This is a genomic window from Streptosporangium sp. NPDC048886 (assembly GCF_055586905.1).
Map to the genome: position 1 here is coordinate 1 of NZ_JBVJHH010000002.1, position 115343 is coordinate 115343.

Genomic DNA, 115343 nt, shown 5'->3' on the forward strand with positions numbered 1-115343 from the left:
GCCGTGGAAGTCGGTGATGGACAGCAGTTGGACGTCCACGGGATCTTCACGCGGCTGGGCCTGGGCCGGGCCCGGCTGGGCCGCGACGAGTGCCGTCAGGGCCAGGCACGCTGCCGTTGCGATCCTGCGGCGGAGGGGGGTGCGCACATGTTCTCCTCTGTTGGGGGTTGCGTCAGCCTGTCGGGGATGCGCTCGGGTCGGGGGTCGCGTCAGCCTGTCGGGGATGCGCTCGTCAGCTCAGTGGCGGGAGCGGCTGCCAGGTCAGCTGGGCGTCGTAACGTCGGTGGTCGGAGAGCAGACCGGAGGAACTGTCGCCAGGGGTGCGGTACATGGTCGTCGCCTGGCCTGTGGGGGTGTGCCAGTACTCGGTCTGGTACACGACGTGGTCGAGTTTCACGGGGGTGTGGTCGAGCCGGCAGGAGACGTCGACCGGCGGCAGGGCGTCCGTGGGAACGCCGGGGACGTTGCAGAAGGTCCACGGGTCGGTGGCCGCCCCCGCCTCCCGGTAGTGGAACTTCAGGGGAACCGTTCCGGGCAGCTGGAAGTCGGAGAATCCGAAGTAGCGGCGGCCGGGGGTGACCTGGGCGGCACGCTGCTGGACCTCCGGGTAGGAGGTGAAGGCGACCTCGTCCAGCCTCTGGTTCAGATCTCCCGCGACCAGCAGGGGCGCGTAGTGCCCGTTGGCGTCCGGGATCATCATGTTCTCTTCGAGCCGGGCGCGGATCACGCTCGCCTGGCAGTGCCGGATGTCCTCCCCTGGCCAGGTCGCGGTCTTCGGCAGGCAGAACGAGCTCCAACCGCCCGCCATCTTGGCCGGGTCCACGACTCCGCCGACGGGATCCAGATGCGTGACGCAGACCTGGGAGTACTGGTTGCGTGCCGGTGAGGTTTCGACCGGCAGCCAGGTTCTGACGCAGAGCATCTTGTACTCGGCGCCGTCGCCGCGGATGAAACCCGGCAGGTCCCACAGCTTCCGGTCGCTCGCGTTCAGACGGGTCAGGATGGCCGAACCGACCGCCAGGTGGCAGGTGCCCGCGGCGTAGCAGGGTTCACTCGTCCCCTTGAGGCCCAGGCAGCGGGTGTACTTCAGGCTGTCGGCCTCGGCGTGGAAGTCCCACCCGGTTATCTGCCAGCCGTTGCCGTCGGCGGGCTTCAACATGTTCCGCAGGGCTTCGTACTGGTCGCGGCAGATCTCGTTGAGTGTGATCACATCGGGCCGGACCTGCCGCGCGGTGGTGGCGATCGCGTTGACGGCAGGGGTCTTCGTGCCCTTCCACCACTCTCCGCCGGCCAGGTTGAACTGCATGATCTTCGGTCTGACGGCCACGGCGGCCTGAGCCGGTGCGGGGTGTACAGCCAGCACTGATAAGAGGGAAATGACAATGAATGTGATGAATTGGGGGGTTTTTGACATCACGCATCGCCCTTGGGGGAGGAGGGGGACCGATGATCAGGATTTGCCGCCGGTGTTGGCGATGCCTTCGATGACCTGTTTCTGCAGGATCGCGAAGATGACGATCACCGGGGCGGTGGCCATCAGCGAACCCGCCATGAGCGCGGGGTACTCGATGTTGTGCTGGCCGCTGAGCGCCGCCAGGCCTGCGGAGAGGGTCATCATCTCGGGGTCGGTGTTGACGATGAGCGGCCACATGAGGTCGTTCCACGACCACAGCAGGGTGAGCACGGCGAGCGCGATCAGCCCCGGCTTGCTCAGCGGCAGCAGGATGCGCCAGTACCTCTGAAGCGGCCCGCACCCGTCCAGCTCGGCCGCCTCATCCAGCTCCCGGGGCAGGCCGACGAAGAATTGGCGGAGCAGGAATGTGCCGAAGGCACTGAACATGCCCGGCACGATCAGAGCCTGGATCGTGTTGAGCCAGCCCAGCTGCTGCATGATGAGGAACTGGGGGATGACGAACAGCTGCGACGGCACCATCAGCACCACGAGGAACAGCCCGAAGAAGAACCGGCGTCCGGGAAACTCCAGCCGGGCGAAGGCGAAGGCCGCCAGCGAGCAGAAGATCAACTGGGCGACGGTGCGCCCGGCCGCCATCAGCACGGTGTTGACGAACTGGCGGCCGAGCGGCATCACCTCGAAGACACGGGCGTAGCCTGACCAGTCCCACGGGGACGGCAGCACCACCGGCGGGATGCGGACCGAGTCCTGGAAGGACTTGACCGAGGTCAGGGCCTGCCAGACGAAGGGGCCGACGACGAGGACCGCACCCACGAGGAGGACGGCGTAGGAGGCGGCCAGCGCCCACCGGCGGCTATACATAGTGCACCCACCTGCGCTGGATCCGGAACTGCACCGCGGTCAGCAGCGCGATCACGACGAAGAGCACGAAGGCGATGGCCGCGCCGTACCCCGGGTCGTTCCGCACGAAGGACGTGGAGTAGAAGAGATGCACGATCGTCTGGGTGGCCGGCAGCGCCGGGCTGCCGGCCGGCATCATCAGATAGACCAGGTCGAACATCTGCAGCGTGCCGATCACCGAGATGACCGAGACGAAGAAGATGGTCGGGCTGAGCATCGGCACGGTGATGGAGACGAACTGGCGGACCGGGCCGGCTCCGTCGATGGCGGAGGCTTCGTAGAGTTGTTTCGGCACGTTCTGCAGCCCGGCCATCAGGATCACGAGGTTGTAGCCGAAGGCCATCCACACACCGATCGCGGCGAGTGCGTAGATCGCGGTGCGGGGATCGGCCACCCACGAGGGGCCGTCGACGCCGACCAGGGCCAGTAGCTGGTTCAGCACGCCGAAGTCGCCGTTGTACAGATACTGCCAGAGCATCGCGACCGCGCTCGGCATGGTGACCACCGGCAGGAAGTACACCGTGCGGAAGATCCCGCGGCCGCGCAGCCGGCGCTGGTTCAGCAGCGCCGCGAACACGATGGCGACGGGGACGCCCAGGAGCACCAGAGCGGTGTAGGCGATGCTGTTGCGCAGGGCGGTCCAGACCTCCTCGTCGGCGAGGAGGCGTTCGTAGTTGGCCAGGCCCGTCCACTCGCTGCCGCCGAACGGCCCCCACTCGGTGAACCCGAAGTAGAACGTCTGCGCGATGGGCCACAGGTAGAAGACCGCGAGGCCCAGCCCCAGGGGGGCGATCATGAGCAGACCCCAGAGGGCTTCGCTGCGGCGGCGTCCGCCGAACGCGCGCCACCCCGAGGGGCCCTCCGAGCCGGGAGCAGGGCCCTCCAGGCTCGGAGAGGTCTCGGCGGAAGCGTGCGCCGTCATCGACGAGGTCACTTTTCCTGGGCGAGCGAGGCGTTCATCTTCGCCGCGAGGTCCTTGGCGGCCTCCTCGATGCCGACCTCACCGGTCCAGGCCTTGGACAGGTATTTCGGCTCCTCGTCCATCCATCCGGCGGTGTTCTTGGAGCTGGGATAGGGGACGGAGACCGCCAGCTGGTCGATGAAGACTTTCAGGTGGAACTGCGGAGCCGAGTCGATCCACGCCTGCTGGGTTCCGGCGTAGGCGGGGATGACCGCACCGGAGCGGCCGATGATGTCGGCGGCGTCTTTGGAGCCGAGGAAGCGGACGAACTTCCATGCGGCGTCCGCGTGCTCCGACTTGGCGGACACCACGTTGGCGCCGCCGTGGGTGACGACCGCCCGTTTCCTGCCGGCGGGCAGCGGGGCCACGTCGATCGTGTCCTTGGTGGCGGTGTTCTTGTTGAATCGGGTCGCGTACCAGCTGCCCGAGTAGTACATCGCGACCTTGCCCGACTCGAACATCTCGACCGGCTTGCTGTCGGTCATCTGCTGCTGCGTGGGGGACAGGCCGTCCTTGATGAGGTCGGTCCAGAACTTCAGCCCCTCGATGGTGGCGGGCTGGTCGTAGCCGGACGTGGTGCCGTCCGGGGAGAGGGCGTAGCCGCCGGCCTGGGCGATGGTGTTGTAGAAGGTGGCCTGGTTGTTGAGCTCCGCCGCGATCCCCTGGACGCTCTTGTCCGCCGTCGTCAGCTTCTTCGCCGCGGCCCGCAGGTCGTCCCAGGTCCACGACTCGTCCGGGTATTTCAGGCCGGCCGCGTCGAACAGCTTCTTGTTGTACCAGAGGCCGATCGTGTCGAAGTCCTTGGGAAGGCCGTAGGACTTGCCCTCATAGGTGTAGAGGTCCACCAGAGGCTGCGGGAAGACCGACATGTCCACCTTTTCGGCGGCGATCCTGTCCGCCAGGGGGAGCAGCATGCCGTTGGAGGCGTAGAGCTTGAAGTTGGGGCCGTTCATCCAGAAGACATCGGGTGCCGCGCCGCCGGTCGCCGCCGCCTTGAGCTTGGCCCAGTACTCGTCCCAGCCCGTGACCTGGATCTTGACCTTGACATCGGGGTTGCGCTTGCTGAACTCGGCCGCCGCCTGCTCCAGCGCCGGTTGCTGCTCGATGTCCCAGATGCCGTAGGAGATCTCGACGGGGCCGCCACCGTCCGTGCCGCCTCCACCACAACCGCTGAGCATGGTGGTGGCGACCACTGTGCCGGTGATCAGGCACGACAGACGTCGGGCCATGGGAACCTCCAGGGGGGTGCACGCAAGTGTCCGCCGCGGGGCGGCAGCGCCATACTTTCGATGGTCTACATCGCAAGTATGGAGATGCCGGTCTTCACGTCAATAGGTCCGCACAAATACGTCCTTTAAGAGCGCGCGCATCGGCCTCCCGCATCCCGTGGCCGAGAAGGTACGGCAGCGCGCCGCCGTACCGGCTGTCCAGGTGGTCCAGCGTGGCCAGCATCGTCTCCGGCCGGGTCTGCTCGAAGTGCGCGCGGGCCGTGTCGTCCGCGTCCTCCTCAAGCCCGAGATGGGCCGCGGTGAGCGCGTAGTCCTCGGCGACGAGCGCGCGGGACACCCCGGCGACCCTGAGGGCGAGAGCCGTGACGAGGCCCGTGCGATCACGTCCGGAGTGGCAGTGAACGACCACCCCGCCCGGCGGGGCCTGGGCGACCGCCGCCACGGCCGAGGTGACGTACGCGGCGAAGTCGTCGAGGATCACCCGGTAGATCTCGGCGAGGTCGGCGCCCATGCCGGCGAGCAGGACGTCCCGCGGGCCGAGCACCGACACGTTGCGGTACACGGGAGAACGGGCGAACGGGCTGGGCAGCCGCTCGCACTCGGCGGGGAGACGCAGGTCGATCACCCGGCTGACGCCGTAGGCCAGCAGCGCCCGCCGGCCTTCCGCCGTGAGTCGTTCGTGGCCCTCCGACCGGATCAGCGCGCGCTCCCGGACTCCCGGCAGGTCTCCGAGGTCACGGGCGTTGCGGCAGCCGGGCCACGGCAGCGGCCGCCTCACGTGACCGCCCTCGGCGCGCTGAGCGCGAGCAGGGGGTCGTCGGCCGAGAGCAGGAGCCGGTTCACGTGGTCGATGGCCAGGCAGGCGGCTCCGAGCACCACCGAGTCCTCACCGAGGCTCGACAGCCGGATCTCGGGCATGCGCAGGCACAACGGCTCCAGGGCCCGGCGCAGCGGCTGGAGCAGCACGTCGCCCGAGCGGGAGAAACCACCGCCCAGTACGACCAGTTCGGGGTCCAGGGTGAGGATCAGGGCCGCCGCCCCGATCGCGAGGTCGGCCGCATATCGCCCGACCGCGTCGAGGGCCGCGGGACCGCCCGCGCGTGCCGCCTCGAACACCAGCCCCGCGATCTGGTCCGGCGGATGCCCCGCGAACCCGGGACATCGTTCGAGGTGTTCCGCCATGTGGATCCAGCGCACCGCGTCCAGCAGCCCGACCTCGCCCGACGCGCCGCTGAAGCCCCGGTGGAGTTTGCCGTCGACGATCATCGCCGCGCCGGGCCTGCGCCCCGCGTGCAGGTAGACGAGGTCGCGTACCTCGCGCGCCACGCCGAGCCGCTGCTCGGCGAGGGCGGCGAGCTTGCTGTCGTTGGCGACGAGCACCGGCTGCCCGAACATCCTGCCCAGATGCCCGGGGAGGTCCACCCCCGCCCAGTCGGGAATCGCGTAGACCGTGGTCACCCGGCCCTCCAGATCCACCACGCCGACGGTGCCGGCCGTGATCGCCCAGATGTCCGCCACCGGCACGTTCGACATGGCCAGGCACGCCGCTATGGCCCGGTCCACGGCGTCCAGCCGTTCCTGTCTGGGCGTCTCCGCCCCCACGGCCGTGCGCCCGCCGGCGATCACCTCGCCGTTCAGGTCCGTGATGGCCGCGCGCACCTTGTCGACGCCGATGTCCAGACCGAGCACGTATCCGGCGTCCGAACGGAACCGGTATCTGCGCGCCGGCCGGCCCATGGCACCGGGGGCGGGGGGCACCTCCGCCACCCACCCCCGGTCCATCAGGTCCGCCATCACCTCGTTGATCGAGGCCCGGGACAGGCCGGTGCGCCGCGCGAGCTCGGCGAGCGTGAGCGGCGGCGAACCGCGTAACGCGTGCAGGCTGGCGAGCGAATTCAGCTGGCGCAACCTCTGGAGGTCGCCCCCGACACCTTCCATGGCATCCCCTCTTGACTCTTTCGTCGTGCCGCCACTAATGATGTATTCCATTATTAGTCACCTGGCATGCCGGAGATACGAGATTAATGACTGTGAGTCTTGCCGTGCTCGGCGCGGGGATGCGGGGATTCATCTACGCCAGGGAGGCGGTGAGGACCGGACGCGGACGGATCGTGGCCGTCGCCGAGCCCGACCGGGAGCGCAGGGAGAGGTTCGCCGCCGAGTTCGGCCTCTCCCCCGCCGGAACCTTCCATGACTGGGCGGAGATGGCCGCAGCCGGCAGGCTCGCCGACGCCGTCGTGATCGCGACCCAGGACCACCTGCACGTCGACCCCGCGGTGGCCTTCGCGGAGCTGGGCTACCACATCCTGCTGGAGAAACCGATGGCGCCGGTGGAAGCCGACGCCCGGCGGATCGTCGCGGCGGTCCAACGTCATTCGGTCATCCTCGCCGTAGGACATGTCCTGCGCTACACGCCCTACACCCTGGCGTTGAAGGCCGTGATCGATCAGGGCAGGCTCGGCGACCTGGCGAGTGTCCAGCATCTCGAGCCGGTCGGCTGGTGGCATCAGGCGCATTCGTTCGTGCGCGGAAACTGGCGGCGGGCCGACACCTCGGGACCCATGCTGCTGACCAAGTCCTGTCATGACATCGACTGGCTGCTGCACGTGATCGGCCTGCGGCCGGTCCGAGTGTCCTCCTTCGGCGGCCTGTTCCACTTCCGGCCGGAGAACCGCCCGGCAGGCGCGGGCGAGCGGTGCACCGGCTGTGCCGTCGAGGCCGCCTGCCCCTACTCGGCCACCCGCTTCTACCTGGGCTGCCTGGGCGATCCGAAGACCGAGTTCTGGCCTCTCAGCGCCGTCACCGCCGAGCCGACGGCCGAGGCCGTCCTCCACGCGCTGGAGACCGGCCCCTACGGCCGGTGCGTCTACGACTGCGACAACGACGTGGTGGATCAGCAGGTGGTGTCGATGGAGTTCGAAGGCGGAGTCACCGCGTCGTTCACCATGACCGCGTTCACCCCGCTGGAGCACCGCAGAACCCGGCTGTTCGGCACGCACGGCTATCTCGACGGAGACGGCACGACACTGCGGATCGTGGACTTCCGCACAGGCGAGGAGGAGCTGATCGACACGCGGAGCGGGGCGGGGGCGTCGGCGGCGGACGGTCACGGAGGAGGAGACGCGGGCCTGACGGCGGCCTTCCTCGATGCCGTGGCAGCAGGAGACCAGACACTGCTCGGATGTGACCCGCACGAGGCACTCGCGGGCCATCTGCTCGTCTGGGCGGCGGAGCGCGCTCGCGAGACCGGGACGGTACAGGCCCTGTGAACTCCGCGTCTGGCTTCGAAAACCCGGCCGGGAATCCGGTGGGCGGCGCTGACACCGTGATTCCCCGGCCGACCCTGATCGCCCCGGCCGAAGGCTGTTTCGTCCTCGGCCATGACATCGCCATCGCCTCCGACCCGGCATTCGAGCATGTGGGCCACTGGCTGCGAGGCGCGCTCGGTCCGGCGACGCGGCTCCCGCTGCTGCCCGGTCCACCCGTTCCCGGAACGATCCAGCTCGTCCACGCGGCGGATCTGGCCGGAGACGCCTACCGCCTCCAGGTCACCTCCGCCACCGTCCGGATCGAGGCGGGCGATCCCGCAGGGGCCTTCTACGGCGCGCAGACCCTGCGCCAGATGCTCCCCGCCGACGCCTTCCGCACCGGAGCGGTCGGGCGCGGCCCGTGGTCCGTGCCCGCCGTGACCGTCGCGGACGCGCCCCGCTTCGCCTGGCGCGGGGTGCTGATCGACGTCGCGAGGACGTTCCTCCCCAAGAATGATCTGCTGCGCTACATCGACCTGCTGGCGACGCACAAGCTGAACGTGTTGCACCTGCACCTCACCGACGACCAGGGCTGGCGGCTGGAGATCAAGCGCTTCCCCCGGCTCACCGAGGTCGGCGCGTGGCGCCGCGAGTCGACCGTGGGCGCAGTGGTCCACGGGAAGTACGACGGGCGGCCGCACGGCGGTTACTACACCCAGGACGACATCCGGGAGATCGTCGCCTACGCCGCCGACCGGTTCATCACGGTGGTGCCCGAGATCGACCTGCCGGGTCACACCCAGGCCGCCATCGCCGCCTACCCCGAACTCGGCAACCTCGACGAGCCCCTGCCCGTCGGCACCACCTGGGGTGTGGTGGAGAACGTCCTCAACGTCGAGGACCGCACCATCGCCTTCTTCAAGGCGGTCTTCGACGAGGTGCTGGAGCTCTTCCCCGGCGACTACGTCTGCGTGGGCGGCGACGAGGTCCCGAAGGCGCAGTGGCGCGACAGTCCGGCGGCGAAGGAGCGGATGCGCGGACTCGGGCTGCGGGACGAGGACGAGCTGCAGAGCTGGTTCGTCCACCAGTTCACCGAGTATCTCATCGCCCGCGGGCGCAAGCCGTACGCCTGGGACGAAATCCTGGAAGGCGGCCTGCCGCGCGGCACGACCGTGGCGTCGTGGCGGGGCACCTTCGGGGCCGTTACCGCCGCCAGGCTCGGGCACGACGTGGTGACCTGCCCGTTCACCGATCTCTACCTCGACTTCCGGCAGTCAGGCGATCCGGCGGAGCCGGTGCCCATCGGCAACGTCATCAGCCTTGAAACCGTCTACGGGTTCGAGCCCGTGCCGCCTGAGCTCACCGGGGAGGAGTCACGGCGCGTCCTCGGCGCCCAGGCGAACATCTGGACCGAGCACATCGACTCCCCACGGCATCTCGACTACATGGCCTTCCCGCGACTGGCGGCCTTCGCCGAGGTCGTGTGGGGGCCACGGCGGCGCGACTTCACCGACTTCCGCAGGCGCCTGCGTTCCCACGAGCGCCGGCTGGAGGCGCTCGGCGTGGAGTTCAGGCCCGAGGACGGGCCTCACCCGTGGCAGACCCGGCCCGACGCGCCCGGCCTGCCCCATGACCACGCGGAGGTCGACGCGCAGGTCCGGCAGTGGACCGCGAACATCGTCGCCCACTACGGCCGGCCGGAGGTCTGACCGGCCGGCGGCTCCGCGACCTCTCCTTTTCGGTGTCGCCAGGTCGCCGATTACTCTGTTACCGCCTGGTGTACCAGCACGAGATCGCGCGAGAACAGGGAAAACACAGTGAAGCTTCTCCACTCCGGGAAGGTCCGCGACGTATACGAGGACCGGGGGGACATCATCCTCGTGGCCTCCGACCGCGTGTCGGTCTACGACGTGATCCTGCCCACGCCCATCCCCGACAAGGGGAAGATCCTCACGCGGCTCTCCCTGTGGTGGTTCGAGCAGCTCGCCGACATCGTGCCCAACCACGTCATCTCCGCCACCGACGTGCCCGCCGAGTTCGAGGGCCGCGCCGTACGGTGCCGGAAGCTGAGGATGGTGCCGGTCGAGTGCATCGCGCGCGGTTACCTGACCGGCGGCGGGCTGGAGGAGTACAGGACGCGGGGGGCGGTCTCGGGTGTGCCGCTGCCGGCCGGCCTGGTGGACGGAGACAGGCTCCCCGAGCCGATCTTCACTCCGACCACCAAGGCCCCGCTCGGCCGGCACGACGAGCCCATCGCCTTCGACCAGGTGGTCGCGCAGGAGGGCGCGGAGGTCGCCGCGGAGCTGCGCCGGATCACGCTCGCGGTCTACGGGCGCGGCGCGGAGCTGGCGCGCGAGCGCGGCGTCATCATCGCCGACACCAAGATCGAGCTGGGCTGGGCCGCCGACGGCACGCTCATGCTCGGCGACGAGGTGCTGACCTCCGACTCCTCGCGGTTCTGGCCCGCCGACCGGTGGGAGCCCGGCCACCCGCAGTTCTCCTTCGACAAGCAGTACGTCCGCGACTGGGCGACCGGCACGGGCTGGGACAAGAAGGAGCCCGCGCCGGAGGTGCCCGCCGAGATCGTGGAGGCCACCCGGGCCCGCTACGTCGAGGCGTACGAGCGCATCACCGGCAAGACCTGGTAGACCTCCCGTCCCGGGCCGCAGACCCCGCGCGGGGCCGGCTCCCGCCCGGCGCGGGTGCCGGCCCCGCGCGGGACGGGCTCCGGGACGCCGGCGCGCCGGTCCGCCGCGCCGGGCTCCGGGACGTCAGTGCGCCAGTCTCCGCTCGGCCGCGGCGCCCACGACGGACCGCTCGGCGGAGACCGGGTGGGCGCCGAAGTCGGCCACGATGCAGGTGATGTTGTCGGGACCGCCGCCCCGGTTCGCCAGGTCGATGAGCCAGCGCGCCGCCTCGGCCGGGTCGTCGATCTCGGTCAGCGTGTTGAAAAGGGTCTCCGGACCGACCACGCCGGTCAGGCCGTCGGAGCAGAGCAGGTAGCGGTCGTCGGGCTGGGCCTCGCGCAGCGACAGGTCCAGCTCACCGTCACCGGTGCCCTCCAGGACCCGCAGCACCATGGACCGGCGCGGGTGCTCGGCGGCCTGCTCCGGGGTGATCCGGCCCTCGTCCACCAGCGACTGGACCAGGGTGTGGTCGTGGGTGATCTGGTAGAGGGCGCCGTCGCGCAGCATGTAGGCGCGGGAGTCGCCGACGTGGGCGAGGGCGAAGGTGGCGCCGTCCCAGAGCATGGCGGTCAGGGTGGTGCCCATCCCCCGCAGCGTGGGGTCCTGCTCGCTCATGTCGTGCAGGGTGTGGTTGACGTCTCTGGCCGCGTCCTTCAGGGCGGCGGCCAGGTCGACACCGCTGTCGGGAAGACGCTCGTCCAGTGCCACCATGGCTGTCACGGCGAGTGAGCTGGCTACCTCTCCACCCGCGTGGCCACCCATGCCGTCGGCTATGGCGAGCAGGCGCGCGCTCGCGTAGCCCGAGTCCTCGTTCGCCTCACGGCGGACGCCTACGTCGGAGCGGGCCGCGTAGCGCAGTGCCAATCCTTCGTTCAGTGCCATGAAGGCAGTAAAGCATTGGTTGAAGCACTTCACAAGCAAAGGTGTTGTAGACCGTTGCGGCACAGTCAACTACTGTGGCCCAGTATGGAGGAGAGCCAGGACATCACGGTGAACGCGGGCGACATCGCCCGGCTCGCCTCCGTCGGCCGTGCCGCGGTGAGCAACTGGCGCCGCCGCCACGACGACTTTCCCCAGCCCGTGGGCGGTACGGCCTCCAGCCCGCTGTTCTCCCTGCCCGAGATCGCCGCGTGGTTGCGTCGCAACGGCAAATCTTTCGAGGTCTCCCTCGGCGACCTGGTCTGGCAGCGGCTGCGGACCTCGGCCGACGACCTGCGCCTGGGCGACCTGGTGGGCCGGGTCGGCGCGTTCCTGCTGTTCTTGCAGCGGGAGCCGGCGGCGTGGCGGGAGCACGGCACACAGTCTCTCACCGGCCTGGCCGCCGCGACGACAGATCTTCCCGGCCCCCCCGATCTGCGGCTGGACGACCTCGCGCTCGTCAGGCTGGTGGCCGAGCTGGCCGCCGAGCGGGGACCGCTGGAGACCTTCGAGTTCCTCTGCGAGCGCTACGTCGAGGCCCACTCCCGCCAGCTCTCGGTCACCCGGGACGACGTGGCCGCGCTCATGTCCCGCCTGGCCGACCAGGACGGGGGAACCGTCCTGGACCCGGCCTGCGGCGTCGGGACCCTCCTGCTGCACACCGGCTCCCCGCTCGGCCAGGAGATCAACGAGACGAACGCGCTGCTCGCCGCCGTCCGGCTGCTGCTGCGCGGGGCCGACGCGCGGATCGTCGCCGGCGACTCGCTGCGCGAGGACGGCCTGGCCGGCGAGCTCGCCGACGCCGTGGTCTGCGACCCCCCTTTCAACGAGCGCGCGTGGGGCTACGAGGAGCTGACCGGCGACCCCCGCTGGGAGTACGGCCTGCCGCCGCGCGGGGAGTCCGAGCTCGCCTGGGTGCAGCACTGCCTGGCCCATGTCCGGCCAGGCGGCCTGGTGGCGATCCTGATGCCGGCCGCGGCGGCCGGGCGCCGCCCCGGCAAGCGGATCCGGGGCAACCTGCTGCGCACCGGGGCACTGCGGGCCGTGGTGACGCTCGGCCCCGGCGGTCCCGACCTGTGGATGCTGCGCCGCCCCGACGGCGGGCGGCCCCCCTCCCAGCTGCTGATGATGGACGCGGGCGAGGACCTGTCGGTCGTGGAGTCCGCCTGGCGGGCCTACACACGGGACCCGGAGGCCGAGCTGTCCGGCGACTGCCGTACGGTGCGGATCATCGACCTGCTCGACGACGAGGTGGACCTCAGCCCGGCCCGGCACCGCCCGCAGCAGGGCGGCCCCGACTTCCTGCGGGACTTCAGCGGCACCCTCGACCGTTTCCGTGACATCACGGCCACGCTGCCGCAGGGGCCTCCGGCCCTTGAGCTGCTCGCCGAACGGCAGGACCTGCCGACCACCACCGTCGGCGAGCTGGCCAAGGCGGGCCTGATCTCCATCCTGCAGGCCCCGGCCAAGATGTCGGCCGAGGGGGGCCCGCTCCCCGTCCTGACCGCCGACGACACCGCCCTGGGCGCGCCTCCCTCCGGATGGACCACCCTCGACCCCGCCCTGGTCATGGTCAGGCCCGGTGACGTCGTGACCACCGCCCTGGGCGCGGTCCGGGTGATCACGCGGAGCGGCGCGGCGCTCGGCCCGCAGCTCACCCTCTACCGGGTGGACCCGCAGCGGCTCGACCCCGACTTCCTCGCCGGGTTCCTGCGCTCGGCCGACGCCACCCGCGTCCACTCCAGCTCCAGCCGCCTCGACGTGCGGCGGGCGCGGGTGCCGATGCTGCCCCTCGCCGACCAGCGGAAGTACGGCACGGCCTTCCGCGAGCTGTTCGCGTTGGAAGACCGGGTGCGCGAGACGACGGCGCTGGGGGAAACGCTGATCCGGCTAGGCTTTGACGGACTGGTCGACGGCCACCTCCGGCCGTGCGACCAAGGGGTGTGATCCCCGCGACGTCCACGGGAGGGTCGGATGGTCATCGGCGACCGATACGTGCTCGACGACCTCCCTCTCGCCCAGGGCGGCATGGGCGCCGTCTACGGCGGCCACGACAAGCACCTCGACCGCAGGGTGGCCGTCAAGTTCCTGCGGCTGCTGACCGGCCCCGACGAGGAGCTGAACCGGCGTTTCCTCCGTGAGGCCCGCATCCTGGCGAAGCTGGAGCACCCCGGCGCGCCGGTCCTCTACGACTTCGGCACCTTCGACCATCGGCTCTTCCAGGTGATGCAGTTCATCGACGGCGTCACCGTGGCCGACCTGCTCAGCGAGCACGGCCCCCTCCCGGTCCCCTGGGCGGCCGCGATCGCCGCCCAGGCCTGTGCCGTGCTGTCGGCCGCCCACGCGCTGTCCATCTACCACCGCGACCTCAAGCCGACCAACCTGATGCTCTGCCCCGACGGCAGCGTCAAGGTCCTCGACTTCGGCCTCGCCATGCTCCGCGAGACCGACTCCACCCGCTTCACCCGGGTCGGCCAGATCCTCGGCACCCCGGCCTACATGGCTCCCGAGCAGATCCAGCGCGGCCTCGTCGATCCCCGCAGCGACCTCTACGCCCTCGGCTGCGTCATCCACGAGATGCTCACGGGCCGGCAGCTGTTCACCGGGCCCACCGAATACGCCGTCTACGAGCGCCAGGTGAAGGAACGGCCGCCCGCCGTCCCAGGCGTCCCGGCGGAGCTGAACCGGCTGATCGAGGACCTCCTGGAGAAGGACCCCGACCGGCGCCCCGCCGGGGCCGAGGTCCTCTACGAACGTCTGCAGCCCTTCGCCGTGGACCTGCCCATGCTCCCCGGCTTCCTCAACCCTCCTTCGGTCCCCAGCCCCGGCCGGATGTACGCCCGGGTCGTCGGCCGCGTCCTCGCCTGAGGCGGGCCGGCCGGAGCGGGGCCGGGACGGCCGCGATCACCACCGGCGCGCAGCCGTCACATCTCGCTACAACCGTTCACAAGAGGGCCACAAGTCGCACCGGGCACGCTGTGCACGCTTGCATCAGAAGCAGAGGAAGCGTGACAGACATATGTTCTCCAGACCATGGTGGCGACCGGCTCTGACAGCGGTGGCCGCCTTCTCACTGTCGGCGGGCCTGCTCGCCGCCCCCGCCCAGGCGGCCCCGTCGGTGGCGGTGGCGGGCGTGCAGGCGGCCCCGTCGGTGGCGGTGGCGGGCGTGCGGGCGGCCCCGGGCCGCCAGGCGGGGCGGTGCCCGGCGGCGGTGGTGTTCTCGGCCACGGTCACCGTCAAGGGCGCGGCCCGGGTGAGATACCGCTGGGTGCGCGGCGACGGCACCAAGGGCGCGGTCAGGACGGCGAAGGCCGGGACGGGGATCAAGCTCCAGGAGCGGCGGACCTTCTCCCGCAGCACCCGTGGCTGGCAGGCCGTACAGGTGCTCAGTCCGAAGAAGCTGACGTCCGGGCGGGCCCACTTCTCCGTCACCTGCCAGGGGTCCACCGACGTCGAGACCCCCAGGTCGCCCGCCGAGGGGCAGGTGCCCGCGCCGCGCGCCTCGGCCGAGGTGGCGGGGGGCAACACCTACTCGGGCCCGTGCGCGGCCCCCGGCAGGACCCTTGACTTCGTCGGCACGGTCCGCGTCTCGCGTGTCCCCGCGGCCGTCTCCTACCGGTGGGTCGACAGCGACGGGGGCGCGCTCGGCCGGCAGGACCTCTGGTTCTCGGCCAAGGACTCGCCGCGGCGCGCGGTCGGCGCGAGCCGCACCTTCCTCGCGAGCCAGTCCGGCACCCGGTGGATCGAGATCCTGGACCGCCACGGGAAGGTCCTGAGCTCCTCGGCCAAGGTCCCGTACTCGGTGACCTGCGCGCCGACGCCCGCGCCGGTGACCGCCTCGGTGACGAACCTTGAGGTCGACCCGGCCGCCTACCGCGGGACGTGCGCCGCGCCGCTCACCTTCACCTTCACCGCCGATCTCGCCGTCTCCAAGCCGGCCAAGGTCACCTACCGGTGGATCCGCGGCGACGGCACGACGGTCCCCGGCGAGTGGGAGTTCAAGGACGCCAAGGACCTGACCAGGACGGTCAGCCTCGCCTGGCCGGTGGCCGATCCCGCCAAGACGGCCGGCGGGTCGGCGTCGATCGAGGTCACCTCGCCGGGCAGGTCGGAGGCGGGTCCCGCGAAGTTCACGATCACCTGCGAGGACGCCGGGCCCGGCACGGTGACGGTGTCGGATCCCGTGATCACCACCTGGAGCCGGGACGGCGGCGAGTGCACCACCCGGAACCCGTACCAGGTGACCGCCGCGTCGCTGATCACCGCGCCGAAGGGCGCGGGCTTCCCCCTCGACGTCACCTACCGGTGGCGGTGGGCGGACGGCGGCTACTGGCACAAGGAGACGGTGAAGATCACCGGGCCTGGGGCCCACCGGGTGTTCCACCAGTGGAACGTCCGGCGGAGCCAGGCCGGCAAGGTCTTCGTGGACGTCCTCACCCCCACCCCGGTGAAGTCCGGGGCCACGGAGTATTCGGTGACGTGCGACGGCAGGCCGCCCGTCCCGAACACCGGCGGCGTGGTGACCTCGGTGACCGACGCGAGGATCACGCCGTCCTCCCACACGGGCGCGTGCCCGGTCGACCTGAAGGCCGTCGCGACGATCACGGTGTCGGCCCCGACCAGCGGGCCCGTCGAATACTCCTGGGTGTTCGACAACGGCACCTCCAGCCCCACCGCCCAGGTCGACTTCCCGGCCGGCGGCCCCCTCACCAAGACGGTGGTGTGGGACGAGTGGCGGGCCGTCAAGACCAGCGGGCCGGTGACCGGCTACCTGCGGACCGTCACGCCCAACACGGCGGTGTCCTCCCCCGTCTCCTACTCCGTCACCTGCGCCTGAGCGCCGCCCCCGGCCATCGGTGACGGCACCCGCGACCGCGCGACCGGGTCGCGGGTGCCGTCACCCGGCCTCTGCCGGACGGCATAGCCGGCGGCGCCGGAACGGCCGCGGACCTGCCGAACGGCCCATGGCCCGCCGTCCCGGCGGCCGGGACGCTTGATCCATGACAACTGTTACGGCTCCACCTCGCCCGGGACCCTCGACGAGGTCACGCCCGCCGGCCTGGGCCGGTTACGCCGCGGCGCTCTGGTCGCTCGCCTACGGCCTGCTCGGCCTGCGCTGGGCGCTGGGCGGGCCGGGCTTCCCCTGGGGCGCGAGCGACCCCGATCCCGACGGGGCGCTGTCCATCCTCTCGGGCGCCCGTCCGCAGCCGGGCGGATGGTGGATCGCCGGCCTGGGGCTGGCCTGCGCGGTGCTGTCACTGGTGCTCGCCGTGGTCCGGGGACGGGGCCCGCTGCGGATGGTGCCGCCCGCCCTCGCCTGGCCCGCCGCCGTGGCGCTGACGCTGGTGATCCCCGACTCCCGCCTCATGATGGGCGTCGCCTACACGCCGCTCCTGCTGGTCGCGCCCCTGCTCGGCTGGGACCTCGGCGGCGCCGGCCTGCTCGACGCCTGGCCCTGGGAGGTGGCCAACCAGCTGCTGTGCGTGCTCGGCGGGGTGCTCCTGGCCGCGGCCGCCCTGTCCTACCAGCGCCGCGGCAGGCGGGCCTGCGCCGGCTGCGGCCGTACGGCGGGCGGCGGAGGCTGGACGGCCCCGGCCGCCGCGGCCCGCTGGGGGCGCAAGGCCGTCCACGTGGCCGCCATGGTGCCGCTGGTGTACTGCGCGACCCGATGGGCCTGGGCCCTGGGCATCCCGCTGGGGGTCAGCGAGGAGTTCCTCGCCGAGGGCTCCCGCGACGCCCCGGGGATCTGGCTGGCGGGGGCCTACCTGGCCACCTTCGGAGCGCTGGGCGGGATCCTCACCCTGGGGCTGACCCAGCGCTGGGGCGAGGTCTTCCCCCGGTGGGTCCCCGGCCTGCGCGGCAGGCGGGTCCCGCCGCCGCTCGCCGTCGTCCCCGCCGTGTTCGTCTCGGTCATCGTCACCGTGGCGGGCCTGACCTACATCCGCTGGACGGTCGCGGGCCGCTTCGAGCTCTCCGAGGTGGGCGCCTGGCTCCCGGAGACGTTCTGGCCGGTCTGGGGTGCGGCCCTGGCCGCCGCCGCCCTCGCCTACCACCTGCGCAGACGCGGCCGGTGCCGGCGCTGCGGCCGGCTGTGACGAGGGCCGTCGGCGACGTGGAAGACCCACCGTGGCTCGCCACGGCGGGGCGGGCCGGGGAGAATGCGACGCATGGAAGGTCGATGGATCGAAGTGGCCGACAGGGTGCTGGTGCGCCGTTATACGGAACTGGACCTGTCGGTGGGACTGGTCATGGGTGACGGCGGCTGCCTGGTGGTCGACACGCGAGGCGACGAGCGGCAGGGGGCGGAGCTCGCCGCGGAGGTGCGGCGGATCACCCGGGATCCGTGGACGGTGGTGATCACTCACTCGCACTTCGACCACAGCTTCGGCACCCGGCCGTTCCTGGACTGCCCCGTCTGGGCGCAGGAGGGGTGCCGGGCCGACCTGGTCGCGGACGGGGCCGGGACGAAGGAGGCCTGGGCGCGGCGTTACCGGCAGGAGGGACGTGCCGACATCGCCGACGACATCGCCAAGACGGAGATCGTGCTGCCCGACCGCCTCGTGACCGACCGGGCGGAGCTGACCGTCGGCGGACGCGAGATCGTCATGGCCTACTTCGGCCGCGGCCACTCCAGCAACGACCTCGTGGTCCACGTCCCGGACGCCGATGTGGTGTTCGCCGGTGACCTGGTGGAGAACGGCGCGCCGCCGGCGTACGGCGACGCCTACCCGCTCGAGTGGCCGGCCGCCGTCGCCGGGCTGCTCGGGCTGGCCGGCGAGGGCACCGTGGTGCCCGGCCACGGGGATCCGATGGACCGCCGGTCCGTCACCGCCCAGCACGCCGAGATCACCGCCGTCGCCGGGCTCTGCCGGGAGGTGGCCGCCGGCCGGATGAGCGTGCCGGAGGCCGTACGGCTGTCGCCCTACCCCGAGGACACCATCAGGGCCGCCCTCCAGCGCCCGGCGGGCTAGGTCCCGTCCCCGGACCGGGCGGGCGGCCGGCCGATCGGGGCCGGTCCCGGCGGCCCCTCACAGCACCGCGAACCTGGCCGCGCCTCCCGGGGCGAACTCGGTGTGGATGCGGTGCAGGGGCACGCCCAGGCCGAGCAGGCGGTTGGCGGTCACCCGCACCATGTCGGGCGAGCCGCACACGAAGACGTCTCCGTCGGGGACGATCCGGTGATACTCCAGGGCGTCCACCGCGCTCTGCCTGCGCCACTGGTCCGGGTCGTCGGAGACCGCGTGGACGATCCGCAGGCGCCGGTGGTCCGACCGCAGGCGTTGCAGGTCTTCGTTGTCGTAGGCGTCGACGCTGCGCCGGACACCGTGGAAGAGATCGATGGCGGGGCGGTCGGGCACCCAGACCGACTCCTCGATGAGCGCCTTGAGCGGGGCCAGACCCGTGCCGCCGGCGATGAAGATCAGGTGCGAGGTGCTCGCCCGGTCGAGCACGAGGCTCCCCCGCGGCGGTCCCAGCAGGAGGCTGTCGCCCGGCCGGGTGTGGTGCATCAGCGCCGTGCTGACCCATCCGCCGGGCACCATCCGCACGTGGAAGGTGAGCAGGTTGTCCTGGCGGGGGGCGTTCGCGATCGAGTACGGGCGCCACACCCGGGGCCAGTGCGCGCTCTGCAGGGTGGCGTACTGCCCGGCCCGGTAGGGGTAGGGCTGGTCGGGCTGGACGGTGATCACGGCGATCTCGGGGGTGCGCACCTCGTGCGCGACCACGGTCGCGACCCAGGACGGCGGAGACTGGGTGGCGTCCTGCTGGGCGGCCTGGATCATCACCTCGGCGATGAAGTTGTAGGCGGTCATCCACGCCTCGTCGTAGGCGGGACGCCAGAGCTCGCCCGCGTGGTATCGCATCGCGGCGACCAGGCAGTCGCCGACCGCGGGATAGTGCTCGGGCTGGACCCCGTACTTGCGGTGGTCCCGGGCGAGCTGGCCGAGGTAGTCGCCCACCCCCTCGCCGTCCTCCAGGTTGAGCACCACCTGCGCGAGCGCGTGGAACAGGCGGTCGCGCTGGAGGTCCATCGCGGGCGGGAAGAGCTCCCGGATGTGCGGGTAGTTGGCGAAGAGCCTGCCGTAGAAGTGCTTGGTGACCTGGTCGGCCACCGGTTCGATGAGCGACCAGCTGTGGCGGATCAGCCCGATGTCGATTGTCATACCGTCACCCGACCGACTTTCCCGCCTCTTCCCGCTCCCGCCCGGCGTCCTTCACCTGCCCGACACCGAAGTAGTCGTCTCCCGCGGGCCTGCGTCCTTCGGGTCTGCGCTCCCTGCGGTCCTGCTTGGTCAGCAGCGGGATGTGCTTGGAGCAGTGGATGTACGCCTCCTCGACCTCCACCATGACCCAGCGCTCGGCCCGGCGGCCGGGCGCGGTGCGGTCCTCGTCGACCAGGTCGTAGCGGCGGGCCGCGTCGTAGGCGGTGGTGATGGTCGCCGAGCCGTTGACGTGCAGGCCCACGAGGTCGTCGAAGAAGTCAACGAACAGCAGGCTGAGGTGCGCGTTCTCCATGATGTTGCCCAGGCTGGCGAGGACGCCGTTGCCGCGGAACTCCGGATACATCAGCCTCGTGTCGTCCACCACCCGGACGAACCCGGGCGGGCCCGCCCGGAACGAGGTGTCACAGTTGCCCGCGGCGTCCGCGGTCCCCACGAAGACCATTTCCTGCCGGGCGATGAAGTCCCGCATATGGGGTGTCAGGCGGTCGACGACCTGCCGTTCGTAGAAGCGCTCCGCCCGGTCCCTGGTGGCGAACAATCTCTGGAGGATGTGCTCTCCCCTGGAGCCCGGCAAGCCCTCGCCATCGTCCAGAGCTCCGTACGGCGTGCGCTGCCCCATCACATCGCTCCCATTAGTCCCGATCACATGGCCTGCGACATGGGCGGCCGCCGAGCTCGCGCCTGACAGCCCCGGCGGCGGAACACCGATCCGGGCGGTTCTGCCCACGTAAGCGATGGAGCCTAAACCATAGGCACCCTTGTCCGAAATGGTCTTGAAACTTTTCTTTGACAGTCATGAGGCGTGCTCAATTTCCTCACCTGACCCGCCGAGTCACCCGCCATTCCCCTCCGCAGCCGTGACGCCGGCCCCCGAAACCGGACAGGGACCCCTGTAACCGCAGATCACAGCAGTCACCCATCCCAACCGGCATCATCGGGGTGTAAGACGCGCCGGGGAGGGTAAGGGAGCCAGTCATGATCAAAGTCAAGGATAGCGGCAGACCGGAAAAGAGGTGGGGCTTTTCCCCTCATCCGGTGCGACTCATCCGGTGGGACGGGCCTCGCGGAGCGCGTCGGCCATGAGCGTGACACCCAGACTGGTCAGGGCCAGAGCGAGCGCCGGCGCGGCCGCGAGCCGCGGAGTGACCACGAGCAGGGCCGTCGCCTCGCTGACCATCCCGCCCCAGTCGACCTCCGGCGGCGGCAGGCCGATGCCGAGGAAGCTCAACGAGGTCGCCGCGACCAGACTCTTGCCCATGTCACCGGTGGCGACGGTGAGGGCGGGCCCGACCGCGTGCGGGAGGATGGTGCGGCGCAGCAGGTAGAAGGGCGACGCGCCCATCGCCCGGGCCGCCAGCACGTGGCCGGAGGCCGCCGCCCGCACGACCGCGGCCCGGACGACGAGGGCGCAGCTCACCCACCCCAGCGGCACGAGGGCGACGAGGACGGCGGTGAAGCCGGGCGGCAGCACCCCGGTCAGGGCCAGCGCGAGCGTGAGGCCGGGCAGCGCGAGCGCCACGGCCGCCGCCGACCGCAGCAGCCGGTCGAGCCGGCCGCCCGCCAGGCCCGCCACGGCGCCGGCGACCGTGCCGGCCGCGGTGGTGACGGCGGTGACGGCGGTGGCCAGCAGCAGCGAGGTACGGCCCGCCGCGGCCGTCCTGGTGAGCAGGTCGCGCCCGAGCTGGTCGGTCCCGAGCCAGTGCTCCCCGCCGGCCGGGAGCAGGGCCCGCGCCAGGTCCGGCCGGTAGGGGTCGTGGGGCGACAGCACCGGCGCCGCCAGGCAGAACAGGACGACCGCGCCGAACAGCAGCGCGCCGGCGACGCCCCCGGCGGGCGGCCGCGGGCGGTGACCCGTCACCGTCGCGTCCGGGGGTCGGCCAGCGACGCGCCCAGCTCGGCCAGGGCCAGGACCAGCACGGTCCCGAGCGCGACGAGCAGCACGTACGCCTGCACGGTCGGGATGTCCCGCTGCCGGATCGCCGACACGGCGAGCTGGCCCACGCCGGGCCAGGCGAACAGGTTCTCGACGACCACCGCGCCGGCCAGCAGCTCGGTGAGCACGATCCCGGCCGCGGTGATCGCGCCGGGCGCGGCCGCGCGCAGCGCGTGCACCACGACGGTGCGGCGCGCGGTCAGGCCCTTGGCCACGGCGAGCTTGACGAAGGGCAGCCGCGTCACGGCCGCCAGGTCGGCCCGGAGCAGCCGGAGCAGCGTGGCCGTACCGGCCAGGCCGAGGGTGACGGCCGGCAGGATCACCGCCTCCGGGGAGCCGTCTCCACCGGTCGGCAGGGCCCGCGCGCCGACGGCGACCACGCCGATCAGCAGGATGCCGACGACGTACGGCGGGACGGCCGCGACCGTCACCGCCACGGCCCGCGCGATCCGGCTGTCGAGGGCGCGTGGCCGGAGGGCGGCGCGGACCGACACGAGCACGGCCGGCCCGACCGCGATGAGCGAGGCCACCCCGGCCAGCCACAGCGTCGCCGGGACCCGTGACAGGATCTCGGCGGCCACCGGCGCGCGGTCGACGTGGGAGCGCCCGAAGTCGCCTCGCAGCACGCCGAGCAGCCAGTGGAGGTACTGGGAGAACAGCGGCCGGTCGAGGCCGAGCTCGCCCCGCAGCACGGCCACGCTCTCCGCCGTGGGCTGGACGCCGCCGCGGCGGAGGATCTCCTCCGCCGGGTCTCCGGGCGCCAGGGATGTCAGGAGGAAGGTCAGCGCCGACAGCACCAGCAGGATGAGGAGCGTCCGCGCCACGTGCCGCAGGGCGGCGGTCACCGCGACGGCGCCAGTCCGGCGAGATCCACCAGGTAGGCCGGACTCTGCGTGAGACCCTTCACCGCGGTGCTCGTCACCACCGGGTTGTCCTGGTAGGCGAGCGGGATCATCGGCCGGTCGGCGGCCAGCAGCCGCTGGACCCGGTGGTAGAGCTCACGGCGCTCGTCCGCGCCGGCGGCGGCCGCGGCCCGGTCGATCAGCCGGTCGAACTCCTCGCTGCGGTAGCCGAGGTTGCGCTCGCGGTTCCAGGCCGCGTCGGAGCGCAGGAAGCGGCGGAACAGGTAGTCGGGGTCGCCGTTGGGCACACTGTAGGCGCTCAGGAAGATGTCGTAGTCTCCGGCCTCCATGACCGCCTTCGTCGCCTCGGCCACGTTCACCCGGGCGGGCAGGCCCACCGCCTGGAGGTCGGCCCGCAGCACCTCGGCGATGTCGGCGTAGGGGAACTGGCCGGTCTCCGACGAGGAGATCAGGATGGAGACCGGCCCGGCCGGGCGGCCCGCCGCGGCGACGAGCGCGCGTGCCCGGGCGGGGTCGTGGACCGGGCGGAGGCCGGGATCGGACAGGGCTCCGAAGATCGGCGACAGGAACGGCGCGCCGGGTGTCGCCGTACCCGCCAGCAGCGTGCCGGCGATGGCCTGCCGGTCGATCGCCAGATCCACCGCCTCGCGCAGTCCCGGGTCCGCGAACGGTCCCCGGGAGGCGTTGAAGGTCAGGTAGTGGGTGAGCACGGAGGGGGTGCGGGTGACCCGGAACCTGCCGTCGGCGGCGACCGCGGCGACCTGTCCGGGGAGCAGGGCGCCCTTGTCCATCAGCCCGGCGACCTCACCGGCCCGCAGCGCCGCCACCCGCGCGTTGGCGTCCGGGACCGTCTTCACCACGACCCTGTCGAAGGCCGGCCTGCCGCCCCAGTAGCCCGGGTTGGCGGCCAGCTCCGCCTGCCGCCCCTTCGACCAGGAGACCAGCGTGTAGGGTCCCGTGCCCACCGGGCCACCGGTGAACTCCCCGCCGGCCCCGAACGCCGCCGGCGCCTGGATCATGCTGTAGAAGTCGGCCAGCCTGGCGGGCAGGTCCGCGACCGGCTCGGCCAGGGTGAACACGACCTTCCCACCCTCGGCCCGCACGCCGGTGAGCTTGCCGTAGGCCGCCTCCATCCCCGCGTCGAGGCTGAAGAAGGCCGACGGCCTGGGCGCGATGCGCCGGAACCGCTCGACGTTGGCGACCACCGCCTCGGCGGTCAGCGGTGTCCCGTCGCTGAACCTCACACCGGTGCGCAGGGTGAACGTCCATCTCCGGCCTCCGCCGGAACGCTCCCACCCGGTCGCCAGCGCGGGCGCCGGCCGCATCCCGTCGTCCAGGGTCACCAGGGGCTCCCACACCCCCAGCGTCCGATGGGTGAAGTACGGATCCTCCGGACCGGCCACGAGGTCGCGCGGGGCGGCCAGGACGAGCGCCCCCGCCGCCCGCCCGCTGTCCCCCTGGCCGCCGCAGGCCGCCAGGGCGGCGAGCAGGGCCGTCCCCAGCGCGGCCACGGCCCCGGCCCCCGGCCGGGCACCTCCGCGTGTCCTCATCGAGAAAAGACCCAACCCGCGACGGCTCCTGTTCACGCGATCATCCTTTGCGGTACGGCAGAGCGGCTCCGCGCGTTCCCGAGCCGCCCGGGGACGGCCCCCGGCGTGACACCAGAGAAACGATAACCATTTTTATGCGATTGGCGCCTTTCGATCTGTCACGAGATCGCATCACAGTCTGGATACGGCCGCCAGCCCCGGATGCGGGCCACCCCGATCACGTGAGGGTCGTCCGGCGGGCGCTCCGACGGGCGCAGCGGGCGTTCCGGACGGGGGCCGGAGGACGGCGGCCGGAGGCGGACGTCCGGGGCGGGCACCTCGGGCGGCGGCCCGCGCCCCGGCACGAAACCCGATATGAGGCGCGTAGCACTGCTTGATACTCTTCGCGGGCCGGCGGGGAATCGGGAACGGTGCGGACCTGACGGCTCCCGCCGGGGCCGGGCCGCAACAACGGCGCGTCACGGAGGCCGTCGACAACACACTCCGGAGGTGCCGCCATGAGACTCAGCGGGCAGGTGCTCGTCTTCGACGCCGACGACACGCTGTGGGAGAACAACATCCTGTTCGAGCGCGTCATCGACGACTTCCTCCACTGGCTGGAGCACCCGACGCTCGACAGGGCCGAGATCCGCGCCATCCTCGACGACATCGAGGCGGCGAACGCGGTCGTGCACGGATACGGCAGCAAGATGTTCCTGCGCAGCCTCGGCGAGTGCCTGGAGCGGCTGCGCGAGCGGCCGGCGACCGGGGCGGAGCTCCGCCACATCGACGAGCTGGCGACGGCTCTCGTCGAAGGACGTGTGGAGCTGGTCCCCGGCGTCTCCGAGACGCTCGCCGACCTCGGCGACCGGCACGACCTGCTCCTGCTCACCAAGGGCGACACGGACGAGCAGCAGCGCAAGCTGGAGGTCTCCGGGCTCGCGCACCACTTCGGCGGCATCCACATCGTGGCCGAGAAGAACGTCGACACCTACCGGTGGCTCGCCCGGGAGCACAGCCTGACGCCCGCGACGACCTGGATGATCGGCAACTCCCCGAAGTCCGACATCCTCCCCGCCCGGCAGGCGGGCATGAACGCGGTCTTCATCCCGAACGACAACACCTGGGTGCTCGAGCACAGCGAGCTCGACCCCGCCGACACAGGTGTGCTGCGGCTCCGGAAGTTCTCCGAGCTGCCCGACCACTTCTGAGAGCGAAGGATCCCTCGCATGAGCACCACCTCGCCGTCGGACGGCCCCTCCCGGCAGTCCGGGTCCACCACCGGGGGAGCACGCAGGACGCCCTCCGTCTCCTGCGTGTTCATCTGCCACGACGGCCACGGCCGGGTGCTGCTGGCCCGGCGTGGCAGCGGCGCCCGGGACGAGCCCGGCACCTGGGACTGCGGGGCCGGGGCGCTGGAGTACGGCGAGACGTTCGAGGCGGCCGTCGCACGAGAGGTCCGCGAGGAATACTCGGCCGACGCGCTGAAGATCGAGACGATCGGAGTCCGCAACGTCCTCCGGGAGGAGCCGGCCTCCCACTGGGTCGCGGTCGTCTTCGCGGTCGAGGTGGATCCCGCCGGAGTCGCCATCGGCGAGCCTCACAAGTTCGACGAGCTGGGCTGGTTCGCGCCGGACGCGCCGCCGTACCCGCTGCACTCACAGCTCGCCGAGAGCCTCAGGCTGTTCCACGCCTGGCAGCGGGCGTAGGCGGAGAAGGGCCGGCCGCCTCCGGGGCCCCGCCCGTCACGGCGAGCAGGTCCCCACGGAGCGGCCTCCCTGCCCCTGCCCTTGCTGTGGAGATGACCGGTAACAGGTAGGCCACATGTATATATGCCGGTCTTTTGGGGCGGCACGCTGGGAAGCGTGCCGACTCCCGCTGATCCGCAGCCGCTCCCGGTCGACTCCTCGTCAGGCTCCTTGCTCGCGTCTCGTGTCGTGGCCATCACCATCGCGGTCGTCTTGATTCTGTTGACCGGTGCGGAGCTGGCCGGGTTCATCGCTGATCCGTCTGCGGCCGCGCCCGGGGCCCTGGATGTACCGGACAGGAGCGTCAGCGTGGCCGACGTGGTGATCGGCCTGGCAGTTCTGGCGATCAGCGCCGCCGTCCTGCTGCGGATAGGCGCACGGGTGCGGAGAGCCGAGCATCCGGACGCGCTGCTCACCCAGGCCGGGTCCGCCTCCCAGACGGGAGAGGCGGGGGACGCGGCCACCGCCCGCGACCAGCTCACCGCCCTGCTGCCGGCGCTTGAACGGGCCCTGGGCGCCGAGCATCCGGACACACTGGCCGTCCGGCACTCCCTCGCCTATTGGACAAGGGAGGCTGGGGACGCGGCTGCGGCGTGTGACCAACTGGCCGCCCTGCTGCCGGTGCATGAGCGGGTCCTGGGTGCCGAGCATCCGCACACACTGATCACCCGAGCCGAGCTCGCCTACTCAACGGGACAGGCCGGGGACGCGGCCGCCGCCCGCGACCAACTGGCCGCCCTGCTGCCGGCGCATGAGCGGACGCTGGGTGCTGAGCACCTGGACACGCTGGCCCTGCGCGACAGCCTCGCCCGCATGACAGGGAAGGCCGGGAACGCGGCTGGGGGACGTGACCAGTACGCCGCCCTGCTGCCGACGCTTGAGCGAGTGGCAGGAGCCGAGCACCCGCTCACCCTGACCGTCTGGGGCAACCTCGCCTACTGGACAAGGGAGGCCGGGGACGCGGCCGCCGCCCGCGACCGACTGGCCGCCCTGCTGCCGATACGCGAGCGGGTCCTGGGCACCGGACACCCGCACGCGTTGAATACCCGAGCCGAGCTCGCCCACTCAACGGGACAGGCCGGGGACGCGGCCGCCGCCCGCGACCGACTGGCCGCACTGCTGCCGATACGCGAGCGGGTCCTGGGCACCGGACACCCGCACGCGTTGAATACCCGGCACCAGCTCGCCCGATGGGCGGAGGCGGCCGGACAAGGCTCCGAAGACGGCGGATGACGCACCTGCGTGCCGTCGAGTAACGCGACCGCTTTCGAGAGCCCGGCTGGACGAGCATCTCACCAGCGCCGACAGCGGGGACCGGCCTGATGTCGGCCGCTCAGAACACCTGGGCCAGGCAGCCCAGGGCGACGGCCACCACGATCGTGGCGACCGCCAGCGCTCTCACGGATCTGGGAATGCGCATCATGATGCCCCTCCACGTTTCACAGGCAGTAGCGCACGAGCCATCCGTCCGCGTCGTAGGCCCGCTGCGCGGGGTCCGGCGCGGTGGCTGCACGCTCTTCGACCATGTCCTCGAGCCGGACCCGCTCGGGCAGCCGGCCGAAGCGGGCACGCCGTGCAGTCTCGGCGGCGTCGTGCGCCGGCCGCACCTCAGACGGCTTTCGCGTTGATGGTGACCGGGATGTTGCCGCGGATCGCCTTGGAGTAGGGGCAGATCTGGTGGGCCGCGGCGCCGAGCTCGTCGGCCGTCCGCTGGTCCACGCCACCGAGTTCCAGGTTGAGCACGGCGCTGAGGCCGAACTCGCCGTCGTCGCCGTGGTGCAGGGTCACCTCCGCCGTGATGGCCGTGCTCTTCAGCGTGACCTTGCGCTGCGCCGCCGCCCTCCTGACCGCGCCGAGGAAGCAGGAGCCCCAGCCCGCGGCGAACAACTGCTCGGGATTGGTGGCCCCGCCTGCCCCGCCGAGCTGCTGCGGGATGGCGAGCGTGGTGTCGAGGAGGCCGTCGTCGGCTTGGATCCGGCCTCCGTTGCGCCCCTCTCCTGTGACGGTGACGACCCCGGTGTAGCTGACAGCCATGGCTTTTCCCTTCTGGGCTGGTGGAGCAGGGCCGGGAACGCATCGAGCGTCACCGGTTCAACTGGTGACGATATTGACACCCCGATGCGTCACTCGTCAAGGCGGTGACGCGCGAGGGTTCATGGCAGCCGGATGTGGTGACCCCGCCAGCGGGCGCGCAACCACCGATCATGGCTGGCGACCACGATCGCGCCGGGCCCATCGGCGCCCAGGGCCTCTTCCAGCTCGTCGGCGAGGCGGGGCGAAAGGTGGTTGGTGGGCTCGTCGAGCAGAAGCACTCCGGGCGGGTCGGCCACCAGCAGCGCCAGCGCGAGCCGGCGGCGCTGACCGACGGACAGCTCCCTCACTCGCAGGTCCACATCGCGGGAGCCGATCAGGCCGAGCGAGCGCAATGGCACGGACTCGGCGCGCTCCGGACCGAGCGCCCGCTCGTACGTCTCCCGCACTGTCCGGTCCGGCCGCTCGAAGACGGTGTCCTGGGCCAGCAGCGCGACGGTCAGGCCGGGCCGCCGCCGGACCACGCCCTCCGCCTCCAGCAGCCCGGCCAGCACGGCCAGGAGCGTCGACTTGCCCGCTCCGTTGGACCCGGTGACCAGCAGCCGCTCCCCGAGCGGCAGGTCGAGCCGGTCGATCGAGAGCCGTCCCGGTACCCGCACGTCCCGCAGTGACAGCAAGGCGTCGTCGTGGGGATCGCCGGATTCGGCGGCGTCCGTGGCGTGGGCGGCCTCCGCGGCGTCGGCGACCAGGGGACGAGGGCTGAAGCGGAGCGGGGGCGGTGGGGCGGGGACCTGCTCGCGTTCCAGCTGGGCGAGCCGGCGGGCGGCGTTGCGCACCCGCCGCGCGATCTGCTGCTGCACCCGGCCCCCGGCGTGCCCGTACCCCATCTTCTCGTTGTCGCGCTTCAGCCGGTCGTGCGTCACCTGCCGCGCCGTCACGGCGACGGCCGCGCGCAGCTCGCCGAGCTCCGCCTGCTCATCCGCGTGCCGCCGCTCCCAGCGTTCTCGCTCCGCGCGCTTGTCGGCCAGGTATGCGGCGTACCTGCCCCCGTACCGGACGGGCCCGTCCACCGTCGGGTCGAGATCGATCAGGTCGGTGCAGACCGAGTCCAGGAACGCCCGGTCGTGGCTGGCCACGACCACGACGCCGGTCATGCCACGCAGCTGCTCCTCCACGAACACCGCGGCGTCGTCGTCCAGGTGGTTGGTGGGCTCGTCGAGCAGCAGCGCCGCGGGCCGCCTGATGAGCAGCGCCGCCAGGGCCAGCCGCCCGCGCTGCCCTCCCGACAGCGACGCGAGCGCACGGGAGTGCGGCACACCGTCGAGGCCGAACCGGTCGAGGACGATCCCGGCGCGCCGGTCGGCGTCCCAGGACTCGCGCTCCTGAGTCTGCTCCAGCCGCACCCCGTACTCGCCGAGCAGAGCGGCGTCGTCCGGAGCGGCGGTGAGCGCGCGGGCGAGCCGATCCAGCTCGGCCAGGTCCGCGCGCGCCTCGCGCAGGGCGTCGTCGAGCACGTCAGCGATTGTGGCCCGGCTGTCGAAGGGCATCTCCTGGTGCAGGAAGCCGAGGTCGGCGGGGCGTACGACGGTGCCGGAGTCTGGCCGGTCCACCCCGGCCAGCAGCCGTAGGAGCGTGGACTTGCCGGCGCCGTTCTCGCCGATCAGGCCGACCCTGTCCCCGGGCGCGGCGGTGAGCGAGACGCCGTCGAGCACGCGCCGCGCGCCCAGCGTCCGTACGAGATCGCGGGCGAGCAGCGCGTCACTCACCGGCGGGCCCTCCGGTCTCCAGGAGACGCCCGCCGGACAGCTCCAGCCAGCGCTCCACCTTGATCTCCGCGAGGAACCGCTCGTCGTGGCTGACCACCACGAACGCCCCCTCGTACGCGCCGAGCGCGCTCTCCAGCTGGCCGACGCTGACCAGGTCGAGGTTGTTCGTGGGCTCGTCCAGCAGCAGGAGCTGCGGCGCGGGCTCCGCGCACAACACGCAGGCCAGCGTGGCCCGCAGCCGTTCGCCGCCCGACAGCACCCCGACAGGCAGATGCGCACGCGCGCCGCGGAACAGGAAACGGGCCAGCAGGTTCATCCGCTCCGACTCCGCCATGCCGGGGGCGGACGCGGCCAGGTTCTGCGCCACCGTACGCTCCACGTCGAGCAGATCCAGCCGCTGTGACAGGTAGGCCACCCGGCCGTCGGCCCGCCTGGCCGTGCCGCCGTCCGGCTCCAGCTCCCCGCTGATCAGACGCAGCAGGGTGGACTTGCCCACACCGTTGGGGCCGGTCAGCGCGATGCGCTCGGGTCCGCGGATCACCAGGTCGACGCCGGGCCCGGCGAACAGGCCGCGGATCTGGAGGCTTTCACCGAGGAAGACCGTGCGACCCGCGGGCACGTTCGTCCCCGGCAGCTCCAGCGTGATCCTCTGGTCGTCACGCAGCGCCCGCCCCGCCTCGTCGAGCCGGGCCTTGGCATCGCTGACGCGGGCGGCGTGCATCTGGCCCGACCGCCCGGCCGACTCCTGGGCGCCACGCTTCATGTTCCCCGCGAAGATGCGCGGCAGGCCGGCGTTCTTGAGGTTGCGGGCGGCGTTGCTGGCCCGGCGCTCGGCCCGCTCCCTGGCCTGCTGCATCTCCCGCTTCTCGCGCTTGAGCTCCTGCTCGGCGCTGCGCACGCCGCGCTCGGCGGCCTCCCGCTCCGTGCGCACGGCCTCCTCGTAGGCGGTGAAGTCGCCGCCGTAGAAGCGGACCCCGCCCCGGTCCAGCTCGGCGATGCGGTCCATGCGGTCGAGCAGGGCCCGGTCGTGACTGACCACGAGCAGGCAGCCGTTCCAGTCGCCGAGCACGTCGTAGAGCCTGCGGCGCGCGTCGAGGTCGAGGTTGTTGGTGGGCTCGTCGAGCAGCAGGACGTCGGGGCGCTTGAGCAGCTGCGCGGCCAGGCCGAGCGAGACGATCTGGCCGCCGCTCAGAGTGCGCAGCGTACGCGCGAACTCCAGGTCGCCGAGCCCGAGCCGGTCGAGCTGGGCTCGGGTGCGCTCCTCGATGTCCCAGTCGTTGCCGATCGTGGTGAAGTGCTCCTCGCTCGCGTCCCCTGACTCGATGGCGTCCAGCGCGGCGATCACAGGGGCGATGTCCAGGACCTCTGCCACGGTCAGGTCGCCGGTGAGCGGCAGACTCTGCGGCAGGTAGCCCAGCGAGCCGCTGACGGACACGCCGCCGCCGCCGGGCCGCAACTCGCCGGCGACCAGCTTGAGCAGCGTGCTCTTGCCAGCGCCGTTCGGGGCGACGAGGCCCGTACGGCCGCCGCCCACGGTGAAGGACAGGTCGCTGAAGACAGGGGTGTCGTCAGGCCAGGAGAAGGACAGGCCAGAACAGATGATGAAAGCATCAGACATGCGACAGACCTCGGTGCAGAACCCGGGCGCGCGAACGGGGCCCGGCAGGGGAACAGGACTGGGGGAACGACGACGAGGGCCCACATCGGCGGCGGTCATACACGCCTGCCGGGGCCGGTCAACCTCCGGTGTTACCCGGAGATGTCGACGTCACCTGCCACGTCTGGTCTCCTAACATCTGAACACAAGGTCTATCACCATAGCAGCCATCGGGGTCAGGTCGCGCCGGCCATCTGCGTCTCCTTCTTGCGGGCCCGGTAAGCGGCCGCCTTGATCTTGTTGCCGCACGACTCCATGCCGCACCACTCCCGGCGCCCGCCACGCGACCGATCAATGAAGATCTTCGTGCACTCGGGGTTGGCGCACTCCTTCATCAGCGGCACCTCCGGCCCGCTGAGCAGCTCGACGGCATGCCGGGCCACCGTGGACAGCGCCTGAGCCGGGGTCGCCTCCACCCACCGCCCTTCGGCCGTGAGCTGGAGGGCCGCCGGTGGCCTGCGTGCTGTCTCGTTCACCAGCGCGAGCGCCTCGCCGTCGTATCCGTCACCGGCGAGCCGGGCGGTGACCAGCGCGTAGATGGCCTCCCGCACCGCCACCGCCTGGACCAGATCCGCTTCCCGGCAGGGAGAGAGGACGTCGACGATGCCGGACTCCACGTACCACGCGTCGAGCCGGTCCGGGGCATCGAGCGTCTCGAAGCGCGCGGTGCGCCGCGCGCGGAGCGTGCAGGCGAGGTCGAGCGCGGGATTGCCGCACAGAAACACATGTTTCACATCACCAGTTTGACAGGTGACTTCCAGCCGTGCAATTGCCATCACCACTTAAACAGGTGATGACAGAGAGGACACGGAGGTGGTGCTCGCGGCCGGCGAACTGGTTCTCCTCAGCCGTCCACGCCGGACACGTCCTGGCGGAGGAACAGGTTCAGGTGCCGTTCCGCCCACAGCTCCTCGTCCAGGTGGTGGTCCCGCCATTCCTCCGGCGGGTCGGCCAGCCAGTCGTGGCCGAATATCGCGTACGGATGGTCCGCCCGGACGCGCTCCAGCTCGTACTGATCCAGGTACTCCATCAACGGCCGCCACCACTGCCGGTCCTCGACGACCAGGTACGAGGCCGCCAGACCTGGTTCGTGCAGCCAGCTGCGCATCATCCGCGCCTGGAGCACGTCTGTGACGGGAGACGGCTCAGCCTCGTGGGCCGGGTAGATCAGATGCCGCGCGATCCCGATGTGCGCCCTTGGGGGCACCACCGTCATCTGGCGCACGTCGTGCCAGATGTCCCTCATGACAGGGTCGGCCTCCAGTTCTTCCCGTTCCGGCGTCCGCAGGGTCAGCCAGCTCAGGAAAGCACGCAGACGGTTGCTCTTGCGGCACCGGAGCACGGAGAAGGCCCCTGGTTGACGGTCCAGCCAGAACCGGACGGACGCGGCCGTGGACTCGCCGTGGGTCTCGCCCGCCATGGTGAGGAGTTCGTCGTGGTCGGCGCGGGTCGCCCCGGACGATCGCAGATCCTCCTCACCCACCCGGGACACGTACCGGCGCACGACCCCGCCGCGCCGGCGCAGATGGCTGATCGTCCGCATGACCGCCACGCACGCGTGGGGGTCTCGGGCGTCGCGCAGGAGCCGGCCCATGACGTAGTGGCGGATCCGCCGGTGCATCCGCTCATAGCCGGCGGGGTCCCGCCACCGCAGGTCGTCGTCGAGGGCCTCGCGCAGCACACCGTTGATCTCCAGGCCGTGGACGGCGGTTTCGACATACGGTTGCGCTCGGAGCCAGTCGAACAGCTCCGCCGCCCGGCCGCCCGGAACCACCGCCCCGAGAAGGTCCTCGGTGGTGTGGCGGGCGTGCGCGCACACGTACAGCGCCCACCGGCACGTCTCCGTCGGCACGCTGCCGGCCAGGAGCGCGAGCACGTTGTCGACCACGTACCGCACGGCGTCACGCCGCGACGGCTTTCCCGTGGCCGACATGCTCCTGCCGACCTCGGCGGCGAGCGACAGAGCGAAGGGGTTGCCGGCGGCGAAGTCCACGATGGACCTCCGGAGGCCGGGGTCGACGCCGCGGGCTTCTACCAGCGCGGCAGACTCGGTGGCGGTGAGGGCTTCGAGGTGCCGGATCACGATCGTCCCGGACCAGGCCGGGTCGGTGAGCCAGGCGGCGCTCGGCCCGCTCCGGCCCGCCACCACGGTGATCGCGTTACCGGGCAACTGCCGGAGGTATTCGCCGCGCAGCCATGGTTCGAGGTCTCCCAGCTCTTCGAAGGAGTCGATGAGGAGAACCGCGCCGGAGACGCCGGAGAGCTCCTCGGCGGATCGTTCGAGGTGTTCGCGCGCTTGCGTGGTCGCCGGACCGTGGAGGTGCCACACACGCCGGCCCGCGGCAGCGGCGTCCTCGGCGAACTTCCGCAGCAGCGTCGACTTACCGATACCGGCGGGTCCGCGGACGAAGAGAAGAACCGGACGTTCCCCATGGCTCTTCTTCAGCAGATCCTGGAAGGCGGCGCGTTCCGTGCCCCTCCCGACGAACTGCCGATCGGGCCGCTCCGGCTCCGTGCTCGCCGGCTCCGTGCTCGCCGGCTCCGTGCTCGCCGGCTCGGGCGAGGCCGGCTTCTCCGCCGGCTTCTCCGCCGGCTGCTCCGGGGAGTGTGCGGCGGGCGTCTCGGCCCGTGGGGCGGGGGCGGACTCGTCATGGTCCGCGTCGGCCCGGAGGATCCTGTCGTGGATCTCCCGCAGCCGCGGTCCCGGGCTGACGCCCAGTTCCTTGCCCAGCAGGTCGTAGACCATCCGGTAGATCTCGAGCGCCTCCGCCCGCCTGCCGCTGCGGTACAGGCCGAGGAGGTAGATCTCGTACAACGGCTCTTCGAGCCGGTTCTGCTCGATGAGCAGCGGGACCTCGGCCACCACTTCGGCGTGCTCCCCCAGCTCCAGGCGGAGCTGTAGCAACTCCCGGGTGGCGATCAGCTTCAGCCGTTCCAGCCGGAACCGCTCACGTTCGGCTGCCTCGCCCGGGACCCCGGCCAGCGCCGTGCCCCTCCAGAGGTCGAGCGCCTCCTCCAGGCACTTCGCGGCCGCCGGGATGTTCCCGCTCGCGCGCTCCTGCCGGGCGGTTCCGAGCAGACCGGCGAACTCGGTGGCGTCCAGCGCGAACAGCGACGGGTCCAGCATGTAGCCCCCGGACTGGGAGCTGATCGCCGACCCCAGTCCGTGCTCGGACAGCAGCCGCCGGATGCGGGAGATGTAGGTCCGGATGACGGCTTCGCCCGTGCCCGGTGCCCGCGCCCCCCACAGACCGTCGACCAGCTCACCGATCCGCACGGAGCTGCCGCTGTTGGCCAGCAACAACATCAGGACGGCCTGTTGCTGCGGTGCGCCGAGATCCAGCCGCATGTCACCGCGGTCGAGACCGGGCGGTCCCAGAACGGTGAACCTGCACCGAGCCGAGACCACGTTCGGCTGTCCGATCACTGTTTGGACGCTTTCCTTTGCGAGACTGCACGGCTGCGAGACCGCACGGCGGCCGGCCGTCGCACGGGTCCGCGGTAGTACGCCCCAGAAGGTAGGTTCGCCCGGATCGTCTCCGCGAGCGTCACGTGACGCTGTGCGTGTACGTCATTCGGGGTCGACCGGCTGCCGACCACCCCGGCAGTGCGTCAATAGGCCCGACGCGGCGTCAGTAGGGTCGGTCGGAGACGCCCGGGCACGGCGTCGGGGCATCAGTGACGGGTCGCGCTACGCGAGAGGGTGGGGAACCTCGATGGCCGGGGTGAGCTTTGGGGTACTGGGTCCGACAAGGGTCTGGAGCGGTGGGGAAGAGCTGGAGGTCGGGTCTCCGCAACAACGGGGGGTGCTCACCCTGCTGCTCCTGGGCGAGGGGCGTCAGATCTCGCTCGACGAGATCGTGAGCGCGTTGTGGGGCCGCGAGGCGCCGCGCAGTGCCGTCGTGAGCACCCGCACGTACGTCTCCCGCCTGCGTCGGGTGCTGACCGACGGCGGTGCGGCCGGGCTGGGCACCGAGGCGGAGATCAGATCGGTGGGCCGGGGCTACCAGCTGGTCGTGGACCCCGGCACGGTCGACGTGACGGTGTTCCGGCAGGCCACCGCCGCCTCCCGGCAAGCCCGGGAGCGAGGGGAGCTCACGGAGGCCTCCCGGCTGCTGCGCGGCGCGCTGGCGCTGTGGCGCGGACCGGCGCTCGACGGGCTGAGCGGAGCCTTCTTCGAGGGCCGCCGCGCCTGGCTCGAGCAGCTTCGCGCGTCAGCCATGGAGGAGCGCTGGGCGATCGACATCGAGCAGGGCGACTGTGGTGAGGCGATCGCCGAGCTGACGCTCGCGACGGCGGCGGAGCCTTATCGCGAGCGGTTGTGGGAGTTGCTGATGTGGGCCCTCGACCGCGACGGCCGCCGCGGGGAGGCTCTGTCGGCCTATCGCCTGATCGCCCGGTTGCTGGACGATGATCTGGGTCTGGAGCCCGGCCCGGGCCTGCGCAGGATGTACGCCCGGATCAGGACGGCGGCTGACGCCTCACTTGTCTGAGCTGCTCCACGTGCCGGCACGGAGGTGGGCGATGCCCATGTCCAGGGCGGCCTCCAGATGGACGGTCTGGCCGGTGGACATCTGGATCAGCACGCCGCCCTGGATGCCGGCCAGCAGGGCGGCCGCCGCCCGGTCGGGATCCAGGCCCGGGTCGATCTCGCCGGCGTCCTGCATGTGCCGTACACCGGTGGCGATCTCGGCCTGCCAGCGGCGCATCAACTCGGTGACCACGACCTGGGCGCCGGGCGTGCGGCTGCCCAGGTGTGAGGTGACGGAGTTGAGCGGGCACAGACGTCCCTGCCGCCGATAGCGGTCGACGACCTTGTCCCGCCACGCCTGCCAGGCGGCCCAGGAGGTGAGGCCGTCGAGCTGGGGCCGCTGGTCCTCCAGCACACGGTCGGCCTCGAGGCGGGCCACGGCCAGCAGCAACTCCTCCCGCCCGCCCGGGAAGTAGTGGAACAGCTGGCTCTTGCTCGTCGACGTCCTGGCCAGGACGTCGTCCAGGGTCGTGGCGGCTACGCCGAACTCGCGGATGTGCGCGGCCGCGCCCTCGAGAATGCGCTGCCGCGTCGCGGCTCCCTTGCGTGTCAGCGGGCGCATGGTCACCATCCAGATTGGACTTTTCAGTCCATATTAGCAGGCGCGCGGTCCGACTGCCGCGCGCCCACGCGCGCCGCGCCCGGCCATGGAGGGGGCCGCACAGCCACACGGCCGTCACGGAGGATTGGACTTGACAGTCCATTTTTTGCTGCGCAAGCTGAATGCGTCGCACGCTTCAGCGACCGGGCGACGCCTGTCTCCACTCATTGAAAAGCGAGTCCTCCGAACGGAGTGGAATTCCCATGCCCCTGGACCACTACTATCTGCTCGGCCGTTCCGGGCTACGCGTCAGCCGACTGGCGCTGGGCACGATGAATTTCGGCACCGGCGGTTTCCACGCCGCATACGGAAAGACCGAGGAGGAAGCCCGCCCCATTTTCCATCGCTACCTGGAAGCGGGCGGGAACCTCATCGACACCGCCGATTTCTACACCGCCGGTGAGAGCGAGACGATCCTTGGCAACCTCATCGCGGAAGCCAAGGTGCGCGACCGGGTGGTGCTCACCACCAAGTTCACCAACAGCGTCGACCCCGGGGATCCGAACGCGGGGGGCAACGGACGCAAGCACATGATCAGAGCGGTCGAGGCGTCACTGCGCCGCCTGCGCACCGACTACATCGACCTGTTCCTGCTGCACACCTGGGACCGGATCACCCCTGTCGAGGAGGTCATGCGCACCTTCGACGACCTCACCAGGGCTGGAAAGATCCGCTACGCGGGCCTGTCCGACGTGCCCAGTTGGTACGCGGCGCGGGCCCAGACCCTTGCCGAGGCGAACTCTCTCGTACCGGTGGTCAGCCTGCAACTGCCCTACTCCCTCGTCGACCGGACGATCGAAGTGGAACACATCGCCATGGGGCAGAGCCTGGGGCTCAGGATCACCGCGTGGAGTCCCCTCGGGAGCGGCTTCCTCACCGGGAAATACCGGAATACGGACCGGGGCCTGGTCGGGCAGGGCCGGCTCAGCGGCGGAGGCTCACCCGGACGCTCGTGGACGGACCGGGAATGGCAGCTTCTGGCGACACTCGAAGATGTCGCCGGCAGGCTCGATATGACGATGGCCCAGGTGGCCGTCAACTGGGTCGCCACCCAGCCCGGGGTCGCCTCGGCGATCATAGGGGCGAGCAGCACGGACCAGCTTGACGCCAACCTGGCGGCCCTCGACTCCGAGCTGCCGGCCGAGCTGCGCGCGGAGCTCGACGAGGCGAGCTCCGTGCCACCCCGGTCGGTCTACCAGATGTTCACGCCGGACTATCAGAGCTGGCTGGTCAGTCCTGGGGTCAAGGTCGGGGACAAGCCGACCGGATACGCCCCGGCCGTGCGGAACTGGATGTCCGGCAGCAGGAGCACTCCCTGAACCCGTCCTCCGTGGCGGCCCGGGCGACAGGGACGACGTCTGTCGGTGTGGTCGCCGGCAGGCGGCCCTCATCGAGAGGACCTTTCCTCGAGAGTCTTGAGCATCCGCGCGAGATCGGCCCGGGAGCTCACCCCCAGCTTGGGGAAGATCCGGTGCAGGTGGGTGCCGACGGTGCGGTGAGAAAGGTACAGCCGTTGCCCGATCTCCCGGTTCGTCAGCCCTTCGGCGGCCAGCTGCGCGATGTTCAGCTCGTGCGGGGTGAGCTTTTCCCGCGCGTCCGGGTCCCGGTTCGGGCTCGACTCCCCCGCACCGCGCAGCTCCCGTCGTGCGCGCTCGCCCCATGCGGCCATGCCGAGCGCTCCGAAGGTCTCCCTGGCCGTGCGCAGATGCGTCCGGGATTCCGCGGCGCGGCGCTGCCGTCGCAACCATTCGCCGAACGCCAGATGGAGACGTCCGCGTTCGGCGGGCCACCCGGTCAGGTCCGCCCGCAGTGCGGCCGTGAACAGCTCCTCCGCCTCCGCGGCCGGGGCGAGCACGGCGCGCGCGTAGCGTAACCCGATGTGCAGCGCCGGTGAAGGCGTCGACGCGGCCAACGGCTCCAGGTCGTGCAGGATGTCCCGCATGGTGTCGGTCCGCCCGGCACGCACGGCGGCCTCGGTGAGCTCCGCGAGGAAGTAAGCGCGCAGCGCCAGCTGGTAGGCCGGGTCGGCGGGATCGAGGATCCGGCTCAGGGCGTCGAACGCGTCGTCGAAACGCCCCTCGCCCAAGGCTACGAGCCCGCGCGTGAGCTGGACGGTGGCCAGGACGGGTCGGGCGCCGGCGGGGAGTGCGACCCGTTCGGCCTCGTCGGCGAGTGTTCCGGCCTGCCCGTGGTCGCCCCTCAGCGCGGCGATCTCGGCCTGGACGGCCATGGCCAGCCCGTACATGAACGGCTGACCGGTCTCCTGGGCGAACTTGGCGGCCTCCGCCGCGACCGGCACGGCCGTGGCCAGGTCGCCGAGCCGGGCCCGGCTCCACGCCTGAACGGCCAGGGCCCGGGGCAGCAACCCGAGCCGGCCCTGGGCACGCAGGCCGGGCGCGGCCGCCGCGGAGAAGCGGGCGGCCAGGTCGAACGCCCCGACCTGCAGGGCCGCGCTGCCCAGGTAGCGATCGACCTCCGGGTCGGCGCCGGCCACGCCGGCCAGTTTGCGCAGCCCGTCGAGCACGGTGCCGCCCCGCTCGAACGGCGCGACGTACGCGGCGACCGCGACCATGCGCGGATCGTCGGCAGGAACGGGGAGCCGGTCGGCCACGCCCAGCAGCGAGCGGCGGGCGGCCGGGCCCGGTTCGGACCAGAAGCAGCGCATGGCGGCGCCCCACAGGATCCGGGCAGCCGGCTCGACCTGCCCGTCCGCGGCGACCGACGCGGCCAGCTCGGCCAGCTCCGACACGCGGGAGACGTCCTCTCGCACGCCGTCTTCGAAGCCGCTGAGCAGCCAGGCGGCGGTGGCGCGCCGGCGCGGCGAGAGGTCGAGGGCCTGTGCGTCGCCCACCATGCGCTCGGCCGTGTCGCGGCTGCCGGATTCGACCGCGAGCTCGGCCGCTCTCAGCAACCTGAGCGCCTTGCGGTCCTGCCCCACGCTCAACCGGGCCGCCTGCCCAAGCGCCGCGATCGCGGCGGCGACCCCGCCCCGGTGCCAAGCCCGGTCGGCCGCGCGGTCCAGCTCGGCCGCCACTTCCTCGTCCGCCCCGGACGCCGCGGCGGCTCGGTGCCAGGCCCGCCGGTCCGGCCGTCCGCGTAGCGTCTCGGCGAGCGCCAGGTGGGCCTGCCGGCGCTCGGCGAACGTCGAAGCCGCCGGGATGGCCGACCGCATCAGGGGGTGACGGAACCTCACCATGCCGACGCCGAGCTCGATCAACCGGACTTCGGCGGCCGGTGCGAGGACCTCCGGCTCGGCCGCCGAACCCAGGATCAGTCCCGTGGCGGCGAGCGTTTCGGAGACCGAATCGCTCTGGTTGAGCGCCGCGACCAGCAGGGCGGTGCGGGCCGGCGCGGGCAGCGTGGCGACCCGGGCGGTGAACGCACGCTCAAGACGCTCGGTGAGCGGCAGCACCGGACCGGGCCCTCCGTGATCCCCCATGGCCGCCGGCAGCTCGGTCAGCCCCAGCGGGTTCCCGGCGGCCTCCTTCAGCAGCCACGCCCGGACCGCTGAGGGGAGGCCAGGGGCGATCGAGTCCAGGAGCTCGGCGGCGACCTCGTCGGAGAGCCGGTCGACGGGCATCGGGAACAGCCCGGCGTCCTGCAGGGGCGAGCGCTCCCCCTCCCGGAGAGTCGCGATCATGACGATGGGCTCGGATTCGATCCGCCGCGCCACGAAGGCGAGGACGTCGGCGCTGGCGCGGTCGAGCCAGTGCACATCCTCGGCGACGACCAGCAACGGCCGGACGGCGGCCTCCTCGGCCAGCAGGGTCAGTGTGGCGAGGCCGACGAGGTAGGCGCTGGGGCCGGCCGCGTCGGCGAGGCCCAGCGCGCTCCGCAGGGCGTCACGCTGCGGGGCCGGCAGCGCGTCCACTCCCGCCCGGACCGGGTACAGCAGCCGGTGCAACCCGGCGTAGGCGAGGTTCTGCTCGGACTCCACGCCGGTCGTCGTCAGCACGCGCAGGCCTGCGGCCGACGGAGCGGAAACGGCCTCCGCCACGAGCGCGGACTTCCCGATGCCGGCCTCCCCCCGGACGAGAACGCCACTGCGGTCACCGGGGCCGTCGATGAGCCCGGCCAGGACCTTCAGCTCGGCTTCCCGTCCGAAAAGCGGCATGGTACGGCACTCCTACCCTCGGTGTCCTCGGCTGTCTCCCAGCCGTGCGCGAGCCCTGCCAGACCCTACCGAAATGCCCGGATACGCCGTTTCACCAGCGGGTACGGATGTAGCGCGAGTTCCCCGTCAAGAACCTGCGCCACCGTCACGAGACCGAGGGCCACCAGCTGCGGCCGATGATCGCGGCGGTGGCGCTCGTTCTGTCCGGCCTGCCGGAGCCCGCGCAGCGGTCCGTGCCCGCGACGCGCGCCCGCTGTCACGGAGACAACGCTGCGGCCTGTCGGGCATCAGCCCTGACCCCGCCGGGCGTGGGCCGCGACGCCTGCTACGGGGTGTTCTGCTGTGCCAGGTCGCCGCAGGTGAAGCCCTTCTCGCGCTCGGGATCGAGTTCGATCGTGCCGAGGTTGGTGGTCTCCATCGGCCTCCGGAGAGTCTCCAGCTTGTCGCAGTCGTACAGGACGTAGGTGCCGTCGCTCTCGCCCAGCAGCATCATCCAGCGGCCGTCGTAGAGCGGCTTGTCGTCCTCAGCGCTTTTGATCACCGCCCACTGGTCCTGGAAGCCGACGGCGTTCAGCAGTTCGTTGGCCTGCCCGCTGTTCTGGACGTCGATCGCGCCCTCGACGAGCCCCAGGATGAGCAGGAAGCCCAGGCCGACTCCCGTCATGCCGCCGACGATCACCTTCGTCCCGGCGCGCCCGACCGGCTTGCGACGCAACAGCCGGAACGGGATCAGGAAGGCCAGTACGCCGAGCCCCACCGCGATGACGACCATGATGAGCAGGTCCAGATCCCCGAAGAGGCGGAATACGCCCCAGTACGTCGCCCCGCACCACAGTGCCGCCAGCGCCGCGGCGATCCAAGGCCGTTCCCGGACCTTCCGTACGAGCTCGCTCGCCGCTCCGCCGGTCATCTTGTCGATCAGCCAGCCCACGCCGACGACGACGCCGAGCAGCGGGATGGCGACCAGCAGGAGCAGGACCAGGGTGCTGGTCATGCGGCCGAGCAGGACTGACTGGTCGACGCCCACCTGCTGCGGGTTGACGCCGAAGACGGCGTACATCTGCTCGATGCCGATGTAGAGGACCGCGTAGAGCGCCACCGCGATCGGCACGACGACGGATCCGATGCGTTCGAGCAGTTCCAGGACACCGCCGTCCTCCCGCGTCGCGGGGGTGTGGTCATCCGGGAGTGCCGGTGTTTCCGGCGGTTCGAGGGATATGGAGTGACTCGACATGGCGCACGACCATAGGCTCCGCCTGCATACGAAAGGTTGACGACGCGTATACGTCGTGGCCGGGCAGGCGGCCGTGCAGGCTGCCCAGCCGCTTGACGTGCCGGTGCGCGCCCCGTCGGAGCCGTCTCGGCCCTGGTCGCGCGCCGGGCTGCGGGCCGCTCGTGAGCAGCCCTGCCATGGCGTGTATACGCGTCGTCAACAGGCGGTGCCTAGGGTCGCACCTGGGCGGGATGCCTGAGGCCGGGCCTGCTCGGCCGCGCCGTATGCGAAGGAGACCCATGACCACTGCCGTCACGACCGCCTGTCGCGAGCCCTGCATGCCGCCATCGCACAGGGTCAGCGCGCCTGCGGGGTGCCGACGCCGCGCAGCAGCGTGTCGACCACGACGTCGGCGGCCTGTGCGGCGCTCAGCTCGGACAGGTTCTCGGCGGCGTGTTCCATCAGCGGCGGCAGAACCGTGGCCATCCAGCCGGGCGGCAGGTCGGAGCGGAGCAGGCCCTCATCGACGGCGCGCTGCAGGAAGACGTCGACCTCGTCGACCAGGCGACGGCGGCGCTGGAGGATCGTCGCCTCGCGGAGCATGCGGCTCGTCTCCACGGGCCATCTGCGGTTGACGGCGATGATGCCCTCGACGTAACGATGCAGTGCGATCGCGACCGGGGCCTCGCGTAGCCTGGCGGCCTCGACGGCCTCCTCGACCGCGTCGTAGCGTGCTCCGTAGACGGCGGCCATGAGGTCTTCGCGGGAGGCGAAGCGGCGGTAGACCGTGCGGCGGTCCACTCCCGCCTCGGCGGCGATGGCCGCGATGGTCGCCGAGGGGTCGTCGGCGAGCATACGGGCGCCCGTGCTCAGGACGCGTTCCAGGTTGCGTGTCGCGTCTGCTCTCACCTGCCCAAGGTACTCCTCTCACGTAGCACATGAAGGAACTTCATGTCACACTTATGGGAATGTTACATTTCTAAGAGCTACCACTATGAGGCAATTACAGGGTCGGGCCCATGACGCGTTCCCTGATCGACGTCGGCGTCCATCCGGGATGCGGACTCACCGTTATGAACCTGCGGGTCCATCTCTGGCTACCGTGACTTGGCGGCCAGGGGCTCCGCCTGATCGGCCGTACCCGAAGAAGGGAAGGAAGCGTGGAGTCGCTCGTCTCGACGATGGTGGGCCGGGATGGCGTCCAAGAGGAGCTGTCGGCGTTCATGACCGCTGCCGGGGGGCAGGCCCTCATCCTCAGGGGCGAGACCGGGGTCGGCAAGAGCGCCCTGCTCGACCATGTGGCCGGCCTCGCGGCCCAGGAGAACCACCTGGTGATCCGTGCCGCCGGGGTCGAGGCGGAGGCGGAGCTGCCCTTCGCCGGCCTGCACCAGCTGCTGTACTCGCTGCTGCCCCGCTCGGCCGGGCTCGACGAAGGCCGCCGCGACGTCTTCGACGTCGTCTTCGGGCTCCGCGAGGGCCGGGCGCCGTCGGTCATGTCCCTCGGCATCGCCGTCCTCGACCTGCTGTCTTTGGCGGCGTCGGAGAGAGCGCTGCTGCTGTTGCTCGACGACGGTCAGTGGATGGACGCCTCCAGCGCCGAGGTGTGCGGGTTCGTGGGGCGCCGGCTCACCGGCAGCTCCGTGAAGATGCTCATCGCCGTACGGTCCGACGTCGGCTCGCGGTTCGACACGGCCGCGCTTGCCGAGCTCCCCGTGGCGGCCCTGCCGGAGGAGGCGGCCGGGCGACTGCTGGACATGCGCCATCCGCAGCTCGACACGCAGACCCGGCGCATCGTCCTGGAGCACGCCATGGGCAACCCCTTGGCGCTGTTGGAGCTGCCCGTCCACCTGAACGGCGGCCACACCGGCCGCACGGCCGAGGAACTCCTCGGATTCGGCAACATCCCGCTGTCGCGCCGTCTGCAGCACGTCTACGGCCTCCGCATCGAACGCCTGGCCGGTCCCGTACGCGAGGAACTGCTGCGCGGCGCCCTCGACGGCGTCGGGGCGGGACCGAGCGGCAACCGCGCCCCCGGCGCCCGCTACCGCATGCGCGAGGCCGACGGAGCGGTCGCGGCCGGCCTCCTGGACACCGACCCCGTCACCGGCGACCTCGTCTTCCGGCACCCGCTGATCCGCACCACCGTCGTTCAGTTGGCGACCCCCAACCAGCGCCGCGCGGCGCACGCCGAGCTCGCGCGGGTGCACCGCGACGACGTCGAGCGGCGCGCCCGCCACCTGGCGGCCTCGGTCGTGGATCCCGACGAGGAGGTGGCAGCCGCGCTGGAGGCCGCGGCCGACTCGGCGACCCGGCGCGGGGGCGCGGTCGCGGCCGTGGCCTGGCTGACCCGCGCGGCGGAGTTGAGCGAGACCCCCGCCGACCGCTCCAGGCGGGTCGGTGACGCCGCCTTCATCGCCGGGCACGCAGCGCTCCTGGACCAGGCGCAGCAGCTCGTCCGCTCGGACCTGCTGCCGGGCGCGGGCGAGTCCCCCGCCGCGGTCGTCACCTCGGCCTACGTGGCCCTGTACGAAGACGGCGACGTACGCGCCGCGCATCGTCACGTCGCGGCGGCGATCGAGAGCCTGCGCGATGACGGCGCGCACGAGCCCGCCGAAGTCCTCACCCGCCTGGTGAACCTGCTGCTGGCCATCAGCCAGTACGCCGGCGACGCCGCGCTGTGGGACCGCACCGAGCAGCTCATGGACTCGCTGGGAGACCGGGTCGACACACGTTCGGCGATCTACCGTGACGCGTGGAGCGACGTCGTCCGTCACGGCGCGGGCGTGCACGAGCGCGTCGAGCGCGCGTTCGCCGGCGTCTCGGAGCTGGAGCCGTGGGACGTCTCGCGCCTGGCCGTGGCCGCCTACCACGTCGACACGCTGAGCCGGTACCGCCCCTACCTGCAGCGCGCCGTCGACCGTGAGGTGGAGACCGGCGCCGTGGCCACCGGCATGACCATGCTGCATCTGATCATGCTCGACCAGCTGGCCGCCGGCGAGTGGGACGACGCCGAACGGACGGGGCAACGCGCGCTGGAGCTGACCACGTCCCGTGGACACGCGCTGTTCACCCACCACACCCACGCCTACCTGGGGCTCCTGGCCGCCATGCGCGGCCAGGCCGAACGGGCCCGGGAGTCGCAGGCCCTCCTGGACGCCTGGGCCCGCCCGCGCGGCGTGGGATTCCTGGCCCAGATCGCCGACGCCATCGGCACGGCGGCGGCCCTGAGCGAGGGTGACTACGAAGCCGCCTACCTGTACGCCATCGGCATCACGCCGCCGGGATCGTTCGCACGCCACGCCCATCAGGCCGCACGCACGTTGCTCGACCTGGTCGAGGCCGCCGTGCACACCGGGCGCCTGGAGCAGGCCCGTCGGCACGCCCAGGCCGCCTCCGACGCCGGCCTGCCCGGCATCTCCCCCCGGCTGGCCCTTGTCACCTACGGCGCCCTGGCCATGACGACCGCCGACGAGAAGGAGGCCGAGGACATGTACGCCCGGGCCGAGGCCCACCCGGCCGCGGCCGGCTTCCCGTTCGAGCTGGCGCGCATCCGCCTGGCGCGCGGCGTCCGGCTCAGGCACACCCAGGGGCCCAAGGCCGCCCGGCCCGTCCTGATCCGCGCCGCCGAGTCCTTCCAGCGGCTCGGCGCCACGGGCTGGGCCGAACGTGCCCAGGCCGAGCTGCGCGCCTCAGGGGCGCCCGCCCGGGCCTCCCTGTCGTACCTGACCACGCTGACCTGGCAGGAACGCCGCATCGCCGAGCTGGCCGCAAGCGGGCTGACGAACAAGGAGATCGGCGGACGCATGCACCTGTCCCCGCGCACCGTCAGCTCCCATCTCTACCGCGTCTTCCCGAAATTGGGCATCACCTCGCGTGCCGCGCTGCGCGACGCTCTGGGCAAGGTCGGCGACGGCGGCGACGCGTGAGCCCCCTTCACCACTTCGACGGGTCGGCGCGTACCCCTCGCTCGGCGAGCCAGACCAGCACGTAGTCGGCGACCGCCCGCCAGCCGCTGTCGACGACCAGCGAATGGGCCCGGTCCGGGAACTGCTTGAGGCCGCTGGTGGCCGTCGAGTCGCTGTACAACTTGTACGTGGCCCGGGTGGCGTGATCGGGCACCAGCCGGTCCTCCTGCCCCGAGATCAGCAGCAGCGGGCCGCGGCCGGTGTTTCCGTGGTCCACGACCGCCCGCGGGTGCCGTACGGCACCGCCGTGTCCCAGCTCGGCCAGCAGCCGGCGCGGCCCGGGAACGACGTGGCGCTCGAACAGCTCGGCCGACTCCCGCTCGGTGACCGCGTTGGCGAACAGCCGCCGGAACCTCCCGGCGTCCATCGACACCGGCCACGGCTCCCCAGGCGCCGGGGAGGTCGCGTGGTCGACCGGGGCGGGGGCGATGGCGACCGCGGCACGGCCCGCGTTCGCGCCGAGGAGGTGCTGCGCGATGAGCCCGCCCACCGAGTGGCCGACGACCACGGGCGGGGTGTCGAAGGAACGGACGATGCGCGCGTAGTGATCCGTGAGCGCGTCGAGCCCCAGCTCGTGGAGCGTCTCGGGATGCCGGCGGGCCTCGCCCACCGTGGCGGGCTCTCCCGGCCAGCCCGGCGCGCAGCCGGCGAAACCGAAACTGGAGAAGCGCTCGTTCCATGGATCCCACGACGACGCGTGGAGCCACGCGCCATGGATGAAGACGACGGGAGTGGGGTTCACGGATCCTCCGGAAAGGCTCAGGACCGGGTCGTATGGGCCGTGATCCAAGGATCTTCCAGATGCGTCCGGGGCGGGAACAGTCGAATGACTCAATGTTCCTGTCCGCCTTGTGTCGCCGGTCCGGCGCGGTCTGCCGGGACGCCGCGCTCCGGGGAGGGTTCCGGGTGACCGGCCCGGCTGCCGTCCGCCGTGTCTCACCGTCATGTGACTGATGTGCCGGATTCCCCTGCCGGAAACAGTGAGAGATGTCGCATTCCCCGCGACACGACACGGAGGATTCCACATGATCAACAGGCGCACCTTCGGCAAGGTCCTCGGTCTGGCCACCGGCGCGACAGTCGCCTCGCTGGCGGGCGTGCGGGCCTTCCCGGCCGCCTCCGCCACCACGCGTGGGGCGGCCCCGACATTGCCGGCGGTCACGCCCGGCACGCACACCTCCTTCGCCCCGCTGAAGCAGGTCAGGGCCGGGCTGCTGGACATCGGTTACGCCGAGGCGGGCCCGGCCCGCGGGCCCGTGGTCATCTGCCTGCACGGCTGGCCGTACGACATCCACAGCTTCGTCGACGTCGCTCCGCTGCTGGCGGCGCAGGGCTATCGAGTGATCGTTCCCTACCTGCGCGGTCACGGCACGACGCGGTTCCTGTCCTCGAAGACGTTCCGCAACGCCCAGCAGTCGGCGATCGCGCTCGACATCATCGCCCTGATGGACGCTCTCAAGATCGACAAGGCCGTGCTCGCCGGCTTCGACTGGGGGTCGAGGACCGCCGACATCATCGCGGCCCTGTGGCCGCAGCGGTGCAAGGCCCTGGTGTCGGTGAGCGGCTATCTCATCACGAACCTCGAGGCCAACCTCGAGCCGCTGGCGCCGAAGGCCGAACACGCCTGGTGGTACCAGTACTACTTCGCCACCGAGCGGGGCCGGAAGGCCATGGAGGACTCGACCAAGCGCCACGACCTGACCCGGCTCATCTGGGACAGCGTCTCCCCGACGTGGGACTTCAACGACGCCACCTTCGAGCGCACGGCCGCGGCCTTCGAGAACCCCGACTACGCCGCCATCGTGATCCACAACTACCGGTGGCGGCTGAGCCTGGCCGACGGGGAGCGCCGTTACGACGCTCTGGAGAAGCGGCTCGCCGCACGGCCGACCATCAAGGTGCCGACCATCACCCTGGACGCCGAGCGCGACCCCTTCACGGCGCCGCCGGGCGACGGCTCGTCGTACCGGAACATGTTCACCGGCGCCTACGAACACCGCACCCTGGAGGGCATCGGCCACGACGTGCCGCAGGAAGCACCCACGGCCTTCGCCCAGGCCGTCGTCGACGTGGACCGCTTCTGACCATTACCCGCAATGCCGAGACGGCCTGCCGGATGCGGTCCGGCAGGCTGTCAGTGTTTCCGTGGCCGTGCCGCACCCGCGCCCTCCGCGAGCCACCACGGAGCACCGGACGTGAGGGAGCCGGTGTCGGCGCCCCCTCTCAGGCGGGAAACGTACATCAAGCCGCGAAAAGGCCTTCACCGCGCCGCAGCGCGGTGAAGGCCTTGCCCTTCGGCCGGATCGGGTCGAGCCCGGAGTGCCGTCAGACGAGTGGATGGTTGTCAGCGCCGGACGGGGGCGCAGTAGTAGCTGCCGGCGTCGGCCGGGTCGCCGTGGCCGACGTAGCGGGAGACGGACGGGTACCGGCACAGCTCGCGTGTCACCGTCTTGCCGGAGGAGTCCTTGATGGCGGCGCTCAGCGTCCGCGGGGCCCTGCCCTGTTCAACCCAGGCCGTCAGGGCGCCGAGGGCATCGACGGGCGCGGGGCCGGTGCTCGTGGGGCCGGCGCAGTGGGCGACGCCCGGCGCCAGGAACAGCCGGTAGAAGTCGTCGACCCGGTGCGCACCGCCCATGGCCAGCTCCACCCGCCGGCGGTAGTCCACGGTGCCCTGCGCGGGGATCAGCTGGTCGGCCTGGCCGTGCCAGGTGAGGAGCTTGCCGCCGGACCTGCGGAACGCCGACAGGCCGGGGTCGTCGGTGCCGATGATCGTGTCGTACTCGGCCCGGGACTGCTCGAACAGCTCGGCGAACTCGGCGTAGGTGATCGTCGAGAGGTCGTAGGAGGGTTGCCGCTTCAGGAACGTCGAGACCCACGTGGCCGGTACGGGGAACGGCGCGCCCACGCGGTTGCCGTCCGTGTCGACGCGGGTGCCGGCGAGGTCGAAGCCGGCTCCGATCGGGATGCCCGGCCACAGCTTCTTACCGGACGGCGTGCGGGGGCCGGCCCAGATCTTGCGTACGACGGCGGCGTCGGCCGCGGTGATGGTCTCCTGCTCGCCATCGCATTCGACGCGCTTGCCGATGAGCCGGCGCGGGTCGAAGGCGCACGTGGCGGGGTCACCGATCAGCCCGTCGGGAGCACCGTCGAGCGGGTCGCAGACCTTGACGGCGGCCTCGTTGAAGGCGTTGAACTCACAAGGGGAGGGGAAGGTGTTCTCCTCGTTCATCACCACCTGCGGCCACAGGGTCGCGACCTCGAACTCGTCCCAGTTGATCGCCGGAGCGGTGGCCAGGATGCCGTCGAAGTCGTCAGGGTGGCGCTGGGCCTCCATGTAGCCCTGGCGGCCGCCGGTCGAGCAGCCGTTCCAGTATGAGTAGGAGACGGGCCTGCCGTAGACCTCGTCGACCACCTGCTTGCCGACGACCGCCATCTCGTGCTGCGACCGGTCGGCGAAGTTCTTCAGCAGTGCCGTGTTGACCTCGCCGTCACTTTTCAGGGCCCAGCCGGTGTCCAGGTACGTGCCGACGCCGGCGTCGGTGGTCGCGGCGGCGTAGCCGTTCTTGACCGCGCCGGCCAGGCCCGCGCCGTAGTCGCCGGCGGCGAAGGCGCTGCCGCCCAACGCCTGGAAACGGCCGGTCCAGCCCGTCTCGGGCAACCAGATCCGCACCTTGGCGTGGTCGCCGACGCCCGGGTGGGTGAGCGTGACCGTGACATCGCAGTAGGCCGGCACGTCCGGGATCTCGACCACGTCGGTCAGCGGCGGCACCGGAGGGACGGTCACGGTGCCCGCCTCCCGGCTCACCGCCGTCACGGACTCCACCGTGGTGCCGGCCGGAGCGTTCACGGAGATGGACGAGCACGTGAACGGGGCGGTGGCGGAGCTCGCGGTGCCGGCCGAAGCCGCGGCCGGCAGGCACGCCGCCGCCGCCAGCGGCACTCCGGCCGCGAAAATGATCAGAAGGCGTTTCATGACGTTCCTCTCGCTGAAGTACCGGGTCATCGGCTGTTGCGGTGCGTCTCACTGTCGTCCGCGGCCGGGGCCGGCACATCAGTCAGTTGACGGTCAGCACCGGCGAGCGGCTCCGGGAGCACGTCACACACGTCACGGCGCAGGTCAGCGGGCACATACGGGGACATGTACGCAGTTCGCAGCCCACGGCTGGACGGTGCCGTCCGTGCTCACGTCCCGACTGAAGAGTCGAATGGCTTAACGCGTGAGGCGCGCACCCGCGTACACGGCCGCCGTGTGAAGCCAGGTAGCCCGCTGACCAGCGCCGTTGTGGTACCGGACGACGGCTCGGCCGGCCCGTCGTGACTGACCGTCAAGTGACGGATGTGACCACGGTCCTTCCCTGACGACAGTGATGGCAGCAGATCCACCACCTCCGTCTGAAGCCTCCTGAAAGGGGAAAATCGTGGTCAGCATCAAGGGTGTACGCGGCCGGCGGCTCATGCTGGGTGTCCTGTCGACGCTCGCGATCGGTCTCCTCACCACCGCCGCCGCCACGCCCGCCTCCGCGTCGGACAGGCCGGCCAAGCCGACCATCGTGCTGGAGCACGGCGCCTTCGCCGACGCCTCCAGCTGGAACGCGGTGATCGAAGAGCTGCGCGCCGACGGCTACCCAGTCGTCGCCGCGGCCAACCCGCTGCGCGGACCGGCCAACGACGCGGCCGCACTCCGCAGCGTCCTCGACCACGTCGCCGGACCCAAGATCCTCGTCGGGCACTCCTACGGCGGCTCGGTCATCAGCGTCGCCGGCGCGAACGACCCCCAGGTCAAGGCCCTCGTATACGTTGCCGCCTTCCTGCCCGCCACCGGCGAGACCGCCCTGGAGCTGACGGGCAAGTATCCCGGCTCCACACTCCCCGGCGCCCTCGACCCCACCCCCTTCACCCTCCCCGACGGCACCACCGGGACCGACCTGTACATCAAGCCCGGCAAGTTCCACCACCAGTTCGCCGCCGACGTACCGGCCGGCACCGCGGCCCTCATGGCCGCCACCCAGCGGCCCATCGCCCAGTCCGCCCTGGAGGAGAAGACCGAGGCCGCCGCGTGGAAGGACAAGCCCACCTGGGCGGTCATCACGACCCAGGACCTCAACATCCCCGCCGAAGTCCAGCGTTACATGGCCAAGCGCGCCCACGCGCACTCCATCGAAGTACGCGCCTCCCACTCCGTCGCCGTCTCCCAGCCGAAGACCGTGGCCGGCGTCATCGAGAAGGCCGCACGCGCCACCCGATAGCACCGGACCGAAAGGAAGATCACAACCATGGACATGAAGCTCGAAGTCGTCGTCCTGCCCGTATCCGACGTCGACCGCGCCAAGGACTTCTACACCCGGCAGCTGGGCTTCCGCCTCGACGCGGACTTCCCCATCAACGACGGTTACCGGATCATTCAGGTCACTCCCCCCGGCTCCGCCTGCTCGATCATCTTCGGCGACGGCCTCACCGACGCCGGACCCGGAACGGTCCAGGGGCTGCACCTGATCGTGTCCGACATCGAGCAGGCCCACAACGAACTGGCCGGCCGCGGCGTCGACGTCACCGGCCCGTTCCACGACGCCACCGGCGCCTTCCACCAGGCAGGCGAGACCGGCCGTGTCATGGGCCCGCATCCGCAGCGTGCCAGCTACGGTTCCTTCGCTTCCTTCGCCGACCCTGACGGCAACCGCTGGTTCCTGCAGGAGATCACCGAACGGCTGCCGGGCCGCTGACCGACGGCATCCCCGGGACAAGGCCACACACGGAGGACCAGTGACCACCGAAGACACCCGTACCTATGACGTGGTCGTGATCGGGGCCGGTCCGGTCGGCGAGAACGTCGCCGACCGGACCACCGCCGCCGACCTGAGCACCGTCATCGTGGAAAGCGAGCTCGTCGGTGGCGGATGCTCGTACTGGGCGTGCGAACCGAGCAAGGCCCTGCTGCGGCCCGCTCTCCTGCGTGCCGACGCCGTGGCGGTCACCGGCGAAATCCCCGTCGAACGCCTCTGGCACGCCGTACCGCCCTTCCCCACCATCAGCGAGGTGTGGCTACGGCTGCTCGAGACGTATCGGGACCAGCACAGCCGAGGAAACCGAAACCCATGACCTGCGCGAGGGGCGGCGTTGTCACCAGGACTGACGACGGGCTTCCTCTGTAGCGCATGAAGAGACTTATGTCACATCTATGCTCGTGTTACGTCTATAAACGCTACATTGATGAGACAGTTAAAGAACATCAGGCGAAGGAAACGCCCATGGCCAAGACATGGCTCATCACCGGAGCATCACGCGGCTTCGGACGCCGCCTCACCGAGGCCGTCCTCGAAGCAGGCGACCAGGTCATCGCCACCGCGCGCAGCCCCAAGCAGCTCGACGACCTGCCGGCCCGTCACGGCGACCGGATACGAGCGGTCGCACTCGACGTCACCGACGCCGCCGCGGCCTCCCGAGCGGTCAAGGCGGCCATCGACACCTTCGGCGGCCTCGACGTGGTCGTCAACAACGCCGGCTACGGCAACAGCGCACCGATCGAAGAGATGGCCGGAGACGACTTCCGCGCCCAGATCGAAACCAACCTCTTCGGCGTCGTGAACGTCACACGGGCCGCCCTGCCCATCCTGCGCGCCCAACGATCAGGAGTCTTCGTACAGTTCTCCTCCATCGGAGGGCGCGTCGGCGGCACCCCCGGAATGGGGGCCTACCAGAGCGCGAAGTTCGCCGTCGAAGGCTTCTCCGAAGTCCTCGCCAACGAAGTCGCGCCCTTCGGCATCAAGGTCATCATCGTCGAGCCAGGCGCCTTCCGCACCGACTGGCAGGGTTCCTCCATGGAGATCCACCCCGTCGGCCCCGACTACGAGCAGACCGTGGGCGCCATCCACCGCTACCGGCGCGACACCGACGGCACCCAGCCCGGCGACCCCGCCCGGGCCGCCAAGATCATTATCGACGTCGTCCGCGACGACGACCCACCCCGACGGCTCCTCCTCGGCAGCGACGCCGTTGCCGCCGCCCAGAAAGCCGCCGAGATCCGCGCCGCCGAAACCGAGAAATGGGCCGACGTGAGCCGCTCGGCCGACTACCTCGCCGACGAGCGGTAGCCACCGGAAGGGGCCCCCGACGGACCCCAGAGCCTGGCTCATCACCGGCGCATCAAGCGGCCTCGGACGCGCCCTCGCCGAACACGTGCCGAGCTCAACCGGCTCCGGGCGGAATCCGACGCGGGCAAGCAGGCCGCACTGAGCACCGGTCTCCCGGGAAGTCCGAGCACGCGGTCCTGTGACTGTTGTACGGCTCGACCTGATGACGCGGCTCCAGGGACTGGAAGTACACCGGCAACGCTGAGCCCGCCCCGCGGCGTCGGTCAGCAGCAGAATTTCAGGTGGTCCTGCAAGTCGCCGAGGATGCGGGTGACGCTGTCGCGGTCGCCCCGATACAGCACTTCCCGGTAGACGTGCGGCCGACGGCACCGAACCCATCATCCGATACGGTCCGATCGCTGCCCGGCAGGCGATCGCGGCCGGCGCACATCGGGAGGCGGCGGCACGCCTGGGCCACGTGCTCGGCCTACACCCGATCGTCCGGTCTCACATAGTCGGTGGTCGGAGGCGTCTGGTCGGTAGGTCGGAGACGTCGGAGGACAAGAGCGGGAACGGCAGGGGTACAACTGACCCTGACCTGAGTGCTAGGCTGCCGTCCGTTCGGTATTGGATCAGCGTGGGAGGGAGGTGAGGTTTGATGACCGCGGTGAAGACCGCTGCCATGCGCAGCGCCCGGGCCAACCTCACGTCCCGGGCCCCGGTCTGACCCACTTCTTCCCCCAGCCCTGAGCCACCCGGCTCGGCAGGCGGGGTGATGTCCGCGTCTCGTCGGGGCCCCTTCTCCGCAAGGGTCTCACGTTGCCACACACGTACACCGATCCATCCGGCCTGTCCCGGTACGGATGGACCGGCGCACTCGACCAAACCTTCACCGAACATCACGATGCGGGCCTCGTGCCGGCCCGGATCTCCCGGGTCGATCGCGGCCTGTGCTCGGCGATCACCGCGTCGGGCCCGATGCGGGCCACGTTCGCCGCGCCGTACCCGCCCGACCCGCTCCTGACGCCCTGCACCGGCGACTGGGCCGCGCTGCGCCCGGGCGCCGAGCCGCACCTGGTGGCGCTGCTGCCGCGGCACAGCGCGATCGTGCGCTCGTCGGCGTCCAGGTCCTCCCACGGGCAGGTGCTCGCCGCCAACGTCGACACGGTCGTCATCGCCCTGTCCCTGGCCACGCCCTTGGACCCGGCCAAACTGGAGCGGCTGCTCGCCCTGGCCTGGGAGAGCGGGGCGCAGCCGGTGATCGTCTTGACCAAGGCGGATCTGGCCCACGATCCCGAGGCCGTCCACGCCGAGGCCGGCGCGCTGGCACCTGGCGTGGACATCCTGGTCACCAGCGTCGCCACGGGTCACAACCTCGACGTGCTGGCCGCGCTGGTGCGCGGCACCACCGTGCTGCTCGGCCCCTCGGGTGCGGGCAAGTCCAGCCTCGGCAACACGCTGCTCGGCGAGGAGGTGCTGGCCACCGGCACGGTACGCGCGCAGGACGGCAAGGGCCGCCACACCACCGTCCGCCGCGAGCTGCTCCCCCTGCCCGGCGGCGGGGTCCTCATCGACACGCCCGGCCTGCGCGGGATCAGCCTGCACGACGCCGCCGACGGCCTGGAGCAGGTCTTCGCCGAGATCGAAGACCTCGCCGCGTATTGCCGCTTCGGCGATTGCGCCCACGGCACCGAGCCAGGATGTGCGGTCCAGGCCGCCATCGCGGCGGGTGAGCTGCCCGAACGTCGCCTGCGCAGCTACCACAAGCTGCAACGGGAGAACGCCTGGGCGGCCTCACGTACCGATGCCCGGCTGCGCGACGAGCGCGTCAACCGGCAGAAGGCCATCACCAGTCATCTGCGCGCCACCTACAGGTTCCGGGACCGGCAGCCATGACCGGCCGCGTCCCACCGACCTCCCCGACCGCTCATCGTCCACCAGGAGCCCGCACCACCATGCCCGAAAGCCCGCACGACCCGATCAGCGACCCCACAACGGCGGCGCTCTTCGCCCTGCACGACAACCTGGCACGTCAAGGCCCCGGCTCCGACGCGACCACCCGCCACCTGCTGTCCCTGGCCGGGCCGCTGGCGCCGCGCCCGCGCGTGCTGGACATCGGCTGCGGGCCGGGCCGCTCCTCGCTGGTGCTGGCCCAGGCCGGCGCCGAGGTCACCGCGGTCGACCTGCATCAGCCATACCTCGACGAACTGGCACGGACCGCCGCCGACCGCGGCCTCGCCGTCCACACCGTACGGGCGTCGATGGCGGACCTGCCCTTCCCGGACGGGAGTTCCGACCTGATCTGGGCCGAAGGATCCGCGTACATCATCGGCTTCGACACCGCGCTGTGCTCCTGGCGGCGGCTGCTCGCCCTGGGTGGCCGGCTGGTCGTCACCGAATGCGAATGGAGCACCGACTCCCCATCCGCCGAAGCCCGCGCGTTCTGGGATCAGGTGTATCCGCTGCGCACACGAGAGCGCAACATCGCCGCGGCGCACGCCGCAGGGTATGCCGTCGCCGCGGCGCATCCGCTCCCCGACCGCGACTGGTTCGAGGAGTACTACACGCCGCTGTCACAGCGCGCCCACGCGGCCGACCTGGCCGTACCCGGGATGCGCCAGGCGGTCGCGGCCACCCTGCAAGAGATCACCATGCGCCGGGAGCACGGCGCGGACTACCAGTACACCGGCTATGTCCTGCATCCGCAGATGGACAAGGAAACGGACCCGACCATGACCCCTTCCTGGGCCACCCGTCCCGAGAGCGCCGGCGACGTCGCCGCCATCCGCGACGTCAACCTTGCTGCCTTCCCCAGCCCGCACGAGGCCGATCTCATCGAGGCGCTGCGGGCCGACCCGCAGGCGTGGCTGCCCGGCATGTCCTGGCTGGCCGAGGCCCCCGGCGGCGATCTCGCCGGATATGCGCTGCTCACCCGCTGCTACGTCGGCGACTCACCCGCCCTCGCCTTGGGCCCGTGCGCCGTCAAGCCCGAACATCAGCGGCGGGGCGCGGGTTCCGCCGCCATCCACGCCGCTCTGCGCGCCGCCCGCGAGCAGGGCGAGAACCTGGTGGTCGTGCTCGGCCACGCCGAGTACTACCCGCGCTTCGGCTTCACCCCGGCCTCCGGGTACGGCATCCGCCCGCCCTTCGACGTCGAGGACAAGTACATGATGGCACTCACCCTCGACCCTGAACGGCCGGTCCCGAGCGGCGTCATCCGCTACCCGGCGGCGTTCGGCGTCTGATCTCCCGCTCTTTGGATGCGGCGAACGGCTCTCAGCACGGCTGGGGGCCGTTCGACCGTCGCGAAGGTCGGCGGCCTTGCGGCCGAGCATCCGTGGTGCGAGACGTGGGACCGGCCCACCTCGCACGCGGTCACGAGCTCGCGTGGGCGGGCAGCGACATGATCGGGATCCGGGTGGCGGTCATGAGCGCCGAGCGAGGTGGCGACCCGCCTGGTCGGAGACGGGCAGCCGCCGGTGATCGAGCTCGGCAGCGAAGAGGCATACGAGGCCGGTGCTGCTCTTCTGGGCCGGATGGGAAATTCAACGATGATCGTCGAGACTTTCGGGAACAACTATGTCTGGGAATCGGGAGTTCTCGATCGGCTCAGCGTGAACGCGCAGGTCTGGCATGTCTCGTGGGAGGTGACGGGGAACTCCAGGCTGATCCACGCCGCGTGCGGACGGGTTCTGGCCGAGGTCCAGCATCTGAATCCCGCCGACGCCGTCGGGGAAGACCTCGCCGCCGTTGAGGCCGAGTTGGCGGCCCTGGGTCCGACCATCAGCGCTCCGTGGCCGGCCACACAGGCCATGGCGCTGGCCATCGTGGAGGCGCGCACCGGCGCGCGCCTGGAGAGCGGCTGGTTCGATCGTTCCCATCCGGCCGTGATCGTCGGCGACCTCGCGTAGGCGCCCTGATCGCGGCGGCTCGTGTCTTGCTGTTCCAGATCGCCCAAGGATGAAAAAGGCTCAGTGAGGTACGGAATCAACCGCATCCGTCACCATGGCGGCGCAGTTCCACCCAGAGAGCGCCGGAATGGAACGACACCACCCATTCATCAGCGATCGATCTAGATGATCTTGTCCCGCGCCTGTCCCGCGGAACCTGTCGTCACACACCTAGGGCGTCACAGGATGGCAGAACAACAACGATCACCGCGCACGCGAAAGGCCAGGTCAGACGATGTCTGACCTGGCCTTCGGTTGGTGCCCCCTGCAAGATTCGAACTTGCGCTCCCGGCTCCGGAGGCCGGTGCTCTATCCCCTGAGCTAAGGGGGCCAACGAGTGATTAGATTACCAGCATCTTGAGGTGAACAGACACTCGCAGCGCGAAGTCGGTGATCTGGGGGCGCCGGTCTTTACCTGGTGGTCGTCCGGGGGGTCGGGCGGACCGCCCCTCGGTAGCGCGAGCGGTAGTAGGCGGAGGCGGCGAAGTCCGTCGTCTTGACGACGTCACCGCGCTTGGGGGCGTGCACCATGACACCGTCCTTCACGTAGACGCCCACGTGGGTGGGGTCTCCGGTGCCGCCGCCGAAGAAGACCAGGTCTCCGGCCTGGAGCTGGGAGAACGGCACGCGACGCCCCTGCCTGAACTGGCTGCCGGTGTAGTGGGTGAGCGCGGCTCCCGCCCTGGACCAGGCGTGCAGGGCGAGGCCGGAGCAGTCGAAGCCGCCGCCGGTCGGCCCCCCGGTCGAGCCGCCGCCCCAGACGTACGGCCTGCCGATCTGGCGGAGCGCCGTGGCCGCCGCCGTCTGCCCCGGCGACGGCCTGTCCGGCTGCCGAGAGGGCGTGGCCGGGGGACGGGAGGAGACAGCCGGGGAAGGAGACGCCTCCGGCTCCGCGGAGGAGACGACGGCCGGCTGGCGGACCCGCGAGGGAGGCGGAGAGCTGGCGGGGTCTGCGACATCAGGGGAGGTGGAGAGGGCGGCACCCGCAGCAGACCCGGAGCCGGAGGGGGCGGTGACGTCGGGAGACTCGGAGGCGGAGGCAGCACCCCTGGGGGATCCGGCGCCGGAGGAGACGGCACCCCCGTTAGATCCGGAGCCCGAGGGGACGGTGACGTCGGGAGACCCGGAGCCCGAAGAGGCGGGACCTCCGGGGGCGCCGGAGGCGCTCGTGGGCCGGGCTCCGTCCGTGGCGGAGAGGGCGCCGTCCGCCGTGGCCCGGCCGGCCCGGGGAGGGGATCCCGCGCCTGTGCGGGCGGCCTCGCAGGCGCCGGTGAGCGCGGCCCGGCCCCTTTCTCCGAGCCACCTCCGGAGTCCGGCCGGCAGCTCCATCTCGGCCAGCAGCCGCCTCCAGCCGTCGGCGGCCTGGGCGCAGGGGCGGGCCGCGGGCACTTCGGGGCTCCCCGTGAGGGTTGCCATGAGGACGGTGGCGGTGAGGATTGTCGTGATCATGCGTGCCCTCCCTGGGCTCGATGAACGATCGAGGCCTCAGGATGTTCGGGACGGGGTCTCCCCCAAGGAGCCGAACCGGATTCTGTGGACGACCAGCGGGCCGTCCACAGCCGTGGAAGGTGATCCAACTGTCCACAGCCGTAGAGGGTGACCCAAGAACGTGGAGGGTGATCCAAGAAGAAGCGGCGGGTCCGAGGACGCGTAACGAGGGATCATCACCGCCCCGTTCATCCCGCCTGCCGTAAGCTCCCTCGCCCCGCCTGGAGGCCCCCCACCGCCCGTAGCTCCCTCACCCCACCCATAAGACCCACGCCGTCCATGGCCCCACACGCCCCACCCGTAGGCCCCCCACCGGCCCTGCCCTGGCTTCCTGTGGAGGAGGCTCGGGCGACGGCCCAGGAGAAGGTCGGGGAGCCCGCGGCATCCCCGGGAAACCCGCCTGCGCCTCTCCGGGACCTGCCCTCGGTGGACAGCTGTCCGTACGCATCCGCCGAAAACCGCGCGTGACCCGGCTCCGAAGAGTTAGCCTCACGGCCGTGGGCGAGGTTCTGGGCAAGGTATTGGTGGTGGATGACGACGAGGTCATCCGACAGCTGATCGCGGTCAACCTGACCCTGGAGGGGTTCCAGGTGGAGACCGCCTACGACGGGCAGAACTGCCTGGACCGGGTGCTCGACGTGATGCCCGACGTGATCACGTTGGATGTCATGATGCCCCGGCTGGACGGGTGGATGACCGCCACCAGGTTGCGCGGCGACAAGGGGACCCGGCACATCAAGGTGGTCCTGATCACCGCGCGGGCGCAGGAGGACGACAAGCGCCGGGGGCTCGGCATCGGGGTCGACGCCTATCTCACCAAGCCGTTCGACCCGGCCGAGCTCATCCAGGTCGTCCGCGACCTGGCGCTGGCCACCCGCAGCGGCTAGATCAGCCCCTCCTTGCGGGCCAGGGCGGCGGCCTGGGTGCGGGAGGAGACGCCGAGCTTGCCCAGGATGTTGGAAACGTGCACGCTCACCGTCTTCTGCGCGATGAACAGCCGCTCGCCGATCTCGCGGTTGGGCAGGCCCTCGGCCACCAGCGCGAGCACCTCCTGCTCCCGGCCGGTGAGCAGACCCGGCTGCGCCGAGGTGAACCGGGCCCGGCGGCCCAACTCCGCCAGGGCCTCGCCCAGCGGCTTGGCGCCCAGTGACGTGGCGTCCGCGACGGCCCGCTCCCACTCCTTCAGCGCCTCGGCGCGTCCGCCCGAGGCGAGCAGCGCCTCGGCCAGCCGCCACCGGGCGCGCGCGGCCTCGTAGACGAACCCGACGTCGAACGCCTCGACCACCGCACGCCACGCCTCCACGTCGGCACGGCCGTGCACGCGGTGCCACTCGGCCTCCGCCCGGGCCAGCCAGGCCCGCCCCTCGAACCCCATCCCCGGCCGGGCCGCCCGCCGCGCGCGGGCGAGCAACTCGTCGGCGCCGTCGGTGCGGCCCAGGTCGGCCAGCGCCCAGAGGGCGACGGCGCCGATGCGGATGTTGCCGGCGTCGGCGGGGTCCATGGTGTCCAGGACCGCGGTCGCGTGTTCCAGGGCGGCCCCGGGCTCCTGCCGCCAGAGGGCGTGCTCGGCGGCCATGCCCCGGGACATGTAGGCGACCAGGGTGTCCGACCAGAACGGCCGGAGCCAGGTCAGCCGCTCCTCGACCGCGGGCGTCCCCATGGCGACCTCGATGAACAGCGCGAAGGAGGAGAGGATGGCCTCGGGGATCTTGCCGACGCGCACGCCGAACCCGGCCGCCGTCTCCCGGGCCTGCGTCCACTCCCCCGCCATGTAGTGGATCAGGAACTGGAGGAAGCGCAGGTCGGTGCCGTAGGTGCTCCAGGAGAGCCCGGACTCCGTGGCCAGCCGCACACCTCGATCGGCGGTCACGGCGGCGGTGGCCATGGAGCCGCGCTCGAACTGGGTCCGGGCGTGGTGGAAGATCGCGCGCAGGTCCATGGCCAGGTCGCCGGAGCCCTGGACGGCGACGGATCCGAACAGCTCCTCCGCCAGGGCGCGGTCGCCCTCGAACTCCGCGCAGGAGGCCAGCACGATCGTCGCCCCCTTCTCCGCGTCGCTCGCCCCCGTGGCCCTGGCGACCTCCAGCGCGCGGTCGGCGAGGGGCCTGACCTCCGCGTGCCGCGGGCCCCAGCTGAGCGTGCGGGAGAGGGTGGCCAGCGCCTTGGCGAGGACGGCGGTCCCGGGCGGGGCCGCGGCCACGGCCGCCTCGGCGGCCACGATCGCCTTCGGCACGTCGTCGGAGTCGTAGAGGTAGTAGGCGAGCCTTTCCAAGGACTCGGCCGTCGGGGGGACCTCCCGCACCTGGGCGGTGGCCCGGTGGTTGTCTCCCATGTCGGCCGCCGCGGCGGCGGTGCGCAGCACGAGTTGGACGCGGTCCGTCCCGGCCAGGCTTTCGGCGTCGGGGACCCGGTCCCACAGGCTGAGCGCCTGCTCGAAGTGGCGGTGGGCCTCGGCGGGGGCGCCGAGCCGCTCGGCCCGCCGGCCCGCCTCGACCGAGGCGGACAGGGCTTCGGCGAGGTCGTGCCCGGCCAGGTAGTGGTAGGCGAGCTCGGCGGCGGCGCCGCTGCGGGCGGTGAGCAGGCGGGCGAACGCGGAGTGCATGCGGGTCCGCTCGCCCGGCAGCAGGTCGGTGTAGACGGCCTCCTGGAGCAGGGCGTGCCGGAAGGCGTAGCCGTACTCCCCGCTGGGGCGGAGCAGCCCGCGTGAGACGATCTCCCGCATGGCCTCCTCGAAGGCCAGCTCCTCCAGGCCGGAGGCCTCCCGGAGCAGGTCGTGGTCGACCCGCCGGCCCGCGACGGCGGCCCCCCGCAGCACCCGCTGGGCGGCGTCGGACAGCAGCTCCGCCCTGGAGAGCAGCAGGCTGGTCAGGCCGTCGGTCATCGAGGAGCCCTCGATCGCGGCCTCCAGGAGCTCTTCGGCGTAGAACGGGTTCCCCTCGGCCCGGTCGACGACCTCGCCGATCATCTGGGCGTCGCCGCCGCCGAGGGAGGTCAGGTAGTCGGCCATCTCACCGCGGTCGAGCGGGCTCAGCTCGACCGCCGTCACCAGGGGGAGACGTTTGAGCTCGGCCAGGACCCGGCGCAGCGGGTGACGCCGGTGGAGGTCGTCGGTCCGGTAGGTGCCGACCAGGCAGACGCGCTCGGTCTGCAGCATCCGGCTGAGGAAGACCAGCAGGTCGCGGGTGGACTGGTCGGCCCAGTGCAGGTCCTCCAGGACCAGCAGCACGGGCTGCGCGGCCAGGAACCCCAGCATCGAGCCGAAGAGCTGCTGCTGGGTGAGGGCGGAGGTGGTCTCCGGGCCGAGGTCGGTGCCGCCGGGCAGCAGCCGCCCGAGGACGGGCCGGGCGTCGAGCGCCGCGCGCAGCTCACCCCGCGCGTCGCGCAGGGCGTCCGCCAGCGGGAGGTACGGCAGCGCGTCGCCGAGCTCGGCGCACTGTCCGACCAGTACGGCGAAGCCGGCCGCCTCGGCCCGCTCGCTCAGCTCCGTCACCATCCGGGTCTTGCCGATGCCGGCGTCGCCCCCCACGAGGGCCACCCCCGCCAGCCCGCCGGCTGCCGAGTCGAGCACGGCGACCAGGCGGTCAAGCTCCGCCAACCGCCCGATCAGAGCACTTTGCCCTTTCTGCCACTCCACGTCGGGAGTATGTCACGGTCTGCCGACATCGGGCCGAATGGTCCACCGACGGCGCCCGCGAATGGCCTTCGCGGCGGGGATCGGGGCGCCTCTAATGTCGGAGCCATGGTCTCCGTGTCGACATTCCTGGTTTTCATCGTGGCGTCCCTCGCGCTGGTCCTGGTGCCCGGCCCCAACCATCTCTACATCGCCGCCCGGGCCATCGCCCAGGGCAGGGCCGCCGGGCTGGCGAGCGCGTTCGGCGTGGAGGTCGGCACCCTGGTGCACATCGCCGCGGCGGCGGCCGGACTGTCCTACGTGATCGCCCGATCCGCCGCTCTCTTCAACGTGATCAAATGGGCCGGAGTGGCCTACCTGGTCTATCTGGGTGTGCGGACCCTGACCGGCAAGCAGGAGCTCACCGCCCAGGAGGCCGCGCCGCAGCCACTGCGCGCGATCTTCCTCGAAGGCGTGGTCGTCAACGTGCTCAACCCCAAGGTGGTCCTGTTCTTCCTGGCGTTCCTGCCGCAGTTCGTGCGTCCGGAGGCGGGGGCGGTGCCGCTGCAGATCGCCCTGCTGGGCGGCACCCTCCTGCTCCTCGGTCTGATCTCGGACATGGTCTACGCGGCGGGCGCGGGCGCGCTCGGCGGGCGGTTGCGCGACCGGTCGGGCCTGCTGCGCCGCTTCAGCGGGATCGTCTATCTGGGACTCGGCGCCGCGACCGCCCTCTCCGGCCGGTCGAGCTGATCGCACAGGTCTCCCAGCAGGCGGGCCAGCGGCCCGGGGTCCCTCAGCACGCCCAGGTGCCCGCGGCGGGGGATCAGGATCAGCCGCCCGTCCCGGCAGGCGCGCAGGAAGGCCCGCTCGTCGCTCCGGAACGGGTCGCGGGCGCCGTTGACCAGCCACACCCGTCCGGGGTAGGCGGCCAGCGCCGCGAGCTGGTCGTGCCCGGCGACGGCCGCGACGGCCTGCGGCAGCACCTCGCACGACAGCCCTCCCGCCACCATCGCCGCGCCGGCGGGGCCGGGCAGGACGCGCCGGAGGACATGGGAGCTGATCCGGTCCGCGCGGGCGGGGTCGCGCGCGGCGAGCGCGGCGACGGACCGGTAGATCCACGCCATCGACGGGCTGCGGGCCGTGCATCCCATGGCCACCAGCCCGGCCACCCGCCTGGGGAGACGCTCGGCGGCGGCGATGCCGACGTAGCCGCCCAGCGAGAGCCCCGCCACGAGCGCCCGTCCGCCGAGGGAGTCGATCGCGTCGGCGACGGCCGAGACCGCCGCGTCCATCGAGAACGGCTCGCCGCGACGGGTCCCGTGGCCCGGCAGGTCGACGGCCGCCGAGGGCCGGTCGAGGCGGGACATGACGGGGCCCCACATGGTCCCGCTGACACGGATCCCATGGACGAGGACGACGGGCAGCATCACTGACCTCCAAATGCAACGGTGCGTTGTACTCATTGAAACACAACGCACCGTTGCGTTGTTACACTCGGCCCATGGCACCGCGCAAGGAACAGCAGATCTTCCGGGCGACGCTCGAACTCCTCGCCGCCAAGGGCTACGAGGGGCTGACCGTGGAGGGGGTGGCCGAGCGGTCGGGGGTCAACAAGACCACGATCTACCGGTGGTGGCCGTCCAAGGCGGCGCTGCTCGCCGCCGCGCTGGTCGAGGCCGACCTGCTCGCGATGGAGCCGCCCGACACCGGCAGCCTCAGGACGGACCTGGAGGCGCTGGTCCACGGGATGGCCGCGCTGCTCACGCGGCCCCCGGCGGCCGACGTCGCGGTGGCCGCGCTCGGCGCCGCCGTACACCATCCCGAGCTCGCCGCGGCGGCCCAGCGTTTCTTCGCCGACCGGCTCGCCCGGGAGGAGGCCGTCTTCGAGCGCGCGAGGCGGCGCGGCGAGCTGCCCGGCACGGCCGACCCGATGCTGATCATGGATCTGCTCGCCGGCGCGGTATGGCTGCGCACGGTCTTCCGGGGGCTCCCCCTCGACGACGGCTTCGCCGCGCAGGCGGTGAGCACGGTCCTCGACGGGCTGACCCGAGAGCGCGCCGGTCGCCGCTGAGGACCCGGGCGGCGGTCCGGGGACGCGCCGCGGCGTAGGCCCCAGGCGGTCCGGGAACGCGCCGCGGCGTAGGCCCCGGGCGGTCCGCGAGCACGCCCGGAGCCGGACCCGGCTCAGCCCCGGCGGTCAGTCCGCGAGCGCGCCCGGGATGCGGTCGAGGATCGGGTACGGCATGAGCCCGTAGGCGTAGAAGTCGACCGCGTCGGCCCCCGCGGCCCGGACGGCCCGGACCTTGGCGGCGAGCCGGTCGGCCGAGTCGGTGTCGGGCAGGCCGGGCCGGAGCACGACCCGCAGCTCCTTGTCCTTGCCCGTCGAGCGGCGGTAGGCGCCCACGTCGTCGCCGACCCTGCCGGCGTCGCGGGCGTAGGCGAGCACGCCCAGCGAGGGCACCAGGTCGCCGAGCGCGACCAGGTCCACGCCGAGCTGCCAGGAGTCGTGCGCGGCGAGCCCTCCCGAGGGCAGGCCGTCGGCGTAGCCCTTGACCGAGCCCGTCGCGTCGAGGAAGACCAGCTTGGAGCCCTCGGCGGTGACGGCCGTGGAGACCTCCGAGACCAGCGAGGTCACCACCTCCGAGCGGGCCCGCGCGTAGGCGACCACCTCGGGTCCGGCGTAGGCGGTCAGCGCCGCCCGGGTCACCTCGCCCTGCGCGGGCGGGTCGCCGTCGAGCACGCCGCCCACGACCCTGGCGCACTCCTCGCGCGCCACCTCGGCGTTGACGCCCAGGTCGGCCGCGCGGCGCATGCAGAAGTCGCAGAAGCACAGACCGAGCAGGAAGACGTCCATCGGCCCGAGCGGGACGAAGCTGCGCTCGTGGTGGTAGCCGTGGCCGAAGGTGCCGAAGTGCAGCGCCTCGGCGACCACGCTGTCGACCCCCTGCCTGGCCACCGCCCGGCCCAGCGCGACCGCGTAACGGCGGACGTCCGGGTGGGAGGGGCAAAGGTCGGCGGGCGAGCCCCGGTCGCCGAAGCAACTGCGCACGGTCACGTCGGGGTTGGCCAGGCCGAGCGTGGTGTTCTGCAGGAAGACGGTCCAGCCGTGCAGCTTGAGGCCGCGCTCGGCGGTGGCCAGGCGCAGTGCCGCCAGCGGCTGCTCTGCGGCGCCCTCCTGGACGGGCGGGACCAGGCGCAGTTCGCCGAACAGGTCTTCGGGCGGCGTGAAGTGCGCGCCGTCCCTGCGGATCGTCACGCGGGGGCGGCCGTGGGGGGTGACGTCACGGGCGCAGTGGTAGGCGGCGGCCACGGTCACGCCCGCCACGCCGTATCCGGTGATGCGGTCGAGGACCTTGTCCAGGCCCTCCCCGCGCACGTCCTCGACATAGACGTATAGCGAGCTGTCCAAGCCGCCGCCCTCCCACGCAGTCGGTCAGACTCTAACGCGGCTTGTAGGCCACGAAGTCGATCTCGACAAGGATGTCCATCAAGTCGGAGCCGACGGTCGTGCGGACCGGATACGGCTGGGTGAAGTAGGACTTGTAGACCTCGTTGTAGGCGGCGAAGTCCCGCTTGAGGTGCTGGAGGTGGACGGTCGACTTCACCACGTCGTCGAAGCCCAGACCGTGGGCGGCGAGGATCGCGCCCAGGTTGCGCATCACCTGGTGGGTCTGCTCGGCCACGTCCGCCCCGACGACCTCGCCGGTCTTGGGGTCCAGCGGGCCCGCGCCCGAGGTGTAGACGAAGTCCCCGACCACGAGGCCCTGCGAATAGGCCCCGATCGGCGCCGCGCCCTCGTCGGTCCGCAGCTCCTGCTTGCCACTCATGTCACCACTCCTCTTAACCGTTAACCGGGAACAACGGGAATCGCCGGGATCAGCGATCAGGAAAAACGCTCAGAGATCAGAAACAGGTGTCGATCAGGTCGACGACGATGTAGTCGTCGTCGACCACCGGCATGACCCGCCACTTGTCGAAGGCGGTGCACGGGTGGGAGATGCCGAACGAGACCAAGTCTCCCGGCTTCACCTTCGAGTCCGGCGCGAGCCGCAGGACCGCGTGCTGGTCCTGCATCTTGAGCACCGTGGCGTCGGCGACGGCCCCGCGGGGCACCGGCAGACCCTCGTCGAAGGGGGCGTCCCGCTTGCCGAACCCGACGACGGCCAGGCCCGGCTCGGGGACGCTCAGCACGTGCGCCCAGATCTCCAGCGCGGCCCGCAGCTCGCCCTCGATCCGGGTGTAGGGCGTGCGCTCGCGGTAGTAGCCGTCGTCGTGGGTGATGTAGGCGCCGCTGCGCAGCATGATCCTCGCCTGGCAGGCGGCGAGCTCCCGGCCGATCACGTCGAACCACTGGCTCCCGCCCACCGACAGGATCGGGTCGCGCACCCGCAGGTGCTCCAGCGCCTCCAGCATCCGGTACAGGTAGGCCCGCACCTCCGCGGCCGACGTCAGCGAGCCTTCGTACCCGGCGACGCCCGCGAGCTCCACGCCGTCGGCCGCCTGCGCCGCCGCGGCGACCTCCAGGAGCCCGCCGAGTGTGCGGCTGCCGGCCCGCCCGCCCTCGTGCCCGAGCTCGGCCAGCACCCGGAACGGCCTGGCCCCGGCGTGCTTGGCGAGCGTCTCCACCCCGGCCACCGAGTCCACGAAGCAGAGGAACTCGAACGACGGGTCCTCGGCGAGCTGCGCCGCGAGAGCGTCGAGTCCCGCCGGGTCGAAGACCTGGTTGGCGATGATGATCCGGGAGACGCCGAACTCGCGCAGGGTGAGCGCCTGGCTGGGGGTGGCGACCGTCAGCCCCCACGCCCCGGCGTCGAGCTGGGCCCGGACCAGCTGGGGCGACATGGTCGTCTTGGCGTGCGGGACCAGCATCAGCCCGTGCTCGGCGGCGAAGGCCGCGAGCGTCGCGATGTTGTGCTCCAGCGCGCTGCGGTGCGCCACCATGACGGGGAAGCTGAACGCCCCTCCGAACAGCGACGATCCGACTGCCCTGCCGGGATCCACGATCCCCTTCATGCGATGTCCCCTTCGTCCGCTCTGGTGACCCTATCCTCAGGGCCGCAGCGCCCGTCCGGGGGTGGCCCCGGTGAGCTCTCCTCCCGCCAGGACGGGGACGCCGGAGACGAGGACGTCGCCGACGCCGACGGCCAGGGTGCGCGGGGCGGCGTAGGTCGCCCGGTCGGAGACCGCCCGGGAGTCGAAGACGACGACGTCGGCGGCCTGCCCGGCGCGGACCAGCCCCCGGCCGGCGAGACCGAAGCGGCGGGCCGGGTGGGAGGCCAGGTGGACGGCGGCCTGCTCCAGGGTCCAGTCGCCGGTCTCGCGGACGTGGTGGCCCAGCATGCGGGCGAAGGCGCCGTAGCCCCGGGGGTGGGGGTGACCGCCGACGTAGATGCCGTCGGAGCCGCCCGTGTGCGCCGGGTGGCGCAGGATCGCGCGCACCGACTCCTCGCCCTCGGGGCCCTCGTCGGGGCGGGCCGTCACGCAGCCGGCCTCCAGCCGGGTGTCGATCAGGACGCGGCGGCAGAACTCGCCAGGCTCCAGGCCGGCCTTGGCGGCGGCCTCCGGGAGCGAGAGCCCCTCGGCCCACTCGGCCCCGGGCACGTGGGAGAAGGTGATCCGCGGCCAGAGCGCCGGGTCCCAGTCGACCGGCTCGGACTCCAGCAGCTCCAGCGCCCGGTCGGTGTCGGCGGCCGGGATCCACGACGGCAGCGCGACCATCGCCAGGATCGTGCTGCCGCGCAGGTAGGGGTAGGTGTCGAAGGTGACGTCCAGCCCGTCGAGCCGGGCCTGGTCCACCAGCGGCAGCAGGGCGGAGGCCGGACCGTGGTAGTGCGAGACGTGCACGGCGGCGCCCGAGCGCCGGGCGATGTCCGTCACCTCGGCCATGCCCGTCCCGGCCAGCGCGCCGTACCCGCGCATGTGCGTGACGTACGGCAGGGCGCCCAGCGGCGCGCAGAGCGCGGCGATCTCCTCGGCGTCGGCGTAGCGTCCGGGGGCGTACTCCAGTCCGGTGGACAGCCCCACCGCCCCCTCCGACAGGCCGCGCTCGACGCGGGCGAGCATCCCGGCCAGCTCGTCGGGGGTCGCGGCCCGCTCGGCGGCGCCCATCACGTCGTAGCGGATCGTGCCGTGCGGCAGCAGGTAGGCGGTGTTCAGCGCGGTCACGCGGTCGTAGCCGTCCAGCAGCTCGCGCACGCCGAGCGGCCCGTCGGCCGACGGGTGGGTCCCGTTGACCGCGGCGAAGTAGCGGGTGGCGTAGGCGAAGGTCTCCGGGGTGGAGGCGGGGGCGAAGGACAGGCCGTCCTGACCCAGGACGAACGTGGTCACGCCCTGGCGGAGCGCGGCGAGCTGCACCCCCGGGTCGAACACCAGGGCGTCGCCGTGGGCATGGCAGTCGATCAGGCCCGGCATGACGTGCCGGCCGGCTGCGTCGATCACCGTCGCGGCCTCCGCGCCGGCCAGCCGGCCCACCGCGACGATCCGGTCTCCGGTGATGCCGACATCCGCCCGGAAGGCCGGGGAGCCCGTGCCGTCCAGCACCTGGCCGCCCTTGATCAACACATCGAATGACATGTTGGGATTCAATCATTCGCCGGGAATCCCATGCATCCAGGCACGCCTCCACCGGCTCGGCGCCGGGCCGGACGGATCCGGACGGCGATAATTAGGCCCCCCCACCCCTTGACCCCGGCGCGGCGGGAATGATGCCATCTTCATCTAGTTAGGAACCTTTCCTAACTAGATGACCGCAGAGAGGGCGGACCCTGTGCATGCGAGACCGCGTCTCCGTCACCCCTCGACCATCCTCGTCCCGGCACTGGCGCTCGCCCTGATCGCGTCGGTGTCCGTGCTGGCGGCGCCGCCCGGCCTCGCCGCCGACTCCCTCCTGTCCCAGGGCCGGCCGGCCACCGCCTCCTCCAGCGAGGACGCCACGCTGACCCCGGGCAACGCCTTCGACTCGGACGGCTCGACCCGCTGGGCCTCCGCCGAGGGCCACGACCCCGAGTGGCTCCGCGTCGACCTGGGCCAGTCCGCCACGATCTCCCGGGTCAAGCTGACCTGGGAGGCCGCCTACGGCAAGGCGTACCGGATCCAGACCTCGGCCGACGGCTCGGCCTGGACCGACGTCTACTCGACCGGCTCCGGCGACGGCGCCGTGGACGACCTGGCCCTGTCCGGCACCGGCCGCTACGTCCGGCTGTACGGCACGGCACGCGGCACCGCCTACGGCTACTCGCTGTACGAGATGGAGGTCTACGGCAGCACTGGCGGCACCCCCACCCCCACCCCGACCCCCACGCCGACTCCGACTCCGACCCCCGGCGGACCGGCCGTGCCCTTCGGGGGCCACACGATCCCCTACGCCTCCGGGATGCTGCGGCCCGGCGGGAGCCAGGCCACGCTCGACCAGAAGGTGGTCGACTACTACAAGCGCTGGAAGGCCGCCTTCGTCAAGCAGAACTGCGGCAACGGCTGGTACCAGATCATCTCCCCCGACGCCGACCACCCGTACGTGGCCGAGGCCCAGGGCTACGGCATGGTCATCGCCGCCACCATGGCGGGGGCCGACCCCGACGCCAAGAAGATCTTCGACGGCCTGCTGAAGTACGTCCTGGCCCACCCCTCGTCGGTCACCCCCGGCCTGCTCGCCGCCGAGCAGGACACCTCCTGCAAGAGCGTCAACGGCGGCGACTCCGCCACCGACGGCGACCTGGACGTCGCCTACGGCCTGCTCCTGGCCGACCGGCAGTGGGGCAGCGCGGGCGCCTACGACTACAAACAGCTCGCGATCAAGCACATCAACGCCATCAAGGCCGGTGAGGTCAACCCGACCACCAAGCTGATGAAGCTGGGCGACTGGACCAGCTCCGGCGACCAGTACTACTGGATCAGCCGTTCCTCGGACTGGATGATCGATCACTTCAGGGCGTTCCGCAAGGCCACCGGCGACGCGACCTGGGACACCGTCCGCGCCAACCACCAGAACCTCATCGCCTCCCAGCAGGCGACCTACGCCGCGGGCACCGGCCTGCTGGCCGACTTCGTGGTCAACACCAACACCACCCCGAAGCCCGCCCCGGGCAAGGTCCTGGAGGACCCCAACGACGGCAAGTACTGGTGGAACGCCTGCCGTGACCCGTGGCGGATCGGCGCCGACGCGGTGACCAGCGGCGACGCCAAGTCGCTCGCCGCCGCGCGCAAGCTGAACACCTGGATCAAGAGCAAGACCGGCGGAGACCCGAACAAGATCGCCGTCGGCTACTCCCTGAACGGCACGCAGATCTCCAGCGGTAGCGAGCCGGCCTACTTCGCCCCGTTCGCGGTGGCGGCGATGACCGACTCCGGCAGCCAGGCCTGGCTGGACGCCCTGTGGAACAAGATGCTGAACGCCCCGTTCACCTCCAACGACTACTTCTCCACCAGCATCCAGCTCCAGGTCATGATCACGGTGACCGGCAACCACTGGGTGCCCTGACCCGCCCGTCCGGTACGGCTCCCGCCCGCCGGCGGGAGCCGTACCGGCTCAGTCCTGGTAGGGGATGTCCAGCCGGGAGAGCGTCCGGGGGCAGGTGACGTCCGTGCGCACCGGCCGCCGGCCGAGCAGCTCCCGCGCCTGCTGGCGGGCGAGGTTCCAGCCGTTCCAGGAGTCGGGCGCGGACAGGCCGTTGTCCCGGACCACCTCCCGCAGCACGCAACTGCGGGCCGGCTCGGGCAGCCGGTCCAGCGCCGGTACGGCCTCCGCGCCGAGACCGCCCAGGTAGTCCTGGTCGATCCGGTCCACGCCCCGGACGGCGAGCTGGGTCTCGGCGACCCGCAGATCCGGGTTCCAGACCGCGAACGCCAGCAGCGCCACCCCGGTCATCGCGACCAGGGTCCTGGGCAGCCACCCGGCGCCCCCGCGCCGCGTCAGCCGTACCGCACCGCTGATCAGGATCAGCGCGAAGACCGCGCCCAGCCACCAGATGGCGGCCCCCACCGAGGCCCGCAGCCGCGAGAACCCGTACGCCTCGACGTACAGGCCCAGCCGGTGCAGCGCGGAGACCAGGATCACCATGGTCAGCGCGCAGAGCACGCCGAGCAGCCCCGCCATCAGCCACCGGTCGCGCCCCGCGAGCCCGAGCGCCCCCGCGGCGACCGCCACGATCGCCAGCACGGACACGCTGACCACGACGAGCTGGAAGAACCCCGAGCGGGCGTACTCGGCGTAGGTCAGCCCGGTGGCGGACACCACCCAGCGGGAGCTGCCGAACAGCACCGTCAGCTGCATCGCCACGAACACCGCGAACAGCAGGTTCAGCGCGGCCAGCGGGGTCACCCAGAGGCCACGGCTCACCTTCAGTCGCAGGTCCGGAGCCTGCGGCCGGGCCGCCGGGCGCAGGCCCACCAGTGCCGCCGAGGCGGCCAGTACCCCGAACACCGCGAACAGCAGGATCCGCAGCGGCACCGAGTCCGCCCAGCCCCGCGCCGCGAACACCCGCTCGACGGCCTCGGCGAAGACCGCGTCCGCCGAGGCGAACAGCGCCCCGAACACCACCACCAGCACCACGCTCAGGCCGATCCCGACGAGCACGGGCACCACCCGCCTGCGCAGCGCCGTCCCCCGCACCGACTTCATCGGCGCGGCCAGGAACCAGGGCACGGGCAGCAGCCCCAGCACGACCGAGACACCGCCCCTGGCCATCGCGAGCCAGCCGGCCCCGGCCCCCGACAGGGCGAGCGCGGCCAGCAGGAACCCCGCCAGCAGGAGCAGCCCGACGAGCCAGTCCGCGTCCCTGAACACCGCCACCGCGACCAGCCCGTAGGCGAGCACCCCCAGCCCCGCCGACCACGGGGTCACCCTCTGGCGCACGGCCGGCAGCAGTGCCGCCCCCATGACGACGGCGACGAGCACGAACCCCAGCCCCATCGCGCTGTAGGGCAGCGCGACCGCCGCGACGAGCCCGACCCCGGCGCACACCGGCAGCAGCCATCGGGGGGTGGGCGGCAGCTCCGGCCGGGGGAAGATCGGCGGTGCCACGTAACCTCCGGGCGGGCCTCCGTGAGGATGGGGCCCGGCCCCCGTCACCGGCCCGGCACCCGCCCCCGCGCCGTCCGGCCCCGGTACGGCGGGGCGCCCTACGGCGGGCGGCTGCGCCGGGGGGAGATGGGCGGGCGGCCCGTAGGCGTTCCAAGCCTCGCCCGAGACCGTGGTGGCGCCGATGACCGTGCCGATGAACCCGCCGACCACCGTGACGCCGACGCCCGCCAGCGCGCCCAGCACGGGCACCATGAGCCCGACCGCGATCCCCACGACCCCGCCGCAGAGAAGGCCGACGAGCCCGCCGAGGAGGACACCGGCGACCGCCCCGCCCCAATTGCGCACCGGAACCTGCCCGGCGGCCCGCGGGGCGGGACGCACGGGGACGCCCGCGGGTCCGGGCCCGGGAGCGCCCGGGGGGGACGGCACGGGCCTGACCGCCCCGGGGGCGGGAGACGGGAAGGTCCCGGGCGTGGAAGGCACGAGAGACCCGGACCCGGGGGCGGCGGCCGACGGGGCTTCAGGCGCGGGAGACACGGGAACCCCGGACGCGGAGGACCCGGAAGACGCGAGGGACTCGGAGGCGGCGGCCCGCGGGGCCTCAGGCGCGGGCGCCGAGAGGCCGGAGACGGAAGACACCAGAGCCCCAGACACAGGAGACCCGAGGGACTCGGAGACGGCGGCCGGCGGGAGCCCGGACGCGGGCGTGGGCGCCGGGAGGCCGGAGACGGAAGACACCAGAGGCCCGGACACGGAAGACCCAGGAGACACCAGAGCCCCGGAGGCGGATGACCCGGGAGACGCGAGGGGGTCGGAGGCGGCGGCCGGCGGGAGCGCGGGAGCGGGGGCCGGGAGGCCGGGGGCCGGGAGGCCGGGGGCGGGGGACTCGGGCCGGAGGGCCGTCGTGATCCTTCCGGGAAGGTCGACCGCGACGCGGCAGCCGGCGCCGTCCTCGACGCGGATGGAGCCGCCGTGGAGCTCGACGATCTCCCTGGCGATGGCCAGCCCGAGACCGGCGCCGCCGCCGTCGGCGGCGCGGCCGGCGTCCAGGCGGGAGAAACGCTCGAACGCCCGGGCCCGGTCCTCGGCCGGGATCCCGGGTCCCTGGTCGGTCACGCGCAGCCGTACCCCGGTCCCCTCGGCGTCCGCCGACAGCACCACGGCCCCGCCGTCGGGGCTGTGCCGTACCGCGTTGTCCAGCAGGTTCGCCAGCACCTGGGCCAGCAGGTCGGAGTCGGCCCGGACGCTCAGCCCCTCGGGCACCTCGCAACGGGCCGTGACCCCGCCGCCGGTCAGCACGGCCTCGCGCAGCGCCTGGCCGCACAGCGGCGCGAGCTCGACGTCCTCAAGCTCGATCAGCCGGGCGCCCGACTCCAGCCGGGACAGGTCCAGGAGCTGGGCCACCAGCCGGCCGAGCCGCTCCGCCTGGGCCAGCGCCGTCTCCAGCGTCGCCTGGTCGGGTGCCGAGACGCCGTCCACGACGTTCTCCAGCACGGCGCGGAGTGCGGTTATCGGCGTGCGGAGCTCGTGGCTGACGTTGGCCACCAGCTCGCGCCGCTGCCGGTCCACCTCCCCCAGGTCCGCCGCCATCGCGTTGAAGGCCCGGGCGAGCTCGCCGACCTCGTCCCGGGAGGTGGCGCTGACCCGCAGGCCGTAGCGTCCCTTGGCGATGGTCTGCGCGGCGGCGGCCATCTCGCGCAGCGGCCTGGTCATCCCCCTGGCCAGTAGCTGCACCATGATCAGGGCCAGCACCACGGCCACCGCGACCCGCACGTCACGCGAGTAGCCGGCGTTGATGCCGACCTCGTTGACGACGAACGCCGCCGCCACGGCCAGCACGATCACCATGCCGAGCTTGGCCTTGATCCGGCCCAGGAAGTCGAGGGGTCTCAATGGTCGTCACATCCCTGTGTTGGAGTGGGGGGACACAGGCCGGCTCACCGGCGGACGAGGGCGTATCCGACCCCGTGGACGGTCCGGACGACGCCCGGCCCCAGTTTGCGGCGCAGGGCGCGCACGTGGCTGTCGACCGTGCGGGTCGCGGCGGCCTCGGAGAACCCCCAGATGTCGGCCAGCAGCCGCTCCCGCTCGAACACCTGGCCCGGCCGTTCGGCGAGGCGGCAGAGCAGGTCGAACTCCGTACGGGTGAGCTGGGCCTCGGCGCCCCGCACGTAGACCCGGCGCTCGGCGGTGTCGATCTCCACGTCGCCGGCGCGGATGACCGGATCCGCCACGGCGAGCTGGGAGGCCCGCTCCACCCGCCGCAGCAGCGCGTGCACCCGGGCGACCAGCTCGCGCATGCTGAACGGCTTGGTCATGTAGTCGTCGGCCCCGACCCCGAGCCCCACGAGCAGGTCGGTCTCCTCCCCCAACGCGGTGAGCATGAGCACCGGCACCGGCCGGGCGGCCTGCATCCGCCGGCACACCTCCAGCCCGTCGAGACCGGGCAGCAGCCGGTCGAGCACCACCACGTCGGGCGCGGACCCCGCGTAGGCGGCGAGCGCTTCCTGGCCGTCGCCGACGACCTGGACGTCGAAGCCCTCGGCGGCCAGCCGGTGCCGTACGGCCCGCGCGATCGTCTCGTCGTCCTCCACCACGAGGACACGTCGTTGAGGGAGTGTCATGCCGGGCAGCGTAGACCGGTCCTGTGCAGGCGGCCTGTGGTGAATTGTGAAGGTTCTGCGCACGTACCCGTCCGGGACCGCGGCGCGCGCCCGCGGGTGCGGGGCCTCCGCCCGCGCGGAGGCCCCGCCGGGTCAGATCATGATCATCCGACGGCTGACGACCTGGTAGCCGATCCGGGCGAACGAGGCCGCCATGGGCGCGTTGCCCACGTCGGTGGAGTCCCTCACCTCGGGCTCACCCTCCGCGGTGAAGATGTGCAGCGTCTCGGCCACCATGTCGTCGGAGTAGCCGTGACCCCGGTGGGCGGGGTCCACCCCGATGTAGCCGATCGTCGCGAACTTGGAGTTCCGGGTGGGCATCACGATGCCGACCAGATCGCCGGAGGCGTCGTGGGCCAGCCGCCACCGGTGGCGTCCGCCGGGGAACAGCGCGACGTCGGCCAGGCTCGCCTCCGCGGCCGCCCTCGCCCCCTTCTCGGCGAGGGTCTTCCGGTCCCAGGCGTCCAGGCTGCCCTCGACAATCTTGGCCAGCAGGTCCACCACGGTCTCGTCGTCCTCGGCCGGGGTGAAGGTGAGCCGGGTCGACCTGGGCGGCAGGCCGTAGTCGGGGATCCAGCGCAGGTTGAGCCGCTCCACGGAGTGGCGCAGCCCGGCCTTCTCGGCCGCCTCGACCCGGTCGGCGACGTCGGCGACGGCGTCCGGCCGCTCACGCCAGTCGGCCGGCAGGAACAGGTGGAAGTCGGGCCGCTCGCCGGAGGGGGCGGAGTATTCCGGGGTGACCAGCGCGGCGTAGGCGGCCCGCAGCAGGGCGGCGCCCACCTCGATCCGGTCGGGCCCGGTGCCCGGGTCGAACCAGTCGAGGCTGAAGGGGTGCTCGGAGCCCGGCGGGCCCCAGAACGCGGCCCGGGCGACCACCTCGTCGCCGCGCAGCGCCACCCAGAGCCAGTCCGGCCGGTAGCCGAGCTCGTCGAAGGGGATGCCGCGCGCGCCGACGCCGGAGGCCGGCGACGGACCGTAGCTGTGGAACAGGTCGTACTCGCCCGCGCCGAGCGGGCGGAAGAACAGATCAGACACGTCAGAACTCCAGAAAGCGTGCGCTCTCCGGCTCTCAGGCGGCTTGTCGCCCGAGGCGGGAGCGCGTTACCAGGATGGCGAACATCTGCTCCTCACCTCCTTTTGGTGCTCGAAGGGACGGTCAGCGTACCGATGGCCCACCCGGATATCAATCGGATGATCAGCCGTTATGGTGGCGAAGTGACCGACGTGACGGCGTACCTCCGCAGGATCGGGGCCAAGGTCGACGGCCCTCCGAGCGTGGAGTCCCTGCACCTGCTGCACCGGGCGCACGTGGAGCGCGTGCCGTACGAATGCCTGGAGATCTGGCTGGGCCGCCCCACGACGGTGGACCCCGTGGAGTCGGTCGCGCGGATCATCGGCGGGCGCGGCGGCTACTGCTTCCACCTCAACGGCGCCTTCTCCCTGCTCCTCGAGGCGCTCGGCTACCAGGTGACCCGCCACTTCGGCGGGCCCCAGCACGCCGCCGGGGATCCGGCGGGCGCCGACGGCGGCCACCTCTCCCTCACGGTCTCCGGCCTGCCCTCCGAGGACAACCCCGGCGGCCGGTGGATGGTCGACCAGGGACTCGGCGACGGGTTCCACGACCCGCTCCCGCTCGTCGAGGGCGTCTACCGGCAGGGCCCGTTCACCTACGGCGTGCGCCCCTCGCAGGCCGAGCCCGGCGGCTGGCGGTTCGACCACGACCCGCGCGGCACCTTCCTCGGCCTGGACTTCCGCGCCGAGCGGGCCGAGATGCAGGCGTTCGCGGCGACGCACGAGCGCCTGTCCACCTCGCCCGAGTCCGGGTTCGTACGGGTGGCCACGGTCCAGCGACGCGACGCGGGCGGCGTCGACATCCTGCGGGGCCTGGTCCTCACCCGTCTCGGCGACCGCGAGCACACCGTGACCGTGGAGACCGAGCGCGACTACTTCGAACTGCTGGCCGACGTCTTCGGCATGCCCCTGGACGACGTCACCCCCGCCGAGCGCGCCAAGCTCTGGCGGCGCCTGTGGAGCGCCCACGAGCAGTGGAGCGTCCGGCGCTGACCGCCGGTGGAGCGCCCGGCGCCGGCCGTCCGGCGCGGCCGGGCGCGTCCCGTCGGACTATGAAAACAGAAGCCAGGGGCCGATGATCGGGCAGTGATCGCCATTCATTGGTCCATAGAGCGCTAAGTGGCTATGTTTCTGTCCGCGATGGGACATCGAACGGGGTGAGCAGGATCGACACTCGAGTGTTAGCGGGCCGCTACCGGCTGCTCAATCCCCTCGCCGAGGGCGGCATGGGCACCGTCTGGCTGGCCGCCGACGAGGTGCTCGGCCGCGACGTGGCGGTCAAGGAGGTACGGCTCCCGCCGGACCTCGACCCCGCCCGGCGGGAGGAGGCCTGCGCCGCGGCGCTCCGCGAGGCGAACCTGGCCGCCCGGCTCAAGCATCCGTCGATCGTGACCGTCCACGACGTGATCGTCGAGCAGGAGCGGCCCTGGCTCGTCATGGAGCTGCTGTCGGGCGCCTCCCTGGAGCAGACGGTCCGCGAGAGGCAGCCGCTGCCGGCGCACCAGGCGGCCCGCGTCGGCGTGGGCATCCTCAGCGCGCTCGCCGCGGCACACGCCGCCGGGGTGGTGCACCGGGACGTCAAGCCGGGCAACGTCTTCCTCACCCGGAGCGGCCGGGCCGTCCTCACCGACTTCGGCATCGCCGTGGTCGAGGGCGAGGCGACGGCCGACCCCACCAGCCGCCTGGTCGGCTCGCCCAACTACATCGCCCCGGAACGTCTGCGCGGCGAGCGCGGCGGTCCCGCCTCCGACCTGTGGTCCCTGGGCGCCACGCTCTACTTCGCCGTCGAGGGCGTGCCGCCGCACCCGGCCGACACGCCCATCTCGGCGATCAGCCGGGTGCTCACCGAGCCGGCCAGGGCGCCGGAGCGGGCGGGCGCGCTGGGTCCGCTGCTGATGCTCATGCTCGCCCCCCGGCCCGAGGAACGGCCGTCCTTCGACGCCGTCGCCCAGGCCCTGCGGGAGCTCGCGCTCGGCCGCCAGGCGCCCGCGCTCCCCCTCCCGTCCCACCCGGCCTCCGCTCTCTCCCTCCCGTCCGGCCCCGGGCCGGCCCCCTTCCCGTCGGCGCCCGCCCCGCGCAAGGGACGCACCGCCCTGTGGGCGGCCGTCGAGGTGGCGGCGGTCGCGGCGGTCATCGGGGCCGCCATGGGCGTGACCCACCTGACCGCCGGCCCCGCGGCCCCGGGCCCGAAGGCGCGGCTCAGCGAGCGGCCGGGCGTCTTCGCCACCCCGGTGGACCTGTGCAAGCTGGTCCCGGCGGCCCGGGTCAAGGAGCTCCTGCCGGCCCTGAAGACCGGGGGAGAGCCGACCAACCAGGGCGGCTGCCAGTGGACGACCTCCGGGATCGGCCTGGAGGTGTATCCGGTGGGCGGCGGCAAGCAGTGGGGCAAGAGCCCGCGCCAGGCCCACGAGCTCTTCGTCAACCAGCGCAACGGCACCCTGCCCAACGGGGAGACCGCCTGGAGCTGGTCGGGCATCCAGGCCGGGACCCGGTCGGCCCGGGCCACCGGCCCGCTGGAGGTCAAGCCGGTCGGGGACGAGGCGTTCGGCTACGACCTCTACGAGAACCGCAGGACCGGCAGGCTTGAGAAGAGCCACACGGTGCTCCGCGTCGACAACCTCGTCGTCGACGTCAGCTACACCGTGGTGGACGGCAGCAAGGACGGCCCCGCGATCCAGGCCGGCACCCACACCGCCGCCACCTGGATCGCGAACGCGCTGAACAAGCAGAAGGCGACCCGATGAACCACCCAGACGTCCCTCGATCGCAGGGCAGGCACGCCAGCGCGCCCGCCGCCGGTCCGGCCCCCGCCGGCGCACCGAGCCCGGCGGTGCTGGAACAGGCCTCGCTGGAGCAGGTGATCGGGCGGCTCGGGCCGATGACGCCGCAGCAGGCCGCCACCGTCGGCCTGGCCGTGCTGGACCAGCTCGTGGCCGTGCACACCCGGGGGCTGCTCCACGGCGACGTACGGCCCGGCTCGGTGCTGCTCGGCCCGCACGACCAGATCATCCTGAGCGCGCCGACCTTCCGGTCCCCCACCTTCACCGCCCCCGAGGGCGTGACAGGCCCGGCCGCCGACCTGTGGTCGCTCGGCGCCACCCTCTACACCGCCGTCGAGGGCCGCCAGCCGTCCCCCGGCGGATCCCTCGACAACGCGGGCCCGCTCGCCTCGATCCTGTTCCAGCTGCTCTCCGGCGACCCGGCCCGGCGGCCCGACCCCGGGACCCTGCGCAACATCCTGCTCGGCGTCTCCCAGAACCGCGGTGAGGTCCCCGCCCCGCTGCCCCCCGCCCCGGGGGACACGCCGGCCGCCCCCGCGGACCCGTCGGTCCCGGCGGACCTGCTGGCCCCGCCGCCGGTCTCCATCGACGCGCCGTCCCCCTCGGGCCCGCCGGTCTCCGCCGGCGCGCCGTCCCCGTCGGGTCCGCCGGGCTCCGCCGGCGGGCCGTTCCCCGTGGACGTGCTGGCCGCCCCCGCGGACCTGCTGGGCCCGTCGCCGGGCTCCGCCGGCGCGCCGTCCCCCCCGGACGCGCTGTCCCCCTCGGCCATCCTGCCGGGCCCTCCGGACGTGCTGTCCCCCTCGGGCACCCTGTCGAACCCTCCGGACGCGCCGTCCGGCCCCGCGGACGCGCGGCCCGGCGCCTCGGCACCCGCCGAGCCGCCCCCCTTCGACTCGGCGGACACCATGCCGCCCCGGCCCGCCTCCGACCCGTCGGCCATCCCTCCGGTCCCTCCCGCCCCGGACCTCCGGCAGACGCCTCCCGGCGCCCCCGCCTCGCGGGAGCTCGTCCCCGCCTCCGCCGGGCCGCGCGACGCGCTCGCCGCCGCCCCGGCTCCGGGCGAACCCACGGACCCGGCCGGACGCTCCGGGCAGCGGACCGGGGTGCTCGTGCCCCGCCCGATCGTGGCGCTGACCGGCGTCCTGGTCGTCGGCATGGCCGCGGCCATCGGCTTCCTGCTGGTCTCACCGCCCGGCGGCACCGGCGGGGACGGCCCCACCGCCGAGCCCGTCGCCGCGGGCAAGGGCCTGTTCGCCGCCGCTCCCCGCGCCTGCAGCCTGCTCGACGACCAGCAGGCGGACGAGGTCGTGCCGGGCTTCCGGAGCTCGGAGGTCGAGCCCGCCGCGTGCGACTGGCTCAACCAGCACGACTGGCGCAAGCCCGGCCCGGAGAAGTTCGACCTGCGCGTACGGCTGGTCGCCCAGAAGGCGGACGCCTCCGGGGTCCAGCGGGCCAAGGAGTATCTGGCCGGCAAGAAGACCGACTCCGTGGAGAGGGGCAAGTTCGCGACGCCGAAGCCCGCGCCGCCCCAGACCCTGAAGGGGATCGGCGAGGAGGCGTTCAGCACGGCCGGCTACAGCTCGATCAACCTCTACGGCGGCTCCTACAAGGTGACCGTGGTCTTCCGGACCGGCAACCTGATCGCCCAGGTCGACTACGAGCGGGGCGGCGTCAAGGACGACCGGGACGGAAAGATCGCGGAGGGGGCCCAGAAGGTCGCCCGCTGGCTCACCCAGTCACTGAAGACCGATGGCTGAGCTGCCGCTGCCCGTGCTCGCGGGCCGTTACCGGGCGCTGGAGCGGCTCGGCGCGGGCGGGATGGGCGTGGTCTGGCGTGCCCAGGACGAGCTGCTCCACCGCGAGGTGGCGATCAAGGAGGTCAAGCTCGACCCGAGCCTCCCCGAGGCGCAGCGGGCCGAGTTGCGGGAGCGCACCCTCCGCGAGGCCCGCGCCGCCGCCCGGCTGGGCCATCCGTCCATCGTGGCCGTGCACGACGTCATCGCCCAGGACGGCCGCCCGTGGATCGTGATGGACCTGATCCGGGGCCGTTCCCTGGCCCAGGCGATCCGCGAGGACGGGCCGCTCCCGCCGCCGCGGGTGGCCACGATCGGCCTGGCCGTGCTCGACGCGCTGGCCCTGGCGCACAGCCGGGGCATCATGCACCGCGACGTGAAACCGGCCAACATCATGCTCGCCCACGACGGCGGGGTGCTGCTGACCGACTTCGGCATCGCCACGCTGGAGGGCGACGTCCAGCTCACCTCTCCGGACGCGCTGGTCGGCTCCCCCGGATACATGGCACCGGAGCGGCTGCGCGGCACCGGTGACGGCCCGGCCGCCGACCTGTGGTCCCTGGGCGCCGCCCTCTACACCGCCGTCGAGGGGCGCAGCCCCTTCCAGCGCGGCGTGCCGGTCGCCACCCTCGGCGCGGTGCTCACCGAGCAGACCCCGATCCCCTCGCGGGCGGACGGCCTGACCCCCGTCCTGCTGGCGGTGCTGGCCAAGGACCCCCGGGAGCGTCCCGGAGAGGCCGTTCTCCGCGCGGCGCTGCACCGGGTCGCCCAGGGGCTGCCCGCCGGGCCGCTCTCCCCGCAGGCCCCGCCGGAGCCGGTGGCACCGCCCCGGGCCCGCCGTACCGGGTGGCTCATCGGGGCGGGGGTGGCCGCGGCGGCGGCGGGCGCGGCCGCGGTGGTGCTCGTGACGGTCCCGGGAGGCCAGGCGGCGCCCGGCGCCTCTCCCGCCGCGCCCGACCCTCGGGCCGGGCGCTTCGTCACCGCCCCGGAACCCTGCACCCTGCTGACCGGGGCCCAGAGCCGGGCCGTGGTGCCGGGCGCGACGCCCATGGGCATGCCGGCCGAACAGGACCGGGAGGCGTACTGCGTCTGGGACAGCACGGCCGGCGGGCGCCAGATCCGCGTCTCCCTCACCCACCAGGCGCCCGTGCCGGGCAGGAGCGCCCCCGACGCGGCCCACGAGTTCTTCGCCGCCGAACGGACCAGGACCAGGGCGGATGCGGGCACCGGCCCCATCGGGTCGGTCAGCCCGCTCAGAAACGTCGGCCGGGTCGGGGCGGAGGCGTTCTCCTACGACGTCACCGCCCTGGACCGGGTCCACGCCGTCGTCCGCTTCCGGGTGAGCAACCTGCTGATCGAGGCCAACGTGTCGGAGAAGGGCAGGCGCGCCGGCACGGAGCTGCGCAGGCACGCCCTCCACGTCGCGCGCCAGGTCGCCGAGGAGTTGAACAGCCGTGACTGAGACGTCCGCGCCGGAGCGGCGGCCATGACCGATCCGAACCTGCTCGCCGGGCGCTACCGGCTGCTGGAGCGCCGCGACCGCGCGGGCACCACCTGGCGCTCCCGTGACGAGCTGCTCAACCGCGACGTCACGATCGCCGAGGTACGGCTCCCGCCTCCCGGCCCCCACCGCGACTGGCTCCTCGGCCAGATCCGCGCCGCCGCCGACCTCCGGCACCCGGGCGTCGCCACCCTCCACGACGTGATCTCCGCCCCCGACCGGATGTGGCTGGTCCTGGAGTCGGTCGAGGGCCGTTCACTGCTCCAGACCGTCCGCTCCGAAGGGCCGCTGCCGGCCGAGCGCGCGGCCGAGGTCGGCCTGCGCGTGCTGGACACGCTGACCGCCGCCCACGAGCGCGGCATCCACCTCGCCGCCACCCCCGAGACCGTGCTGCTCACCCCTGACGGCCGGGTCGTGCTGACCGGCGTGGCGGCCCCCGTGCCCACCGGCGACCTGCGCGACCTGCGTGACCTGGGCACCACCCTGTTCACGGCCATCGAGGGGCGGGCGCCGGACACCGGCTCCCAGACCGTCCCCCGCATGCCGGACGGGATGCCGGTGGCCGCCCCCACCCCCGCCCCCGCCGGGCCGACCGGTTCCGGCCCGCTGGCCCCGCTGGTGGAGGGCCTGCTGTCGGCCGACCCCGCCCACCGGCCCGACGCCACCTCGGTCCGCCTGTCCCTGGAGAACCTCGCCCCCGGGCCCAGGACGTCACGCCGCGGGCCCGTCCTCGTCGCGGCCGCCGTCGCGTGCGTGCTCGCGCTCGCCGGCGGAGTGGTGGTGTGGAGCATGTCGGGCGCCCCGGCACCGGCTCCGGCGGTCCGCCCGGCGCCCTACGTGGACCCCGGCCCCTTCGCCAGGACGCCCCGGCTGGACAGGCTGTTCACCGCGGAGCAGATGGCGCGGCTGGAGGTGGCCGACCCCCACGAATGGGGGGACGGCAGCATGTGGGGGGCCGCCGACTCCTCCGCCCCCTCCTCCCTGCAGCGCCAGCTCTCCGTCACCGCGAAGCTGTATCCGACGGCGGCCGAGGCCACCCGGGCGTTCGCGGGCCGCTTCGCCGCCGGCACCCGCACCGCGGGCACCAAGGACGGGCGCACCCAGACCCCGCCCCGCAAGGTCGAGGGGCTGGGGAACGAGGCGTTCGCCGGCGAGGTCACCAACTACGGCTACAGCGCGACCGTGGTCGTCCGCGTCAACAATCTGATCGTCGATATCCAGTACCAGCGGCGGTCGGGCGAGCCGCAGGAGGAGATCAGGCAGGGCGCCCGCACCGCGGCCGGCTGGGCGGTCGGGGCGCTCACCCGCAGGGGCTGAGCCACGGCGCGGCCGCCGGAGACCGGCGGGGAGGGAGGCGTCGGGACGCCGCCGGGCCGGCCGGTTCCGGGCCCGCGCGCCGGCCCTTAAGGGGATCGGAAGGGGGTCGTAAGGGGCCTCCGGCACTGTGGATCACGTCGGAAGCGATCCGCGAAGCCCTGAGGGAGAGACCAGATGGAGACCGCCGAGTACGAGATCGTCCGTGACTTCACGGCGCGGCGCGAGCAGGTGTACGCCGCCTGGACCCAGCCGGAGCGCTTCGCCCGCTGGTTCGGCCCGCGCGTCTTCACCACCCCGGCCGACCGGGTCGTGCTGGACGTCCGCCCGGCCGGCGCCTGGCAGGCCACGCTGGTCGGCGAGGAGGGCTTCGAGGTCACGCTGCGGGGCGTCTACCGCGAGGTCGCCGGGCCGGGCCGGCTGGTCTTCACCACCGGCGACCCGGACGAGCCCGGCGACGGGCCCGCCTCGGTGGCGACCCTCACGCTGGAGGAGCACGAGCACGGCACGACGATGCGTTTCCACCAGTTCGGGGTCAACACCGACGCCGAGCACGCCGAGCAGGCCAGGGCGGGCTGGCTGGAGTTCTTCGACCGCCTGGCCGAGCACCTGGCGGTTCAGGCCACGTCGTCGAAGGTCAGCTCGGAGCCGCGCGCGTAGGCGGCGGCGAACGCCTCCTCCCCGAGCGCGTCCATCGCCCCGGCGGTGATCCGCCGCACCTCGTCCTCCTCCGAGCGGGAGGCCGGGGTGCGGTGCGCCCGCCTGGCCGAGGCGGCCAGGCCGAGCAGCCGGGCGCACTCCTCGGGCGCCGAGGCGGCGGCCAGGCCCTCGACGGCGAACGCCGTCGTGCGGGGATCGCCGACCTTCCTCGCGGCGGCGAACGCCTCCAGGAACAGCTCGCGCGCGCCCTCGGCGTCACCCCGCAGCTCGTGGACGAATCCCAGCTCGGCCAGGGCCGAGGGCAGGAACAGCGGGGGCTCGCCGTCGCGCGGGACGCCGTCGAGCAGGTGGCCCAGATGTGTCTCGGCCACCTCCAGCAGGCCGGCCCGGCGGGCGGAGTAGCCGTACCCCATCTCGGCGAAGATCTGCCCCTCCCGGTAGCCCTGCCCGGTGGCCAGGCGCAGCGCCCGCCCGCAGTGCTCCATGGCCCGCCCGTAGTCGCCGGTGTTCATCGCGATCCAGCCCAGCCACGACAGCCGCCGCACGGCCTCGGGCCACAGCCCGAGCTCCTCGGCCGTCCGCAGGCCCTCGGCGAACAGCGCGCTCGCCCGCTCGTAGTCGCCGCGGATCTCGGCCAGCCCGCCGAGCCACTCGGTGGCCTGCAACCGGCCCCACTGGTCGCCCAGCTCCCGGAACATCTCGGCGCTCCGGCCGCCGTCGCGCTCCAGGGCCTCGAGGTCACGCCGGGTGAAGGCGTCGCGGGCGTGCCGGCTCAGGGCCACCGCCGTGCCCCAGCGGTCGCCGACGTCGGAGAAGGTCGCGAGCGCGCTGTCGACCAGCGCCTGTGAGGACGCCGGGTCGGCCGCGCACAGCCCGACGAACAGCTCCGCCCTGGCCCGCTCGCCCGGCTCGGCCAGGCGCAGGGCCGGCTCCCAGTCGACGTCCTGGCCGAGCGACAGGGCGAACCCCGCCTGCCAGGCCCGCGCCCTCGCCCGGTCGGCGGCGGGCCCGTCGGGTCCGAGGGCCAGCGCGGACTCCAGCGAGCGCAGCCCCTCGCCGAGCCGGCCGCGCAGGAACCAGTACCACGCCAGGGAGTTCACCAGCCGCAGGGCGTCGGCCGCCGGGGCGGCGTCGAGGGCGGCCCGCAGGTTCGCGGCCTCGGCGTCCAGCCGCCGCATCCAGCGCACCTGCTCGGGCCCCCGCAGACACGGCTCCGCCCGTACGGCCAGCGCCGCGTAGTAGTCGACGTGCGCCTGCCGTATCCGCCCGGTCTCCCCCGCGTCCTCCAGCCGGTTCAGGCAGTAGGCCGCCACCGACTCCAGGAGCCGGTACCGCACCCCCGACGGCCCCTCCACGACCGCCACCAGCGACCGGTCGACCAGCTGCGCCAGCACGTCGAGCACGTCGACGCCGGCCTCGGCGCAGACCGTCTCGGCCGCCTCCAGCGTGCAGCCGTCGGCGTGCACGGCCAGGCGGCGCAGCACGATCCGCTCGGAGTCGGTGAGCAGCGTCCAGCTCCAGTCGATCATGGCCATCAGCGTCTGCTGGCGCGCCGGAGCCCCGCGCTGGAAGCCCGCCAGCAGCCGGAACCTGTCGTCCAACCTGGCCACGAGCTCCTGGACCCCCAGGGCCCTGACCCTGGTGGCGGCCAGCTCCAGCGCCAGCGGGATGCCGTCCAGCCTGCGGCAGAGCTGGGCGACCGCCTCGGCGTTGCGGGCGTCGAGCGTGAACCCGCGGGCCGAGGCGGTCGCCCGTGCCACGAACAGCCGCACGGCGTCGGCCTTGGCCACGGTGCGCAGCTCCGACCCTTCGGGCAGCTCCAGCGCGGGCACGCTCCACAGCACCTCACCGGCCACGTTCAGCGGCTCGCGGCTGGTCGCCAGGATCCGCAGGCCCGGCGCCGAGCGCAGCAGGGCCTCGGTCAGCTCGGCGGCCTGGTCCACCACGTGCTCGCAGTTGTCGAGCACCAGGAGCATCCGCCGCCCGCGCAGCGCGTCGGCCAGCCGCGGCAGGACGCCCGCGGAGTCCTCGCGGATGTCGAGGGCGACGAGCACGGCCTCGGCCAGCGACGGCGTGTGCCGCTCATAGGGGGCGAGCTCGACCAGCCACGCGCCGTCGGGGTGCGCGCCCGCCACCTGCCGCGCCACCTCCAGCGCCAGGCTGGTCTTGCCGACGCCTCCCGAGCCGGTGAGAGTGACCAGCCGGCCCGCCTCCAGCAGGGCGCGCACCTCGGCCACCGCCTCGCCGCGCCCGATCAGCTCGCCGACCGGGGCGGGCACGTTCGTCACCGGCCGTTCGGTCCTGCCGCTCAGTGCGGGGTCCTGCCGCAGGATCCGCGCCTGCAGCTCGGCCAGCTCGGGCGACGGGTCGAGCCCCAGCTCGGCGGCGAGCCGCTCGCGCAGCTCGCCGTAGCTGGCCAGGGCCTCGCTCTGCCGTCCCGCCCGGTACAGCGCTCGGATGTGCACGGCGCGCAGCCGCTCTCTCAGCGGGTGCGCGGCCACGAGTCCGGCCACCTCGACCGGTTCCCCGGCGGCCAGCCGGGCCTCCGCGTGCTCCTCGACGGCGGCCAGCCGGGCCTCCTCCAGACGCGCGATCACCGGCTGCAGGAACTCGGCGTCGGCGAAATCCGCGTACGCGGCCCCGCGCCACAGCGCCAACGCCTCGGCCGGCTCCCCCTCCTCCACCAGTCGCGCGAAGCGGCCGGCGTCCACCGCTTCGGGGCCGGCCCGCAGCGCGTAGCCGGGAGCGCGCGAGACCACCAGGTTCTTCCCGCCTGGCTCGGCCTCCTCCAGCGCGCGGCGCAGCTGCGAGACCCGCACCTGCAGGGCCGCCGCCGGGTTGGCCGGTGGTCGGTCGCCCCACAGGTCGTCGACCAGCCGGTCGGCGGACACCACCCGTCCTTCGTGGGCGAGCAGATCGGCGAGCAGCGCGCGGACCTTCAGGCCGGGGACCGTCACGACCTCCCCCGCGTCGGTCCAGGCCGTCACCGGTCCCAGCACTCCAAAACGCATAAAGGCGACCCTAAGGGCATGAGCGGGATGTCAGAAGCGGGCTCCGGCACGGCGGGCCCATGGCCGCCGCCTCCGTTCAGAGGTCCATGACGGAGCGGACCTCGCGGCGCCGGAGCGCCCGGCCGCAGGCCGCGCAGAGCAGGACCGGGTCGAGGGCGGCGCCGCAGGGAGTGTGGGTGATGGCCAGGGCCGAGCCCTCGGGGGCGGGGAACTCGCGCTGGGCCCAGTCGACCAGGAAGGCGAAGACCTCGAAGAAGGCCAGGCCCTTGTCGGTGAGCCGGTAGGAGCCGTCGGGCCGCGGGTCGAGGACTCCGAGCTCGACGAAGCGGCGCAGCCGGTCGGTGAGGACCGAGGGCGCGAGGCCGAGGCCGGACTGGAAGTCGACGAAGCGGCGGGTGCCGAGGAGGGCGGCGGCCAGGATCGCGGTGCTCCGGCGGTCTCCGAGGATCTCCATCGAGTCCGGGCAGTAGCCGATCAGGTCGGGTGCGGCGCCGGGGCGGACCGTGCGCCGGTGCTGGCGGGGCGGGCCGATCCGGGAGAAGGTGGCCAGCGGGCCGGGTTCGGTGCGGGTGTCGCGGGCGCTCATCGGCCGCAGGCACGCGCCGCACCCGAGGTACGGCTCGGCGGCGTGGCCGCACAGCTCGTGCCGGAGCGGCGGCAGCCGCCTGCGGTCCGCCCAGTCCCGCTCCCAGGAGTGGATGGCCACCAGCAGCGCCCACAGGGCCAGGCCCCGCTCCGTCAGCCGGTATTCGTGGCGCGTCCGCCCGTCCCGGTAGGCCGCCAGTTCGAAGATGCCGTGACCGACCAGTTCCTTGAGCCTGGCGGCGAGCACCGATTCGGAGATCCCCAGCGCGTCGCGCCATCCGGCGAAGGTCCGGATCCGCAGCAGGAACGCCCGCTGCAGGATGAGCAGCACCCAGCGGTCTCCCAGGATCGCCAGAGCCTGTCCGATCGCACTGAGCTCAGCTCGCGCCGTCTTCCGCTCAGCGCCGCCCACGATCCGTCCTCCGCTGCCCACTCGGATCCGCCGGCGAAGCATGCCGGACCGACCAACTCGATCTTGTGTTAGACAGTTTGGCCCACTCCATGACGGAATGACCCGGGCGGAACGGCCGTTGACGGGCTGACTTCTCCTATCGTAGCTTCCGGATATGGCGGAACCTGTGGTGGTCATCGACGAGTCCGGGGAGCCGAATCCATACCTTCTGGGGGTCTACGCCCCGGTCCAGGAGGAGATCACGGCCGAGAACCTCAAGGTCATCGGAGAGATCCCGAAGGACCTCAACGGCGTCTACCTGCGTAACGGGCCGAACGCGCGCTTCCCCGTGAAGGGGCGCTACCACTGGTTCGACGGCGACGGCATGGTGCACGCCGTGCACTTCGAGGACGGCAGGGCCCGATACCGCAACCGCTACGTGCGGACCAGGGCGTTCGAGGCGGAGTCGGCCGCCGGGAGGTCGCTGTGGACCGGCGTCATGGAGAACCCCAAGGGCAACCCGGCCGGCAACACCCGCGGGCTCAACCTCAAGGACTCGGCCAACACCGATCTGGTCTTCCACCGGGGCAGGGTCCTCGCGACCTGGTACCTGTGCGGCGCGCCGTACGGCATGGACCCCCTCAGCCTGGAGACGCTGGGCGTCGAGACCTTCCTCGACACCCTGACCGGCGACTTCATGGCGCACCCCAAGGTGGACGAGCGGACCGGGGAGCTGTTCTGGTTCGACTACGGGCCCCGCCGGCCCTACCTGCGCTACGGGGTGGTCGGCGCCGGCGGCCGGGTCGAGCACTGCGTGGAGCTGAACCTCCCCGGGGCGCGGCTGCCGCACGACATGGCGATCACCGCCGGCCACGCGGTCCTCATGGACCTGCCGCTCTATCAGGACATGGACGCCGCCCGGCAGGGCCGCTACAAGCTGACCTTCGACCGCGGACTGCCCGCCCGCTTCGGGATCATCCCCCGCCGCGGCCGGGCGGAGGAGATCCGCTGGTTCGAGGCCCGGCCCTGCTACATCTACCACGTCGTCAACGCGTGGGAGGAGGGCGAGGAGATCATCATGGACGTGTGCCGGGTGTCGCGGCCCGCGCCCGCCGGGAGCGGGAGCGCGCTGGCCCGGATGGTCTCCTACCTCAAGCTCGACGCCAGGATGTACCGCTACCGCTTCGACCTGCGCACCGGCCGGACCCACGAGGAGTACGTCGACCCCGACCACAACACCGAGTTCCCGTCGATCGACGTCCGCCGGACCGGCCACAGGTCGCGTTACGCCTACAACGTCTCGGTCAAGGACGCCGACACCAACCTCTTCGACGGTCTGGTCCGCTACGACAACGTGACCGGCGCCAAGGAGACCTACCACTACGGCGAGCACCGCTACGGCAGCGAGGCCCCGTTCGCCCCGCGCGAGGGCTCCACCGCCGAGGACGACGGCTATCTGGTCAGCTTCGTCGCCGACGAGCGCGAGGGCACCTCCGAGGTGCAGGTCCTGCACGCCGCCGACCTGGCCGCCGGACCGCTCGCCCGGATCGTCCTGCCCCGGCGCGTGCCGCTCGGCTTCCACGCCACCTGGGTGCGCGCGGACCAGCTGAGGGGCGGTGCCGCGACGCCCCCACCCCCGGCCGGATAATCACGATATATCTCGGATGGAACCATGGCGGCGGGTCCACACGTTGGACGGACGACGCAGAATGACACCAGGCGGGGCGCCGGCTCCGCGTTCGGAGGATGTTGACGATGTCGCCCGTCCAGAAATACGCGATCGGTGCCGGGATAGCCGTGGTCGTGGCCTGGCTGATCCTGCCCGGCTGGCTGACCCTGCTGGTCCTCCTGGGCGTCGTCGCCGCCCCGGTCGTGGGATACATGATGCTCGACCCGTCCCAGCGCGAGCGGCTCAAGCGGGCCCGCAGGCGCGGCCTGGGCCGCTGACCCGGCGGGAGCCCGCCCGGCCCGGAGCCCGCCGGGCGGGCTCCGGGCCGACGATCAGGCGGGGGCGGCCGCGAGCTCGGCCTCCACGCGCCGGGTGACCTTGCGCTCGAACACGAACGACAGCAGCGGCACGGTGCCCGCCAGCATCACGCCCACGACATACGGCCACGACCAGCGGGCCTTCATGCCGAGGTTCATCGCGGCCACCAGATAGAGCATGTAGAGGAAGCCGTGGATCGGAGAGACGACCTTCGACGGGCCCTCGATGTCGAAGCCGTATCTGAGCACGATGCACGTGACCAGGACAAGCAGCATCACGCCGACGACGTACGCCAGGATGCGGAAGGGCTTGAGGGCGGATTCCACGGTCATCTACCTCGGTCTTGGAGTTCGGACACTGAAACGATATGCGGCCTCAGGCGGCGGCCGGTTCGGGGCCGGGCTTCTGCTCCTGCTCCTGCTCCTGCTCCGCCGTACGGCCGCGCAGGATGTCGCGGACGAAGTGCCACCACATGAACACCGCGAACAGGCCGAAGATCCACCACTGGGCGGCGTAGGCGAGGTTCCGCCAGGTGAGGCCGCCGGCCTCGGTCGGCGGGGAGACGCTCACCGGCTTGGCCGCGACGGCCGGGGGTGGGGACTGCGTGGCGGCCACCACGAACCCGTCGCGCAGCTTCGCGCCCTGCCACAGGTTGACCAGCTCGGCCGACGAGACGGTCAGCACCTGCCCCTGCGGCAGCCGGCGGGTGCGGCGCTGCACGCTGTCGGTGGCCTCCGAGGGCTGCAGCCGCCCGGTGACGGTCACCCTGCCCTCGGGTACGGCGGCCGCCGGATCGTCGGCCCGGGGCACCCAGCCGCGCACGACGGGGATCGAGGTGCCGTCGCCGAGGTCGAGCGGGGCGAGCAGCCACAGCCCTCCGTCCCGTTCGGCCACCAGGAGCTGCCTGGACCGGTCGTAGGTCCCCTCCGCCGTCACCCGGCGGCTGACCGCCTCACTCGTCATGTGCCTGCCGGGCTGGGTGAGGGTGCCGACCGCCACCGGGGCGGGGTCCCGCGTCGCGTGGGGCTTGCCGGAGTCCTCGAAGACGCCGAGCTGCCAGCGGCCGAGCAGTCCGCACACGACAAGCGCTCCGATCGCGAGCAGGTGGAGCGCCAGCACGCGAGGAGAGAACAGGATCCGGAGCATGACACCACGCTATCCGCCCCGGTCGGCGGTCCTGCCCCCAGTACCGCGCCTCACCCGCGCCACAGGTCCCAGGCGTCTCGTGCCCCGCGCGCAGAGCAGGCCGAGGCGCTGTGGGCCCTCCGCGAAAGTGGCACAAATCGGCGCCGGGGAGCACTGTGTATCGCTAAAGTCGTCCCATGTCTGAACCCCAGATCGACCCGGCCGGCAACACCCAGCAGTTCCGCGCGTTCGCCCAGCGGAGCGAGCCCGAGGCCGCACCCCAGAAGCGGTCGCTGGCCGTGCCGGTCGCCGTGGCGGTCGCCGTGCTGGTGATCGCCGCCATAGCCGTATACCTGATCCTCTAAGGACCGGACGACCGACAGCGCCGACGGCACCGCCCTCGGCGCTTTTCGCGTTCCCTGGAGATTTCTCATACCGACCAGTCGGTGTGAGGCGGTTCACCCGCCCGGGGTGTGGACGGCGTGACGATCCGCCGATTACATTAGACGGCGAGTCCAATAAACGGAACGCCCTCGCCGCCGGCCGGGCCGCACGTCAGGAGGCTCCACGCCCATGCGCCGTCAGGAGACTCAGCAGGGAGACCGTATGAGCACGCACCCCGGGATAACGATCATCGGTTCCGGCTTCGCCGGGCTGGGCATGGCGATCAAGCTGAAGGAAGCCGGCTACCACGACTTCGTGATCCTGGAGAAGGCGGCCGACATCGGCGGCACCTGGCGGGACAACACCTACCCCGGCTGCGCCTGCGACGTCCCCTCGCACATGTACTCCTTCTCCTTCGAGCTCAACCCCAACTGGTCGCGCATGTTCTCCCCGCAGACCGAGATCTGGGACTACCTGCGGGCCTGCGTCGCCAAGTACGGCCTGGCACCGCACCTCCGGTCCGGCAAGGAGGTCGTCGGGCTGGAGTACGACGACGGCGCCAACCACTGGCGGGTCAGCACCGGCGACGGCGAGACCTTCACCACCAACGCGGTGGTCTCGGGGATCGGCGCGCTGCACGTGCCCTCGCTCCCGGAGATCCCGGGCCGCGAGAGCTTCCGGGGCCCCTCCTTCCACTCGGCCGAGTGGGACCACTCGGTGGACCTGACCGGCAAGCGGGTCGCGGTGATCGGCACCGGCGCCTCGGCCGTCCAGTTCGTGCCGCAGATCGCCGGGCAGGTCTCCCGGCTCCACCTGTTCCAGCGGACGCCCCCGTGGATCCACCCCAAACCCGACTTCCCCCTCTCGCCCCGGATGAAGAGGGCGCTCGCCCTGCCCGGCGCCGCGCGGGCGCTGCGCAACTCGATCTACTGGGCGCTGGAGACCCGCGCGCTCGGCTTCACCGTCGACCCGCGCCTGATGAAGGCGCACCGGACGATGGCCCTGCGCCACCTGGCCAGGCAGGTCCCCGATCCGGGACTGCGGGCCAAGCTGACCCCCGACTACACGATCGGCTGCAAGCGCATCCTCATCTCCAACGACTACTATCCCGCCCTGAGCAGGGAGAACGTCGAAGTGATCACCGACGGCACGGCCGAGATCCGGGAGAACTCGATCATCGACTCCACCGGCCGGGAGATCGAGGTGGACGTGATCGTCTACGGCACCGGATTCAAGGTCACCGACGCGCTGAACGAGCAGCGGATCATCGGCAGGGCGGGCCGGAAGATCCAGGAAGCCTGGCAGGACGGCATCGAGGCCTACTACGGGATCACCACCGCCGGGTTCCCGAACCTGTTCTTCCTGCTCGGCCCCAACACCGGCCTGGGCCACAACTCGGTCGTCTTCATGATCGAATCCCAGGTCCGCTACGTGATCGACTGCCTGCGCCTGCTGTCGAGGAGCGGGGCCAGGGCCCTGGACGTCCGGCCCGAGGTCCAGCGCGAGTTCAACGACCGCCTCCAGGACCGCCTGCACGAGCTGGTCTGGAACGAGGGCGGCTGCAGGAGCTGGTATCTGGACGAGCACGGCGTGAACCGGACGGTCTGGCCGGGCTTCACCTTCGAATACTGGGCGCGCACCCGGAAGGTCAGGCCCGCGGCCTACGAGCTGATCCACTGAACCGCCGGACGGCACCGGTCACGGTCTCCGCCACCCGCGCGGCCCACGACCAGGAGCACGCCGGGACGGCCGGCTGCCGGCCCTCGGGGACCCGTCCCCACGCCCGCGCCGTCACCAGGAGTTCTGAATTTTTACGGAAAGGATGGATTATCGATCGCCGGAGGCGATCAGGGGCACCTTATGGATGTGGGCCCGCTGCTGCTGGCCGTCGTGGTCACGACGGCGCTGGTCTTCGCCTTCACCAACGGCTTCCACGACACCGCCAACGCGATGGCGACGTCCATCGCGACCAGGGCGCTGCAGCCCCATCTGGCCGTCGCACTGTCGGCCGTACTGAACTTCGTGGGGGCCCTGCTGTCGCTGAAGGTGGCGGCGACGATCGCCGAGCGGATCGTGTCCAGTGACGCGATCACGATGACGGTCGTCTTCGCCGGCCTGGCAGGCGGGCTGGTGTGGAACCTGGTGACCTGGTATCTCGGTCTGCCGTCGAGCTCCTCCCACGCCCTCATCGGCGGGGTGGTGGGGGCGACGCTCGTCTCGGCGGGCTCCTCCGCGGTCCACAGCGCCGGGATCGTCTCGGAGATCCTCGTCCCGGCGGTCCTCTCACCGCTGGCGGCCATACTCACGGCGGCCGTCGGCACCTACCTCGTCCACCGGACCACCAGGAAGGTGCCGCCGCGTATCCGCAGCCGGGGGTTCCGGATCGGGCAGGTCGGCTCGGCGTCACTGGTGTCGCTGGCCCACGGCACCAACGACGCCCAGAACGCCATGGGCGTCATCATGCTCGCGCTGCTCGCCGACGGCGCGATCGGCGACGGCGCCACCGTGCCGACATGGGTGATCTTGAGCAGCGCGACCGCGATGGCCCTGGGGACCTACGTCGGCGGGTGGCGGATCATCCGGACCGTGGGCAAGGGGCTGACCGACATCAACAGCCCGCAGGGGTTCGCCGCCGAGGCGTCCTCGGCCGCGATGATCCTCGCCGCGTCGAACTTCGGGTTCCCGCTGTCGACCACCCACGTGTGCTGCGGCTCGATCCTGGGTTCGGGGGTGGGCCGGCGGGTCGCCAGGGTCCGGTGGGGTACGGCGGCCCGGATAGCCGCGGTCTGGCTGCTCACCCTGCCGGTGTCCGCCCTGGTGGGGGCGGTCGCCTGGAAGGGGGCCGAGGCTATCGGGGGTTTCCCGGGCGTCGCGGTGATGTTCCTGGTGGTGATGGCCTTCGCCCTGGAGATCTACGTGGCCGCGGACATACGGCCGGTCAACGCCTCCAACGTCAACGCCACCTGGACCGAAGACGGGACGCCCCCGGCCTGCCTCAAGGAGCCCACACCGGACGAGCGGGCGCAGGAGTGGGCGCAGGAGTGGGCGCAGAAGCAGGCGGCCGCCGAGGAGGAGGCGGCGCGGAAGGAGCCGACCAGCTGAACGGCCCGGGCACGCCCCGGAGAACCGCCCGCCACCCCGGCCGGCAGACTGGCCTGACGGATCAGACAGTACGGCCGGCACGCCCGAAAACCGCTCGCCCCCCGCCACCCCGGCCTGATGGATCAGACGGCGGACCGTACGGCCGGCACGCCTGGAAAACCGCTCGCCGCCCGCCACCCCGGCCAGCAGACTGGCCTGATGGATCAGATGGCGGGCCGTACGGTCAGCGCGCTGGTGACCGTGGACGGCCGGCGGCTCGGGGCCGTCGGCCCGTTCCCGGTGGACACTCCCTGGTGGGCCGATGTCGGGCCGGTCGTCTCGCACCTGGAGCCGGCACTCGGTGTGCCGGTGGCGGTGCTGCGCCTGCTCACCGTCGACGGCGGCGAGGGCGCCCGGGACGGGCACGTGACCTACCATGTCGAGGCGCTGCGACACCCCGACCGCGAGCTGCCGTCCCCCTGGCCCGCCGGCTCCGGCGACCTGGTGGGCCCGGCCGCGCGACGGGCCGGCTGGGCCACCGCCTCGGGCGTGCGGGAGGCGCTGGAGTGGGCGGACTCCGCGCTCCGCGCCTCGGGCCGGCCGCCGAGCGGGCCGGCCGGACAGGTGAAGACGTGGAACCTGTCCGGGCTGTTCCGGATCCCGACCGCGCGGGGCCCGGTCTGGCTCAAGACCACCCCCGGGTTCGCGGCCTGCGAGGCGAGCGTCATCGGGGCGTTCGCCCGGGTGGCCCCGGGGTCCGTGCCGGCCGTGGTGGCCGCGGATCCGGCGCGCCGCAGGGTGCTGCTGGACCACGTTCCCGGTGTGGACTGCTGGGACGCCCCCGAAGACGTCGTCCGCGACGCGGTGCACCGGCTGGTCACCGCGCAGGCGGCGATCGCGGAACGGGCGGAGGGCGTCCCGGCCGGGCTGCCCGACCGTACGCCGCGGGTCCTGGCCGGCATGGTCGACGAGCTGCTCGACGGCGAGGCGGCCGCGGAGCTGAGCCCCGGCGAGCTGTCCTCGGCCCGGCGGCTGGCCGGACGGCTGCCGGCGCTGATCGCCTCGCTGGAGGCGTGCGGCCTGCCGCACACCGTGGTGCACGGCGACTTCCATCCCGGCAACGTGAGATCCGACGGGCGGCGCGCGGTCATGGTGGACTTCGCCGACAGCCATTTCGGGCACCCCGTCCTGGACGGCCTGCGGATGCGTGACTTCACTCCCGGCGGAGAGCGGGCGGCGTGGGTGGCCCGCTTCTGGGCCGAGGCGTGGTCGGCCCGCGTCCCCGGCTCCGACCCGGCCCGCGCGCTCGCCCTCGCCGGCCCGCTCGCGCACCTGTCGCACGCCGTGCGGTATCAGGAGTTCCTCGACAACATCGAGTCCAGCGAACGGCCCTATCACGCGGGCGATCCCGCCCGGGAGATCCGCGCCGCCCTGGAGTGCGCCGGCCCGGCCGGCCTCTGACGGGCCCGCGGCGGGCCGGTCCCGCCCGCCGCGGGCGCACGGGCCCCGCCCGCCGCGATCACGGCGGGAAGGCCTGCCGGTGCTCGCCCACCGCCGCGATCACGGGAGGAAGGGGCCCGAGGCCCGCCCACCGCCGCGACCACGCGAGGAGGGCTACCGGCGCCCGCTCACCACCAGGGCGCTGCCGCCGCCCCTGCGGGTGGGCTCGGCGACGGCCTGGAGCCTCCCATGGCGGAGGAACTCGACGGCGGTGGCCGCGCCGATCTCGGGATTCAGCACGAGACTGTGTCCCTTGGCGGCGAGCTCGGCGCCGTAGCGGTCGATGAATCCCTGCTCGGCCTGGGTCTGGGCGGTGTTGCGCTGGGTGGCCCGGGGGGCGGCCAGCGCGTCCGGCAGCGACATGCCGAGGTCCCACCGGTTGACCAGGATCTGCAGCACGGTGGTGATGATCGTGGAGCCGCCCGGCGAGCCCAGCGCGAGCAGCGGCCGGTCCCCGGCCAGGACGATCGTCGGGGCCATCGAGGAGCGGGGGCGCTTGCCGGGCCCGGGCAGGTTGGGGTCGCCCGGGGCCGGGCCGAAGGTGAAGTCGGTCAGCTCGTTGTTGAGCAGGAAGCCCCGGCCGGGGACGACGATGCCGTTGCCGCCGGTGGACTCGATGGTGATGTTGTAGGCGACCACGTCGCCCCAGCGGTCGGTCACGACCAGGTGGGTGGTCTCCGGTCCCTCGGCGGGCGTCTGCGCGGACTGCGCCGGGGTCGCGGCCGCGCACGGCCCGTAGGCGCCGTCGGGCTCTCCCGCCGGGGCCGGATGGGCCATCGCCCGCTCGCCGACCAGGCAGGCACGCTCCTTGGCGAACCCGTCGGACAGCAGCTCCTTCAGCGGCACGCCCGGGATGTCGCCGACATACTTGCCACGGTCGGCGAACGACAGCCGCGAAGCCTCCAGATACTCGTGCACGCCGACCTCGGGGAGGGCCTCCAGGATGTTGAGCGCCTCACCGACCGTCGAACCGCCCGAGGACGGGGGCGCCATGCCGTACACGTCCATGCCCTTGTAGGTCATCTTCGTGGGCGGCCGTTCGAGCGCCCGGTAGGCCCGCAGGTCCGACAGCTCCATCAGGCCGGGCCGCACGTTGCGGGTGGCGCCGGGCGTGACCGGCGGCCGCTTCACCGTGGCCACGATCTCCGAGCCGAGCCGCCCGCCGTACAGCCAGCCGCCGCCCTCCCTGCCGAGCCGGCGGTAGGTGTCGGCGAGCTCGGGGTTGCGGAAGGTGGTGCCGACCGCCGGCGGGGCGCCGCCGGGGAGGTAGAGCTTGGCGGTGGAGGTGAAGTCCTTGAACCGGGCCGCGTTGGCGGCGGTCTGGTCGTGGAAGGTCTGGTCGACGGTGAACCCCTCGGAGGCGACCCTGATCGCGGGTCGGAGCGCCTGCCCGAGCGAGAGCGTGCCGAAACGGCGCAGGGCCAGCTCCCACTGGGCCACGCTGCCCGGCACCCCGGCCGACAGCCCGCTGGTGACCGCCTCGTCGAACGCGACGCCCTCCAGGGAGGAGGCGGTCATCGCCTGGGGCGCCGTCTCCCGGCCGTCGATCGTGTGGACCTTCCTGTGCCGGGCGTCGTAGTAGAGGAGGAACCCGCCCCCGGCCAGCCCGGCCGAGTAGGGTTCGGTCACGCCCAGCGTGGCCGCCGCCGCGACCGCCGCGTCGACCGCGTTGCCGCCCCGGCCCAGCACCTCCAGCGCGGCCCTGCTCGCGTCCAGGTCGACGGTCGAGACCGCTCCGCCGTATCCCTCGGCGACGGGCTCCTTCTTCACCGGCGGCGGAGACGCCGCCACCGGCTGCGCGTACAGGATGGAACCACCGGCCAGGATCCCGGCGAGCGGCACGGCTAAACGGCGAGCGATCATGATGGCCTCCCACAGACAGCTTGTCTCAGCTCGCCTGCCCTGTCAGCCCCTCCGCTACCACCGGTGACGTAGTGCCCGCTGCCCCGCAGGGCGGATGTGCCGCTCGGCGGGCGGACATAGGGTTCTGGACGTGCGCGCCAAACTCCGCTGGGTCGACCCGATGCTCCCGCTGTTCATGGCGGTCCTTCAGGTCACGACGACCTGGGGCGCCCAGTGGAACCAGCCCGAGCGCGTCCGGGTGGACGCGTTCGGCGTCGCGCTGCTGGTGGCCGGGCCGCTCGCGCTGGCCGTACGGCGCCGCCACCCGGTGCTCACCATGGTCGCCACCCTGGCCGCGACCTTCCTGTTCATCGGCCGGGGCCACGCCTACGGCCCGATCTTCTTCAGCCCGGTCATCGCGTTCTACAACGCCGTCGTCCTCGGCCACCGGCGCGTCGTCTGGGCGTTCTCGGCCGCGGCCTACGTGTTCTTCGTCGTCTACACGACCTGGCTGGCCCCCGTCCCCAGCCCCGGCCTGTGGCACATGTTCGCGATAGCGGCGGTCATCGGGGTCGTCCTGGCGCTGGGCGAGTTCGTCCGGGCCAGGAGGGAGCGGCTGGCCGAGCACGAGCGGGTGGTGCAGGAGGAGGCCCGGCGGCAGGCCAGCGACGAGCGGCTGACCATGGCCCAGGAGCTGCACGACGTGCTCGCGCACAACATCTCCCTCATCCACGTCCAGGCCTCCACCGCGCTGCACCTGATCGACGACCAGCCCGAGCAGGCCCGCACCGCGCTCACCACGATCAAACAGGCCTCCAAGGACGTGCTGACCGAGATGCGCTCGGTGCTCAGCGTGCTCCGCGACGGCGCGCCCCGCTCCCCCACGGCCGGGATGGAGCGGCTGGAGGAGCTCATCGAGCGCACCGGGCTGCCGGCCACCCGGCACGTCACCGGCCAGGTCAGGGCGTTGCCGCCGGGAGTGGACCGGGCCGGCTACCGCATCGTCCAGGAGGCGCTGACCAACGTCACGCGGCACGCGCCGGGCTCCACGGCCGCCGTCCTGCTGGAGTACGGCCCCCGCGAGCTGCTGATCCGGGTCACCGACTCCGGCGGCGGGCCCCCCGGAGAGAGTCTGGGCGGCGGGAACGGCATCCCCGGCATGCGGGAGCGGGCGGCCGCCCTCGGCGGCTCGCTGACCGCCGGGCGTCATGGACAGGGCTTCCGCGTCGAGGCGCGGCTGCCGATCCCGGAGATCCCGGAGGGACAGGAATGATCAAGATCGTCCTCGCCGACGACCAGGCCCTGGTCAGGGCCGGGTTCCGGGCCCTGCTCGACGCGCAGCCGGGGATGACCGTGGTGGCCGAGGCCGCCGACGGCGCCCAGGCCGTACGGCTGGCCACCGAGCACGAGCCGGACGTGGTGCTGATGGACATCCGGATGCCGGGCATGGACGGCCTGACCGCCACCCGGGAGATGCCCCCGGGGCCGAAGATCATCATTCTGACGACCTTCGAGCTCGACGAATACCTCTTCGAGGCGCTCCGCAACGGCGCCAGCGGCTTCCTGGTCAAGGACACCGAGCCGGCCGAGCTGATCCAGGCCGTCCGCGTCGTCGCCGACGGCGACGCCCTGCTCTCCCCCGGCGTCACGCGCCGCCTGATCTCCGAGTACGCCAGCCGCGCCAAGCGGCCCCACCCCTCCCAGGACCTGAACCTGCTCACCGACCGCGAGCGGGAGGTCCTGACGCTGGTCGGCACGGGCATGACCAACGACGAGATCGCCGCGAAGCTCTTCATGAGCCCGGCCACCGCCAAGACCCACGTCAGCCGCACCATGATGAAACTGCACGCCCGCGACCGCGCCCAGCTCGTCGTCATCGCCTACGAGTCTGGGCTGGTCCGCCCCGGCTGGGTCTGACACGCCCGCGCCACTCCGAGCGGACGCCGGCGCTGAGGGGCGGGGGTGGGTGAGCGCGCGAGGACAGGCAAGTCCGTGATTACGCTCCGCAATCGCACCGTCACGTGTCACCCTGTGCATTGTCAACGAGGAGGACGACATGGGGTGGTGGCAGGGGGGCCGGCAGTCGCCTGATGACTCGCCACCCGCCCTCCAGCACGCCGGGCACGGCGCCGACGGCGAGGCCGAGCTGCTGCTGGCCGCGCACGGCGGCGACGCGCAGGCCGCGCACCTGCTCGGCCGCCACTTCACGCAGCGGGGCGACCGTTCGGCGGCGCGGCACTGGTGGGAGCGGGCGGCGGCCGGGGGCAACATGGACAGCGCCTACAACCTGGGTGTCTGGCACGAGAAGCACGGCAGCCTGGCGGAGGCCGTGAGGTGGTACGGACTGGCCGCGGCCACCGGCGACGCCGAGGCCGCGGCCAACCTGGCGACGCTCCTGCTCGAGCAGCGTGGCGACGTGCCCGCCGCGCGGCGGTGGTTCGAGACGGCCGCCCGGGCGGGCTCCCGCCCGGCCGCCCGGCGGCTCGCGCTGATCTGCGAGGACGGCGGCGAGACGGAGGCCGCCGCCGAGTGGCACCGGCGGGCCGCGCTGGCGGGCGACCTGGCCTCCGCGCACGACCTGGGACTGCTGGCCTACGCGTTCGGCCAGGACGACGAGACGCTGCGCTGGTGGGAGCTCGCCGCTCGGGGCGGCCACGCCGACGCGGCCTACCACCTGGGGCTGTTCCTGCGGGCCAACCAGGACCCGGAGGGCGCCGAGGCGTTCTACCGGCTGGCCGCGGGGGCCGAGCACCCCGGGGCCGCCTCGCAGCTCGGCGGGATCGCGCTGTCCCGGGGGGACCTGCGCACCGCCCGCGCCTGGTTCGAGCGGGCCGCCCACGCCGGGCGGATCGACGACCAGCGGACCGCCGGGTTCGTGTGCGTGGAGCTGAGCGACCCGCGGGCGGCCAGCCACTGGTTCGGCAGGGCGGCGGCCGGCGGGGATCCGGAGGCCGCCTTCAACTACGGCCTGCTGCTCATCGCCGAGCACGACGACCTGCGGGGCGGCCAGCACTGGTTCCGCCGGGCGGCGCTGGCCGGGCACCCCCGGGCGGCGGCCGAGCTCGCCTCGCTGCTGTCGGCGACCGGTGCCGCCGGTGAGGACGAGCGATGGCTGTCGGACCCGGCGCCTCCGATCTGGGATCGGGCCGCCGAGCCCGAACTCGTCGCCCGCGCGGAGCTGGCCGCCGCCGCCGCGGCCCGGAGCGGCTCCCCGCTGCGGGTCGGCGACCTGACGGAGATCCTCGGCACCTGGGATCTGGTCACCCGGCCGCTGCTCGACCACGCCGACGTCACGGCCTGGCTGACCGGGCAGAGCGGCCTGCGTCCGGGGGCGGTCGAGCACCTGGCCTCGGTCCGGGCCACGCTGCTACGTCCCGGCAGCGCCCCCTGGCCGACCGCCACCGAGGTCGAGCACGTCCTGGCCACCGCCCGCGACCTGCGGACCCGGCTGGGGCCGCGGCCCCAGGACCCGAGAGCGCGGCGAGAGCGATGACCGCGGCGGGTCCCCGGACCGCGTGAGAGCGGGCCTGCCCGCTCCGCGAGACCACCGGGAAAGCAGCGACCCCATGACCACAGATGTGATCATGGGGTCGCCCGCCGACCGGGCGGAGGACGGGAGTGCGCCCGCGGACCGGGTCTAGGCGGCGATGACCCGGGAGACCGGCACGGACGGCAGGTCGAGGGCGAGCCCGACCTGATCGTTGGTGAGCTCACCCGCGTGGGTGTTGAGGCCCAGCGCGAGGGCGGGGTCCTGCTGGAGCGCCGACTTCCAGCCCAGGCCGGCCAGCTTGACCGCGTAGGGCAGCGTCGCGTTGGTCAGCGCGTAGGTGGAGGTGTTGGCCACCGAGCCCGGCATGTTGGCCACGCAGTAGAAGATCGAGTTGTGGACCTGGTAGGTCGGCTCGGCGTGCGTGGTCGGCCGGGAGTCCTCGAAGCAGCCGCCCTGGTCGATGGCGATGTCGACGAGCACGGAGCCCGGCTTCATACGGGAGACCAGGTCGTTGGAGACGAGGGTCGGGGCCTTGGCGCCCGGGATCAGCACCGCGCCGATGACCAGGTCGGCCTCCAGGACCTCCTTCTCGATCGCGTAGGAGGTCGAGACGAGGGTCTTCAGACGGCCCTGGTAGACGGCGTCGATGAAGCGCAGGCGGTCGACGTTGAGGTCGAGGACCGTGACGTCGGCGCCCATGCCGACTGCGATCTGCGCCGCGTTGAGGCCGGAGACGCCGCCGCCGATGACGACGACCTTGGCCGGGGCCACGCCGGGCACGCCGCCGGGCAGCACGCCGCGGCCGCCGTTGAAGCGCATCAGGTTGTAGGCGCCGACCTGGGGGGCCAGGCGGCCCGCGACCTCCGACATCGGGGCCAGCAGCGGCAGGGTGTTGCCGACCTGGACGGTCTCGTAGGCGATGCCGGTGACCTGCTGCTTGAGCAGGGCGTCGGCGCACTCACGGCCGGCGGCCAGGTGCAGGTAGGTGAAGAGCACCTGCCCGGCGCGCATGCGGTGGTACTCCTCCGCGATCGGCTCCTTCACCTTGAGGATCATGTCGGCCTCGCCCCACACCTCGTCGGCGGTGTCGAGGATCTTGGCGCCGGCGAAGAGGTAGTCCTCGTCGGGGAGGTGTGAGCCGAGGCCAGCGCCGCGCTGGACGTAGACGTCGTGGCCGTGACGGACCAGCTCGTGCACGCCTGCAGGGGTGGCGGCGACACGATACTCGTGGTTCTTGACCTCGGCGGGCACGCCGATCTTCATCAGGGTTCCTTTCGGAGTTTCAACGGGTGGCGAAGCACGGGTCGAACGGGCTCGGACATGGGCGGGCCGTGCACGGCTCCAGACGGGCCGTGCACGGCGGCGCGCTCACAGCCGGGACCAGGCCTCCGTCAGCACGGAGCGGAGAATCGACTCGATCTCGTCGAACTCCTTGGGGCCGCAGATCAGCGGCGGGGCGAGCTGGATCACGGGGTCTCCGCGGTCGTCGGCGCGGCAGTACAGGCCCGCGTCATAGAGGGCCTTGGACAGGAAGCCGCGCAGCAGACGCTCGGACTCGTCCGCGTTGAAGGTCTCCTTAGTCGCCTTGTCCTTGACGAGCTCGATGCCCCAGAAGAAGCCGGAGCCGCGCACGTCGCCGACGATCGGCAGGTCGCGGAGCCGCTCAAGGGTGGAGCGGAAGACCGGCTCGTTGCGGGTCACGTGGCCGAGCAGGTCCTCGCGCTCGAACAGGTCGAGGTTGGCCAGGGCGACCGCGGCGGAGACGGGGTGGCCGCCGAAGGTGTAGCCGTGGGCGAACATCTCGGTGCCGTCGCTGAACGGCTCGAACAGCCGGTCCGAGGCGATCATGGCGCCGATCGGCGAGTAACCGCTGGTCATGCCCTTGGCGCAGGTGATGATGTCGGGGACGTAGTCGAACTTCTGCCCGCCGAACATGGTGCCGAGGCGGCCGAAGGCGCAGATGACCTCGTCGGAGACGAGCAGGACGTCATACTCGTCGCAGATCTCGCGCAGGCGCTGGAAGTAACCGGGCGGCGGCGGGAAGCAGCCGCCGGCGTTCTGCACCGGCTCGACGAAGACGGCGGCCACGGTGTCCGGGCCCTCCATCTCGATGGCCCGGGCGACGCGCTCGGCGGCCCAGTAGCCGTACTGCTCCGGGGTCATGCCGGCGACGCCGGTGATCTCGTCGGCGCGGTAGTGGTTGGTGTTCGGCACCCGGACCGAACCCGGGACCAGCGGCTCGAACATCTGCTTGAAGGCCGGGATGCCGGTGATCGACAGGGCGCCCTGCGGGGTGCCGTGGTAGGCGATCTGGCGGCTGATGACCTTGTGCTTGAGCGGCTTGCCGGTCAGCTTGAAGTACTGCTTGGCGAGCTTCCACGCGCTCTCGACGGCTTCGCCGCCACCGGTGGTGAAGAAGACCCGGTTGAGGTCCCCGGGGGTCTCGGCGGCCAGGCGCTGGGCCAGCTCGACGGCCTTGGGGTGCGCGTAGGACCAGAGCGGGAAGAACGCCAGCTCCTGGGCCTGCTTGGCGGCGGCCTCGGCCAGCTCGCTGCGGCCGTGCCCCGCCTGGACCACGAACAGGCCGGCGAGACCGTCAAGGTAGCGCTTGCCGTGCACGTCGTAGACGTATGCGCCCTCACCACGCACGATCATCGGGACTTCGACGCTCCTGTCGGAGCTGTGCCGACTGAAGTGCATCCACAGGTTGTCCTGCGCGGCCCGCATGAGCGAGGCCACGTCGGTGTTTTCAGGGTGGGTCATGGCTATCTTCCCTCGGTGGTCTGAGCTCCCCCCAGTCTGCATGCCCGGAGAACGTCTTGCCAAGTGAAAACGTGGCAATAGAGTGCAAGAACTTCGGAATCCGCAAAACAGGTGGGTAACAACAACGAAATCCGCGACCAGGATTTGGGAGTTTCCGGATCTTGCACCGCCCTCGCCCCCACCCGGCGGGACCGCGGTGTGCTGGAATCAGGGTGAAACACGGTCGCCCGCCGACTGTGATCAAATAGGACGACCACATATTGAGATGCGAGGGAACGTCGTGACTCCTGACGAGATCGAGGGCGCCGTCGCCGCGGGCCTGCCCCAGGCGGTCGAAGACCTCAAGCGGCTCGTCGCCATCCCCTCGGTGGCCTTCCCCGGCCATCCGGAGGAGCCGGTGCGCGCGGCCGCCGCGGCGACCGAGGAGCTGCTGCGCAGCGCCGGCCTGCCGCACGTCCGGCAGATCCCGGTGGAGGGGAGCTTCCCCGCCGTGTTCGCCGAGGCCCCGGCCCCGCCCGGCGCGCCGACCGTGCTGCTCTACGCGCACTACGACGTGCAGCCCGCGGGCGACCCCGCGCTGTGGCGCACGCCGGCCTTCGAGCCGACGGAGATCGACGGCGCCATCTACGGCCGCGGCGCCGCCGACGACAAGTCCGGCGTCATCTCCCACGTCGCCGCGCTCCGCGCCTTCCGGGGCGACTTCCCGGTGGGCATCAAGGTGATCATCGAAGGGCAGGAGGAATACGCCGGGGAGCGTCTGGAGGCCTTCGTCGAGCAGAACCCCGAGCTGCTCCGCGCCGACGCGATCATCGTCGCCGACTGCGGCAACCCGAGCGTGGGCGACCCGGCGGTGACCACCTCGCTGCGCGGCATGGGCGCCTTCACCATCGAGGTGCGCACCCTGAAGGAGTCGCTGCACAGCGGCTCGTTCGGCGGCGCCGCCCCGGACGCCCTCGCGGCGCTGATCCGGATGCTGGCCGCCCTGCACGACGACCACGGCGACATCCGCGTCCCCGGCCTGCCGCGCGGCACCTTCCTCGGCTCCGGCCCCTCGGAGGAGGAGTTCCGGGCCACCGCGGGCGTGCTCGACGGCGTCTCACTGGTCGGCTCCGGCTCGCTGGCCGACCGGCTCTGGGCCTCCTACGCCATCACGGTCACCGGCCTGGACGTGCCGACCGTCTCCGGCGCCATCAACGCGGTCCAGGCGGTCGCCCGTGCCCGGGTGACGGTGCGCGTTCCTCCGGCGGGCGACCCGAAGACGACCGTGGAGGCCGTGGTCGACTTCCTGCGGCAGGTCGCCCCGTGGGGCGTCGAGGTGCACGTCACCGACCACGTGCTGGGCTCCGGCTATCTCGCCGACTCCGGCGGCGCCGCCCGCGCCGCGCTGAACCGGGCGATGGAGCGCGCCTTCGGCCACCCGCCGCGCGACGTCGGCGCCGGCGGCTCGATCCCGCTGGTCTCCACGCTCGTCAAGCAGTTCCCCGCCGCCTCGATCCTGCTGTTCGGCGCCGAGGACGACGACGCCTCGATCCACGCTCCCAACGAGCGGGTCAACGTCGAGGAGCTGCGCCGCACGGCCCTCGCCGAGGCGCTCTTCCTCCAGGAGTACGGCTCCGCGACGGTCTAGCCAGGCGATCGGCAGGACCCGTCCCACCCGTCAAGACCGGGAGGGGCGGGTCCTGCCGCGTTTCCGCGGGCCGTCCGTCTCGTCGAAGCGGGTGGTGTCCGGCCATGGACACTGTCCCCGTGACTGGATCACCTTGTGGATCCGGCGCGAGCCGCCGGCGCTGAGAAGTCCCCGGCAGAGGCGGACGTGCTCGACCGCCCCGGCAGGTTCTCGGATGAGCGGCCGCTTTCCGTGAGAGCCGTCTTCCGTGAGAATCGACACCTTCGCCGGCCCGGTCACCTGCGGGAAACCTCACGTGATACTTTTGCACTGACCGGTCAGTTCAAAAGTCTCGGAGGGTGCGGTGTTCCAGGGGGTCGCGGTGCGCGCGGTCGGTCTGTCCCTCAAGGGCGAGCACGGATGGGTCTACCGCGACGTCGGCCTCACGGCCGAGCCGGGCAGCCTCACCGCCGTCACCGGACAGGCGGGCAGCGGGCGGACGAGCCTGCTGCTGACCCTGGCGGGACGGATGAGACCCACCGACGGCACACTCACCGTGGGGCGGTACGGCAGGCCGCGGGCGATCCGGCGCGTCGCCGCGCTCGGGCTGGTGGACGGGGTCAACGACCTGGAGAAGGCGCTGACGGTCCGCGAGCACCTGCACGAGCGGTCACCGGGCATGTTCTGGGGCAGACGGCAGGAGTCACGGGCCGGGACCGCGCTGGCCCTGGCCGGTCTGGAGCTGTCCCCCGGCGACCGCACCCTCATCCGCGACCTGGGCCGGGAGGAGCGGGTGCGGCTCGGGATCGCACTCGCGCTGCTCGACACCCCCGGACTGCTGATCCTCGACAACGTGGACACCGGCCTCGCCCAGGACCGCCAGGAGGCGCTCTGGGCGACGCTGGGAGAGCTGGGCGCCCTGGGCCTGACCGTCGTCGCGGCCTGCACGGAGAGCGAGCGGGCGGCGGTCCGCCTGCCCTCCGGGAATCCCGCGGAGTCCCCGGAGTCCACGGAGTGCGCAGACTCCGGGGAGCCCGGGGACGCGACGGACGGACCGGATGGCGGGCACCCGGCGCGCTCCGGACCGGCCCCGGACGGGCCGGAGGCCGTACCGGCCGTCACCGGGTCCGCGGCCCCGCCGGACCCCGGAGGACCCGGATCCGTTCCTGACGCCGAAAAGCCTGCGGGGGCCGGCGGACAGGACGGGGAGAGCGTGGCGCGGACCGTACCGAGCGAGGAGAGGGACCGATGAGATCGTTGCGGCTGGGACGGCTGGAGCTGCGGCGGTTCACCCGGTCGCGGCTGACCCGGGCGGCGCTGGCGGGCGTGGTGATGCTGCCGCTGCTGTACGCCGGGCTGTACCTGTGGTCGTTCTGGGACCCGCAGGGCAACCTTGAGAACATCCCGGTGGCGCTGGTCGTGGAGGACAGGCCCGCGACCGTCGACGGCAAGACGGTCGACGCGGGCCGCGAGCTGGCCGACGAGCTGCGTGACCGCAAGGTCCTGGGCTGGCACACGGTCGACGCCCGGCAGGCCGCCGACGGCGTGAACGACGGCAGCTTCTACCTGTCCCTGACCATCCCCGCCGACTTCAGCGCCCGGCTGGCCTCGCCCTCCGGCGACGGCACGCCGACCCCCGCCGAGCTCGGAGTGCGGGTCGACACCGGCCGCAGCTACATCATGGGGACGATCTCCGACGCGGTGTTCACCGAGGTCAAGGACGCGGCGGGCCGTACCGCGCTGAAGGATTACTGGGACAACGTCTTCGTGTCCTTCGGCGAGCTGCACGACGCCACCGCCAAGGCCGCCGACGGTGCGGACGATCTGCACGACGGTACGGCGAAGGCCGGAAAGGGCGCGTCCACTCTGAACGCGGGCCTCGGCCAGGCCAAGACCGGCACCCACCAGCTCACCGTGGGCCTGGGCAGCGCCAACACCGCCACCGGCCGGCTGTCGGCCGGGGCGGACAAGCTGACCGGGGGCCTGGGCCAGGCGGAGAGCGGCTCGCGCAAGCTGGGCCAGGGGCTGGCGAAGCTGGAGAAGGGCGCCGAGCAGGTCGCCGACGGCAACGCGCAGGTCTACAAGCAGGTCCACGCCCAGGTGTCGAAGATCAACGAGGTGGCCGACGAGGTCGTCCCGGTGCTGCGGGAGAACGGGGCGCGGCTGCAGTCGCTCGCGGAGGCCGTCGAGCGGGGCGCCGGCCTGGTCGCCGACGGCGCGGGAGCGCTGCCCGGCGGGATCAAGCAGGGGGCGGAGCAGGCTCAGCAGCAGGCGCAGCAGTTGCAGAACTGGCTGGACGGCAATCCGGACGCCGACCCGCGGCTGCGGGCCATCGCCGAACGTCTCACCCAGTCCACCCGGGAGGTGGCCACCGGGCTGGAGGGCGCCGCCGGCGACGGCAGCGGCGCCGCGGCCCAGTTGCAGCGGGACGCCCGCCGGATCGCGGAGGTCGCGGGCCGCACGGCGGAGGTCGCGCCCACCGCGGGCCAGCAGCTCGACCAGGCCAGAGACAAGATCAACCAACTGGACGAGGGGCTCGGCAAGCTGGCCGACGGCTCGGCGAAGCTCCACACGGGCCTCGGTGACGCGGCGGACGCCAACGGGAAGATCACTTCTGGGATCTCCCGGCTCGGCGACGGCTCCGCGCAGCTCAGCCGGGGGCTGACCCAGCTCGGCGGCGGCATCGTCAAGCTGAGCGACGGCGCGGCCAGGGTGGACGGCGGGGTGGGCCGCCTGCACGAGGGCGCCGGGGAGCTCACCACCGGTATCGGCAAGCTGACGGACGGGTCCAGGAAACTGAGCGACAAGCTCGGCGACGGCGCCGAGCAGATCCCGGACTACGGCAAGCGCGAGCGCGCCGACCGGAGCGAGATGATGAGCGAGCCGGTCAAGCTGGCCAACCAGGTCGCCAACGAGGTGCCCAACTACGGCACCGGGTTCGCGCCCTTCTTCGTCCCGCTGGCCCTGTGGGTCGGCGCGATGGTGAGCTACATGGTGCTGCGCCCGCTCAACCCCCGTCTCCTCGCCGGTACGGCTCCCGCCTGGCGGATCGCGGTGGCCGGCTGGCTGCCGGGGCTGGTCCTGGGCGCCGCCCAGGTGGGCGTGCTGATGGCGGTGATCAGGTTCGCGCTCGGCATGGAGGCCGCGCACTGGGCCGGGATCGCCGGGATCCTGCTTCTCACCGTGGCGGCCTTCCTGGCGGTCGTGCAGGCGGTCAACGCCCTGCTCGGCGCGCCGGGACGGGTCGTGGTGCTGGCGCTGCTGATGCTCCAGCTGACCTCGGCCGCCGGGACCTATCCGATCGAGACCTCGCCGGGCTTCTTCCAGACGATCTCGCCGTGGCTCCCGATGAGCTGGGTGGTCAGCGCGCTGCGGCGGCTGATCAGCGGCGGCGACCTCACGGTGGTCTGGCAGGCCGGCGGGGTGCTGGCGCTGACCGTCGCGCTGGGCCTGAGCCTGACCGTCTACGCCGTGCACAAGGGGCGCACCTGGTCGATGCGGCGCCTCCACCCCGAGCTGGCACTGTGACTACGGTTACCCCCATGACACAGCAGCGGGCCGGGAGCGTGGACACGGACGCGGAGCGGGACCGGCGAGGGCCTGACGCGGGCACGGGCGCGGAGCCTGACGCGGGCGCGGAGCGGGACCGGCGAGGGCACGGGGCGGGCGCGGCCGCGAGGAAGGGGGACGGCCGCCGGGCCGAGACGAGGCTCAGGCTGTTCACGGCGGCCGTGGAGGTGATCGCCGAGCAGGGCTACACCGCCGCCACGGTGGACGCGATCGCCGAACGGGCCGGTGTCGCCAAGGGCACCGTGTTCTACAACTTCGGCAGCAAGGAGGCGCTCTTCGCCGCGCTGCTCGAACACGGGATCCAGCGGCTGGCCGACGCGCTGGGCGCGGCGGACACCGGGCAGGCCGCGCTCGACGCCCTCGACTCGGTGGTCATGGCGCAGCTGCGCTTCTTCGAGGAGTACGGCGCGTTCGCCCGGGTGCTGCTCGCCGAGATGTGGCGCACCGCCTGGCAGGACGCGGTGGCCAGGCTGCGCGAGCAGGCGCTGGGAGTCTACGCGGGGGCGCTGCGCCGGGCGGTGGCCGAGGGCAGGGTCCGGGAGGACCTGGACGTGGAGACCGCGGCGACGGCCGTGTTCGGCATGGTGCTGACCGTCTCGATCGAGCGCCGGGCGCTCCACCCCGACCGCCCGATCGAGCAGCTCCACGCCACGCTCGTCGACCTCCTGCACAGGCGGGTGTCCGGCTAGTCGGCGGTCTGCCAGGGCAGGGCGTAGAGGCTGAGGCGCGGTTATGGAGAGCACCCGGCCCACTCTGGGCGACGAGCTGGAAGCCCTGGCGAATCTGGGCGGTGCGGAGCAGCCCGCGGAGCCGTACGGCTTCGCGTATCCGGGGCGGCTCGACGGCGCGGGGCCGAGCGGGTCGGCGAGGCCGGGCTGGTGTGGGCGGTGGTCGCCGCGGCGGAGGGCCGGCTGACCGTCGGCGACGTGGCGGTGTCCGTCGCCGCCGTGGCCGGGGTGCAGACCTCGCTGTCCGGCGGGGTGGCCCGGCTCTCGCGGCTGCACCAGGCCCTGCTCGTCTTCGGTCACTACCTGGACCTGCTGCGGGCGGAGCCCGACCTGCCCGTACGGCCGGCGCCCCTGCCCCTGCCCCCGCTCCGCGTGGGCGTGGAGCTGCGCGACGTCTGGTTCCGCTACAGCGACGGGCACCCCTGGGTGTTGCGGGGCGTCGACCTCGTCGTGGTCCTGTCCGGAGGGAAGATCATCGAAAGCGGGACACGAGGCGCTCATGGCGGCGGCGGGAGAGTACGCGAGACTGTTCACCCTGCAGGCCAGCGGCTACCAGGGGGTGTCCTGGTCGCGTCTCCGGCGACCCCCTGAGACACCTGAGACACCTGAAGCACCTGAAGCACCTGAAGCACCTGAAGCACCTGAAGCACCGCCATCCCGGCACGTCGTGCCCCACCACATCGGCCATCGCCCGTCAGGCGGTGGCCGATGTGGTTTGACGATGAAGATTTCACCTGTCAGTCTTATCTTACAGGTGGAAGGTCAATGTGTTGTGGATGGGATTCTGACCAGTGAGAAGCTGCTGGCGCTGCTCGCCGCCGTCGGCCACCCACTGCGACTGCGGATCATCGCCGAGCTGTCCGGCGGCCGGGTGCATGTCAGCGAGCTGGCCCGGCGGCTCGACATATCTCGCCCGCTGCTCTACATGCATCTTGAGCGGATGGAGAAGGCCGGCCTGGTCGCCGGCGATCTGGAGCTGTCGGCGGACGGCAAGGCGATGAAGTATTTCAAGCTGATGCCGTTCGACGTGCGCCTGACGGTGGACACGGTCCTCGGCGCGCTGCGAGCGGACGGACAGGAAGGCCCCGACGTGCAGGAGACCCGGAGATGAAAGAAGTCGTCCTCCCCCTCGGGATCATCCTGATCCTCACCGTCGGCGCCGTGGTGGGCTTCATCTCCTGCTTCCGGCTTCACCGGGCGGCGATGTCGGAGTATCGGGAGGCCACCGAGCGGACGGCGCGGAACCAGGAGCAGCTCAACACCCAGCTCGCCGAGCTGACGGCACGGGTCACCGCCGTGGAGCAGATCCTGCGGAGCGTCGGATGAGTCTTCGCCTCCCGTGACGCCACCACACCGCCTCAGGCGGTGACAGGCCCGGGGCGGCGAGCGGCAACTCGCCACCCCGGGAAACGAAAGTCGCGCGACCACGCCGCAATCGGCGTGCCTTCAAACGCACGACCCCCAAAGAAAGGAGAGCAGCTCATGCTGCTCCAATGCAAATCCCTCCATGGGCGGATCGGACCCGCGGAGGTGAGGACGCCGTCGTCCCACGGCCGGACCCGGCGTGAGCACGGCTCCCGCATCCGGGCATACGGGCTCGGCGGGGTGACCCGATGAGCACACGGACCGCGAGGCGGTCACCGACCGTACGGGTGGCGAGCTGGAGCGCCGCCCATCCGTGGCGGGCGATCATCGGATGGTTCCTGTTCGTCGTCCTGTGCCTGGGGGTCGGCTCGGCGATCGGCACCGACAAGGCCACCAGCGAGGACTACCGGGTCGGCGAGGCCGGCCGCGCCGAGGCCATCGCGGCCGAGGGGGACCTGCAACGCAGGCCGACAGAGCAGATCCTGATCTCGGTCAGGTCCGGTCCGCAGGACCCCGCCGCGGTCGACGCCGCCGCACGGGACATCACCGTCCGGATGAAGAAGCTGCCCGAGGTCGAGGACGTCGCCGCCCCGATCCGCTCGAAGAGCGGCAGGACCCTCATGGTCGAGGTGACCATGAAAGGGGCGGAGCTGGACGGCGGCAAGAATGTCGATCCGCTGCTCGCACAGACCGCCGCCGTGCAGAAGGAGCATCCGGACCTCCTCGTGGAGGAGACCGGCAGCCCCTCCATCAGCAAGGGCCTCAACAAGCAGCGCGGCGACGACCTCGCGCTCTCCGAGGCGATCACGCTGCCGGTCACGCTGATCACCTTGCTGATCGTCTTCGGCTCGGTGGTCATGGCGGGTGTACCGCTGCTGCTGGCGCTGTCATCGATCGCCGCGGCCATGGGGCTGTCGATGGTGGTCTCGCACGTCGTTCCGGACGCCGGTGTCGGCAACAACGTCATCCTGCTGATCGGCATGGCGGTCGGCGTCGACTACACGCTCTTCTACCTCAAGCGCGAGCGGGAGGAACGGGCCCGCTCGGACGGCAGGCTCGACCCGGTGGCCCTGGTGGAACTGGTCACGGCGACCTCCGGCCGGACGGTCGTGGTCTCCGGCCTCGCGGTGATCGTCTCCAGTGCCACCCTGTACCTGGCCTCGGACGTCATCTTCTCCTCGCTGGCCACCGGCACCATCGTCGTCGTGCTGGTCGCCGTGCTCAGCTCGATGACCGTGTTGCCCGCCCTGCTGGTCACGATCGGCCGCAGAACCGAACGCCGTGCGGCCCGCCGGACCGCCTGGGCGGCGGAGCGGGGTGAGCCGCGCGAGCCGAAGAAGGCGAAGGCCGAGATCGGCCGGGTGTGGAGCACCCTGCTGCGGCCCGCGAGCGAGCACCCGGCGATCACGCTGTGCGTGTCGGTGCTCGTCATGGTCTGCCTGGCGCTCCCCATGCTGGGCATGCAGTTGAGGGTGCTGAACAAGGACAGCCATCCGCGCGACGTCCCGGCGATACAGGTCTACGACCGGCTGACCGATGCGTTCCCGGAGCTGCGGGTCCAGCACAGCGTCGTCGTCCGCGCCGACCCCGCCCACGCCGGAGAGGTGGCCGAGGCGCTGAAGGATCTCGGCCGGCGCGCCCAGGCGGACCCGCTGTTCGCCAAGAACGTGCGGCCGACGCTGCGGACTTCGGACAACGGCCGGATCAGCCTGCTCAACCTGGCCGTCCCGTTCCGGATGAGCTCCGACGAGGCGATGACGTCGCTGACGCACATCCGGGAGGACTACCTGCCCGCCACGGTCGGCCGGATCCCCGGTGTCGAGGCACACGTCACCGGGGACGTCGCCCGTGACGCGGACTACCTCGCCAATCAGAACGAGAAACTGCCGCTGGTCCTGACGGCCCTGCTGCTGCTGACCTTCGTCATGACGGTGGTCGTGTTCCGCTCGGTCGTCATCGGGCTGATCGGGGTCCTGCTCAACCTGCTGTCCGCCGCGGCCTCGTTCGGCCTGCTGGTCATGACCTTCCAGAGCGGTCTGGGGGAGAGCCTGTTCGGCGCCGGCGCCACCGGCGCGATCGGATCCCGGGTGCCGCTGTTCCTCTTCGTGATCCTCTTCGGGCTGTCGATGGACTACCAGATGTTCATGGTCAGCCGGATCAGGGAGGCGGCGCTGCGCGGCGTGCCCACCCGCGAGGCGGTGCTGAACGGCATCGGCCGCTCGGCCGGCGTGGTGACCAGCGCCGCGGTCGTGATGGTGACCGTGTTCGCCAGCTTCGTCTTCCTCCACCTGGCCGAGATGAAGCAGATCGGCTTCAGCCTCGCGGTGGCCGTGCTGCTGGACGCCTTCGTCATCCGGGTCATGATCCTGCCGTCGGCCATGACACTGCTCGGCCGGGCGAGCTGGTGGCCGTCACGCACGATGCGGCGCGCACAGTCCGCACGGCAGGAGGACCCGGCACCCGTCCCAGCCGTGGCCAGGGGAAACGGGTAACCCCTTGTCCAGGTAAATCGGTTCTTCCTACGATCATCCGATGGCGTACTCCCCCGCACGACCCCGCCGGCGGATCCTGCCCTACCTCCTCGCCGTGGTGCTGGCCATCGGGCTGATCGCCGGGCTGCGCTGGTTCTTCGGCCGGGACGACTCGGGGAGCGAGCCGAGCGCCTGCTCGGGCGAGTCGGTGAAGATCCGGGTGGCGTCCTCCCAGGACAAGATCTGGATCCTGCGGGAGGTCGCGAAGGACTACAGCGGCAGGACCGTGGCGGGGCGCTGCGCCGAGGTCGTCATCGACGAGGCCAACTCGGGCACCGCGATGCGGGCGCTGGCCAGGGGGTGGGAGGAGCGGACCGACGGCAGCCGGCCCGACGTCTGGACCCCCGCCGCCTCCGCGTGGGTGACGCTGCTGCGCCAGCAGGCCGCGGGCGCCGACGGCACCGTGCCGGTCCCCGAGGGCAGGCCGGCGCCGATCGTGACCGCGCCGCTGGTCTTCGCGATGCCCAAGCCGATGGCCGAGGCCCTGGGCTGGCCGGGCAAGGCCATCGGCTGGGCGGAGCTCGCCGAACTGGCCTCCGACCCCAAGGGCTGGGCGAAGTACGGTCACCCCGAGTGGGGCCAGTTCAAACTCGGCAAGACCAACCCCAACTACTCCACCAGCGGCCTGAACGCCACCATCGGCGCCTACTTCGCCGCCACCGGCACCACCTCCGACCTGACCGCCGGTGACATCTCCGACGTCAAGACCCGCGACTTCGTCAAGGGCGTCGAGCAGTCGATCGTGCACTACGGCGACATCTCGATGACGTTCCTGGGCAACCTGCTCCGCGCCGACGACCGGGGCGAGTCCATGGCCTACATCTCCGCGATCACCATCGAGGAGAACTCCGTCACCGACTACAACCGGGGCAACCCCTCGGGCAACCCGGCCACGCTGGGCAGGCACGCCCCGCCGCGCACCCCGCTGGTGGCCGTCAACCCCAAGGAGGGGACGCTCTTCTCCGACCACCCCTACGTCCCGCTGACCTGGATGGACCCGGCCAAGAAGGCCGTCGCCGACGACTTCCTGAACTACCTGCACAGCGCCCCGGTGCAGGCGGAGTTCCAGTCGTACGGCTACCGCGGCCACGACGGCAAGCTCGGTCCCCGGGCCACCAAGGACAACGGCGTCATCCCCGACGCCGCCATCACCACCCTCAACCTGCCCACCCCGACCGTCCTGGACAAGGTCCTGCGGAGCTGGTCGGAGCTGCGCAAGCGGGCCAACGTGCTGATCGTGGTGGACAAGTCCGGCTCGATGGAGGAGGAGGCGCCGGGCACCGGCGAGAGCCGCCTGGAGCTGGCCAAGAAGGCCGCGATCAACGCGCTGCCGCAGTTCCGGGGGGACGACAAGGTCGGGCTGTGGGCCTTCTCCACCAAGCAGGACGGCGACAGGGACTACCGGGAGCTGGTACCGATCGACACGGTGTCGAAGATCGGCCCGGCGCTCGGCGACCAGCTCCGCGAGCTGACCGCCGGGGGCGGGACCGGGCTCTACGACACCACGCTCGCGGCCGTCGAGCGGATGCGCGGGGCCAGGGACGGCGGGGCGATCAACGCGGTGGTCTTCCTCACCGACGGCAAGAACGAGAAGAACGGCGGCATCGACCTGGACAATCTGCTGGGGAAGCTCAACCCCGACGTGCGCCTGTTCACCATCGGCTACGGCGAGGGCGCCGACCAGGGCGTGCTCAAGCGGATCGCCGAGGCCACCGACGGAGCCGCCTACGACTCCTCCCGGGCCGACACCATCGACCAGGTCTTCACCAGTGTGATCTCCAACTTCTGAACGGCCACCCGCCGCGGCGAACTCTGGCGGGGGGTTGTTCGTCGGACAAGTACTGACACCACCGGGAGGCCGGGTTGTACCAGCAGCCGCAGCGACCGCGGAGAAACTTCGCCCCGTTCGTCATCGCGATCATTCTCGCCGGTGCACTGA

The 115343-nt window shown here is 72.2% G+C and carries 91 protein-coding genes, 1 tRNA gene and 1 pseudogene (1 of these 93 running past the window's edge); 52 read left to right on the top strand and 41 right to left on the bottom strand.

Going from position 1 to position 115343, the window contains the following annotated elements; all coding sequences use genetic code 11:
* Positions 1–232 precede the first annotated feature (232 nt).
* From ACZ6R6_RS02345 to ACZ6R6_RS02370, 6 genes are all read right to left on the bottom strand, one after another.
* Entirely contained in the window at positions 233–1363 is a 1131-nt protein-coding gene (locus tag ACZ6R6_RS02345) for an endonuclease/exonuclease/phosphatase family protein (RefSeq protein WP_470089523.1), read from the bottom strand.
* 87 nt (positions 1364–1450) lie between these two features.
* Entirely contained in the window at positions 1451–2275 is an 825-nt protein-coding gene (locus ACZ6R6_RS02350; protein ID WP_470089525.1) for a carbohydrate ABC transporter permease, read from the bottom strand.
* Positions 2268–3236 (bottom strand): carbohydrate ABC transporter permease, encoded by a 969-nt coding sequence (locus ACZ6R6_RS02355; RefSeq protein ID WP_470089526.1) that lies wholly within the window; start codon positions 3234–3236, stop codon positions 2268–2270. The genes ACZ6R6_RS02350 and ACZ6R6_RS02355 overlap by 8 nt, the downstream gene beginning before the upstream one ends.
* An 8-nt stretch (positions 3237–3244) precedes the next feature.
* The gene (locus ACZ6R6_RS02360; protein ID WP_470089527.1) at positions 3245–4504 is read right to left on the bottom strand and encodes an ABC transporter substrate-binding protein; all 1260 of its coding nucleotides are present in this window, start codon (positions 4502–4504) and stop codon (positions 3245–3247) included.
* A 94-nt stretch (positions 4505–4598) separates the two neighbouring features.
* Positions 4599–5282 (bottom strand): tyrosine-protein phosphatase, encoded by a 684-nt coding sequence (locus ACZ6R6_RS02365; protein ID WP_470089529.1) that lies wholly within the window; start codon positions 5280–5282, stop codon positions 4599–4601.
* Positions 5279–6442 carry an ROK family transcriptional regulator gene (locus tag ACZ6R6_RS02370; protein ID WP_470089530.1) on the bottom strand — a complete coding sequence of 388 codons (1164 nt, stop codon included), beginning with the start codon at positions 6440–6442 and terminating at the stop codon, positions 5279–5281. The genes ACZ6R6_RS02365 and ACZ6R6_RS02370 overlap by 4 nt, the downstream gene beginning before the upstream one ends.
* Positions 6443–6528: 86 nt before the next feature.
* On the opposite strand from ACZ6R6_RS02370, the gene ACZ6R6_RS02375 reads away from it, so the two are divergent.
* From ACZ6R6_RS02375 to ACZ6R6_RS02385, 3 genes are all read left to right on the top strand, one after another.
* Positions 6529–7773 (top strand): Gfo/Idh/MocA family protein, encoded by a 1245-nt coding sequence (locus ACZ6R6_RS02375; RefSeq protein WP_470089531.1) that lies wholly within the window; start codon positions 6529–6531, stop codon positions 7771–7773.
* A gap of 38 nt (positions 7774–7811) precedes the next feature.
* Positions 7812–9461 carry a beta-N-acetylhexosaminidase gene (locus tag ACZ6R6_RS02380; RefSeq protein WP_470089533.1) on the top strand — a complete coding sequence of 550 codons (1650 nt, stop codon included), beginning with the start codon at positions 7812–7814 and terminating at the stop codon, positions 9459–9461.
* Between the two features lie 108 nt (positions 9462–9569).
* Positions 9570–10400, top strand: a complete 831-nt coding sequence (locus ACZ6R6_RS02385; RefSeq protein WP_470089534.1) for a phosphoribosylaminoimidazolesuccinocarboxamide synthase — start codon at positions 9570–9572, stop codon at positions 10398–10400.
* Positions 10401–10523: 123 nt separating this feature from the next.
* Here ACZ6R6_RS02385 and ACZ6R6_RS02390 read toward each other — a convergent pair whose 3' ends face one another.
* Complete coding sequence (locus tag ACZ6R6_RS02390) at positions 10524–11321, bottom strand: PP2C family protein-serine/threonine phosphatase (protein WP_451933215.1); 798 nt, start codon at positions 11319–11321, stop codon at positions 10524–10526.
* 84 nt (positions 11322–11405) lie between these two features.
* Between ACZ6R6_RS02390 and ACZ6R6_RS02395 the strand changes: the two genes are divergently transcribed.
* From ACZ6R6_RS02395 to ACZ6R6_RS02415, 5 genes are all read left to right on the top strand, one after another.
* A complete protein-coding gene (locus tag ACZ6R6_RS02395) occupies positions 11406–13304 on the top strand; it encodes an N-6 DNA methylase (protein ID WP_470089535.1) in 1899 nt (632 codons plus the stop codon).
* A 27-nt stretch (positions 13305–13331) separates the two neighbouring features.
* Positions 13332–14225: a serine/threonine-protein kinase gene (locus ACZ6R6_RS02400; RefSeq protein WP_470089537.1), complete on the top strand. Its 894-nt coding sequence runs from the start codon at positions 13332–13334 to the stop codon at positions 14223–14225.
* Positions 14226–14415: 190 nt separating this feature from the next.
* Positions 14416–16194 carry a hypothetical protein gene (locus ACZ6R6_RS02405; RefSeq protein ID WP_470089538.1) on the top strand — a complete coding sequence of 593 codons (1779 nt, stop codon included), beginning with the start codon at positions 14416–14418 and terminating at the stop codon, positions 16192–16194.
* A gap of 163 nt (positions 16195–16357) precedes the next feature.
* The gene (locus tag ACZ6R6_RS02410) at positions 16358–17452 is read left to right on the top strand and encodes a hypothetical protein (RefSeq protein ID WP_470089539.1); all 1095 of its coding nucleotides are present in this window, start codon (positions 16358–16360) and stop codon (positions 17450–17452) included.
* Between the two features lie 72 nt (positions 17453–17524).
* Positions 17525–18328 (top strand): MBL fold metallo-hydrolase, encoded by an 804-nt coding sequence (locus tag ACZ6R6_RS02415; RefSeq protein ID WP_470089541.1) that lies wholly within the window; start codon positions 17525–17527, stop codon positions 18326–18328.
* A 57-nt stretch (positions 18329–18385) separates the two neighbouring features.
* Here the strand turns inward: ACZ6R6_RS02415 and ACZ6R6_RS02420 are convergent, their stop codons facing one another.
* The 5 genes from ACZ6R6_RS02420 to ACZ6R6_RS02440 all read right to left on the bottom strand — a co-directional run bounded on the left by ACZ6R6_RS02420 (position 18386) and on the right by ACZ6R6_RS02440 (position 23925).
* Positions 18386–19519, bottom strand: coding sequence for a globin domain-containing protein (locus ACZ6R6_RS02420; protein ID WP_470089542.1), 1134 nt, complete (start codon positions 19517–19519; stop codon positions 18386–18388).
* Positions 19520–19523: 4 nt separating this feature from the next.
* Positions 19524–20198, bottom strand: a complete 675-nt coding sequence (locus tag ACZ6R6_RS02425) for a pyridoxamine 5'-phosphate oxidase family protein (RefSeq protein ID WP_470089543.1) — start codon at positions 20196–20198, stop codon at positions 19524–19526.
* Between the two features lie 423 nt (positions 20199–20621).
* On the bottom strand, positions 20622–21437 hold the full coding sequence (locus tag ACZ6R6_RS02430) for an ABC transporter permease (protein ID WP_470089544.1): 816 nt from the start codon (positions 21435–21437) through the stop codon (positions 20622–20624).
* On the bottom strand, positions 21434–22357 hold the full coding sequence (locus tag ACZ6R6_RS02435; RefSeq protein ID WP_470089546.1) for an ABC transporter permease: 924 nt from the start codon (positions 22355–22357) through the stop codon (positions 21434–21436). The genes ACZ6R6_RS02430 and ACZ6R6_RS02435 overlap by 4 nt, the downstream gene beginning before the upstream one ends.
* A complete protein-coding gene (locus ACZ6R6_RS02440; protein ID WP_470089547.1) occupies positions 22354–23925 on the bottom strand; it encodes an ABC transporter substrate-binding protein in 1572 nt (523 codons plus the stop codon). The genes ACZ6R6_RS02435 and ACZ6R6_RS02440 overlap by 4 nt, the downstream gene beginning before the upstream one ends.
* Before the next feature lie 497 nt (positions 23926–24422).
* Here ACZ6R6_RS02440 and ACZ6R6_RS02445 point away from each other — a divergent pair, with 497 nt between their 5' ends.
* From ACZ6R6_RS02445 to ACZ6R6_RS02455, 3 genes are all read left to right on the top strand, one after another.
* Positions 24423–25115 carry an HAD family hydrolase gene (locus tag ACZ6R6_RS02445; RefSeq protein WP_470089549.1) on the top strand — a complete coding sequence of 231 codons (693 nt, stop codon included), beginning with the start codon at positions 24423–24425 and terminating at the stop codon, positions 25113–25115.
* Positions 25116–25133: 18 nt separating this feature from the next.
* Positions 25134–25613: an NUDIX domain-containing protein gene (locus tag ACZ6R6_RS02450; RefSeq protein WP_470089550.1), complete on the top strand. Its 480-nt coding sequence runs from the start codon at positions 25134–25136 to the stop codon at positions 25611–25613.
* Between the two features lie 228 nt (positions 25614–25841).
* The gene (locus ACZ6R6_RS02455; protein ID WP_470089551.1) at positions 25842–26885 is read left to right on the top strand and encodes a tetratricopeptide repeat protein; all 1044 of its coding nucleotides are present in this window, start codon (positions 25842–25844) and stop codon (positions 26883–26885) included.
* A gap of 375 nt (positions 26886–27260) precedes the next feature.
* Here the strand turns inward: ACZ6R6_RS02455 and ACZ6R6_RS02460 are convergent, their stop codons facing one another.
* The 5 genes from ACZ6R6_RS02460 to ACZ6R6_RS02480 all read right to left on the bottom strand — a co-directional run bounded on the left by ACZ6R6_RS02460 (position 27261) and on the right by ACZ6R6_RS02480 (position 34533).
* Positions 27261–27686 (bottom strand): organic hydroperoxide resistance protein, encoded by a 426-nt coding sequence (locus ACZ6R6_RS02460; protein WP_470089553.1) that lies wholly within the window; start codon positions 27684–27686, stop codon positions 27261–27263.
* A 119-nt stretch (positions 27687–27805) separates the two neighbouring features.
* Positions 27806–29449 (bottom strand): ABC-F family ATP-binding cassette domain-containing protein, encoded by a 1644-nt coding sequence (locus ACZ6R6_RS02465; RefSeq protein WP_470089554.1) that lies wholly within the window; start codon positions 29447–29449, stop codon positions 27806–27808.
* Positions 29442–31067: an ABC-F family ATP-binding cassette domain-containing protein gene (locus ACZ6R6_RS02470; RefSeq protein ID WP_470089555.1), complete on the bottom strand. Its 1626-nt coding sequence runs from the start codon at positions 31065–31067 to the stop codon at positions 29442–29444. Before ACZ6R6_RS02470 ends, ACZ6R6_RS02465 begins: the two co-directional genes overlap by 8 nt.
* Positions 31068–31282: 215 nt before the next feature.
* On the bottom strand, positions 31283–31840 hold the full coding sequence (locus tag ACZ6R6_RS02475; protein WP_470089557.1) for a CGNR zinc finger domain-containing protein: 558 nt from the start codon (positions 31838–31840) through the stop codon (positions 31283–31285).
* Positions 31841–31950: 110 nt separating this feature from the next.
* Positions 31951–34533 carry a BTAD domain-containing putative transcriptional regulator gene (locus ACZ6R6_RS02480; RefSeq protein WP_470089558.1) on the bottom strand — a complete coding sequence of 861 codons (2583 nt, stop codon included), beginning with the start codon at positions 34531–34533 and terminating at the stop codon, positions 31951–31953.
* Between the two features lie 379 nt (positions 34534–34912).
* Between ACZ6R6_RS02480 and ACZ6R6_RS02485 the strand changes: the two genes are divergently transcribed.
* Entirely contained in the window at positions 34913–35599 is a 687-nt protein-coding gene (locus ACZ6R6_RS02485) for an AfsR/SARP family transcriptional regulator (protein ID WP_470089560.1), read from the top strand.
* Here ACZ6R6_RS02485 and ACZ6R6_RS02490 read toward each other — a convergent pair.
* On the bottom strand, positions 35588–36199 hold the full coding sequence (locus ACZ6R6_RS02490) for a TetR/AcrR family transcriptional regulator (RefSeq protein ID WP_470089561.1): 612 nt from the start codon (positions 36197–36199) through the stop codon (positions 35588–35590). The genes ACZ6R6_RS02485 and ACZ6R6_RS02490 overlap by 12 nt on opposite strands.
* Positions 36200–36441: 242 nt before the next feature.
* On the opposite strand from ACZ6R6_RS02490, the gene ACZ6R6_RS02495 reads away from it, so the two are divergent.
* Complete coding sequence (locus tag ACZ6R6_RS02495; RefSeq protein WP_470089562.1) at positions 36442–37557, top strand: aldo/keto reductase; 1116 nt, start codon at positions 36442–36444, stop codon at positions 37555–37557.
* 68 nt (positions 37558–37625) lie between these two features.
* Here ACZ6R6_RS02495 and ACZ6R6_RS02500 read toward each other — a convergent pair whose 3' ends face one another.
* The 3 genes from ACZ6R6_RS02500 to ACZ6R6_RS02510 form a co-directional block, all read right to left on the bottom strand.
* Entirely contained in the window at positions 37626–40352 is a 2727-nt protein-coding gene (locus ACZ6R6_RS02500; RefSeq protein WP_470089564.1) for an ATP-binding protein, read from the bottom strand.
* A 325-nt stretch (positions 40353–40677) separates the two neighbouring features.
* On the bottom strand, positions 40678–41586 hold the full coding sequence (locus ACZ6R6_RS02505) for a hypothetical protein (RefSeq protein WP_470089565.1): 909 nt from the start codon (positions 41584–41586) through the stop codon (positions 40678–40680).
* Between the two features lie 336 nt (positions 41587–41922).
* Complete coding sequence (locus tag ACZ6R6_RS02510; protein ID WP_470089566.1) at positions 41923–42474, bottom strand: TetR/AcrR family transcriptional regulator; 552 nt, start codon at positions 42472–42474, stop codon at positions 41923–41925.
* A 251-nt stretch (positions 42475–42725) separates the two neighbouring features.
* On the opposite strand from ACZ6R6_RS02510, the gene ACZ6R6_RS02515 reads away from it, so the two are divergent.
* Positions 42726–45491, top strand: a complete 2766-nt coding sequence (locus ACZ6R6_RS02515) for a helix-turn-helix transcriptional regulator (protein WP_470089568.1) — start codon at positions 42726–42728, stop codon at positions 45489–45491.
* A gap of 7 nt (positions 45492–45498) precedes the next feature.
* Here ACZ6R6_RS02515 and ACZ6R6_RS02520 read toward each other — a convergent pair whose 3' ends face one another.
* On the bottom strand, positions 45499–46272 hold the full coding sequence (locus ACZ6R6_RS02520) for an alpha/beta hydrolase (RefSeq protein WP_470089569.1): 774 nt from the start codon (positions 46270–46272) through the stop codon (positions 45499–45501).
* A gap of 283 nt (positions 46273–46555) precedes the next feature.
* Between ACZ6R6_RS02520 and ACZ6R6_RS02525 the strand changes: the two genes are divergently transcribed.
* Complete coding sequence (locus tag ACZ6R6_RS02525) at positions 46556–47614, top strand: alpha/beta fold hydrolase (RefSeq protein WP_470089570.1); 1059 nt, start codon at positions 46556–46558, stop codon at positions 47612–47614.
* 260 nt (positions 47615–47874) lie between these two features.
* On the opposite strand, the gene ACZ6R6_RS02530 is transcribed toward ACZ6R6_RS02525, so the two are convergent.
* A complete protein-coding gene (locus ACZ6R6_RS02530) occupies positions 47875–49503 on the bottom strand; it encodes a tannase/feruloyl esterase family alpha/beta hydrolase (RefSeq protein WP_470089572.1) in 1629 nt (542 codons plus the stop codon).
* Between the two features lie 445 nt (positions 49504–49948).
* Here ACZ6R6_RS02530 and ACZ6R6_RS02535 point away from each other — a divergent pair, with 445 nt between their 5' ends.
* From ACZ6R6_RS02535 to ACZ6R6_RS02570, 8 genes and pseudogenes are all read left to right on the top strand, one after another.
* The gene (locus ACZ6R6_RS02535) at positions 49949–50776 is read left to right on the top strand and encodes an alpha/beta fold hydrolase (protein WP_470089573.1); all 828 of its coding nucleotides are present in this window, start codon (positions 49949–49951) and stop codon (positions 50774–50776) included.
* A 33-nt stretch (positions 50777–50809) separates the two neighbouring features.
* Positions 50810–51250 (top strand): VOC family protein, encoded by a 441-nt coding sequence (locus ACZ6R6_RS02540; protein ID WP_470089575.1) that lies wholly within the window; start codon positions 50810–50812, stop codon positions 51248–51250.
* 40 nt (positions 51251–51290) lie between these two features.
* Complete coding sequence (locus tag ACZ6R6_RS02545) at positions 51291–51626, top strand: FAD-dependent oxidoreductase (RefSeq protein WP_470089576.1); 336 nt, start codon at positions 51291–51293, stop codon at positions 51624–51626.
* Positions 51627–51775: 149 nt separating this feature from the next.
* A complete protein-coding gene (locus ACZ6R6_RS02550) occupies positions 51776–52618 on the top strand; it encodes an oxidoreductase (RefSeq protein WP_470089578.1) in 843 nt (280 codons plus the stop codon).
* A gap of 798 nt (positions 52619–53416) precedes the next feature.
* Positions 53417–54493: a ribosome small subunit-dependent GTPase A gene (rsgA, locus tag ACZ6R6_RS02555; protein WP_470089580.1), complete on the top strand. Its 1077-nt coding sequence runs from the start codon at positions 53417–53419 to the stop codon at positions 54491–54493.
* A 59-nt stretch (positions 54494–54552) separates the two neighbouring features.
* A pseudogene (locus tag ACZ6R6_RS02560) lies at positions 54553–55050 on the top strand (class I SAM-dependent methyltransferase); the annotation flags it as partial.
* A gap of 255 nt (positions 55051–55305) precedes the next feature.
* The gene (locus tag ACZ6R6_RS02565) at positions 55306–55842 is read left to right on the top strand and encodes a GNAT family N-acetyltransferase (RefSeq protein ID WP_470089979.1); all 537 of its coding nucleotides are present in this window, start codon (positions 55306–55308) and stop codon (positions 55840–55842) included.
* Between the two features lie 198 nt (positions 55843–56040).
* On the top strand, positions 56041–56508 hold the full coding sequence (locus tag ACZ6R6_RS02570) for a hypothetical protein (RefSeq protein ID WP_470089581.1): 468 nt from the start codon (positions 56041–56043) through the stop codon (positions 56506–56508).
* Between the two features lie 295 nt (positions 56509–56803).
* Here the strand turns inward: ACZ6R6_RS02570 and ACZ6R6_RS02575 are convergent.
* Together ACZ6R6_RS02575 and ACZ6R6_RS02580 are read right to left on the bottom strand one after the other, a co-directional pair.
* Positions 56804–56878, bottom strand: a tRNA-Arg gene (locus ACZ6R6_RS02575).
* Between the two features lie 80 nt (positions 56879–56958).
* On the bottom strand, positions 56959–57996 hold the full coding sequence (locus tag ACZ6R6_RS02580; protein WP_470089582.1) for a C40 family peptidase: 1038 nt from the start codon (positions 57994–57996) through the stop codon (positions 56959–56961).
* A gap of 536 nt (positions 57997–58532) precedes the next feature.
* Here ACZ6R6_RS02580 and ACZ6R6_RS02585 point away from each other — a divergent pair.
* Positions 58533–58922 carry a response regulator transcription factor gene (locus ACZ6R6_RS02585; protein ID WP_306858693.1) on the top strand — a complete coding sequence of 130 codons (390 nt, stop codon included), beginning with the start codon at positions 58533–58535 and terminating at the stop codon, positions 58920–58922.
* Here ACZ6R6_RS02585 and ACZ6R6_RS02590 read toward each other — a convergent pair.
* Entirely contained in the window at positions 58919–61630 is a 2712-nt protein-coding gene (locus ACZ6R6_RS02590; RefSeq protein ID WP_470089584.1) for a helix-turn-helix transcriptional regulator, read from the bottom strand. The two genes, ACZ6R6_RS02585 and ACZ6R6_RS02590, sit on opposite strands and share 4 nt — an antisense overlap.
* A gap of 144 nt (positions 61631–61774) precedes the next feature.
* Here ACZ6R6_RS02590 and ACZ6R6_RS02595 point away from each other — a divergent pair, with 144 nt between their 5' ends.
* Positions 61775–62395, top strand: a complete 621-nt coding sequence (locus ACZ6R6_RS02595) for a LysE family translocator (protein WP_470089585.1) — start codon at positions 61775–61777, stop codon at positions 62393–62395.
* Here the strand turns inward: ACZ6R6_RS02595 and ACZ6R6_RS02600 are convergent.
* On the bottom strand, positions 62347–63072 hold the full coding sequence (locus ACZ6R6_RS02600) for an alpha/beta fold hydrolase (RefSeq protein ID WP_470089586.1): 726 nt from the start codon (positions 63070–63072) through the stop codon (positions 62347–62349). The two genes, ACZ6R6_RS02595 and ACZ6R6_RS02600, sit on opposite strands and share 49 nt — an antisense overlap.
* Before the next feature lie 74 nt (positions 63073–63146).
* Here ACZ6R6_RS02600 and ACZ6R6_RS02605 point away from each other — a divergent pair, with 74 nt between their 5' ends.
* Entirely contained in the window at positions 63147–63716 is a 570-nt protein-coding gene (locus tag ACZ6R6_RS02605) for a TetR/AcrR family transcriptional regulator (RefSeq protein WP_470089588.1), read from the top strand.
* A 126-nt stretch (positions 63717–63842) separates the two neighbouring features.
* Here the strand turns inward: ACZ6R6_RS02605 and ACZ6R6_RS02610 are convergent, their stop codons facing one another.
* The 4 genes from ACZ6R6_RS02610 to ACZ6R6_RS02625 all read right to left on the bottom strand — a co-directional run bounded on the left by ACZ6R6_RS02610 (position 63843) and on the right by ACZ6R6_RS02625 (position 68218).
* Positions 63843–65054, bottom strand: a complete 1212-nt coding sequence (locus ACZ6R6_RS02610) for a hypothetical protein (RefSeq protein ID WP_470089589.1) — start codon at positions 65052–65054, stop codon at positions 63843–63845.
* Positions 65055–65085: 31 nt separating this feature from the next.
* On the bottom strand, positions 65086–65472 hold the full coding sequence (locus ACZ6R6_RS02615; RefSeq protein ID WP_306858707.1) for a Rid family detoxifying hydrolase: 387 nt from the start codon (positions 65470–65472) through the stop codon (positions 65086–65088).
* A gap of 76 nt (positions 65473–65548) precedes the next feature.
* A complete protein-coding gene (locus ACZ6R6_RS02620) occupies positions 65549–66658 on the bottom strand; it encodes an alanine racemase (protein WP_470089591.1) in 1110 nt (369 codons plus the stop codon).
* Between the two features lie 36 nt (positions 66659–66694).
* Complete coding sequence (locus tag ACZ6R6_RS02625; protein WP_470089592.1) at positions 66695–68218, bottom strand: N-acyl-D-amino-acid deacylase family protein; 1524 nt, start codon at positions 68216–68218, stop codon at positions 66695–66697.
* A 193-nt stretch (positions 68219–68411) separates the two neighbouring features.
* On the opposite strand from ACZ6R6_RS02625, the gene ACZ6R6_RS02630 reads away from it, so the two are divergent.
* Complete coding sequence (locus ACZ6R6_RS02630; protein ID WP_470089593.1) at positions 68412–70121, top strand: glycosyl hydrolase family 8; 1710 nt, start codon at positions 68412–68414, stop codon at positions 70119–70121.
* 48 nt (positions 70122–70169) lie between these two features.
* Here the strand turns inward: ACZ6R6_RS02630 and ACZ6R6_RS02635 are convergent, their stop codons facing one another.
* The 3 genes from ACZ6R6_RS02635 to ACZ6R6_RS02645 all read right to left on the bottom strand — a co-directional run bounded on the left by ACZ6R6_RS02635 (position 70170) and on the right by ACZ6R6_RS02645 (position 75361).
* A complete protein-coding gene (locus ACZ6R6_RS02635; RefSeq protein WP_470089594.1) occupies positions 70170–73556 on the bottom strand; it encodes a DUF4153 domain-containing protein in 3387 nt (1128 codons plus the stop codon).
* Between the two features lie 44 nt (positions 73557–73600).
* Complete coding sequence (locus ACZ6R6_RS02640; protein WP_306858713.1) at positions 73601–74287, bottom strand: response regulator transcription factor; 687 nt, start codon at positions 74285–74287, stop codon at positions 73601–73603.
* Between the two features lie 132 nt (positions 74288–74419).
* Positions 74420–75361, bottom strand: a complete 942-nt coding sequence (locus ACZ6R6_RS02645) for a GNAT family N-acetyltransferase (protein WP_470089596.1) — start codon at positions 75359–75361, stop codon at positions 74420–74422.
* Positions 75362–75541: 180 nt separating this feature from the next.
* Between ACZ6R6_RS02645 and ACZ6R6_RS02650 the strand changes: the two genes are divergently transcribed.
* The 6 genes from ACZ6R6_RS02650 (at position 75542) to ACZ6R6_RS02675 (ending at position 83445) form a co-directional block, all read left to right on the top strand.
* On the top strand, positions 75542–76390 hold the full coding sequence (locus ACZ6R6_RS02650; protein WP_470089597.1) for an arylamine N-acetyltransferase family protein: 849 nt from the start codon (positions 75542–75544) through the stop codon (positions 76388–76390).
* A 164-nt stretch (positions 76391–76554) separates the two neighbouring features.
* Positions 76555–78141, top strand: coding sequence for a serine/threonine-protein kinase (locus tag ACZ6R6_RS02655; protein WP_470089599.1), 1587 nt, complete (start codon positions 76555–76557; stop codon positions 78139–78141).
* A complete protein-coding gene (locus ACZ6R6_RS02660) occupies positions 78138–79934 on the top strand; it encodes a serine/threonine protein kinase (protein WP_470089600.1) in 1797 nt (598 codons plus the stop codon). Before ACZ6R6_RS02655 ends, ACZ6R6_RS02660 begins: the two co-directional genes overlap by 4 nt.
* Positions 79927–81432, top strand: a complete 1506-nt coding sequence (locus tag ACZ6R6_RS02665; RefSeq protein WP_470089601.1) for a serine/threonine-protein kinase — start codon at positions 79927–79929, stop codon at positions 81430–81432. Before ACZ6R6_RS02660 ends, ACZ6R6_RS02665 begins: the two co-directional genes overlap by 8 nt.
* 24 nt (positions 81433–81456) lie before the next feature.
* Positions 81457–82788, top strand: a complete 1332-nt coding sequence (locus ACZ6R6_RS02670; RefSeq protein WP_470089603.1) for a protein kinase family protein — start codon at positions 81457–81459, stop codon at positions 82786–82788.
* Between the two features lie 174 nt (positions 82789–82962).
* Entirely contained in the window at positions 82963–83445 is a 483-nt protein-coding gene (locus tag ACZ6R6_RS02675) for an SRPBCC family protein (protein ID WP_470089605.1), read from the top strand.
* Here the strand turns inward: ACZ6R6_RS02675 and ACZ6R6_RS02680 are convergent.
* Both ACZ6R6_RS02680 and ACZ6R6_RS02685 read right to left on the bottom strand, forming a co-directional pair.
* Positions 83403–86456, bottom strand: coding sequence for an AfsR/SARP family transcriptional regulator (locus ACZ6R6_RS02680; protein ID WP_470089607.1), 3054 nt, complete (start codon positions 86454–86456; stop codon positions 83403–83405). The two genes, ACZ6R6_RS02675 and ACZ6R6_RS02680, sit on opposite strands and share 43 nt — an antisense overlap.
* A gap of 76 nt (positions 86457–86532) precedes the next feature.
* The gene (locus ACZ6R6_RS02685) at positions 86533–87453 is read right to left on the bottom strand and encodes a winged helix-turn-helix transcriptional regulator (RefSeq protein WP_470089609.1); all 921 of its coding nucleotides are present in this window, start codon (positions 87451–87453) and stop codon (positions 86533–86535) included.
* A gap of 154 nt (positions 87454–87607) precedes the next feature.
* On the opposite strand from ACZ6R6_RS02685, the gene ACZ6R6_RS02690 reads away from it, so the two are divergent.
* Positions 87608–89080, top strand: coding sequence for a carotenoid oxygenase family protein (locus tag ACZ6R6_RS02690; protein ID WP_470089611.1), 1473 nt, complete (start codon positions 87608–87610; stop codon positions 89078–89080).
* Between the two features lie 107 nt (positions 89081–89187).
* Positions 89188–89379 carry a hypothetical protein gene (locus tag ACZ6R6_RS02695; RefSeq protein WP_306858732.1) on the top strand — a complete coding sequence of 64 codons (192 nt, stop codon included), beginning with the start codon at positions 89188–89190 and terminating at the stop codon, positions 89377–89379.
* Between the two features lie 54 nt (positions 89380–89433).
* On the opposite strand, the gene ACZ6R6_RS02700 is transcribed toward ACZ6R6_RS02695, so the two are convergent.
* Positions 89434–89751 (bottom strand): DUF3817 domain-containing protein, encoded by a 318-nt coding sequence (locus ACZ6R6_RS02700; RefSeq protein WP_306858734.1) that lies wholly within the window; start codon positions 89749–89751, stop codon positions 89434–89436.
* Positions 89752–89794: 43 nt separating this feature from the next.
* Positions 89795–90565 (bottom strand): SURF1 family protein, encoded by a 771-nt coding sequence (locus tag ACZ6R6_RS02705; protein ID WP_470089613.1) that lies wholly within the window; start codon positions 90563–90565, stop codon positions 89795–89797.
* 176 nt (positions 90566–90741) lie between these two features.
* On the opposite strand from ACZ6R6_RS02705, the gene ACZ6R6_RS02710 reads away from it, so the two are divergent.
* The 4 genes from ACZ6R6_RS02710 to ACZ6R6_RS02725 all read left to right on the top strand — a co-directional run bounded on the left by ACZ6R6_RS02710 (position 90742) and on the right by ACZ6R6_RS02725 (position 95470).
* A complete protein-coding gene (locus ACZ6R6_RS02710; protein WP_470089615.1) occupies positions 90742–90909 on the top strand; it encodes a hypothetical protein in 168 nt (55 codons plus the stop codon).
* A 241-nt stretch (positions 90910–91150) separates the two neighbouring features.
* A complete protein-coding gene (locus ACZ6R6_RS02715) occupies positions 91151–92608 on the top strand; it encodes a flavin-containing monooxygenase (RefSeq protein WP_470089616.1) in 1458 nt (485 codons plus the stop codon).
* 180 nt (positions 92609–92788) lie between these two features.
* Positions 92789–94030 (top strand): inorganic phosphate transporter, encoded by a 1242-nt coding sequence (locus ACZ6R6_RS02720; protein ID WP_470089618.1) that lies wholly within the window; start codon positions 92789–92791, stop codon positions 94028–94030.
* Positions 94031–94228: 198 nt separating this feature from the next.
* Positions 94229–95470: a phosphotransferase family protein gene (locus ACZ6R6_RS02725; RefSeq protein WP_470089620.1), complete on the top strand. Its 1242-nt coding sequence runs from the start codon at positions 94229–94231 to the stop codon at positions 95468–95470.
* Positions 95471–95623: 153 nt separating this feature from the next.
* Here ACZ6R6_RS02725 and ACZ6R6_RS02730 read toward each other — a convergent pair whose 3' ends face one another.
* Positions 95624–97372 (bottom strand): gamma-glutamyltransferase family protein, encoded by a 1749-nt coding sequence (locus ACZ6R6_RS02730; protein ID WP_470089622.1) that lies wholly within the window; start codon positions 97370–97372, stop codon positions 95624–95626.
* A 130-nt stretch (positions 97373–97502) separates the two neighbouring features.
* On the opposite strand from ACZ6R6_RS02730, the gene ACZ6R6_RS02735 reads away from it, so the two are divergent.
* The 3 genes from ACZ6R6_RS02735 to ACZ6R6_RS02745 all read left to right on the top strand — a co-directional run bounded on the left by ACZ6R6_RS02735 (position 97503) and on the right by ACZ6R6_RS02745 (position 100844).
* Positions 97503–98624: a sensor histidine kinase gene (locus ACZ6R6_RS02735; RefSeq protein WP_470089624.1), complete on the top strand. Its 1122-nt coding sequence runs from the start codon at positions 97503–97505 to the stop codon at positions 98622–98624.
* A complete protein-coding gene (locus ACZ6R6_RS02740) occupies positions 98621–99268 on the top strand; it encodes a response regulator transcription factor (protein ID WP_470089625.1) in 648 nt (215 codons plus the stop codon). The genes ACZ6R6_RS02735 and ACZ6R6_RS02740 overlap by 4 nt, the downstream gene beginning before the upstream one ends.
* Before the next feature lie 139 nt (positions 99269–99407).
* Entirely contained in the window at positions 99408–100844 is a 1437-nt protein-coding gene (locus ACZ6R6_RS02745; protein WP_470089627.1) for a tetratricopeptide repeat protein, read from the top strand.
* Positions 100845–100988: 144 nt separating this feature from the next.
* Here ACZ6R6_RS02745 and ald read toward each other — a convergent pair whose 3' ends face one another.
* Together ald and ACZ6R6_RS02755 are read right to left on the bottom strand one after the other, a co-directional pair.
* Positions 100989–102104 (bottom strand): alanine dehydrogenase, encoded by a 1116-nt coding sequence (gene ald / locus ACZ6R6_RS02750; RefSeq protein ID WP_470089629.1) that lies wholly within the window; start codon positions 102102–102104, stop codon positions 100989–100991.
* Between the two features lie 105 nt (positions 102105–102209).
* Complete coding sequence (locus ACZ6R6_RS02755; RefSeq protein ID WP_470089631.1) at positions 102210–103604, bottom strand: aspartate aminotransferase family protein; 1395 nt, start codon at positions 103602–103604, stop codon at positions 102210–102212.
* A gap of 280 nt (positions 103605–103884) precedes the next feature.
* On the opposite strand from ACZ6R6_RS02755, the gene ACZ6R6_RS02760 reads away from it, so the two are divergent.
* The 10 genes from ACZ6R6_RS02760 to ACZ6R6_RS02805 form a co-directional block, all read left to right on the top strand.
* Positions 103885–105231, top strand: coding sequence for a M20/M25/M40 family metallo-hydrolase (locus tag ACZ6R6_RS02760; RefSeq protein ID WP_470089633.1), 1347 nt, complete (start codon positions 103885–103887; stop codon positions 105229–105231).
* A gap of 343 nt (positions 105232–105574) precedes the next feature.
* The gene (locus ACZ6R6_RS02765) at positions 105575–106462 is read left to right on the top strand and encodes an ABC transporter ATP-binding protein (RefSeq protein WP_470089635.1); all 888 of its coding nucleotides are present in this window, start codon (positions 105575–105577) and stop codon (positions 106460–106462) included.
* Positions 106459–108738 (top strand): YhgE/Pip family protein, encoded by a 2280-nt coding sequence (locus tag ACZ6R6_RS02770; protein WP_470089636.1) that lies wholly within the window; start codon positions 106459–106461, stop codon positions 108736–108738. The genes ACZ6R6_RS02765 and ACZ6R6_RS02770 overlap by 4 nt, the downstream gene beginning before the upstream one ends.
* A gap of 14 nt (positions 108739–108752) precedes the next feature.
* Positions 108753–109469 (top strand): TetR/AcrR family transcriptional regulator, encoded by a 717-nt coding sequence (locus tag ACZ6R6_RS02775; protein ID WP_470089638.1) that lies wholly within the window; start codon positions 108753–108755, stop codon positions 109467–109469.
* Between the two features lie 198 nt (positions 109470–109667).
* The gene (locus ACZ6R6_RS02780) at positions 109668–110099 is read left to right on the top strand and encodes a hypothetical protein (protein WP_470089639.1); all 432 of its coding nucleotides are present in this window, start codon (positions 109668–109670) and stop codon (positions 110097–110099) included.
* 181 nt (positions 110100–110280) lie between these two features.
* Positions 110281–110619, top strand: coding sequence for an ArsR/SmtB family transcription factor (locus tag ACZ6R6_RS02785; RefSeq protein ID WP_470089640.1), 339 nt, complete (start codon positions 110281–110283; stop codon positions 110617–110619).
* A complete protein-coding gene (locus ACZ6R6_RS02790; protein ID WP_470089642.1) occupies positions 110616–110834 on the top strand; it encodes a hypothetical protein in 219 nt (72 codons plus the stop codon). The genes ACZ6R6_RS02785 and ACZ6R6_RS02790 overlap by 4 nt, the downstream gene beginning before the upstream one ends.
* Before the next feature lie 287 nt (positions 110835–111121).
* Positions 111122–113365: an MMPL family transporter gene (locus ACZ6R6_RS02795; RefSeq protein ID WP_470089643.1), complete on the top strand. Its 2244-nt coding sequence runs from the start codon at positions 111122–111124 to the stop codon at positions 113363–113365.
* A gap of 40 nt (positions 113366–113405) precedes the next feature.
* Positions 113406–115193 (top strand): substrate-binding and VWA domain-containing protein, encoded by a 1788-nt coding sequence (locus tag ACZ6R6_RS02800; RefSeq protein WP_470089644.1) that lies wholly within the window; start codon positions 113406–113408, stop codon positions 115191–115193.
* A 74-nt stretch (positions 115194–115267) separates the two neighbouring features.
* Positions 115268–115343, top strand: the 5' end (the start) of a protein-coding gene (locus tag ACZ6R6_RS02805; RefSeq protein ID WP_470089646.1) for a substrate-binding domain-containing protein. Its footprint extends 1742 nt past the window's final position; only the first 76 of its 1818 coding nucleotides appear in the window; its start codon is at positions 115268–115270; its stop codon lies beyond the right edge, outside the window.

Coding starts and splice junctions, on each gene's coding strand:
- ACZ6R6_RS02350 (WP_470089525.1), bottom strand. CDS start 2,275: ATGTATAGCCGCCGGTGGGCGCTGGCCGCCTCCTACGCCGTCCTCCTC.
- ACZ6R6_RS02355 (WP_470089526.1), bottom strand. CDS start 3,236: ATGACGGCGCACGCTTCCGCCGAGACCTCTCCGAGCCTGGAGGGCCCT.
- ACZ6R6_RS02360 (WP_470089527.1), bottom strand. CDS start 4,504: ATGGCCCGACGTCTGTCGTGCCTGATCACCGGCACAGTGGTCGCCACC.
- ACZ6R6_RS02370 (WP_470089530.1), bottom strand. CDS start 6,442: ATGGAAGGTGTCGGGGGCGACCTCCAGAGGTTGCGCCAGCTGAATTCG.
- ACZ6R6_RS02375 (WP_470089531.1), top strand. CDS start 6,529: ATGACTGTGAGTCTTGCCGTGCTCGGCGCGGGGATGCGGGGATTCATC.
- ACZ6R6_RS02390 (WP_451933215.1), bottom strand. CDS start 11,321: ATGGCACTGAACGAAGGATTGGCACTGCGCTACGCGGCCCGCTCCGAC.
- ACZ6R6_RS02395 (WP_470089535.1), top strand. CDS start 11,406: ATGGAGGAGAGCCAGGACATCACGGTGAACGCGGGCGACATCGCCCGG.
- ACZ6R6_RS02400 (WP_470089537.1), top strand. CDS start 13,332: ATGGTCATCGGCGACCGATACGTGCTCGACGACCTCCCTCTCGCCCAG.
- ACZ6R6_RS02410 (WP_470089539.1), top strand. CDS start 16,358: ATGACAACTGTTACGGCTCCACCTCGCCCGGGACCCTCGACGAGGTCA.
- ACZ6R6_RS02415 (WP_470089541.1), top strand. CDS start 17,525: ATGGAAGGTCGATGGATCGAAGTGGCCGACAGGGTGCTGGTGCGCCGT.
- ACZ6R6_RS02420 (WP_470089542.1), bottom strand. CDS start 19,519: ATGACAATCGACATCGGGCTGATCCGCCACAGCTGGTCGCTCATCGAA.
- ACZ6R6_RS02425 (WP_470089543.1), bottom strand. CDS start 20,198: ATGGGGCAGCGCACGCCGTACGGAGCTCTGGACGATGGCGAGGGCTTG.
- ACZ6R6_RS02440 (WP_470089547.1), bottom strand. CDS start 23,925: ATGAGGACACGCGGAGGTGCCCGGCCGGGGGCCGGGGCCGTGGCCGCG.
- ACZ6R6_RS02445 (WP_470089549.1), top strand. CDS start 24,423: ATGAGACTCAGCGGGCAGGTGCTCGTCTTCGACGCCGACGACACGCTG.
- ACZ6R6_RS02450 (WP_470089550.1), top strand. CDS start 25,134: ATGAGCACCACCTCGCCGTCGGACGGCCCCTCCCGGCAGTCCGGGTCC.
- ACZ6R6_RS02460 (WP_470089553.1), bottom strand. CDS start 27,686: ATGGCTGTCAGCTACACCGGGGTCGTCACCGTCACAGGAGAGGGGCGC.
- ACZ6R6_RS02470 (WP_470089555.1), bottom strand. CDS start 31,067: ATGTCTGATGCTTTCATCATCTGTTCTGGCCTGTCCTTCTCCTGGCCT.
- ACZ6R6_RS02490 (WP_470089561.1), bottom strand. CDS start 36,199: ATGCGCCCGCTGACACGCAAGGGAGCCGCGACGCGGCAGCGCATTCTC.
- ACZ6R6_RS02495 (WP_470089562.1), top strand. CDS start 36,442: ATGCCCCTGGACCACTACTATCTGCTCGGCCGTTCCGGGCTACGCGTC.
- ACZ6R6_RS02500 (WP_470089564.1), bottom strand. CDS start 40,352: ATGCCGCTTTTCGGACGGGAAGCCGAGCTGAAGGTCCTGGCCGGGCTC.
- ACZ6R6_RS02505 (WP_470089565.1), bottom strand. CDS start 41,586: ATGTCGAGTCACTCCATATCCCTCGAACCGCCGGAAACACCGGCACTC.
- ACZ6R6_RS02525 (WP_470089570.1), top strand. CDS start 46,556: ATGATCAACAGGCGCACCTTCGGCAAGGTCCTCGGTCTGGCCACCGGC.
- ACZ6R6_RS02530 (WP_470089572.1), bottom strand. CDS start 49,503: ATGAAACGCCTTCTGATCATTTTCGCGGCCGGAGTGCCGCTGGCGGCG.
- ACZ6R6_RS02540 (WP_470089575.1), top strand. CDS start 50,810: ATGAAGCTCGAAGTCGTCGTCCTGCCCGTATCCGACGTCGACCGCGCC.
- ACZ6R6_RS02550 (WP_470089578.1), top strand. CDS start 51,776: ATGGCCAAGACATGGCTCATCACCGGAGCATCACGCGGCTTCGGACGC.
- ACZ6R6_RS02565 (WP_470089979.1), top strand. CDS start 55,306: ATGGACAAGGAAACGGACCCGACCATGACCCCTTCCTGGGCCACCCGT.
- ACZ6R6_RS02580 (WP_470089582.1), bottom strand. CDS start 57,996: ATGATCACGACAATCCTCACCGCCACCGTCCTCATGGCAACCCTCACG.
- ACZ6R6_RS02595 (WP_470089585.1), top strand. CDS start 61,775: ATGGTCTCCGTGTCGACATTCCTGGTTTTCATCGTGGCGTCCCTCGCG.
- ACZ6R6_RS02600 (WP_470089586.1), bottom strand. CDS start 63,072: ATGCTGCCCGTCGTCCTCGTCCATGGGATCCGTGTCAGCGGGACCATG.
- ACZ6R6_RS02605 (WP_470089588.1), top strand. CDS start 63,147: ATGGCACCGCGCAAGGAACAGCAGATCTTCCGGGCGACGCTCGAACTC.
- ACZ6R6_RS02615 (WP_306858707.1), bottom strand. CDS start 65,472: ATGAGTGGCAAGCAGGAGCTGCGGACCGACGAGGGCGCGGCGCCGATC.
- ACZ6R6_RS02620 (WP_470089591.1), bottom strand. CDS start 66,658: ATGAAGGGGATCGTGGATCCCGGCAGGGCAGTCGGATCGTCGCTGTTC.
- ACZ6R6_RS02625 (WP_470089592.1), bottom strand. CDS start 68,218: ATGTCATTCGATGTGTTGATCAAGGGCGGCCAGGTGCTGGACGGCACG.
- ACZ6R6_RS02640 (WP_306858713.1), bottom strand. CDS start 74,287: ATGACACTCCCTCAACGACGTGTCCTCGTGGTGGAGGACGACGAGACG.
- ACZ6R6_RS02660 (WP_470089600.1), top strand. CDS start 78,138: ATGAACCACCCAGACGTCCCTCGATCGCAGGGCAGGCACGCCAGCGCG.
- ACZ6R6_RS02665 (WP_470089601.1), top strand. CDS start 79,927: ATGGCTGAGCTGCCGCTGCCCGTGCTCGCGGGCCGTTACCGGGCGCTG.
- ACZ6R6_RS02670 (WP_470089603.1), top strand. CDS start 81,457: ATGACCGATCCGAACCTGCTCGCCGGGCGCTACCGGCTGCTGGAGCGC.
- ACZ6R6_RS02675 (WP_470089605.1), top strand. CDS start 82,963: ATGGAGACCGCCGAGTACGAGATCGTCCGTGACTTCACGGCGCGGCGC.
- ACZ6R6_RS02680 (WP_470089607.1), bottom strand. CDS start 86,456: ATGCGTTTTGGAGTGCTGGGACCGGTGACGGCCTGGACCGACGCGGGG.
- ACZ6R6_RS02690 (WP_470089611.1), top strand. CDS start 87,608: ATGGCGGAACCTGTGGTGGTCATCGACGAGTCCGGGGAGCCGAATCCA.
- ACZ6R6_RS02695 (WP_306858732.1), top strand. CDS start 89,188: ATGTCGCCCGTCCAGAAATACGCGATCGGTGCCGGGATAGCCGTGGTC.
- ACZ6R6_RS02700 (WP_306858734.1), bottom strand. CDS start 89,751: ATGACCGTGGAATCCGCCCTCAAGCCCTTCCGCATCCTGGCGTACGTC.
- ACZ6R6_RS02705 (WP_470089613.1), bottom strand. CDS start 90,565: ATGCTCCGGATCCTGTTCTCTCCTCGCGTGCTGGCGCTCCACCTGCTC.
- ACZ6R6_RS02710 (WP_470089615.1), top strand. CDS start 90,742: ATGTCTGAACCCCAGATCGACCCGGCCGGCAACACCCAGCAGTTCCGC.
- ACZ6R6_RS02715 (WP_470089616.1), top strand. CDS start 91,151: ATGAGCACGCACCCCGGGATAACGATCATCGGTTCCGGCTTCGCCGGG.
- ACZ6R6_RS02720 (WP_470089618.1), top strand. CDS start 92,789: ATGGATGTGGGCCCGCTGCTGCTGGCCGTCGTGGTCACGACGGCGCTG.
- ACZ6R6_RS02725 (WP_470089620.1), top strand. CDS start 94,229: ATGGATCAGATGGCGGGCCGTACGGTCAGCGCGCTGGTGACCGTGGAC.
- ACZ6R6_RS02730 (WP_470089622.1), bottom strand. CDS start 97,372: ATGATCGCTCGCCGTTTAGCCGTGCCGCTCGCCGGGATCCTGGCCGGT.
- ACZ6R6_RS02740 (WP_470089625.1), top strand. CDS start 98,621: ATGATCAAGATCGTCCTCGCCGACGACCAGGCCCTGGTCAGGGCCGGG.
- ACZ6R6_RS02745 (WP_470089627.1), top strand. CDS start 99,408: ATGGGGTGGTGGCAGGGGGGCCGGCAGTCGCCTGATGACTCGCCACCC.
- ald (WP_470089629.1), bottom strand. CDS start 102,104: ATGAAGATCGGCGTGCCCGCCGAGGTCAAGAACCACGAGTATCGTGTC.
- ACZ6R6_RS02755 (WP_470089631.1), bottom strand. CDS start 103,604: ATGACCCACCCTGAAAACACCGACGTGGCCTCGCTCATGCGGGCCGCG.
- ACZ6R6_RS02770 (WP_470089636.1), top strand. CDS start 106,459: ATGAGATCGTTGCGGCTGGGACGGCTGGAGCTGCGGCGGTTCACCCGG.
- ACZ6R6_RS02775 (WP_470089638.1), top strand. CDS start 108,753: ATGACACAGCAGCGGGCCGGGAGCGTGGACACGGACGCGGAGCGGGAC.
- ACZ6R6_RS02790 (WP_470089642.1), top strand. CDS start 110,616: ATGAAAGAAGTCGTCCTCCCCCTCGGGATCATCCTGATCCTCACCGTC.
- ACZ6R6_RS02795 (WP_470089643.1), top strand. CDS start 111,122: ATGAGCACACGGACCGCGAGGCGGTCACCGACCGTACGGGTGGCGAGC.
- ACZ6R6_RS02800 (WP_470089644.1), top strand. CDS start 113,406: ATGGCGTACTCCCCCGCACGACCCCGCCGGCGGATCCTGCCCTACCTC.